Origin of the sequence: Citrobacter sp. CK194, from assembly GCF_030333395.1 — a bacterium.
Taxonomy (GTDB): Bacteria; Pseudomonadota; Gammaproteobacteria; order Enterobacterales; family Enterobacteriaceae; genus Citrobacter_B; species Citrobacter_B koseri.
Map to the genome: position 1 here is coordinate 846,027 of NZ_JAOWGA010000019.1, position 115,343 is coordinate 961,369.

The 115,343-nt window shown below is 55.2% G+C and carries 94 protein-coding genes and 2 pseudogenes (2 of these 96 cut by a window edge); 46 read left to right on the plus strand and 50 right to left on the minus strand.

The window, feature by feature from the left end; all coding sequences use genetic code 11:
- On the plus strand, positions 1 to 104 hold the final stretch of the coding sequence (gene htpX, locus OGX80_RS20140; protein ID WP_012132039.1) for a protease HtpX. Its footprint begins 778 nt before the window's first position; the window shows 104 of its 882 coding nt (coding positions 779-882); its start codon lies beyond the left edge, outside the window; it ends in the stop codon at positions 102 to 104.
- A 50-nt stretch (positions 105 to 154) separates the two neighbouring features.
- Here htpX and OGX80_RS20145 read toward each other — a convergent pair whose 3' ends face one another.
- Positions 155 to 1,528, minus strand: coding sequence for an MFS transporter (locus OGX80_RS20145; RefSeq protein WP_047463223.1), 1,374 nt, complete (start codon positions 1,526 to 1,528; stop codon positions 155 to 157).
- A 177-nt stretch (positions 1,529 to 1,705) separates the two neighbouring features.
- Here OGX80_RS20145 and kdgR point away from each other — a divergent pair, with 177 nt between their 5' ends.
- Positions 1,706 to 2,497, plus strand: coding sequence for a DNA-binding transcriptional regulator KdgR (gene kdgR / locus OGX80_RS20150; protein ID WP_012132042.1), 792 nt, complete (start codon positions 1,706 to 1,708; stop codon positions 2,495 to 2,497).
- A gap of 170 nt (positions 2,498 to 2,667) precedes the next feature.
- Here kdgR and OGX80_RS20155 read toward each other — a convergent pair whose 3' ends face one another.
- Positions 2,668 to 2,907, minus strand: a complete 240-nt coding sequence (locus OGX80_RS20155) for a YobH family protein (protein ID WP_024130264.1) — start codon at positions 2,905 to 2,907, stop codon at positions 2,668 to 2,670.
- A 158-nt stretch (positions 2,908 to 3,065) separates the two neighbouring features.
- Between OGX80_RS20155 and mgrB the strand changes: the two genes are divergently transcribed.
- The 6 genes from mgrB (at position 3,066) to rlmA (ending at position 7,438) form a co-directional block, all read left to right on the plus strand.
- A complete protein-coding gene (gene mgrB / locus OGX80_RS20160; protein WP_024130265.1) occupies positions 3,066 to 3,209 on the plus strand; it encodes a PhoP/PhoQ regulatory lipoprotein MgrB in 144 nt (47 codons plus the stop codon).
- 74 nt (positions 3,210 to 3,283) lie between these two features.
- The gene (locus OGX80_RS20165; RefSeq protein WP_012132046.1) at positions 3,284 to 3,571 is read left to right on the plus strand and encodes a YebO family protein; all 288 of its coding nucleotides are present in this window, start codon (positions 3,284 to 3,286) and stop codon (positions 3,569 to 3,571) included.
- A gap of 663 nt (positions 3,572 to 4,234) precedes the next feature.
- Positions 4,235 to 4,378 (plus strand): DUF2627 domain-containing protein, encoded by a 144-nt coding sequence (locus tag OGX80_RS20170; RefSeq protein ID WP_001537930.1) that lies wholly within the window; start codon positions 4,235 to 4,237, stop codon positions 4,376 to 4,378.
- A 12-nt stretch (positions 4,379 to 4,390) separates the two neighbouring features.
- Positions 4,391 to 4,600 (plus strand): transcription antiterminator/RNA stability regulator CspE, encoded by a 210-nt coding sequence (gene cspE, locus OGX80_RS20175; RefSeq protein ID WP_001062678.1) that lies wholly within the window; start codon positions 4,391 to 4,393, stop codon positions 4,598 to 4,600.
- A 219-nt stretch (positions 4,601 to 4,819) separates the two neighbouring features.
- Positions 4,820 to 6,565, plus strand: coding sequence for a peptidoglycan DD-transpeptidase FtsI2/PBP3(PARA) (gene ftsI2, locus OGX80_RS20180; RefSeq protein ID WP_047463226.1), 1,746 nt, complete (start codon positions 4,820 to 4,822; stop codon positions 6,563 to 6,565).
- Positions 6,566 to 6,628: 63 nt separating this feature from the next.
- Positions 6,629 to 7,438 (plus strand): 23S rRNA (guanine(745)-N(1))-methyltransferase, encoded by an 810-nt coding sequence (gene rlmA, locus OGX80_RS20185; protein WP_012132049.1) that lies wholly within the window; start codon positions 6,629 to 6,631, stop codon positions 7,436 to 7,438.
- Here the strand turns inward: rlmA and mntP are convergent.
- From mntP to manX, 5 genes are all read right to left on the minus strand, one after another.
- Positions 7,435 to 8,001 carry a manganese efflux pump MntP gene (gene mntP, locus OGX80_RS20190; protein WP_115181548.1) on the minus strand — a complete coding sequence of 189 codons (567 nt, stop codon included), beginning with the start codon at positions 7,999 to 8,001 and terminating at the stop codon, positions 7,435 to 7,437. The genes rlmA and mntP overlap by 4 nt on opposite strands.
- Before the next feature lie 421 nt (positions 8,002 to 8,422).
- Positions 8,423 to 8,881 carry a DUF986 family protein gene (locus OGX80_RS20195; RefSeq protein ID WP_012132052.1) on the minus strand — a complete coding sequence of 153 codons (459 nt, stop codon included), beginning with the start codon at positions 8,879 to 8,881 and terminating at the stop codon, positions 8,423 to 8,425.
- A 55-nt stretch (positions 8,882 to 8,936) separates the two neighbouring features.
- On the minus strand, positions 8,937 to 9,788 hold the full coding sequence (manZ, locus tag OGX80_RS20200; RefSeq protein ID WP_012132053.1) for a PTS mannose transporter subunit IID: 852 nt from the start codon (positions 9,786 to 9,788) through the stop codon (positions 8,937 to 8,939).
- Between the two features lie 12 nt (positions 9,789 to 9,800).
- Entirely contained in the window at positions 9,801 to 10,601 is an 801-nt protein-coding gene (gene manY, locus OGX80_RS20205; RefSeq protein ID WP_012132054.1) for a PTS mannose transporter subunit IIC, read from the minus strand.
- 58 nt (positions 10,602 to 10,659) lie between these two features.
- Positions 10,660 to 11,625, minus strand: coding sequence for a PTS mannose transporter subunit IIAB (gene manX, locus OGX80_RS20210; protein ID WP_047463231.1), 966 nt, complete (start codon positions 11,623 to 11,625; stop codon positions 10,660 to 10,662).
- 315 nt (positions 11,626 to 11,940) lie between these two features.
- Here manX and OGX80_RS22465 point away from each other — a divergent pair, with 315 nt between their 5' ends.
- The gene (locus OGX80_RS22465) at positions 11,941 to 12,081 is read left to right on the plus strand and encodes a protein YoaL (protein ID WP_371320444.1); all 141 of its coding nucleotides are present in this window, start codon (positions 11,941 to 11,943) and stop codon (positions 12,079 to 12,081) included.
- Positions 12,069 to 13,628: a CNNM family cation transport protein YoaE gene (yoaE, locus tag OGX80_RS20215; RefSeq protein ID WP_047463233.1), complete on the plus strand. Its 1,560-nt coding sequence runs from the start codon at positions 12,069 to 12,071 to the stop codon at positions 13,626 to 13,628. The genes OGX80_RS22465 and yoaE overlap by 13 nt, the downstream gene beginning before the upstream one ends.
- A gap of 26 nt (positions 13,629 to 13,654) precedes the next feature.
- Here yoaE and pdeD read toward each other — a convergent pair whose 3' ends face one another.
- The 4 genes from pdeD to pabB form a co-directional block, all read right to left on the minus strand.
- A complete protein-coding gene (gene pdeD / locus OGX80_RS20220) occupies positions 13,655 to 15,253 on the minus strand; it encodes a cyclic di-3',5'-guanosine monophosphate phosphodiesterase PdeD (RefSeq protein WP_071258569.1) in 1,599 nt (532 codons plus the stop codon).
- A 139-nt stretch (positions 15,254 to 15,392) separates the two neighbouring features.
- Positions 15,393 to 16,757, minus strand: coding sequence for an L-serine ammonia-lyase (gene sdaA / locus OGX80_RS20225; protein ID WP_024130267.1), 1,365 nt, complete (start codon positions 16,755 to 16,757; stop codon positions 15,393 to 15,395).
- A gap of 184 nt (positions 16,758 to 16,941) precedes the next feature.
- Complete coding sequence (locus tag OGX80_RS20230; RefSeq protein ID WP_012132061.1) at positions 16,942 to 17,520, minus strand: CoA pyrophosphatase; 579 nt, start codon at positions 17,518 to 17,520, stop codon at positions 16,942 to 16,944.
- Positions 17,521 to 17,523: 3 nt separating this feature from the next.
- Positions 17,524 to 18,885 carry an aminodeoxychorismate synthase component 1 gene (gene pabB, locus OGX80_RS20235; RefSeq protein ID WP_111925689.1) on the minus strand — a complete coding sequence of 454 codons (1,362 nt, stop codon included), beginning with the start codon at positions 18,883 to 18,885 and terminating at the stop codon, positions 17,524 to 17,526.
- A 72-nt stretch (positions 18,886 to 18,957) separates the two neighbouring features.
- On the opposite strand from pabB, the gene OGX80_RS20240 reads away from it, so the two are divergent.
- Positions 18,958 to 19,137, plus strand: a complete 180-nt coding sequence (locus OGX80_RS20240; protein WP_012132063.1) for a YoaH family protein — start codon at positions 18,958 to 18,960, stop codon at positions 19,135 to 19,137.
- Positions 19,138 to 19,144: 7 nt separating this feature from the next.
- Here the strand turns inward: OGX80_RS20240 and OGX80_RS20245 are convergent, their stop codons facing one another.
- Positions 19,145 to 19,489, minus strand: a complete 345-nt coding sequence (locus tag OGX80_RS20245) for a RidA family protein (RefSeq protein WP_012132064.1) — start codon at positions 19,487 to 19,489, stop codon at positions 19,145 to 19,147.
- Positions 19,490 to 19,618: 129 nt separating this feature from the next.
- Between OGX80_RS20245 and yoaA the strand changes: the two genes are divergently transcribed.
- The 5 genes from yoaA to rnd all read left to right on the plus strand — a co-directional run bounded on the left by yoaA (position 19,619) and on the right by rnd (position 26,050).
- Positions 19,619 to 21,529: a DNA repair helicase YoaA gene (gene yoaA, locus OGX80_RS20250; RefSeq protein WP_115181549.1), complete on the plus strand. Its 1,911-nt coding sequence runs from the start codon at positions 19,619 to 19,621 to the stop codon at positions 21,527 to 21,529.
- A 57-nt stretch (positions 21,530 to 21,586) separates the two neighbouring features.
- Positions 21,587 to 22,282 carry a tRNA (adenosine(37)-N6)-threonylcarbamoyltransferase complex dimerization subunit type 1 TsaB gene (gene tsaB, locus OGX80_RS20255; RefSeq protein WP_047463242.1) on the plus strand — a complete coding sequence of 232 codons (696 nt, stop codon included), beginning with the start codon at positions 21,587 to 21,589 and terminating at the stop codon, positions 22,280 to 22,282.
- A gap of 99 nt (positions 22,283 to 22,381) precedes the next feature.
- Positions 22,382 to 22,963 (plus strand): Slp family lipoprotein, encoded by a 582-nt coding sequence (locus OGX80_RS20260; RefSeq protein ID WP_047463245.1) that lies wholly within the window; start codon positions 22,382 to 22,384, stop codon positions 22,961 to 22,963.
- A 204-nt stretch (positions 22,964 to 23,167) separates the two neighbouring features.
- Positions 23,168 to 24,853, plus strand: a complete 1,686-nt coding sequence (gene fadD, locus OGX80_RS20265; RefSeq protein WP_080750364.1) for a long-chain-fatty-acid--CoA ligase FadD — start codon at positions 23,168 to 23,170, stop codon at positions 24,851 to 24,853.
- A 69-nt stretch (positions 24,854 to 24,922) separates the two neighbouring features.
- Positions 24,923 to 26,050, plus strand: a complete 1,128-nt coding sequence (gene rnd / locus OGX80_RS20270) for a ribonuclease D (protein WP_077956910.1) — start codon at positions 24,923 to 24,925, stop codon at positions 26,048 to 26,050.
- 34 nt (positions 26,051 to 26,084) lie between these two features.
- Here rnd and OGX80_RS20275 read toward each other — a convergent pair whose 3' ends face one another.
- The gene (locus OGX80_RS20275; protein WP_115181550.1) at positions 26,085 to 27,167 is read right to left on the minus strand and encodes a tartrate dehydrogenase; all 1,083 of its coding nucleotides are present in this window, start codon (positions 27,165 to 27,167) and stop codon (positions 26,085 to 26,087) included.
- Between the two features lie 103 nt (positions 27,168 to 27,270).
- Here OGX80_RS20275 and OGX80_RS20280 point away from each other — a divergent pair, with 103 nt between their 5' ends.
- Positions 27,271 to 28,188: a LysR substrate-binding domain-containing protein gene (locus tag OGX80_RS20280; RefSeq protein ID WP_049008374.1), complete on the plus strand. Its 918-nt coding sequence runs from the start codon at positions 27,271 to 27,273 to the stop codon at positions 28,186 to 28,188.
- 88 nt (positions 28,189 to 28,276) lie between these two features.
- Here the strand turns inward: OGX80_RS20280 and minE are convergent, their stop codons facing one another.
- Genes minE through minC form a run of 3 tightly spaced genes read right to left on the minus strand, consistent with a single transcriptional unit; the run spans position 28,277 to position 30,090 of the window.
- Positions 28,277 to 28,543, minus strand: coding sequence for a cell division topological specificity factor MinE (gene minE / locus OGX80_RS20285; protein WP_003859937.1), 267 nt, complete (start codon positions 28,541 to 28,543; stop codon positions 28,277 to 28,279).
- A 3-nt stretch (positions 28,544 to 28,546) separates the two neighbouring features.
- Positions 28,547 to 29,359: a septum site-determining protein MinD gene (gene minD / locus OGX80_RS20290; RefSeq protein ID WP_047463261.1), complete on the minus strand. Its 813-nt coding sequence runs from the start codon at positions 29,357 to 29,359 to the stop codon at positions 28,547 to 28,549.
- A gap of 23 nt (positions 29,360 to 29,382) precedes the next feature.
- Positions 29,383 to 30,090, minus strand: a complete 708-nt coding sequence (gene minC, locus OGX80_RS20295; protein WP_047463264.1) for a septum site-determining protein MinC — start codon at positions 30,088 to 30,090, stop codon at positions 29,383 to 29,385.
- Between the two features lie 125 nt (positions 30,091 to 30,215).
- Between minC and OGX80_RS20300 the strand changes: the two genes are divergently transcribed.
- From OGX80_RS20300 to ycgN, 3 genes are all read left to right on the plus strand, one after another.
- Positions 30,216 to 30,509 carry a YcgL domain-containing protein gene (locus OGX80_RS20300; protein WP_024130270.1) on the plus strand — a complete coding sequence of 98 codons (294 nt, stop codon included), beginning with the start codon at positions 30,216 to 30,218 and terminating at the stop codon, positions 30,507 to 30,509.
- Between the two features lie 70 nt (positions 30,510 to 30,579).
- Positions 30,580 to 31,239 (plus strand): fumarylacetoacetate hydrolase family protein, encoded by a 660-nt coding sequence (locus OGX80_RS20305; protein WP_049008376.1) that lies wholly within the window; start codon positions 30,580 to 30,582, stop codon positions 31,237 to 31,239.
- 92 nt (positions 31,240 to 31,331) lie between these two features.
- Entirely contained in the window at positions 31,332 to 31,778 is a 447-nt protein-coding gene (gene ycgN, locus OGX80_RS20310; RefSeq protein WP_047464034.1) for a cysteine cluster protein YcgN, read from the plus strand.
- 26 nt (positions 31,779 to 31,804) lie between these two features.
- Here ycgN and OGX80_RS20315 read toward each other — a convergent pair whose 3' ends face one another.
- From OGX80_RS20315 to nhaB, 3 genes are all read right to left on the minus strand, one after another.
- Positions 31,805 to 32,146 carry a TehB family protein gene (locus OGX80_RS20315; RefSeq protein WP_047463267.1) on the minus strand — a complete coding sequence of 114 codons (342 nt, stop codon included), beginning with the start codon at positions 32,144 to 32,146 and terminating at the stop codon, positions 31,805 to 31,807.
- Between the two features lie 109 nt (positions 32,147 to 32,255).
- Positions 32,256 to 32,786, minus strand: coding sequence for a disulfide bond formation protein DsbB (dsbB, locus tag OGX80_RS20320; protein WP_024130271.1), 531 nt, complete (start codon positions 32,784 to 32,786; stop codon positions 32,256 to 32,258).
- A 141-nt stretch (positions 32,787 to 32,927) separates the two neighbouring features.
- Positions 32,928 to 34,472 (minus strand): Na(+)/H(+) antiporter NhaB, encoded by a 1,545-nt coding sequence (nhaB, locus tag OGX80_RS20325; protein ID WP_114847803.1) that lies wholly within the window; start codon positions 34,470 to 34,472, stop codon positions 32,928 to 32,930.
- Positions 34,473 to 34,694: 222 nt separating this feature from the next.
- Between nhaB and fadR the strand changes: the two genes are divergently transcribed.
- Entirely contained in the window at positions 34,695 to 35,414 is a 720-nt protein-coding gene (gene fadR / locus OGX80_RS20330; RefSeq protein WP_024130272.1) for a fatty acid metabolism transcriptional regulator FadR, read from the plus strand.
- Between the two features lie 96 nt (positions 35,415 to 35,510).
- On the opposite strand, the gene OGX80_RS20335 is transcribed toward fadR, so the two are convergent.
- The gene (locus OGX80_RS20335) at positions 35,511 to 37,043 is read right to left on the minus strand and encodes a SpoVR family protein (protein WP_024130273.1); all 1,533 of its coding nucleotides are present in this window, start codon (positions 37,041 to 37,043) and stop codon (positions 35,511 to 35,513) included.
- Positions 37,044 to 37,365: 322 nt separating this feature from the next.
- Between OGX80_RS20335 and OGX80_RS20340 the strand changes: the two genes are divergently transcribed.
- The 3 genes and pseudogenes from OGX80_RS20340 to OGX80_RS22470 all read left to right on the plus strand — a co-directional run.
- Positions 37,366 to 38,664, plus strand: a complete 1,299-nt coding sequence (locus OGX80_RS20340; RefSeq protein ID WP_012132085.1) for a D-amino acid dehydrogenase — start codon at positions 37,366 to 37,368, stop codon at positions 38,662 to 38,664.
- A gap of 12 nt (positions 38,665 to 38,676) precedes the next feature.
- Complete coding sequence (dadX, locus tag OGX80_RS20345; protein WP_012132086.1) at positions 38,677 to 39,747, plus strand: catabolic alanine racemase DadX; 1,071 nt, start codon at positions 38,677 to 38,679, stop codon at positions 39,745 to 39,747.
- A gap of 27 nt (positions 39,748 to 39,774) precedes the next feature.
- Positions 39,775 to 39,912 (plus strand): annotated as a pseudogene (locus tag OGX80_RS22470) (hypothetical protein); the annotation flags it as partial.
- Here the strand turns inward: OGX80_RS22470 and OGX80_RS20350 are convergent.
- Together OGX80_RS20350 and ldcA are read right to left on the minus strand one after the other, a co-directional pair.
- The gene (locus OGX80_RS20350) at positions 39,853 to 41,586 is read right to left on the minus strand and encodes a potassium/proton antiporter (protein ID WP_047463283.1); all 1,734 of its coding nucleotides are present in this window, start codon (positions 41,584 to 41,586) and stop codon (positions 39,853 to 39,855) included. The pseudogene OGX80_RS22470 and the gene OGX80_RS20350 overlap by 60 nt on opposite strands.
- 96 nt (positions 41,587 to 41,682) lie before the next feature.
- Positions 41,683 to 42,597 (minus strand): muramoyltetrapeptide carboxypeptidase, encoded by a 915-nt coding sequence (ldcA, locus tag OGX80_RS20355; RefSeq protein WP_115181551.1) that lies wholly within the window; start codon positions 42,595 to 42,597, stop codon positions 41,683 to 41,685.
- 100 nt (positions 42,598 to 42,697) lie between these two features.
- Here ldcA and emtA point away from each other — a divergent pair, with 100 nt between their 5' ends.
- A complete protein-coding gene (gene emtA, locus OGX80_RS20360; protein ID WP_012132090.1) occupies positions 42,698 to 43,309 on the plus strand; it encodes a membrane-bound lytic murein transglycosylase EmtA in 612 nt (203 codons plus the stop codon).
- A gap of 12 nt (positions 43,310 to 43,321) precedes the next feature.
- Here emtA and ycgR read toward each other — a convergent pair whose 3' ends face one another.
- Positions 43,322 to 44,056: a flagellar brake protein YcgR gene (gene ycgR, locus OGX80_RS20365; protein ID WP_047463290.1), complete on the minus strand. Its 735-nt coding sequence runs from the start codon at positions 44,054 to 44,056 to the stop codon at positions 43,322 to 43,324.
- A gap of 203 nt (positions 44,057 to 44,259) precedes the next feature.
- Between ycgR and OGX80_RS20370 the strand changes: the two genes are divergently transcribed.
- Positions 44,260 to 44,514 (plus strand): GlsB/YeaQ/YmgE family stress response membrane protein, encoded by a 255-nt coding sequence (locus OGX80_RS20370; protein ID WP_012132092.1) that lies wholly within the window; start codon positions 44,260 to 44,262, stop codon positions 44,512 to 44,514.
- A 276-nt stretch (positions 44,515 to 44,790) separates the two neighbouring features.
- A complete protein-coding gene (locus tag OGX80_RS20375) occupies positions 44,791 to 46,905 on the plus strand; it encodes a TonB-dependent siderophore receptor (protein WP_012132094.1) in 2,115 nt (704 codons plus the stop codon).
- A 55-nt stretch (positions 46,906 to 46,960) separates the two neighbouring features.
- On the opposite strand, the gene OGX80_RS20380 is transcribed toward OGX80_RS20375, so the two are convergent.
- From OGX80_RS20380 to OGX80_RS20435, 12 genes and pseudogenes are all read right to left on the minus strand, one after another.
- Positions 46,961 to 48,931 (minus strand): TonB-dependent receptor plug domain-containing protein, encoded by a 1,971-nt coding sequence (locus OGX80_RS20380; protein WP_115181552.1) that lies wholly within the window; start codon positions 48,929 to 48,931, stop codon positions 46,961 to 46,963.
- 23 nt (positions 48,932 to 48,954) lie between these two features.
- Positions 48,955 to 49,812 (minus strand): annotated as a pseudogene (modD, locus tag OGX80_RS20385) (ModD protein).
- Complete coding sequence (locus OGX80_RS20390; protein WP_012132097.1) at positions 49,809 to 50,621, minus strand: class I SAM-dependent methyltransferase; 813 nt, start codon at positions 50,619 to 50,621, stop codon at positions 49,809 to 49,811. The pseudogene modD and the gene OGX80_RS20390 overlap by 4 nt, the downstream one beginning before the upstream one ends.
- Positions 50,622 to 50,630: 9 nt before the next feature.
- A complete protein-coding gene (locus OGX80_RS20395; RefSeq protein WP_071258548.1) occupies positions 50,631 to 51,389 on the minus strand; it encodes an ABC transporter ATP-binding protein in 759 nt (252 codons plus the stop codon).
- A complete protein-coding gene (locus tag OGX80_RS20400; RefSeq protein WP_369701201.1) occupies positions 51,386 to 52,345 on the minus strand; it encodes a FecCD family ABC transporter permease in 960 nt (319 codons plus the stop codon). Before OGX80_RS20400 ends, OGX80_RS20395 begins: the two co-directional genes overlap by 4 nt.
- Before the next feature lie 26 nt (positions 52,346 to 52,371).
- Positions 52,372 to 53,394 carry an ABC transporter substrate-binding protein gene (locus OGX80_RS20405; RefSeq protein ID WP_110494157.1) on the minus strand — a complete coding sequence of 341 codons (1,023 nt, stop codon included), beginning with the start codon at positions 53,392 to 53,394 and terminating at the stop codon, positions 52,372 to 52,374.
- A gap of 203 nt (positions 53,395 to 53,597) precedes the next feature.
- The gene (locus tag OGX80_RS20410) at positions 53,598 to 55,310 is read right to left on the minus strand and encodes an alpha,alpha-trehalase (protein WP_115181554.1); all 1,713 of its coding nucleotides are present in this window, start codon (positions 55,308 to 55,310) and stop codon (positions 53,598 to 53,600) included.
- Between the two features lie 199 nt (positions 55,311 to 55,509).
- Positions 55,510 to 56,943 (minus strand): dihydroxyacetone kinase phosphoryl donor subunit DhaM, encoded by a 1,434-nt coding sequence (gene dhaM / locus OGX80_RS20415; protein ID WP_115181555.1) that lies wholly within the window; start codon positions 56,941 to 56,943, stop codon positions 55,510 to 55,512.
- 10 nt (positions 56,944 to 56,953) lie between these two features.
- Positions 56,954 to 57,586: a dihydroxyacetone kinase subunit DhaL gene (gene dhaL, locus OGX80_RS20420; protein WP_012132103.1), complete on the minus strand. Its 633-nt coding sequence runs from the start codon at positions 57,584 to 57,586 to the stop codon at positions 56,954 to 56,956.
- Between the two features lie 11 nt (positions 57,587 to 57,597).
- Positions 57,598 to 58,668 (minus strand): dihydroxyacetone kinase subunit DhaK, encoded by a 1,071-nt coding sequence (gene dhaK, locus OGX80_RS20425; protein ID WP_115181556.1) that lies wholly within the window; start codon positions 58,666 to 58,668, stop codon positions 57,598 to 57,600.
- 242 nt (positions 58,669 to 58,910) lie between these two features.
- Entirely contained in the window at positions 58,911 to 59,543 is a 633-nt protein-coding gene (locus tag OGX80_RS20430) for a winged helix-turn-helix transcriptional regulator (RefSeq protein ID WP_012132105.1), read from the minus strand.
- A gap of 72 nt (positions 59,544 to 59,615) precedes the next feature.
- Complete coding sequence (locus OGX80_RS20435) at positions 59,616 to 60,278, minus strand: winged helix-turn-helix transcriptional regulator (protein WP_024130277.1); 663 nt, start codon at positions 60,276 to 60,278, stop codon at positions 59,616 to 59,618.
- Positions 60,279 to 60,655: 377 nt separating this feature from the next.
- Here OGX80_RS20435 and OGX80_RS20440 point away from each other — a divergent pair, with 377 nt between their 5' ends.
- The 6 genes from OGX80_RS20440 to OGX80_RS20465 all read left to right on the plus strand — a co-directional run bounded on the left by OGX80_RS20440 (position 60,656) and on the right by OGX80_RS20465 (position 66,598).
- A complete protein-coding gene (locus OGX80_RS20440; RefSeq protein ID WP_024130278.1) occupies positions 60,656 to 61,186 on the plus strand; it encodes a fimbrial protein in 531 nt (176 codons plus the stop codon).
- 50 nt (positions 61,187 to 61,236) lie between these two features.
- Positions 61,237 to 61,914: a fimbrial biogenesis chaperone gene (locus OGX80_RS20445; protein ID WP_115181557.1), complete on the plus strand. Its 678-nt coding sequence runs from the start codon at positions 61,237 to 61,239 to the stop codon at positions 61,912 to 61,914.
- 25 nt (positions 61,915 to 61,939) lie between these two features.
- The gene (locus OGX80_RS20450) at positions 61,940 to 64,426 is read left to right on the plus strand and encodes a fimbria/pilus outer membrane usher protein (RefSeq protein ID WP_115181558.1); all 2,487 of its coding nucleotides are present in this window, start codon (positions 61,940 to 61,942) and stop codon (positions 64,424 to 64,426) included.
- A 29-nt stretch (positions 64,427 to 64,455) separates the two neighbouring features.
- Positions 64,456 to 65,388 carry a fimbrial protein gene (locus tag OGX80_RS20455; RefSeq protein WP_115181559.1) on the plus strand — a complete coding sequence of 311 codons (933 nt, stop codon included), beginning with the start codon at positions 64,456 to 64,458 and terminating at the stop codon, positions 65,386 to 65,388.
- A 14-nt stretch (positions 65,389 to 65,402) separates the two neighbouring features.
- Positions 65,403 to 65,921: a fimbrial protein gene (locus tag OGX80_RS20460; protein WP_115181560.1), complete on the plus strand. Its 519-nt coding sequence runs from the start codon at positions 65,403 to 65,405 to the stop codon at positions 65,919 to 65,921.
- A gap of 251 nt (positions 65,922 to 66,172) precedes the next feature.
- The gene (locus OGX80_RS20465; RefSeq protein WP_181899062.1) at positions 66,173 to 66,598 is read left to right on the plus strand and encodes a LuxR family transcriptional regulator; all 426 of its coding nucleotides are present in this window, start codon (positions 66,173 to 66,175) and stop codon (positions 66,596 to 66,598) included.
- Between the two features lie 31 nt (positions 66,599 to 66,629).
- Here the strand turns inward: OGX80_RS20465 and OGX80_RS20470 are convergent, their stop codons facing one another.
- Positions 66,630 to 67,532, minus strand: a complete 903-nt coding sequence (locus OGX80_RS20470; protein ID WP_024130280.1) for a LysR family transcriptional regulator — start codon at positions 67,530 to 67,532, stop codon at positions 66,630 to 66,632.
- 201 nt (positions 67,533 to 67,733) lie between these two features.
- Positions 67,734 to 70,022 (minus strand): FdhF/YdeP family oxidoreductase, encoded by a 2,289-nt coding sequence (locus tag OGX80_RS20475; protein ID WP_012132117.1) that lies wholly within the window; start codon positions 70,020 to 70,022, stop codon positions 67,734 to 67,736.
- A gap of 561 nt (positions 70,023 to 70,583) precedes the next feature.
- Here OGX80_RS20475 and OGX80_RS20480 point away from each other — a divergent pair.
- The 4 genes from OGX80_RS20480 to moaA all read left to right on the plus strand — a co-directional run bounded on the left by OGX80_RS20480 (position 70,584) and on the right by moaA (position 74,238).
- The gene (locus OGX80_RS20480) at positions 70,584 to 71,990 is read left to right on the plus strand and encodes a cytochrome ubiquinol oxidase subunit I (protein ID WP_115181562.1); all 1,407 of its coding nucleotides are present in this window, start codon (positions 70,584 to 70,586) and stop codon (positions 71,988 to 71,990) included.
- 1 nt (position 71,991) lies between these two features.
- Positions 71,992 to 73,002 carry a cytochrome d ubiquinol oxidase subunit II gene (gene cydB / locus OGX80_RS20485; RefSeq protein WP_047463333.1) on the plus strand — a complete coding sequence of 337 codons (1,011 nt, stop codon included), beginning with the start codon at positions 71,992 to 71,994 and terminating at the stop codon, positions 73,000 to 73,002.
- Complete coding sequence (locus tag OGX80_RS20490) at positions 73,002 to 73,175, plus strand: DUF2474 domain-containing protein (protein ID WP_072271878.1); 174 nt, start codon at positions 73,002 to 73,004, stop codon at positions 73,173 to 73,175. The genes cydB and OGX80_RS20490 overlap by 1 nt, the downstream gene beginning before the upstream one ends.
- Positions 73,176 to 73,251: 76 nt before the next feature.
- Positions 73,252 to 74,238, plus strand: coding sequence for a GTP 3',8-cyclase MoaA (gene moaA / locus OGX80_RS20495; protein ID WP_058669255.1), 987 nt, complete (start codon positions 73,252 to 73,254; stop codon positions 74,236 to 74,238).
- A 12-nt stretch (positions 74,239 to 74,250) separates the two neighbouring features.
- On the opposite strand, the gene OGX80_RS20500 is transcribed toward moaA, so the two are convergent.
- On the minus strand, positions 74,251 to 75,168 hold the full coding sequence (locus OGX80_RS20500) for a bestrophin family protein (RefSeq protein WP_024130281.1): 918 nt from the start codon (positions 75,166 to 75,168) through the stop codon (positions 74,251 to 74,253).
- Positions 75,169 to 75,493: 325 nt separating this feature from the next.
- Between OGX80_RS20500 and OGX80_RS20505 the strand changes: the two genes are divergently transcribed.
- Positions 75,494 to 76,573 carry a saccharopine dehydrogenase family protein gene (locus tag OGX80_RS20505; protein WP_104868579.1) on the plus strand — a complete coding sequence of 360 codons (1,080 nt, stop codon included), beginning with the start codon at positions 75,494 to 75,496 and terminating at the stop codon, positions 76,571 to 76,573.
- Positions 76,574 to 76,613: 40 nt separating this feature from the next.
- On the opposite strand, the gene OGX80_RS20510 is transcribed toward OGX80_RS20505, so the two are convergent.
- On the minus strand, positions 76,614 to 77,591 hold the full coding sequence (locus OGX80_RS20510; protein WP_104868580.1) for an NAD(P)H-quinone oxidoreductase: 978 nt from the start codon (positions 77,589 to 77,591) through the stop codon (positions 76,614 to 76,616).
- 56 nt (positions 77,592 to 77,647) lie between these two features.
- Positions 77,648 to 78,601 carry an NAD-dependent epimerase/dehydratase family protein gene (locus OGX80_RS20515; RefSeq protein ID WP_112002028.1) on the minus strand — a complete coding sequence of 318 codons (954 nt, stop codon included), beginning with the start codon at positions 78,599 to 78,601 and terminating at the stop codon, positions 77,648 to 77,650.
- Positions 78,602 to 78,850: 249 nt separating this feature from the next.
- Here OGX80_RS20515 and OGX80_RS20520 point away from each other — a divergent pair, with 249 nt between their 5' ends.
- The 4 genes from OGX80_RS20520 to OGX80_RS20535 all read left to right on the plus strand — a co-directional run bounded on the left by OGX80_RS20520 (position 78,851) and on the right by OGX80_RS20535 (position 82,932).
- Positions 78,851 to 79,642 (plus strand): PhzF family phenazine biosynthesis protein, encoded by a 792-nt coding sequence (locus OGX80_RS20520; RefSeq protein ID WP_104868582.1) that lies wholly within the window; start codon positions 78,851 to 78,853, stop codon positions 79,640 to 79,642.
- Positions 79,643 to 79,874: 232 nt separating this feature from the next.
- Complete coding sequence (locus OGX80_RS20525; protein WP_197982111.1) at positions 79,875 to 80,909, plus strand: LacI family DNA-binding transcriptional regulator; 1,035 nt, start codon at positions 79,875 to 79,877, stop codon at positions 80,907 to 80,909.
- Between the two features lie 98 nt (positions 80,910 to 81,007).
- Entirely contained in the window at positions 81,008 to 81,418 is a 411-nt protein-coding gene (locus OGX80_RS20530) for a GFA family protein (RefSeq protein ID WP_115181564.1), read from the plus strand.
- A 137-nt stretch (positions 81,419 to 81,555) separates the two neighbouring features.
- Positions 81,556 to 82,932, plus strand: a complete 1,377-nt coding sequence (locus OGX80_RS20535) for an NAD-dependent succinate-semialdehyde dehydrogenase (RefSeq protein WP_049008987.1) — start codon at positions 81,556 to 81,558, stop codon at positions 82,930 to 82,932.
- Between the two features lie 124 nt (positions 82,933 to 83,056).
- On the opposite strand, the gene OGX80_RS20540 is transcribed toward OGX80_RS20535, so the two are convergent.
- From OGX80_RS20540 to ybtA, 9 genes are all read right to left on the minus strand, one after another.
- A complete protein-coding gene (locus tag OGX80_RS20540) occupies positions 83,057 to 84,070 on the minus strand; it encodes a zinc-dependent alcohol dehydrogenase family protein (protein WP_071258497.1) in 1,014 nt (337 codons plus the stop codon).
- Positions 84,071 to 84,135: 65 nt separating this feature from the next.
- Positions 84,136 to 85,251, minus strand: coding sequence for a zinc-binding dehydrogenase (locus OGX80_RS20545; RefSeq protein ID WP_115181566.1), 1,116 nt, complete (start codon positions 85,249 to 85,251; stop codon positions 84,136 to 84,138).
- A 413-nt stretch (positions 85,252 to 85,664) separates the two neighbouring features.
- Entirely contained in the window at positions 85,665 to 87,686 is a 2,022-nt protein-coding gene (fyuA, locus tag OGX80_RS20550) for a siderophore yersiniabactin receptor FyuA (protein ID WP_286471413.1), read from the minus strand.
- A 130-nt stretch (positions 87,687 to 87,816) separates the two neighbouring features.
- The gene (gene ybtE / locus OGX80_RS20555) at positions 87,817 to 89,394 is read right to left on the minus strand and encodes a yersiniabactin biosynthesis salycil-AMP ligase YbtE (protein WP_112002032.1); all 1,578 of its coding nucleotides are present in this window, start codon (positions 89,392 to 89,394) and stop codon (positions 87,817 to 87,819) included.
- Between the two features lie 3 nt (positions 89,395 to 89,397).
- The gene (ybtT, locus tag OGX80_RS20560) at positions 89,398 to 90,201 is read right to left on the minus strand and encodes a yersiniabactin biosynthesis thioesterase YbtT (RefSeq protein WP_115181567.1); all 804 of its coding nucleotides are present in this window, start codon (positions 90,199 to 90,201) and stop codon (positions 89,398 to 89,400) included.
- Entirely contained in the window at positions 90,198 to 91,298 is a 1,101-nt protein-coding gene (ybtU, locus tag OGX80_RS20565; protein WP_115181568.1) for a yersiniabactin biosynthesis oxidoreductase YbtU, read from the minus strand. Before ybtU ends, ybtT begins: the two co-directional genes overlap by 4 nt.
- Positions 91,295 to 100,786 carry a yersiniabactin polyketide synthase HMWP1 gene (gene irp1, locus OGX80_RS20570; RefSeq protein WP_115181569.1) on the minus strand — a complete coding sequence of 3,164 codons (9,492 nt, stop codon included), beginning with the start codon at positions 100,784 to 100,786 and terminating at the stop codon, positions 91,295 to 91,297. Before irp1 ends, ybtU begins: the two co-directional genes overlap by 4 nt.
- 87 nt (positions 100,787 to 100,873) lie before the next feature.
- Positions 100,874 to 106,981 (minus strand): yersiniabactin non-ribosomal peptide synthetase HMWP2, encoded by a 6,108-nt coding sequence (gene irp2 / locus OGX80_RS20575; RefSeq protein ID WP_286471415.1) that lies wholly within the window; start codon positions 106,979 to 106,981, stop codon positions 100,874 to 100,876.
- A 195-nt stretch (positions 106,982 to 107,176) separates the two neighbouring features.
- Positions 107,177 to 108,136: a yersiniabactin transcriptional regulator YbtA gene (gene ybtA / locus OGX80_RS20580; RefSeq protein WP_047051938.1), complete on the minus strand. Its 960-nt coding sequence runs from the start codon at positions 108,134 to 108,136 to the stop codon at positions 107,177 to 107,179.
- A 457-nt stretch (positions 108,137 to 108,593) separates the two neighbouring features.
- On the opposite strand from ybtA, the gene ybtP reads away from it, so the two are divergent.
- The 4 genes from ybtP to ybtS are packed head-to-tail and all read left to right on the plus strand — an operon-like array spanning position 108,594 to position 114,712.
- Entirely contained in the window at positions 108,594 to 110,306 is a 1,713-nt protein-coding gene (gene ybtP, locus OGX80_RS20585; protein ID WP_181899084.1) for a yersiniabactin ABC transporter ATP-binding/permease protein YbtP, read from the plus strand.
- A complete protein-coding gene (ybtQ, locus tag OGX80_RS20590) occupies positions 110,293 to 112,095 on the plus strand; it encodes a yersiniabactin ABC transporter ATP-binding/permease protein YbtQ (protein ID WP_115181573.1) in 1,803 nt (600 codons plus the stop codon). The genes ybtP and ybtQ overlap by 14 nt, the downstream gene beginning before the upstream one ends.
- Positions 112,088 to 113,368, plus strand: a complete 1,281-nt coding sequence (gene ybtX, locus OGX80_RS20595) for a yersiniabactin-associated zinc MFS transporter YbtX (RefSeq protein WP_115181574.1) — start codon at positions 112,088 to 112,090, stop codon at positions 113,366 to 113,368. The genes ybtQ and ybtX overlap by 8 nt, the downstream gene beginning before the upstream one ends.
- Before the next feature lie 27 nt (positions 113,369 to 113,395).
- Positions 113,396 to 114,712 (plus strand): yersiniabactin biosynthesis salicylate synthase Irp9/YbtS, encoded by a 1,317-nt coding sequence (ybtS, locus tag OGX80_RS20600; protein ID WP_115181575.1) that lies wholly within the window; start codon positions 113,396 to 113,398, stop codon positions 114,710 to 114,712.
- 94 nt (positions 114,713 to 114,806) lie between these two features.
- Here ybtS and ychF read toward each other — a convergent pair whose 3' ends face one another.
- Positions 114,807 to 115,343, minus strand: partial view of a redox-regulated ATPase YchF gene (gene ychF / locus OGX80_RS20605; RefSeq protein ID WP_012132142.1) — the end only. It continues 555 nt past the right edge of the window; only the last 537 of its 1,092 coding nucleotides appear in the window; the start codon falls outside the window, past its right edge — the gene reads right to left on this strand; it ends in the stop codon at positions 114,807 to 114,809.

The following is a 115,343-nucleotide window of genomic DNA, read 5'->3' on the forward strand; positions in this document are numbered from 1 at the left end:
TCTGCATCAACGGCAAGTCGAAGTCACTGAGCGAGTTGTTCATGACTCACCCGCCGCTGGATAAGCGTATTGAAGCGCTGCGTAGCGGCGAGTACCTGAAGTAAGGCGGTATGCCTGGCATTCTAAAAAAGCGCATCAGATGATGCGCTTTTTTTTACGCTACGGAACGGGGTTGAGTGATGCGTAAACCGCTGATAATGGCGGCTACGGTCGCCAGGATGCCCGCCGTCATCAGGGAAATATGCGTACCGTTGTCCGCAAACTGATTCAACATGAGCGCAACCAGCGCCGCGCCGGTACTCTGGCCCAGAAGACGCGCCGTGCCCAGCATCCCGCTGGCCCCTCCGCTGCGATCGCGTGGCGCAGAGGTGATAATCGTGTGGTTATTGGGCGACTGGAATAAGCCAAAACCGGCTCCGCAAAGGATCATCGGCCAGATGATACTGATATCTGACGGCGAGGCTGGCAGCAGCATCAGCGCAAAAAGTCCTGTGGCCATAATTATCAGTCCTGACGCGCCCAGCAGCCCGGCATGAACCCGTTCAATTAAATAGCCCGCCAGCGGCGCCATCACCATTGTCGCCAGCGGCCAGGGCGTCAGCAATAACCCGGTCTCGACTTCGCTACGCCCCAATACCGTTTGCAGATAAAAGGGAAGGGAAACCATCGCCAGCATCTGCGCGCAGAAAGAGCAAATACTGGTGCAGATCGACAGAGAAAAGAGCGGAATACGCAGTAAGTCAATCGGTAACAAAGGCACCGGGAGTGAGAGCTGGCGGCGAATGAAGAAGAAACCGACGACAAGCATAACCGCCAGTTCTGCGCCAATCAGCGTTAAAGGTTGCCCCTGTGCAAATCCGCTGAGAGCGGTGATCAGCAAGCCGAAGGTTAAGGCGTTCATCACCGCGCTGGGCAAGTCGAATCGTGGTTTGGCGCTGCGAGCGCTGTTTGGGGGTAAGAAACGCATAGCCAGCAGCAATGCGATAATGCCTAACGGAACGTTAATCAGGAACAACCATTTCCATGACGCTATCGACAGGATTGCTGCCGCAATGGTCGGCCCCGCAGCCGAAGACACCGCGACGATGAAGGAGTTGATGCCCATTCCGCGCCCAAGGTGGCGTTGCGGATAGATAAGCCGGATCAGCGCCGTGTTCACGCTCATCAGCGCGGCGCCGCCAAACCCCTGCGCGACGCGCGCAAGCGTCAGCATTTCCAGGGAGTCCGACAGCGCGCAGAACAGTGACGAAAACAGGAAAATGACCAGGCCGTATTTATAGATGCGTCGATAGCCGAACATGTCTCCCAGAAATGAGAGCGATAAGAGAGAAACCACGATCGCGATTTGGTAGGCGTTAACAACCCAGATCGATCGGGCGGCGGACGCCTGGAGATCGGTTGCAATGGTAGGGAGCGCGACATTCGCGATTGCGCCATCCAGCACGGCCATCGAGATACCAATAATGATGGTTAAAATGGCGCCGTAACGCTGGGGTAATGGCAGGCCATCGGCCTGGATTTTGTCCATAGAGAGTCAATGTCTTTCGTGGGATTATGATCAGAGTAATGATTTTAGCATTGATATCGCGGGGTTATGTCGCAGATTTGTAACTAAGTAAGCAAAGATGGATTGCGACCGCCATGACGTGAAATTATAATAAAAACCGGTTCTGATTTTTATAAAACACTCGCAATGAGGTGATAAATGGCTATCGCAGATCTGGATAAACAACCTGATTCTGTTTCTTCTGTGCTGAAGGTTTTTGGCATTCTGCAAGCGCTGGGTGAAGAGCGCGAAATAGGGATCACCGAGCTGTCGCAACGTGTCATGATGTCAAAAAGCACCGTTTATCGCTTTTTACAAACGATGAAAACGCTGGGTTATGTCGCGCAGGAAGGTGAATCTGAAAAATATTCGCTGACCCTGAAATTGTTTGAGCTGGGCGCCCGTGCGCTGCAAAACGTTGATCTGATCCGTAGCGCTGATATTCAGATGCGTGAAATTTCTCGTCTGACCAAAGAGACAATTCACCTCGGTGCGCTGGATGAAGACAGCATTGTCTACATTCATAAAATCGACTCCATGTACAATTTGCGCATGTATTCCCGCATTGGCCGCCGTAACCCGCTGTACAGCACCGCAATTGGTAAAGTGCTGCTGGCATGGCGCGACCGTGATGAAGTCAAACAGATACTGGATGGCGTGGAGTACAAGCGTAGCACCGCGCGCACGATTACCAGCACCGAGGCGTTACTGCCGATGCTGGATCAGGTGCGCGAGCAGGGGTACGGCGAAGATAACGAAGAGCAGGAAGAAGGCCTGCGCTGTATTGGCGTGCCGGTGTTCGACCGTTTTGGCGTGGTGATCGCCGGTCTGAGCATTTCGTTCCCGACGCTGCGTTTCTCCGAAGAACGTCTGCATGAGTATGTCGCTATGCTGCACACGGCAGCGCGTAAAATTTCTGAGCAGATGGGTTACAACGACTATCCATTCTGAGGTGAGCGCGCCCTGAGCCGTTCAGAAGCCAGCCGGTAGAAGATACCTGCTGGCTTTTTTATTGCCCTGAAAGGGGGCAGGAGAGTGGTTTCTCCCGCCAGAAAACGCATTAAAAAGGCATAACCACGTTATGCCTGATATTTATGCAGATGAATGGATGTGATGCCAGATTAGCCGTTATCGACCACCACGGCGCTTTTTCTGAATACAGGACAGTCTGACAGACCAATGATGCCGCTGTCAGTATGGACATATTGCGCTGTACTGGTGCCGCGAGCAGTCAGATATTGACATTGCAGACCCAGACCGGCGGCGTTCTCCTTGCTGCCAATCAGAACCCCATAGCCACTGAGCAATAAACCAATCCATACCAGAGCAATCAAAACAATCGCGCGAATGATCAAACGCATTACTACCTCTTTTCTTTTTTTGGTTAGAATAAGGGTAGCCTGAACGCCCACTGAAACAAGTGTATCATTCCTAAAAGTATATAATGTCGCTCCAGTTAGTTCCGGTTTAGATAACGCGTGGTAATTTGATGGCATAAGATGTGGATGCGGAGAGCGGAGTGAAAAAGTTTCGGTGGGTAATCCTGATTATTGTTGCGTTGGTATGTCTGCTGCTGTGGGCGCAGGTGTTCAACATAATGTGCGATCAGGATGTACAATTTTTCAACGGAATTTGTGCCATCAATAAATTTATCCCCTGGTGATAGCATTTTTACAACAGTTGATTACCTTCCCGTGTAGCAGTGGTAAAATACGGCGTCTACATTGAGGTGGTAACATGAACGAAGTTCTGAATTCTGGCGTACTGACTTTTACGTCTTTGATTGTATCGGTGGTGGTTCTGATTGTCGGGCTGGTCCTGTGGTTTTTTGTGAACCGGGCAAGTTCAAGAACAAATGAGCAGATTGAGCTGCTTGAAGCGCTGCTGGATCAGCAAAAGCGGCAAAATGCCTTGCTACGCCGTCTGTGCGAAGCTAACGAGCCTGAAAAAGTCGCTGAGGCCGAGTCTGAAGCGAAACCTCAGGAAGAGGATGACGATATCATCCGTCTGGTCGCTGAACGGTAACGACAAGCAGAGACAGGATGCGCGTCTGCCAGCCATTCCTTCAGGCAGGCCCATCCTGTTTTCATTAATGTAACCCTGTGTATACCGGGTCTGTTATTTCATTGATCATTTAATGCTTTAACTTAATCTCTCCTTAAATATATTTATCCATACGCTAATAATGTGATTATGTCGCTTTTGTGATAGCGATCGTTTTTATTAATAGCGAAACGTTTCTCTCACTTTTTTTGTGCATTGTCATCATTCTTTCATTATTTTGGTGCACAACCAAAGCACGTATTGGCTATCAGTGAAACGGATGAAAAATGGTCGAATACTTCGCATTTTTAAACAATATTGGTTTTTTTGCGTTGTGACAATTTATGCATTACAAAGCATAAAAAGTGATATCTGTTTACCGTATCGATAAGATCAACGCATGACCTGGAACAACCGAAGTTATTGAGCTATGGTAGAAAAGCCGCTGTACGGGCGTAAGCCTGTCGAAAGGCGCCTGGAGAAGCGAGAATATATCGTCGGGAACTGTGCCGCATAACTGTGCAGTTGATCTTTGATATCTCTCTGGATTTGTGCGACTGATCGAGACACGTTTAAAAATGGCTTGCCATAATTAACGTTGTATGTGATAACACGTTTTGGGTTAAACGAGGTACAGTTCTGTTTATGTGTGGCATTTTCAGTAAAGAAGTCCTGAGTAAACACGTTGACGTTGAATACCGCTTCTCTGCCGAACCTTATATTAGTGCCTCAAGCAGTAATGTCTCAGTTTTATCTATGTTATGCCTGCGGGCGAAGAAAACACTCTAAGGAATTTTGCAAATGGCAAAGATTAAAGGTCAAGTTAAGTGGTTCAACGAGTCTAAAGGTTTTGGCTTCATTACTCCGGCTGATGGCAGCAAAGATGTGTTCGTACACTTCTCCGCTATCCAGGGTAACGGCTTCAAAACCTTGGCTGAAGGCCAGAACGTTGAGTTCGAAATTCAGGACGGCCAGAAAGGTCCGGCTGCTGTTAACGTAACAGCTATCTGATCGACACCACTGATTTGAAGCGCCAAGGCGCATCAACCTCAGATATAAAGCCTCGCCAGTGCGGGGCTTTTTAATTCAGGTTCCTTCAAAATATTTCTGAATACACTTCTGTTAGCGCTTTGTTGCAAAGCCGCGATGTTCGTAGCATTGTTTTTCCCGCTTTCCCTCGTCAATTCCCGTTAAATCAATCACCTGAAAAACGACCTTGCTGGAGACCAGGTGAAAAAGAAAAGCGACGGCGCCGTGCGTAATTTTGCTCCCATCCGTTTTGTACTGCTGTGCGTGGCGATTTTGCTGAGCATGGGGTTATTGCTGGGACGCGTGGCGTGGTTACAGATCATCACGCCGACAAATCTGGTTAAACAAGAGGACAGGCGTTCGTTACGTGAGGTCACCACGGCGTCGCCACGCGGCATGATTACCGACAGAGAAGGGCGTCCGTTAGCCGTTAGCGTGCCGGTCAATGCGGTCTGGGCCGACCCGAAGACGATCGTCAGTAAAGGCGGCGTGGGGTATAACCAACGCTGGCAGGCGCTGGCGCAGACGCTGCATCTTTCACTGGCTACGCTGGCTGAGCGGGTAAACAGTAATCCAGCCGGGCGGTTTATCTATCTGGCGCGCCAGATTTCGCCGCAGCAGGCCGAATGGATCGATAAGCTCAATCTTCCTGGCATTAATCTGCGTGAAGAGTCCCGGCGTTTTTATCCGGCAGGGCATGTGGCGGCTAACCTGATTGGCTTTACCAACATTGACGGGCAGGGGATTGAGGGGATTGAGAAAAGTTTTAATGCCCAACTGACGGGGAAACCCGGTTCCCGCCTTGTTCGCAAAGATAAGTTTGGTCATGTCATCGAGAACATAACCGAAACAAATCCTGTGCCGGCGCATGAGCTTCAGCTCAGTATTGATGAACGCCTACAGACAGTGACGGAGGATGCGCTGGATAACGCCGTCACCTGGAACAAAGCGGAGTCCGGCGCGGCGGTACTGGTCAACATCGCGACGGGGGAAATTCTGTCGATGGCGAGCTTCCCGGACTTTAATCCGAATAACCGGGAAGGCGCCGTGCTGGATGATTTTCGTAACCGTGCCATCAGCGATACCTTTGAACCGGGTTCCACGGTCAAGCCGCTGGTGATCATGACGGCGCTTCAGCAGGGCATTGTCCAGCCCGACAGCGTGATTGATACGCATCCGTTTAATCTTGACGGCCACCGGATTCGTGACGTGGGGTATTACCCGGAGCTGAGTTTGACCGGAATCCTGCAAAAATCGAGTGATACCGGCGTGTCGCGTCTCTCGCTCGCTATGCCGGTTCAACGACTGCTGGATACGTATAAAGGCTTTGGCTTTGGGCAGTCTACGGGACTGGGGCTCACCGGGGAGAGCAGCGGCTTACTGCCGCAGCGTCGTTACTGGAGCGATCTGGATCGGGCGACGTTTGCCTTCGGGTACGGTCTGATGGTGACGCCGCTCCAGCTGGCGCACGTATATGCCACCATCGGCAGTTTTGGTATCTACCGACCGCTTTCCATTACGCGTATCGATCCGCCCGTTGTGGGGACGCGTGTGATGCCCGCCGAACTGGTGCATCAGGTTGAGCATATGATGGAGAGCGTCGCGCTCCCCGGCGGGGGAGGAACCAAAGCCGCAGTCAGAGATTATCGCGTGGCGGTAAAAACCGGTACGGCGAAGAAAATCGGCGATGACGGTAAGTATGTCGATAAATACGTGGCCTATACGGCGGGCGTGGCTCCGGCCAGCGATCCGCAGTTTGCGCTGGTGGTTGTGATTAACAATCCGCAAAACGGATCTTACTATGGCGGCGCGGTGTCGGCGCCGGTGTTCAGCCAGATTATGGGCGATGTTCTGCGCCTGGAAAACGTTAAACCGGACGGTATGCCTGCTGACTCCGATCACCTGTTAGTGATGCACGGCAACCGCCTGTCGTCCCCCTCGCTGTAAGTTATTTTCCCGGGGCGCAATTCGCGTTACACTTGCGCCCTAAAATTATCGGCCGGAGTTGTCATGTCGTTTTCTTGTCCCCTTTGTCATCAGCCACTTGCGCAGGTGAAAAACAGTTTTATCTGCCCACAACGGCATCAGTTTGATGTGGCGAAAGAGGGATACGTCAACCTGTTGCCCGTGCAGCATAAACGGTCACGGGACCCGGGCGACAGCGCCGAAATGATGCAGGCGCGCCGGGCATTCCTTGATGCCGGGCATTATCAGCCGTTGCGCGATGCCATCGTCAGGATACTTGCCGAACGGCTGGACGAGAATGCAACGTCGATTCTGGATATCGGCTGCGGTGAAGGGTATTACACGCATGCCTTCGCCGAAACGCTGGCGTCAGGCACCACATTTGGTCTGGATGTCGCGAAAGTCGCCATTAAAGCGGCGGCGAAACGTTATCCGCAGGTGACGTTTTGTGTGGCGTCAAGCCATCGTCTGCCTTTCGCCGACGCCTCTATGGATGCGATTGTCAGGATTTATGCCCCCTGTAAGGCTGAAGAGTTAGCGCGAGTGGTAAAACCGGGTGGTTGGGTAATCACCGCTACGCCGGGGCCGCGCCATCTGATGGCGCTAAAAGGGCTGATTTATGATGAAGTGCGTTTACATGCCCCACATACTGAGCAGCTTGAAGGGTTTACGTTGCAGCAAAGCATGGCGTTAGGGTATGAGATGCGGTTGCGCGGTAATGAGGCCGTTGCGTTGCTCCAGATGACGCCTTTCGCCTGGCGTGCAAAACCTGACGTATGGGAGCGGCTGGCGGCTTGCCAGCAGTTTGATTGCCAGACGGATTTCAGCCTTCACATCTGGCAACGTGAGCGTTAACCGTGGAAGTGTGTCCAGAGGATCTGGGCGCCGATACCGATAAGTACAGCCCCGCCAAGAATTTCCGCCCGTTTGCCGAGCAGCGGGCCGATAAAGCGCCCCACCATGATGCCCAGCGTGGACATGATTAACGTGGCACAGCCGATAGCCAGCGCGGTCGCAATAATGTTCACCTGCAAGAATGCCAGACCGACGCCAACGGCCATTGCATCCAGGCTGGTGGCGATAGCGGTAGTGACCAGCAGCCAAAAACTGTGGCGGCGTAACGGCTCGTCATCTTCGTCATTACCGCCACGAACGCCTTCGATAATCATACGAATCCCCAGAAACACCAGCAGGATGAACGCAACCCAGTGATTCCATTCCAGTACGAATTTACTGGCCAGCATACCCAGCCCCCAGCCGATCAGCGGGGTGATCGTTTCAACCGCGCCGAAAATAAGGCCGGTGCGCAGGGCTTCGGAGAATTTAGGTTTGTGTAGCGTGGCGCCTTTACCAATCGATGCCGCGAAAGCATCCATTGACATGCCGAAAGCGAGAAGAACAGTTGCGGTGATATTCATAACAGCGTCCTGACCGGGGTTCCATAAAACACATCACTGCCCCCAGCGAACATGCATACCTGAACATGGCGTTCATAAGCTATGCATAGCAGTTGATGTGCATATGGTCTCGCCTGACTGAAACTAGAGTGATATCAGTCCGTACGCGCCACGTTTTTCAACGAGTATGTTGACACGTACATTTCCTGAGTCTGGAAATCGGCTACTCCCCAAATGACGGCGCAACATTAACATATTTTGAGAATATAAAACAACAATGGAGAAATATTATTTGACTTCTAATTGAAAACGATTTTCATTTAGATTTAATTATCAATAAAACGTTAAAATAAATAACAAATCAGGCGGGATGAATATAGCCTTAGCTATGTTTTTTTGATCGCGAATATACTTAAAACATAGTTCAGGCTATATCTGTAACTCATTGAGATGAAACAAGAAGCTTATATATTCTTTCCAGATCGTCGATATTTCGTACGCGAATAAGCAGGCGCCGTTGTTCTAATTGCATCACCAGTACGCCATCTTCCGATAAATTCATCTCTTTAATACGGTTATATTCTATCCAGACATTGGCGAAGAAAAAACCTTTCTGTTTGAAGATGATCCTGGGGGCGCGAACCCAAAAAATATAAAACCCCATCAGCGCCAGTGCACATAATAACCATGTGGTAATTTGCGCGCCGTGACTGGTAACGTTGTTGTAGATAAGAATGGCGACCAGGCCGACGAAGATAACGCTATCAACACGACCACGACGCAGCAGAGGCACTGCAAGCAGAGTGGGGCCGTTACGGCGGGGCATGATGAACTGATCGTAGATGGCGTAAGCCAGTAACGCGACAATAAAAAGAACCAGCACCAGGTCCGTGACAGTCATTAATCCTCCAGATAAAAAAACCGGGGCCAAAGGGCCCCGGTAGTGTACAACAGAATTACAGACCCAGCAGGCCGCAAGCGTAACCGGCGATACCGATGACGAAGAAGCCAACGATGATCCACAGCGGGTTTACTTTCTTACGCAACAGCCACATACAGGCGAAGGTCAGCAGCAGCGGAACCAGACCCGGCATCAACTGATCGAGAATGGTCTGCACGGTGGTGACGTTTTCTTTACCCGTCTGGTCAGTGATGCGTGATACCACCAGCGGAATATTGACGTGCGTCCACTTGTTAACCAGCGCTCCCATGACAAACAGGCCGAGGATTGACGCCCCCTCAGTCAGTTTTTGCAGGAAGCCGCCGCCCATATCCTTAACGATATCGACGCCTTTACGGTAGCCGTAAGCCACGCCGTAGTAACGGGTCGCCAGACGCACCAGGTTAAACAGAATAAAGAACAGCAACGGCCCCAGCAGGCTGCCGCTCATCGCGATACCCGCGCCCAGCGCGGCGAATACCGGACGAACCGTACCCCAGAAGATCGGGTCGCCCACGCCTGCCAGTGGCCCCATCAGACCAACTTTGATACCGTTGATGGCACCATCGTCGATCTCCGCGCCGTTGGCGCGCTGTTCTTCCATCGCCAGCGTAACGCCCAGTACCGGAGCAGCAACGTAAGGATGGGTGTTGAAGAACTCCAGGTGACGTCTGATCGCCTGTTTACGCGCGTCGTTGTTTTCCGGGTACAGGCGTTTGATCGCCGGCACCATGGAGAAGCAGAAGCCCAGCGCCTGCATACGTTCGAAGTTCCATGACCCCTGGAACAGGTTAGAACGGATGAACACGCCACGAATATCACTCGGAGTGAGTTTTTTCTCAGTGGTAGTTTTAGTCATATCAACCATTTCGTTCACCTGTTAGTCCAGTTCGTTATCGAGATCGTTGTTACCAGCAGCCTGAGCTGGCGCACCGGCTACGCGGTTATATTTCGGGCTCAGCTGGATGTAGAGGATGGCCATTACCGCGCCAATTACGCCCAGAGCAACCAGGTTGAAGTTAGTGAATGCCGCAGTGACGAAGCCGAGGTAGAAGAACGGCATCAGATAGCCCGCGCGCATCATGTTGATGACCATTGCGTAACCGACAACCACGATCATGCCGCCGGCGATGTTCAGACCGCTGGTCACGACTTCCGGGATCGCATTCAGCATGCCCTGAACTTCACTGGTGCCGACAGAAATCGCCACGATAACCGCCGGAATCGCGATACGCATTGCCTGCAGGAACAGGGAGGATACGTGGATCCAGGACAGCGCCGTCAGGTTGCCGCTATCGGCCGCTTTATCCGCCGCGTGCTGGAATGCCACGGTGATGGTACGTACGATGATGGTCAGCACCTGACCTGCGGCCGCCAGTGGAATCGCCAGCGCGATACCTGCGCCAATGCCTTGATGACCGGCGATAACCAGTACGGTTGAAATAATGGAAGCCAGCGCGGCATCAGGCGCAACGGCAGCACCGATGTTCATCCAGCCAAGCGCGATCATTTCCAGGGTACCACCGATGATAATACCGGTTTTCATGTCCCCAAGAACGGCACCGATTAGCGTACAGGCCACCAATGGACGGTGGAACTGAAATTCATCAAGTACCGACTCCATACCCGCGATACATGCGACGATGAACACCAGCACAATCTGAAGAGTGGTAATCTCCATTGTACTTCTCCTATTGCTATACAGACTTAAGTGTGAATGCTAATTAAATGCCGGGTGGTTATTTCGCCACTTTGGCAATCAAATCCATCATTTTCAGTTTCTGATCGGTGGAAACTTTACGAACCTCAAGCTCGATACCGCGTTCGTTGAGCTTTTTAAAGGCGTCGATATCGGTCTCGTCGACGGAAACGGCGTTATTAACCTGCGTTTTACCCTGACGGAAAGCCATACCGCCAATGTTTACGGAAGTCACTTTCACGCCGCCTTCAACGATACGTTCCACATCGGTAGGGTTGGTGAACAGCAGCATCACACGTTCGCCTGCGTATTTCGGGTTGTTGTAGACACGAATCATCTTGGCAACGTCTACCACATGCGCCGTTACGCCCGGAGGTGCCACCTGTGTTAACAGCGTTTTACGTACGGTGTCCGCCGCCACTTCATCACTCACGACGATGATGCGGGTGACGTTGGTCTCTTTGGTCCAGCGGGTGGCGACCTGGCCGTGAATCAAACGGTCATCAATACGGGCGAGACCGATTACCATGTAATCGTTGGGTCCCATTGGTTTAGCGGGCGCCGCCGCTTTTGGCGCAGCAACCGGCGCCGGAGCGGCTTTTTCAACCGGTTTCGCTTTCAGCGCTTTCACGCCTTCACGACCGGTTTCTACCGCCAGAGCGACTAATTCGTCAAAGCTCGGATTGTCATCGCGGGCCATGAACGTTTCCACCAGCATCGGAATATTGACGCCAGCAATGACTTCATAGTGCTCTTTGTCGACGACAATACGGCTGGCAGCATTAAATGGACTGCCTCCCCATGTATCAACGAGAAACAGCACGCCTTTGCTGGTATCGAGTTTTGCCAACTGAGCGTTGTACTTTTCAATCAGCGTTTCGGCATTTTCGCCTGGAACGAAATCGATCCAGCCGACGTTTTCCTGCTCGCCTAACAGCATTTCTGCTGTTTTAAGTAACTGCTCTGCAGCCCAACCATGTGTGCCTATAACAATAGCAATGGTCACTTGCTACCTCCTTTATTATCGTTAACACATCAACGTGACAGATGTATTTTGAATCGCCGTCCGCACTCGAATCGATTCAGATAAGGGTTATAATGAAAAAACAGTTATTTCCGGGAATTATTTTAGATAGCGAAAAAAATATTTTATGTGATGAAGATCCGCAATTTAGCTTTCACATCAGAGAAATTTCGTAGTGTAAAATATCCCTGTAACATCTCATTGCAAAGGAAGGTAAATCTTTGCCAAAAAGACATTGTCTCTGTTATGTTTAGCTTCCGTTTAATTAGTAAGGAGTATAGGGCAGTAGCCCGCCGTATGGATCGTCACCGACGTCATTTCACTTTAAGGCCGTATCAGGCCTGTCTGTCTGGCTCTTTTGGCCGCAACCTTAATTCGCATATTGCTTTCTCGCCTGTTCGCTATTCCTTAAGCAGGAGCTTGTCATGGAATTCTTAATGGACCCCTCAATCTGGGCGGGTTTGCTCACGCTTGTTATCCTCGAAATTGTTCTGGGTATTGATAACCTGGTCTTTATCGCGATTCTGGCTGACAAGCTGCCGCCAAAGCAGCGTGATAAGGCGCGTCTTATCGGTTTGTCGCTGGCGCTGGTGATGCGCCTGGTCCTGCTGTCCATCATTTCGTGGATGGTGACTTTAACGAAACCGCTCTTCACCGTCTGGGATCTCACCTTCTCAGGGCGCGATCTGATCATGCTCATCGGGGGTCTCTTCCTCCTGTTTAAGGCCACGACGGAGCTGCATGAGCGCCTGGAAAACCGCGAGCATGACTCGGGGCACGGCAAAGGCTATGCGAGTTTCTGGGTCGTGGTAACGCAGATCGTTATCCTTGATGCCGTCTTCTCCCTTGACGCGGTAATTACCGCCGTGGGTATGGTTAACCATCTGCCGGTGATGATGGCTGCCGTGGTGATTGCGATGGCGGTGATGCTGCTGGCGTCTAAGCCGCTTACCCGTTTCGTCAACCAGCATCCGACGGTTGTAGTGCTCTGTCTGAGCTTCCTGTTGATGATCGGTCTGAGCCTGGTGGCGGAAGGTTTTGGCTTCCATATTCCGAAAGGGTATCTGTACGCTGCTATCGGTTTCTCAATCGTCATCGAATTGTTCAACCAGATTGCGCGTCGTAACTTTATTCGCCATCAGTCAACGTTACCGCTACGTGCACGCACCGCAGACGCCATCCTGCGACTGATGGGCGGTAAACGTCAGGCGAGCGCGCAGCACGAGTCTGACAGCCCGGCGACGGTGCCTGTACCTGAAGGCGCGTTTGCTGAAGAAGAGCGTTATATGATCAACGGCGTGCTGACCCTGGCGTCCCGTTCGCTGCGCGGCATCATGACGCCTCGCGGTGAAATCAGCTGGGTGGATGCTGACCTGAGCGTGGATGAAATCCGCGAACAGTTACTCTCTTCTCCGCACAGCCTGTTCCCGGTGTGTCGCGGCGAACTGGATGAGATCATCGGTATTGTTCGCGCGAAAGAACTGCTGGTGGCGCTGGAAGAGGGCGTGGATGTGGCCGCGATTGCTTCGGAATCACCAGCGATTGTCGTCCCGGAAACGCTGGACCCGATTAATCTGCTGGGCGTCCTGCGTCGCGCTCGCGGCAGCTTCGTCATCGTCACCAACGAGTTTGGCGTCGTGCAGGGGCTGGTTACGCCGCTGGACGTGCTGGAAGCGATTGCCGGTGAGTTCCCTGATGCCGACGAAACGCCTGAGATCATTACCGAAGCGGGCGGCTGGCTGGTGAAGGGGGGGACGGATCTGCATGCCCTGCAACAGGCGCTGGATGTCGATAACCTGGTGAACGACGAGGAAGACATCGCCACCGTCGCAGGATTGGTTATCGCCGTAAACGGTCATATCCCGCAGGTGGGCGATGTTATCGACGTTGCGCCGCTTCATATCACGATTGTCGAAGCGAACGACTACCGTGTTGATTTGGTTCGTATTGTTAAAGAACAACCTGCTCACCACGAAGACGAATAAGCGCCGTTCCCCGGTAAAACCGGGATCTAACGAAACGGCATAACGGGCGTCATGTGTCCGTTATGCCGGGCGGGCGGCGGTGCGCTACCCGCCAGCCACTGAGGAAAATCGTGAAGCGGCATAGGCCTTGCGAACAGAAATCCCTGCAACGCTTGAACGCCGTGTCCCCGCAAATATTGCGCCTGCTCTCGCGTTTCAACGCCTTCCGCCACCAGTTCAATATTCAGCCTTTGCCCCAGCGCGATGATGATATCGGTCACCGTGGAGTTCACCGCATCAGTACCGATCGCCGCGGTAAATGATTTGTCGATCTTCAGCACGTCCGGGCGCAATTTCTCCAGCCATGACAGCGAGCTGTTGCCGGTGCCAAAGTCATCAATGGCGAGCTTCACCCCTTTACGGTGGAGTTCACGCATCAGCCGATAATCGACGTCCAGTAAGGCGTCCCGTTCCGTCAGCTCAAGCACAAGTTGCTGAACAGGATGGGCGCTGAACCAGTAATGATTGAGATCTTTTAATAGCATGCCATGACGAAAATGGCTGGCCGCAACGTTGATGCCGATATGGAACTGGCTGTTCATCGGGAAGAAATGCCGCTGCCGAATGGTTTCCGCAATGACATAGCGGGTAAGGGGGGCGATCAGGTTGTGTTCTTCAGCGATAGGGATAAAAACATCGGGAGAAATCCATCCCTGTCGCGGGTTATTCCAGCGCAGCAGGATCTCAACCCCCACGCATTGCTGCGTACGGGCATTTAACAGCGGCTGGCAAAACAGTTCAAATTCACGGGCGGCAAGGGCGAGATTGATCTCCCATGAAAAACTCATTCTGCTGGCCGTTGCCAGCCAGGCAAGGTATCCCACCAGTAAACTCAGCATCACCGCCAGCGGCAGCTGCGTCGGCAGGTGGCGTAGCGCCAGCTCGCCAGCGCCGGGCCCCGTCACGCTGATGGTGAAGGGGAAGTGCTGGGATGCGCGCTGATAACGTTTTTCACCGTTCAGGGCGGGTAGCGCCTCCACCACCCCCTGACCATAGAGCAAGTGGCGGTTGCCGACCGTCAGGCTTGCGCTGGCGATCTGCGGCTGTTGCGGTTCAAGCAGCATCATCGCCAGAAGATCAATATTGACGATCTCAAAGAGCCCGTTTTTGCCATCAGGCGATGACGGATACCACTGAATCAGAATCGGGCTGTCTTTGAGCAGGGACTGATCGGTAGACAGCAGCAACAGGTTGTTCGGCGCGGGCAGATCGGGTTGTAGCTGGTGAATCGGCACGTCGCGTGAGCCAAAGATACTGGAGCAGTAGAGAATACCGTTCTGAACCAGACCAATGGAACGCACGGTTTGCAGTCTGGCGACCTGTTTACGCAGGGGAAAATGCGCGGTCGGGCAGGGTTGTCCTACCAGGGGCAGCAGGAGATCGCGCCCGGCCTGTAGAGGGCGGAGCACTTCATCCAGCGTCTCTACGGCGTGAGCGGCGAACGTTTCGGTGCGGTGCTGATTTATATTTCGCTCCGAAATAAATCGGATACTCAATGTGAGGATAAGCGTGATCAGCGCACAGACCGTACAGACGATGAAACGATTGCGGCGATAATTTTTAATGATCCGTTGTGCTGTTTGCATGCGGGCCGCCTGATAAACCGTTGGTCACAAAAGCCAATTGCAACACAGCAAGTGTAGTGGGGAAATTTACCGCAGACGAGATTGATGAGAAAAATTCGCCCATCAGTGGGAGATGGGCGAAGTGGCAGGCTATGTTTTGTTAATCACACTGGACTTTAATCGCCAGTCCGCCGCGTGATGTTTCGCGGTATTTCGCGTTCATGTCCTTGCCGGTTTCGTACATGGTCTCAATGACTTTATCCAGCGAGACGCGCGGGGCGCTGGTACGGCGCATTGCCATACGCGCTGCGTTGATCGCTTTTACCGAAGCAATCGCGTTACGCTCGATACACGGCACCTGAACCTGACCGGCAACCGGGTCACAGGTCAGCCCCAGGTTGTGCTCCATGCCGATTTCCGCGGCGACGCACACCTGCTCCGGGCTGGCCCCAAGCAGCTCCGCCAGTCCTGCCGCCGCCATTGAGCAGGCGACGCCGACTTCCCCCTGGCAGCCGACTTCGGCGCCGGAAATCGAGGCGTTCATCTTGTACAGCGCGCCGATAGCGCCAGCGGCCAGGAAGTAACGGGTGTAGATATCCGGGCTGACGGGTTCAATGAAGTGGTCATAGTAAGCCAGCACCGCAGGCACGATCCCGCAAGCGCCGTTGGTCGGCGCCGTAACGACACGCCCGCCCGCGGCGTTTTCTTCGTTTACCGCCAGCGCAAACATGTTGACCCAGTCAATGACGTTCATCGGGTCGCTGGACAGTTTGTCGCTGGAAACCAGCATGCGACGCAGTGCGGAAGCACGACGCGGAACGCGCAGCGGCCCCGGCAGAACCCCTTCGGTATTCATCCCGCGATCGATACACGCCTGCATGGTCTGCCAGACGTTGGCGAAATACTCTTCGATTTCCTTTTTGCTGTGCAGCGCCAGTTCGTTCTGCATCACCATCCCGGAGAGCGACAGACCGGTGCTGTTGCAATATTCCAGCATTTCGGTCGCCGATTTAAACGGATAAGGGACGCTGACCTCATTGGCGGCGTCCTGACCAAAATGCTCTTCATCGACAATAAAGCCGCCGCCGATGGAATAATACGTTTTGCTATAAATGACGGTTTCGCCATTGTACGCGTGGATCTGCATTCCATTTTCATGCAATGGCAGGTTGCCATTGTGAAAACGCATCCCGTTATCCTGGGGAAAATCCACTTCGTGCTGGCCCTGCGCCAGTAACAGGCGACCGCGCGCTTCAACGTCGCGAATAAAACCAGGGATGCTGTCAATATCCACGGTGGCAGGTTCGTTACCCGCCAGACCCATAATAATGGCGATATCGGTGTGGTGACCTTTACCCGTGAGCGACAGTGAACCATACACGTCGACGGCGACACGAGTAACGCTATCCAGTAATCCTTTTTCGACCAGGTCATCGACGAACTGTTTACCCGCCTTCATAGGCCCTACAGTATGGGAGGATGAGGGACCAATCCCCACCTTAAACATGTCGAATAGACTAATCACGATAATACTCCTGACAGGGTGACCGGGCTTCCCGGTTACGATGTAATAACTGCGCATAGTGTAAGAGGGAACGCGGCGATCGGCTTAACTATTCACATGAATTAAACTAATGGATAACCACGTATTTACTAATGTTGGGACGGGAATCTCAAGTTGTGTTCTGCGCGTGTAAAGATAAGTATAGTCAGGGTCTCACGCCAATTTGCAGCGCCAGCTCACGAATTATTCCGGCGGTCATTCCCCAGACGAAATAATGCTCATACCACGAAAGCCATACGCGATGTGAATCGCCGCGTCGATAAATATCCAGCGGATGATAACGCCCCAGACGCAGAGCTTCTGAAAGCGGCATCTCAAAGACAGAGGCCACCTCATCTTCGCTGGCGTGATAATGCAGATTCGGGGGAATAATGCCGACCACCGGCGTAACCTGAAAACCCGTGACGCTGTCTACGGGCGGCAGCACGCCAATCACTTCGACGGATTCCGGCGGGATTGCCACCTCTTCCTGCGCTTCACGCAGCGCAGCGGCAATCAGCGACGCATCGCTGCTGTCAACGGCGCCGCCGGGGAACGCGACCTGACCGGCGTGTTTGCGCAGGCGCGCTGAACGCTGAGTCAGCAATAGACCCGGCCGGGCGCGGCGAACCACCGGGATCAGCACGGCAGCCTGACGACGGTTTAACGTCTCACCATTCACCTGCGGGCGCAAAAGTTGAAAGCGTGATAAAAAATCATCAAGGGTCAGGCTGCTGTTTTCCACGACTCAGTTCTCCAGTTGCTGCAAAATTCGATTCACTTTATCAAACGTCTCCTGATATTCCGCGTCCTCCTGGCTGTCCGCTACGATGCCGCCGCCCGCAGAGCAATAGAGATGCCCGTCTACAGCGGTAAGCGTGCGGATCGTGATGCTGGTGTCCATGTTGCCGCAAAAACTCAGGTAGCCGATGCTGCCGCACCAGGCGTTGCGTCTGTGCGGCTCCAGCGCGTCAATGATCTCCATCGCCCGGACTTTTGGCGCGCCGGTAATTGAACCGCCGGGAAAAGCGGCGCGCAGCAAATCGGTGGCATGTAAATTATCGGGCAAACGGGCGGTAATGGTACTGACAAGATGATGTACTGCCGGGAAGGGTTCAACCACAAACAGCTCGGGAACCTTGACCGACCCCGGAACGGCAACGCGGCCGACGTCGTTACGCATCAAATCGACAATCATCAGGTTTTCTGCGCGGTCTTTTGCCGACATCGCGAGCGTTAGCGCCTGCTGGCGATCCGCCTGCGGGTCGTCCAGCCGGGGAAGGGTGCCTTTGATTGGGCGAGTCTGAATGTGCCCCTCTTCGGACTGAATAAAGCGCTCGGGAGAAAGGCTCAGAATCGCACCGTCCTCCAGGCGCAAAAACGCGCTGAACGGGGCGCGGTTAGCGTGATTAAGCCGCACGAAGGCCAGCCATTCGTCTCCCTGATAGTCAGCCTGAAAACGCTGGGCGAGGTTAACCTGATAACAGTCGCCGCTGTGCAGCCAGCTCTGCACCTGGCGGAATTTTTCACCGTACTGTGCGCGGGTCATGTTTGATTGCCATGCGGAGGTCAACGCGAAGGGTTTTCGCACCGGCGTCTGCTGACGCGCCAGCCACTCAAGGCGAGCGTGAACGTCGGTATGGCTCAACAGAGAGACGGTCTGTCTGCGATGATCGACGACTAAGGCCCAGTCGTAAATGCCGATCGCCATATCCGGCAGGGTGATATCGCGCTGTGCGAGCGTGGGCAGGGATTCAAAACGGCGGCCAAGGTCGTAACCTAACAGCCCCAGCGCGCCGCCCTGAAACGGCAGATTGGGGTCATATGGCGGCTGGATGCCCGCAGATGCCAGCGCCGCCTGCAACACGGTCATGGGATCGTCGGCGGTCGTGGTTGTGCCATGCTTATCGCGCACGCGGGTCTCTTCGCCGTGTGTCGACAGCGTTGCCACGGGGTCGGCCACCAGAATATCAAAACGATTATGCGGATGTTCAGCATGGCCGGAATGCAGCAGCATGGCCCAGGGCTGATGGCTCAGCGGGGCAAAATAGTACTCGGCGGCGTCCGGGCGCCACGGTAAAATAATAACAGCGGGTGATAATGTCTTCATCGGTCCTGGTCTACTGGCTATGTGCCGGGTAGCATGAAATAATTAGCGCAGACAATTTAGCAGGAGTTAACAATGTTTGCAGGTTTACCTTCACTCAGCCACGAGCAGCAACAAAAAGCGGTAGAGCGCATTCAGGAACTGATGTCGCAAGGAATGAGCAGCGGACAGGCAATCGCGCAGGTGGCGGATGAACTGCGCGCCACCCATACCGGCGAGCGGATCGTGGCGCGTTTTGAGGATGAGGACGAATAACGTCGCATTACACTGCGGCGATAATCTTGATCTCAACTCTGTATTTCGGGTTCATCAGCCCGGCCTGCACCGTGCAACGTACTGGCGCGTGACCGGCAACGACCCACGCGTCCCAGGCTTTATTCATGGCGGCAAAATCGCTTTTATCGGCCAGGAAAATAGTGGCATCAAGAATACGTGACTTACGGGTGCCCTGTTTTTCCAGCGCCGCATCAATTTGCGCCAGCGTGTTGGCGGTCTGTTCAAACGCATCGGCGTCGAGGTTTTCCGGCACACCGGTGTAATAAAGCGTGTTGTTATGGATTACTACATCAGACCAACGATCTTCGGCATCAATACGTATGATAGTCATAAATCATTCCTCGTTAACTTTCCGTTCGACGCGGCAAGACTGCCATAATGTTGCGTTGCCGTCACCTCTTCAACTGGCGTAAGCGACGGCGTCCTGACATAATCCCTGTTCAAATCAACAGGGGGTAGTGTGACGGACGATTTTGCAGCAGACGGTCAGTTGGCTAAAGCGATACCGGGATTTAAACCGCGCGAACCACAGCGGCAGATGGCCGTTGCCGTCACGCATGCTATTGAAAAATCACAACCGCTTGTTGTCGAAGCCGGGACGGGAACAGGCAAAACTTATGCCTACCTCGCGCCGGCGTTACGCGCCGGAAAAAAAGTGATCATCTCGACGGGATCGAAAGCGTTGCAGGATCAGCTCTACAGTCGCGATCTTCCCACCGTCTCAAACGCCCTCAAATTCACCGGTAAACTGGCGCTGTTGAAAGGGCGCTCTAACTATCTTTGTCTGGAACGTCTCGAACAGCAAGCGCTGGCGGGCGGCGATTTGCCGGTACAAATTTTAAGCGATGTGATTTTGCTGCGGTCGTGGTCGAATCAAACCGAAGACGGCGACATCAGTACCTGCGTCAGCGTAGCGGAAGACTCGCAGGCGTGGCCGCTGGTCACCAGCACCAATGACAACTGTCTGGGCAGCGACTGCCCGCTGTATAAAGACTGTTTTGTGGTTAAAGCGCGTAAAAAGGCGATGGATGCCGATGTGGTTGTCGTCAACCACCATCTTTTCCTCGCGGATATGGTGGTCAAAGAGAGTGGGTTTGGCGAACTGATCCCGGAGGCGGAGGTGATGATCTTCGATGAGGCCCACCAGCTTCCTGATATCGCCAGCCAGTATTTCGGCCAGTCGCTCTCCAGCCGACAGCTCCTCGACCTGGCGAAAGATTTTACCATCGCCTACCGCACGGAATTGAAAGACACCCAGCAGTTGCAGAAATGCGCCGACCGACTGGCGCAGAGCGCGCAGGATTTTCGCCTGCAACTGGGCGAGCCGGGCTATCGCGGAAATTTACGTGAGCTGCTGGCCGACCCACGGGTACAGCGCGCGCTATTGCTGCTCGACGATACGCTTGAGCTTTGCTACGACGTGGCAAAACTCTCTCTGGGGCGTTCCGCATTGTTGGATGCCGCTTTCGAGCGTGCGACCTTGTATCGTGCGCGGCTGAAACGCTTAAAAGAGATCAACCAGCCAGGGTACAGCTACTGGTACGAATGCACGTCGCGCCATTTCACGCTGGCGCTCACTCCGCTTACGGTCGCGGATAAATTCAAAGAGGTGATGGCGCAGAAACCCGGCAGCTGGATTTTTACCTCTGCCACGCTGTCGGTGAACGACGATCTCCATCACTTTACGGCGCGGCTGGGCATTGAACAGGCCGAATCGATGCTGTTGCCCAGTCCGTTCGACTATACCCGCCAGGCGCTGTTGTGCGTGCCGCGTAACCTGCCGCAAACTAACCAGCCGGGCTCTGCCCGACAGCTGGCGGCAATGTTAAGACCGATCATCGAAGCTAACAATGGCCGCTGCTTTATGCTGTGTACGTCGCATGCCATGATGCGCGATCTGGCGGAACAGTTCCGCGCCACCATGACGCTGCCCGTCCTGTTGCAGGGCGAAACCAGCAAAGGTCAACTGCTGCAACAGTTCGTCAGCGCCGGTAATGCGCTACTGGTCGCAACCAGCAGCTTCTGGGAAGGGGTGGATGTGCGCGGCGATACGCTGTCGCTGGTGATTATCGATAAATTACCTTTTACCTCTCCTGACGATCCCTTGCTGAAAGCGCGGATGGAGGATTGTCGTCTGCGCGGCGGCGATCCGTTTGATGAAGTGCAGCTACCCGACGCGGTCATCACGCTGAAACAGGGGGTGGGGCGTCTGATTCGCGATTCCGACGATCGTGGGGTGTTGGTGATTTGTGATAACCGGCTGGTGATGCGACCGTACGGTGCTACCTTCCTGGCGAGTCTGCCGCCCACGCCGCGCACCCGGGACATCGCCCGCGCCGTCAGATTTCTCGCCATACCAACGGCCGAGTAATTTGTTACGGAGTATGGTAAGATGCGCGCCATTTTATTGATTTAAGCACGAAGACCCATGCGAATTCTGGCTATCGATACCGCCACAGAAGCGTGTTCCGTTGCCCTGTGGAATGACGGTAATATCAACGCTCATTTTGAGCTTTGCCCACGAGAACATACCCAACGTATTTTGCCGATGGTGCAGGATATCCTGGCCGCCAACAGCATTACGCTTACCGATATCGACGCGTTGGCGTTTGGTCGCGGCCCCGGCAGTTTTACCGGCGTGCGTATTGGCATTGGCATTGCGCAGGGGCTGGCGCTGGGCGCGAACCTGCCGATGACTGGCGTTTCAACGCTGGCGACAATGGCGCAGGGCGCCTGGCGTAAAAGCGGCGCGACGCGCGTGCTGGCGGCGATTGACGCACGTATGGGCGAAGTCTACTGGGCGGAATACCAGCGTGATGAAAATGGCGTCTGGCACGGGGAAGAGACCGAGGCCGTGTTAAATCCCGGGCTGGTTAGCGAACGGTTGAAGCAGCTTTCCGGGGAGTGGGCTACTGTTGGCACAGGCTGGCCTGCATGGCCTGATCTGGGTAAAGACAGCGGTCTGGCTTTGCGCGATGGCGACGTTCTGCTTCCGGCGGCGGAGGATATGCTGCCTCTCGCCAGTCAGATGCTGGCAGCGGGGAAAACCGTCGCGGTTGAACAGGCCGAACCGGTTTATTTACGTAACAACGTCGCGTGGAAGAAACTTCCGGGCAAAGAATGAATCTCAGTATTATCACCCTGAATAATTTGAACGTAGCTGTTACACACAGGCAGTTTGAAGTATGACGAGAATATGTGCTGAGAAAAAAGGAGTCGCACTATGGCGGTTCAACAACAGGTAATGAAAGGAATTCTGGCGGGAGTGGTCGCGTTAACGCTGAGTGGCTGCGTTACCGTCCCGGATGCCATCAAAGGTTCCAGTCCCACGCCGCAGCAGGATCTGGTGCGGGTTATGAATGCGCCGCAGCTGTACGTCGGCCAGGAAGCGCGTTTTGGCGGTAAAGTGGTGGATGTGCAAAACCAGCAGGGAAAAACGCGGCTGGAAATCGCCAGCGTGCCGCTTGATAACGGCGCGCGTCCGATCCTCGGTGAGGCTTCGCGAGGGCGGATTTATGCCGACGTGAACGGCTTCCTTGACCCGGTAGACTTCCGTGGGCAACTGGTGACGGTCGTCGGGCCGATTACCGGCACGGTGGACGGTAAGGTCGGCAGTACGCCGTATAAGTTTATGCTGATGCAGGCAACGGGCTATAAACGCTGGCACCTTACTCAGCAGATCGTCATGCCGCCGCAGCCGATCGATCCCTGGTTCTACGGTGGACGAGGCTGGCCGTACGGCTATGGCGGTTGGGGATGGTATAACCCAGGCCCCGCACAGGTTCAAACGATCGTAACTGAATAACCCCTTGTTTTATCAATAAAAGAGACAGCGGCTGGTCCGCTGTTTCTGCATTAATACGGACATAAGAAAAATAAATAGTGACGCGCTTCGCAACCTTTTCGTTGAGTGATTAATAAACTGGTACGCTGAGTTAATATTATGTTAACGACTTGTTTATTAACTGGGGTTGCGATGACGACGAACACTCATTTTAGAGGTGATGCTTTGAAGAAGGTTTGGCTTAACCGATATCCCGCTGATGTCCCGGCGGAGATCAATCCTGACCGTTATCAATCCCTGGTTGAATTATTTGAACATGCCGTTGTGCGTTACGCCGACCAGCCTGCGTTCGTCAATATGGGGGAGGTGATGACCTTCCGCAAACTGGAAGAGCGCAGCCGGGCATTCGCGGCCTATTTGCAGGAAGGACTAGGCCTCAAAAAAGGCGACCGCGTCGCGCTAATGATGCCGAATCTGCTGCAATACCCGGTCGCGCTGTTTGGTATTTTGCGCGCCGGGATGATCGTCGTGAATGTCAACCCGCTGTATACGCCGCGTGAGCTTGAGCATCAGCTCAATGACAGCGGGGCGGCGGCTATCGTGATCGTCTCTAACTTTGCCCACACGCTGGAAAAAGTGGTCGATAAAACGTCCGTACAGCACGTAATTCTGACGCGCATGGGCGACCAGCTTTCTACTGCGAAAGGTACGCTGGTTAACTTTGTCGTGAAATACATTAAGCGTCTGGTGCCGAAATATCACCTGCCGGATGCGATCTCTTTTCGCCGCGCGCTACACGCAGGTTATCGGATGCAGTACGTGAAGCCTGAGCTGGTCACCGAAGATCTGGCGTTCCTGCAATACACGGGCGGTACAACCGGCGTAGCGAAAGGCGCGATGCTGACGCACCGCAACATGCTGGCAAACCTGGAGCAGGTAAAAGGCACCTACGGGCCGTTGCTGCATGAGGGGAAAGAGCTGGTGGTGACGGCGTTGCCGCTGTATCACATTTTCGCGTTGACCATGAACTGCCTGCTGTTTATTGAACTGGGCGGGCAAAACCTGCTCATCACTAACCCGCGCGACATTCCGGGCATGGTGAAAGAGCTGGCGAAATATCCGTTTACCGCGATGACCGGCGTTAACACCCTGTTTAACGCCTTGCTGAACAACAAAGAATTCCAGCAACTGGACTTCTCTACGCTGCACCTTTCTGCTGGCGGCGGTATGCCGGTACAGCATGCGGTTGCAGAACGTTGGGTGAAACTGACCGGACAATATTTGCTTGAAGGCTACGGTCTGACCGAGTGCGCGCCGTTGGTCAGCGTGAACCCGCATGATATCGATTATCACAGCGGCAGTATCGGGCTGCCCGTTCCCTCTACCGATGTAAAACTGGTGGATGACGAAGGCAACGAGGTGCCGACAGGCGAGCCTGGCGAACTGTGTGTGAAGGGGCCGCAGGTGATGCTGGGATACTGGCAGCGCCCGGACGCGACGGATGAAATCGTCAAAGACGGCTGGCTTTACACGGGGGATATCGCGGTGATTGATGACGAAGGGTTCCTGCGCATCGTCGATCGCAAAAAAGATATGATTCTGGTTTCCGGCTTTAACGTCTATCCTAATGAAATTGAAGACGTGGTGATGCAGCATCCTGGCGTTCAGGAAGTGGCGGCAGTCGGCGTACCTTCGGGCAGCAGCGGTGAAAGCGTGAAAATCTTTGTCGTGAAGAAAGACCCGGCGTTGACCGACGAGGCATTGATTACCTTCTGCCGTCGCCAGTTGACGGGGTATAAAGTGCCGAAGCTGGTGGAGTTTCGCGACGAACTGCCTAAATCGAACGTCGGAAAAATTTTACGACGAGAATTACGTGACGAAGCGCGTGGCAAAGTAGACAATAAAGCCTGAGCTTTAAGCAAGTCGCCAGACGCCGGTTAAGCCGGCGTTTTTTTTGGCGCAAACTAAAGAGAATATGATTTGAATTACCAAATGATCACTACGGACGACGCGCTGGCGACGTTATGTGAAGCGGTTCGGGCATTTCCGGCGATTGCTCTTGATACGGAGTTTGTCCGTACGCGCACCTATTACCCGCAACTTGGGCTTATCCAGCTGTTTGATGGCGAGCATGTCGCCCTGATTGATCCTCACGGCATTACCGACTGGTCGCCTCTGCGCGCCGTGTTGCGTGATACCGCGATAACCAAATTTTTGCATGCGGGCAGCGAAGATCTGGAGGTTTTTCTCAACACCTTCGGGGAGCTACCGCAACCGCTGATCGACACGCAGATCCTTGCCGCATTTTGTGGCCGCCCCTTGTCCTGGGGTTTTGCCGCGATGGTCGAGGAGTTTACGGGCGTCGCGCTGGATAAAAGCGAGTCCCGTACCGACTGGCTGGCAAGACCGTTAACCGAACGTCAGTGCGAGTATGCGGCGGCGGACGTCTGGTATTTGTTACCGATCACCAAAAAACTGATGGTCGAAACCGAAGCATCCGGCTGGCTGCCTGCGGCGCTGGATGAATGCCGTCTGATGCAGCAGCGTCGTCAGGAAATTCTGGCGCCGGAAGAGGCCTGGCGTGACATCACCAATGCGTGGCAGTTGCGTACCCGTCAACTGGCCTGCCTGCAACTGTTGGCCGACTGGCGGCTGCGCAAGGCGCGTGAGCGCGATCTGGCGGTCAACTTTGTGGTGCGCGAAGAGCACCTGTGGGCGGTGGCGCGCTATATGCCGGGGAGTCTGGGCGAACTGGACAGCCTGGGGCTTTCTGGCAGCGAAATTCGTTTTCACGGTAAGACGCTGATCGCGTTAGTGGAGAAGGCGCAGGCGCTGCCGGAAGAGACGCTGCCGGAACCCTTGCTGAACCTGATGGATATGCCAGGCTATCGCAAGGCGTTTAAAGCCATCAAAGCGCTGGTGGCGGACGTTAGCGCGACGCACAACGTCAGTGCGGAATTGCTGGCATCGCGTCGGCAAATCAACCAGTTGCTTAACTGGCACTGGAAGTTAAAACCGCAGGCCACGCAGCCGGAACTCATCTCCGGCTGGCGTGCGGAACTGATGGCGGAAAAACTGCGGAATCTGTTGCAGGAATATCCGCTGTAATACGGATGATGGCCGCTATCCGGCCGCTCCGTCATTAGCGCAGCGCCTGACAGATCGCCTCCGCCATCTGCCGGGTGGAGGCGGCGCCTTTCAGATCCGGTGTTTTCGGGCCGTTAGCGATAACTTGCTCAATGGCCGCGAGAATACCGTCATGTGCCTCCCGGTAGCGCGTATCGCCATTGCCGAGGAAATCCAGCATCATGGCGCCCGCCCAGATGGTGGCAACAGGGTTGGCGATATTCTTGCCGTATATATCCGGCGCAGAGCCGTGTACCGGTTCAAACAGCGACGGGAATGTGCGTTCCGGGTTCAGGTTTGCGGAAGGCGCAATGCCGATGGTGCCGGTACAGGCCGGGCCAAGATCGGACAGAATATCGCCAAACAGATTTGAGGCGACAACCACGTCAAAGCGCTCCGGCTGCATGACAAAGCGGGCGCACAGAATGTCGATATGCTGCTTATCCCAACGAATCTCCGGGTAGTGCTGCGCCATTGCTTCAACGCGTTCATCCCAGAAAGGCATACTGATAGCCAGGCCGTTGGATTTGGTGGCGGACGTCAGCGTTTTGCGCGGTCGGCTTTGCGCCAGCTCAAAGGCGTAGCGCAGAATGCGATCCACTCCACGCCGGGTAAATACCGACTCCTGAATCACCACTTCGTGCTCGGTTCCGGCATTGACGCGCCCGCCCAGCGAGGAGTATTCCCCTTCGGTGTTCTCGCGCACGACGTAGAAATCAATATCTCCCGCTTTTTTTCCGGCCAGCGGGCAGGGAACGCCGGGAAACAGACGTACCGGACGCAGGTTAACGTACTGGTCAAATTCGCGGCGGAATTTCAGCAGCGATCCCCACAATGAAACATGGTCCGGGACGGTATCCGGCCAGCCGACGGCGCCGAAATAGATCGCATCAAACGATTTTAGCTGCGCATGCCAGTCGTCAGGCATCATCGCACCGTGATGCGCATAATATTCGCAGCTGGCCCACTCAATCGGCTCAAAGCTGAGCGAGAGATCCCAGCGTTCGGCGGCGGTCTGCAATACGCGAATACCTTCAGGCAGGACTTCTTTACCAATACCGTCTCCGGGAATAGCGGCAATACGACAGGTTTTCTTCATACCAGCTCTCACTTATCAGTAGTCAAAATTGACTTACCCCTTATCCTATAATTGACTGATTGAGAGTTAATCCTTCCAACTGGTGAAACATAAAACACAGATCATGAATAATCTGCCTCTCCTGAATGATTTACGCGTCTTTATGCGGGTTGCCCGGCGTGCGGGTTTTAGCGCGGTTGCGGAGGAACTGGGCGTTTCGCCGGCGTTTATCAGCAAACGGGTGGCGTTGCTGGAGCAGACGCTGAACGTGGTGCTGCTCCACCGAACGACCCGGCGGGTGACGATCACGGAAGAGGGCGAGCGTATTTACGAATGGGCGCAGCGCATTTTGCAGGATGTGGATCAGATGATGGATGAGCTGTCTGACGTGCGGCAAGTCCCACAAGGTATGCTGCGTATTATCAGCAGTTTTGGCTTCGGTCGGCGGATTGTTGCGCCCGCGCTGTCGGCGCTGGCGAAGCAGTATCCACAGCTGGAGTTGCGGTTTGACGTTGAGGACCGGCTGGTGGATCTGGTGAATGAAGGGGTCGATCTTGATATTCGTATTGGTGATGAGATTGCCTCTAATTTAATCGCGCATAAGCTTGGAACCAATTACCGTATTTTATGCGCATCACCGGCGTTTCTGGCGCAGCACGGCACGCCGAAGCAGCTCAGCGATCTGGCAGCCTTTCCGTGTCTGGTGATTAAAGAGCGTGACCATCCCTTTGGAATCTGGCAGTTACGCACAAAAGAACGGGAATATTCGATTAAAGTGACAGGGTCACTGTCCTCCAACCACGGTGAGATTGTGCATCAATGGTGTCTGGACGGGCAGGGCATTGCGTTGCGGTCGTGGTGGGATGTCTGCGATAACATTGCCAGCGGTCATCTGGTGCAGGTTCTGCCGGAATATTATCAGCCTGCCAATATCTGGGCGGTCTCTGCTTCCCGTCTTTCCTCGTCGGCAAAAATTCGTATTACGGTTGAATTTCTGCGCCGCTATTTTCAGGAGCGTTACCCGAAGTTCAGCCTGGAATAAGCGCCGCCGCGTTACTGTTTATGGCACAGCAGCAAATAAAAGGCAGAATACTCTGCCTTTTTATCGCGTTGCGTTATCCGAAAAGAGATTATCTGGACTCTTCGGCTTCCGGTAATGTCACGTTAAGCTCGAGAATTGAAATATCGCCGTCTTTTTGCTCAAGCTGTACGGTGACCATTTCTGGATCAATTTGCACATACTTGCAGATGACTTCGAGAATATCTTTTCTCAACTGCGGTAAATAATGCGGCTCGGCGTCGCTGCGACGGCGCTCCGCAACAATGATTTGCAGTCGCTCTTTAGCGATGTTGGCTGTACTCTTTTTCCGCGAGAGAAAAAAATCCAGTAATGCCATAACTTATCCTCCGAACAGGCGTTTGAGGAAACCTTTCTTCTCTTCTTCAATGAAGCGGAAAGGACGTTCTTCTCCCAACAGACGTTCTACGGTATCTGCATAGGCTTTACCCGCATCAGCAGTGATGTCGAGAATAACCGGCTCTCCCTGGTTGGATGCGCGCAGGACTGACTGATCTTCCGGGATAACCCCCACGAGTTTGATGCGCAGGATTTCCAGCACGTCTTCCATACTGAGCATATCGCCTCTGTTAACGCGGCCTGGGTTGTAACGCGTCAGCAGCAGATGCTCTTTAATCGGGTCTTCGCCGTTTTCAGCACGACGGGATTTTGACGCCAGAATGCCCAGAATACGGTCAGAGTCACGTACTGAGGAGACTTCCGGGTTAGTGGTGATAATCGCTTCATCGGCAAAATAGAGCGCCATCAGCGCGCCGGTTTCAATGCCTGCCGGAGAGTCGCAGACGATAAAGTCGAAATCCATTGTCTTCAGGTCATCGAGAACTTTTGCTACGCCCTCACGGGTCAGCGCGTCTTTATCGCGGGTTTGCGATGCCGGAAGAATAAAGAGATTCTCAGTGCGCTTATCTTTGATTAACGCCTGGTTTAGCGTCGCATCGCCCTGAATCACGTTCACGAAATCGTAAACGACACGACGCTCACATCCCATGATCAGGTCGAGGTTACGCAGACCGATATCGAAATCGATAACGACAGTTTTCTTTCCCTTCTGGGCCAAACCAGTAGCGATGGCCGCGCTGGAGGTGGTCTTGCCAACGCCCCCTTTACCCGAAGTAACTACAATAATGCGTGCCATAGAAATTCCTTGTTAAAAAGGGATCAATTCAACGGTTGAACTGCCAAAGCGTTATCTGCTAACCGCAGACGCGCCGCTTTGCCATAAAATTCTGCCGGGATTTTATCACTCAGCCAATAAACACCTGCGATAGACACCAGTTCTGCCGTCAGATGGGTACAAAAAATTTGCGCTTCCCGATCGCCGCTGGCGCCTGCCAGCGCGCGGCCCCGCATCATGCCATAAACGTGGATATTACCGTCTGCGATTAACTCTGCGCCAGCGCTGACGTGACTTGTAACAATTAGATCACATTGTGGAGCATAAATGCGCTGACCGGAACGAACCGGTACGTCAATTAATCGCGTTTTTGTGATGGGGGTAACATTTTGCGGCGGCGCGCTCGGTGCCGGGGCTTCGACCGGGGCGGAACGAGCGACTTTCTCTTTACCTTCAGTCAGTAAAGGAAGACCCATCTCGTCAATTTCCGCTTTTAGCGCCGCGTCTTTGCAGCCGCTAACGCCGATAATACGCAGACCGGTAGACGTCACCACCTCTTGCAGCGCAGGCCAGTTTACTGGACTTTCAAGGCCGCTGACGTTAATGACCACGGGAGCATGTTTTAAAAAAGCAGGTGCCTGAGCGATTTTGTCTTCCAACGCCTGACGAATAACCTTGGGTTCAGCTTCGTGCAAATGAACCACTGATAAGGTGAAGCTACTGCCTTTAAGCTCGATTGGCGTGTTTGACATCCTGGCCTTACTCAATTTGCTATTTATCATCCCCAATGCGGGGCGATATTCCGAAGACTAGAAGGCATGTTATAGTCAGTATTATATTGAGGCAAGTCACCATCCCGTTAATTCAGAGTAAAAGTATGTTTTGTGTGATCTATCGAAGTAGCAAACGCGACCAGACCTATTTATACGTCGAAAAAAAAGACGATTTCTCACGGGTTCCTGAAGATCTGATGAAGGGATTCGGGCAGCCAACGCTGGCAATGATTCTGCCGTTGGATGGGCGTAAGAAATTAGTGAATGCCGACCTGGAGAAAGTAAAACAAGCGTTAACCGACCAGGGGTATTATTTACAACTGCCGCCACCGCCGGAAGATTTACTCAAACAACATCTTTCTGCGCCGGGCGAAAATAAACCAGACGCTAAAAGTTAAACTGTATCCGGCAACGCGAATGCCCTGCCGATGCAGTTCCTGAAATCCACGATTACGTTAGGGGAAAATAATGTATCAACATCACAACTGGCAAGGTGCTCTGCTTGATTACCCGGTAAGTAAAGTGGTTTGTGTAGGCAGTAACTACGCAAAGCATATTAAGGAGATGGGTAGCGCAACGCCGGATGAACCCGTTCTTTTTATTAAACCGGAAACGGCGCTGTGCGATCTGCGCCAGCCGCTGGCGATTCCGACGGACATGGGCGCCGTTCACCATGAAGTCGAACTGGCGATATTGATTGGCTCGACTCTGCGCCAGGCGACGGAAGACCATGTCCGCAAGGCGATTGCCGGTTATGGCGTGGCGCTCGATCTGACGCTGCGGGATATTCAGGGCAAAATGAAAAAAGCCGGTCAGCCCTGGGAAAAAGCAAAAGGGTTTGATAATTCCTGCCCGCTGTCAGGTTTTATTCCGGTTTCGGAGTTTCATGGCGATCCGCAAAATACCGCGCTCGGGTTGAAAGTGAATGGCGAAATCCGTCAGCAAGGCTCGACGGCGGAGATGATCCACCACATCGTGCCGCTCGTCGCCTATATGAGCCGTTTCTTCACGCTCAAGGCGGGAGACGTGATCCTGACCGGCACACCGGAAGGCGTTGGCCCGTTGCAAAGCGGCGACGAGCTGGAAGTCAGTTTTAACGGTCAAACGCTGACGACGCGCGTCCTGTAATCTCTGCTTGCCGCCTTTTCGGGCGGCAAAACTTGCATCAGCGTGCCAGACTGGTTATAAGGTGCAGCTTTACAGCAATGGCGGATACCCTGATGAGCGACATACCTTTCTGGCAAAGTAAAACCCTGGATGACATGACCGATGCCGAGTGGGAGTCGTTGTGTGATGGATGCGGCCAGTGTTGCCTGCACAAACTGATGGATGAAGACACCGACGAAATCTATTTCACCAACGTGGCGTGTCGCCAGTTGAATATTAAAACCTGCCAGTGTCGTAACTATGAACGTCGGTTCGAGTACGAGCCAGACTGCATTAAACTCACCCGCGATAATCTGCCAACCTTTGAATGGTTGCCGATGACCTGCGCCTATCGCTTGTTAGCGGAAGGAAAGGGGCTGCCGGGCTGGCATCCGTTGTTGACCGGGTCGAAAGCGGCGATGCACGGCGAGCGTATTTCTGTGCGCCATATTGCGGTGAAAGAATCTGAAGTGCGGGACTGGCAGGATCACATCTTAAACAAACCTTCATGGGCGGACTGAACCGCCCATTGTTCAGCAAGCGTTAATTACGCTTTTTTCGCCTGATACATTTCATCGCCGTGGTTGTCGTCTTCAACCCAGAAATTGATATTGAATTGCGCATCGTCGCTTAATTCGATGCGGTGCCAGTATTGCGGCGGGCTGGTCGCAAACTGACCGGCGTTAATGACCACTTTGAGTTCAGGTTCTTTGGCGTCTTCGTTAGCGAAACCGTAGTAAGTGACCGTGCCTTCCATCACGCAGAGTTGCCCAAATACACCCGCAGCGGTGTTATGGTGGGAGAGCAGTGCGGCTGGCACATTCTCTTTGGTGAAGAAGGGAGTGGAACGTTTAATTTTCCAGTTTGCCGGGATGCGTAAATGGGACATAAGGCGTCTCCTTGTGGGGGCATCTATAAGATGTATTTAATATACATCTTATAGATGCCCGGAAGCAACGCCGTCAGGCGAAAAAAAACGCTCCCGAAGGAGCGTTCTGTTATCGACTAAAGAGATCGCGTCTTTTCGGCTTAAACGGTTGAGCAATCAACACCAGGATCGCGATCGCCAGATACGCCGCAAAAATCCCCAACAGCCACTGCGGCATCTCCAGGGTTAAAAACGACCACTGACGCTCGGCGCAGTCGCCGGAAGCCAGGAAGACCTGCGGCAGCCATTTATCCAGCGGCAGCCACGTCGGGAAGCGCGCAGCAAAATCACAGGTCATGAACGGCGAAGGATGAAGCTGGATCATCGTGTGTTCATAAGCCAACTGCAACCCACGCCAGGCGCTGTAAATCCAGATCGCTATCGCCACATAACGCAGCGGCGTTTTAGGGGCGACAGCGCCAACCAGACCCGCGCCCATCACGCCGAATAACGCGCTACGTTCGTAAATACATAGCACGCAAGGTTTGAGCAGCATGACGTGCTGGAACCACAGCGCTACCATTTCGAGCGCAAAGGCAGTTAACGCCATCAGTAACCACGCGCCCCGACCCCGTGAGCACTGGTTTAAAAATCGCAACATAATTATTTCCCTGCAACATGCGTAGACACCGCAGTGTAAACCAATTCAATTTATGCGCCAGTAGTGGGAAATGAAATAAAGTATAATCGGATAATTATCATGCAAAAAGTCAAACCGGGCAGTGATTTGCCCGGTTTGATGTTATGAGAATGTAGCTAACCAGCCAGATTGCGTCATCCACTCCGTGATGGGGGTGAGGGTAAACTCGACGCAGAGTAAACCAACGAGGGTGAGCACCAGCGTGTATGGCAACGCCATCCAGACCATACGGCCATAAGAGAGACGAATCAGCGGCGCCAGCGCAGAGGTGAGCAGGAACAAAAATGCCGCCTGGCCGTTTGGCGTCGCCACGGACGGCAAATTGGTGCCGGTGTTGATCGCTACCGCCAGTAGTTCGTACTGTTTCATGCTGATTGCGCCGCTTTCCATAGCCGCTTTGGCCTCATTGATGTAAATCGTCCCGACGAACACGTTATCGGAAATGGACGACAGCAGGCCATTGAAGAGGTAGAACAGCGTTAACTGCGCATGTTCGGAAGCCTGTAAAACGAACTGGATGATCGGGGCGAAAAGATGCTGATCGATAATGACCGCCACGATGGAGAAGAAAACCGTCAACAGCGCGGTAAACGGCAAGGACTCAGTAAATGCTTTGCCAATCGCGTGTTCATCGGTGACGCCAGTGAGTGACGTGGCCAGAATAATGACCGACAGGCCAATCAAGCCCACTTCCGCCAGATGCAGCGCCAGCGCCGTCACCAGCCAGACGCCGATAATCGCCTGCACAAACAGATTGAGTTTGTCCTGGCGTGTACGACGTTGACGGCTTTGATCGTCGAACTCCTGCAAAATATGACGCACTTTCTCCGGCAGCGTTTCACCATAGCCAAACCAGCGCAGTTTCTCGACCAGCACGCAGGTGAGCAGCCCGCAAATTAGCACCGGAACCGTCACCGGCGACATGCGCAGGAAGAAATCGCCGAAATGCCAGCCCGCCGCTTTGGCGATAATCAGGTTCTGCGGTTCACCGACCATCGTCATGACGCCGCCCAGCGCGGTGCCTACGCCCGCATGCATCATCAGGCTGCGCAAGAAACCGCGAAACTGTTCCAGCACCGCTTTACTGTTCTGGTCGAGGTGGTCGTCATCCTGGAGATCGTTCTCTTCGCCGCGCGCAGAGGCGACGCGATGATAAATGCCATAAAAGCCGACCGCGACGCTGATGACCACCGCGACAACGGTCAGGGCATCAAGGAAAGCGGACAGGAAGGCGGCAGCCATACAAAATGCGAGCGACAGCAGCATCTTGGAACGAATGCTAAGCAGCAGGCGGGTAAAAATGAACAGCAGCAACTGCTTCATAAAGTAGATGCCTGCGACCATGAACATCAGCAGCAGCAGCACTTCGAGGTTGGCGGCAACCTCTTCGCGCACATGCGCTGCGCTGGTCATCCCAATGATGACCGCTTCAATCGCCAGTAATCCGCCGGGCAGCAGGGGATAGCACTTCAGCGCCATCGCCAGCGTGAAAATAAATTCAGCGACCAGCAGCCAGCCCGCTACAAATGGGTTGATGAAGAAAATCAGTGGATTAGCAATTAAAAAAGCGATTAATGCAAGTTTATACCAGTCAGGCGACTGGCCCAGAAAGTTGCGCCAGAATGCGCGACCCCAGGAGAGCTCCATGGCAGTTTCCCTTACCTGTAAATGTGAGAATCATGTTTTTATGTTTAGGCGCAAAGCTTAGCGGCCAGGGTAAAAGCAGGCAAGTCCTTAACGTGATGGCGCGGCGTTATCCAGAAAATGAAGCCTTGATCCCCTTTTTCTTCATCCTGTCCGCTATCAGCCATGAAACCCGTCTGGTATGATGAGTGTAACTATGTTTTGCTGTGTAATGGAAATCTCACTATGGTCATTAAGGCGCAGAGCCCGGCGGGTTTCGCGGAAGAGTACATCATTGAAAGTATCTGGAATAACCGCTTCCCACCTGGCACTATTTTGCCTGCCGAACGTGAACTCTCCGAACTTATCGGAGTGACGCGCACCACGTTACGCGAAGTATTGCAGCGCCTGGCGCGAGACGGCTGGTTGACGATTCAACACGGCAAACCGACAAAGGTGAACAATTTCTGGGAAACGTCCGGGCTGAATATTCTTGAAACGCTCGCGCGTCTTGATCATGAAAGCGTGCCGCAGCTGATTGATAATCTGCTGTCGGTGCGAACCAATATCTCCACGATTTTTATCCGCACCGCGTTTCGTCAGCATCCTGATAAGGCGCAGGAGGTACTGGCGACGGCGAATGAAGTGGCCGACTACGCCGATGCGTTCGCGGAGCTGGATTACAACATTTTCCGCGGTCTGGCGTTTGCCTCCGGTAATCCGATTTACGGTCTGATCCTGAACGGGATGAAAGGGCTGTATACCCGCATTGGCCGTCACTATTTCGCCAACCCGGAAGCCCGGAGCCTGGCGCTCGGTTTCTACCATAAGCTGTCATCGCTTTGCGAGCAGGGCGCGCATGACCAGGTGTACGAAACGGTACGCCGTTACGGTCATGACAGCGGTGAGATTTGGCATCGTATGCAGAAGAATTTGCCAGGCGATTTGGCCATTCAGGGCCGCTAAGCGTTATACGCCGGATGGCGCTTCGCTTATCCGGCCTACGGTGATGTGCTGTTTGTAGGCCGGATAAGGTGTTTACACCGCCATCCGGCAATTAAACTACAGGCTGTTCATTCTCGGCGGGCAGCGTTCCAGCAGCTCAACGCTGCCATCCTCATTCTGCTGCTCCAGCATGACATCAAACCCCCACAGGCGATGCACATGTTTCAGCACCTCTTTACGTCCCTTGTCCAGCGGTGCGCGGTTGTGAGGAATATAGCGTAGCGTCAAAGAGCGATCGCCGCGTAAATCCACATTCCAGATCTGAATATTCGGCTCCAGATTGCTCAGGTTGTACTGCGACGAAAGCCGATTACGGATCTCGCGATAACCTTCCTCATTGTGAATGGCTGAAATTTCCAGATAGTTGTGCCGGTCGTCGTCCAGCACGGTAAAGAAACGGAAATCACGCATCACTTTCGGTGACAGGAACTGGCTGATAAAGCTCTCGTCTTTAAAATCACGCATCGCGAAATGCAGGGTTTCCAGCCAGTCTGAACCGGCGATATCCGGGAACCAGTATTTATCTTCTTCCGTTGGCGACTGGCAAATGCGTTTGATGTCCTGGAACATCGCGAAGCCAAGCGCATAAGGGTTAATTCCGCTATACCACGGGCTGTTGTACGGCGGCTGGAACACCACATTGGTGTGGCTGTGTAAAAACTCCAGCATAAAGCGCTCGGTCACTTTACCTTCATCGTAAAGATGATTCAGGATGGTGTAGTGCCAGAACGTCGCCCAGCCTTCGTTCATCACCTGCGTCTGTTTTTGCGGATAGAAATACTGGCTGACCTTGCGCACGATGCGCAGGATCTCGCGCTGCCATGACTCCAGCAACGGCGCGTTCTTTTCCATAAAGTAGAGCAGGTTTTCCTGCGGTTCAGACGGGTAACGCCGCGTTTCGGCGACGGCTTTCTCTTCCTCTTTCTTCGGCAGAGTACGCCACAGCATATTCACCTGGCTTTGCAGATACTCTTCGCGACTTTTCTGCCGGGCTTTCTCCTCCTGCAACGAAATTTTTTGCGGGCGTTTGTAGCGATCGACGCCATAGTTCATCAGCGCATGGCAGGAATCCAGCAGCTTTTCAACTTCGTCCACGCCATAGCGTTCTTCGCATTCGGTAATGTAATTACGGGCAAAGATCAGGTAATCGACAATCGAACTGGCGTCGGTCCAGCTGCGGAACAGGTAGTTATTCTTGAAGAAAGAGTTATGCCCATAGCACGCGTGCGCCATCACCAGCGCCTGCATAGTAATGGTGTTCTCTTCCATCAGATAAGCGATACACGGGTTGGAGTTAATGACGATTTCATAGGCCAGCCCTTGCTGACCGTGCTTATACAGGCGCTCGGTTTCAATGAATTTTTTGCCAAACGACCAGTGAGGATAGTTGATCGGCATCCCGACGCTGGAGTAGGCATCCATCATCTGCTCAGAGGTGATCACCTCGATTTGGTGCGGATAGGTATCCAGTTTGTAGAGTTTCGCGACGCGGTCAATCTCCGCCAGATAGACATCCAGCAGATCAAACGTCCAGTCGGGTCCATCGCTCAAACGTGTGCTGTCCTTGTTCATGGAATCAATCGTAGCCATTCGCGCACCCTCATTGTTGGCGGCACTCTCTGTCTGGAGCACCTCATTTCAAGCATAGAACACCGTGTTAAAAAACGTGCTGATGAAGAAAATTTTTCTTTGCGATTTCGCAGCGCTGGCACGCCAGAAAATGGTGTGGATGCAATATTTTATGCTGGATAAAAATGACGCACAGCAGGAGATGCCAAAGCAGAGAGATCCCTGACAACAGAGGCAGATGTGAGGTGCGTCACCATAAAAAAGCCATATGTTGAATAATATTTTCAACTGAGTTATCAAGATGTAATTAGAAGATTGTTCTTTTACTGTTAACGGAGTGGCTATGCGAGTTGTCATACTGGGAAGTGGCGTCGTTGGCGTAACCAGCGCCTGGTATCTGTGTCAGGCTGGGCATGACGTCACCGTCATCGATCGTGAACCTGGCCCGGCGCTGGAAACCAGCGCGGCGAACGCCGGACAAATTTCTCCGGGCTATGCCGCGCCGTGGGCGGCGCCGGGTGTGCCGCTGAAGGCCATCAAGTGGATGTTCCAGCGCCATGCGCCGCTGGCTGTTCGCCTGGACGGGACGCAGTTTCAGTTGAAGTGGATGTGGCAAATGTTGCGTAACTGCGACACCCGCCATTACATGGAGAACAAAGGGCGCATGGTGCGTCTGGCGGAGTACAGCCGTGATTGCCTGAAAGCGCTGCGCGCCTCAACCGGCATTCAGTATGAAGGGCGTCAGGGCGGAACATTGCAGTTATTCCGTACCGCGCAACAGTATGAGAACGCCACCCGCGATATCGCCGTTCTGGAAGATGCCGGCGTACCGTATCAGCTACTGGAATCCAGCCGTCTGGCGGAGGTTGAACCTGCGCTGGCGGAAGTGGCGCACAAACTGACCGGCGGCCTGCGTCTACCCAATGATGAAACCGGAGATTGCCAGCTGTTCACTCAGCGCCTGGCGCAGATGGCGGAACAGGCGGGCGTGACGTTTCGCTTCAACACGCCGGTGGAAAAACTGCTGTACGAAGGTGAACAAATTTACGGCGTGAAGTGCGGGGATGACATCATCAAAGCCGATGCTTACGTGATGGCGTTTGGCTCTTACTCTACGGCGATGCTCAAAGGGATCGTCGATATTCCGGTCTATCCGCTTAAAGGTTATTCGCTGACGATTCCGGTCGCACAGGACGATGGCGCGCCAGTTTCGACTATCCTTGATGAAACCTACAAAATCGCCATTACCCGTTTTGATAAGCGCATTCGCGTGGGGGGAATGGCGGAAATTGTCGGCTTTAACACTGAATTATTACAACCGCGTCGTGAAACGCTGGAGATGGTCGTACGCGATCTCTTCCCGCGCGGAGGGCATGTGGAACAAGCCACGTTCTGGACCGGGCTGCGGCCAATGACCCCGGATGGTACGCCGGTGATCGGACGGACGCGCTTCAAAAACCTGTGGCTGAATACCGGGCATGGGACGCTGGGCTGGACAATGGCCTGCGGTTCAGGGCAATTACTGAGCGATATTCTTTCAGGTCGTACACCTGCTATTCCTTATGACGACCTGAGCGTAGCGCGGTACAGCCCTGGCTTTACGCCGTCACGACCCCGGCATCTTCATGGCGCGCATAACTAATAAGGAAGCGAGATGACCCGCCCTATACTGGCCAGCCTTGACCTGCAGGCGATGAAACAAAATCTTGGCATTGTGCGCCAGGCCGCCCCGGACGCTCGCGTCTGGTCGGTGGTGAAAGCCAATGCCTACGGACATGGTATCGAGCGTATCTGGACGGCGTTGGGGGCGACCGACGGCTTTGCCATGCTCAATCTCGAAGAGGCGATTACGTTGCGAGAGCGGGGATGGAAAGGGCCGATCTTAATGCTGGAAGGGTTCTTCCATGCCGACGAGCTGGCCATATATGACACATACCGTCTGACGACCTGCATACACAGCAACTGGCAGCTCAAAGTGTTGCAAAACGCGCGCCTGAACGCACCGCTGGATGTTTATCTCAAAGTGAATAGCGGCATGAACCGGCTGGGTTTTTTACCCGAGCGGGTACAGACCGTCTGGCAGCAACTGCGGGCGCTGCCGAATGTGGGCGAAATGACGTTAATGTCGCACTTTGCCGATGCTGAGCACCCGGAAGGGATCGACCAGGCGATGACGAAAATCGCCCATGCGACGGAAGGGCTTGAATGCCGTCGCTCGCTGTCGAATTCAGCGGCTACGCTGTGGCATCCTGAAGCCCATTTTGACTGGGTGCGCCCCGGAATTATTCTGTATGGCGCATCGCCGTCAGGGCAGTGGCGGGATATCGCCAATACCGGGCTGAAACCGGTTATGACCCTGAGCAGCCAGATTATTGGCGTACAGACGCTGAAAGCGGGCGATCGGGTCGGGTATGGCGGACGCTATACCGCGACCCAGGAGCAGCGCATCGGGATTGTGGCGGCGGGCTACGCGGATGGTTATCCCCGTCATGCGCCAAACGGCACGCCAGTGCTGGTGGACGGTGTGCGTACCGGAACGGTTGGCACCGTGTCGATGGATATGCTGGCGGTGGATCTGACGCCGTGCCCGCAGGCGGGTATCGGTACGTCTGTGGAACTGTGGGGGAAAGAGATCAAGATTGATGATGTCGCCTCTGCGGCGGGAACGGTGGGGTATGAACTGATGTGCGCGCTGGCGCCGCGAGTTCCGGTTGTGACGGCGTAACTTTTTTGTGGCGCCGTAGGATGGCGCCTGTGCTTATCCGGCCTACAGAAGACAGAGTGTAGGCCGGATAAGGCGTGTCAACGCCGCCATCCGGCAGCGTCTCCATTATTCCATTTCATCCCCCGCGACGCGAACCCCGACCTTACGCACGGCGTTGTCTTCTTTCTCTGCGACCGTCCAGATCATGCCGGCAAACTCCACCTGGTCGCCCACAACCGGCGCGGCACCCAGCAACTGCTGTACGATTTCCCCCAGCGTCTGCTGTTTATCGCGATATTCCGTTCCTTCGTCCAGACCGTAAATCAGGGCGACGTCAGCAAACTTCGCATTGGCTTCGAGAATAAAATCGCCGAAAAAACGCTGATCCAGCGCGACCGGCGGCGACTGGCTGAACAGTTTGCCCAGCGCCGGAAGGTCGCGCTCACGTCCAATAACGCACAGAACGTCGCCTTCGCGTAAACGGGTGCTTCCGGTCGGGTGGAACAGCACGTTGTCGCGAAACAGGGCGGCGATGCGGGTCTCCTGCGGCATGTGCAGATCGCGCAGCGCGGCGCCGACGCACCACTTATCTTCACTCAACTGGTAGACAAACTGCTCCCAGGGGTTTTCCGGGTGAATATCCAGCCCGATACGCGAAACCGGCCAGCCGACGGGAGGCACCACCACTTTGGCTTTTTTGGCCGCCCAGGTCAGGGACGTTCCCTGGAACAGCAGCGATATCAGCACCACAAAGAATGCGACATTAAAAAACAGTCGGGCATTCTCCAGCCCGGCCATCATCGGGAAAACCGCCAGGATGATAGGCACGGCGCCACGCAGCCCCACCCAGCTGATGAAGATCCGCTCACGCAGATTAAAGCCCCGAAACGGCAGCAGGCCCGCGAAAACGGAGAGTGGGCGAGCCACCAGAATCATCCAGACCGACAGCACCAGCGCCGGAACGGCGATAGGCAGCAGATCGGATGGCGTAACGAGCAGTCCGAGCACGAGGAACATGGCGATTTGCGCCAGCCAGGCCAGGCCGTCAAAGTTTTGCAGGATGCCAAACCGGTTGCGGATAGGGCGGTTGCCCAGCAGGAATCCACACAGGTAAACGGCCAGAATGCCGCTGCCTTCCAGCGCGGTGGTCACGGCGAAAACGAGAATTCCCCCGCTCAGCGCCAGCAGCGGATATAACCCGGTGGGCAAGGCAATCCGGTTAATCATTTGCTGAAGCAGATATCCGCCGCCTAACCCCAGCATGATCCCCAGTCCAAACTGCTGGATGATATCGAGCACGAAAAGCCAGCTCAGGCCGGTCTCATGTTTCTGAATCATCTCTATCAGCGTGATGGTCAGGAAAACCGCCATCGGGTCGTTACTCCCGGATTCGATTTCCAGCGTCGAACCGACGCGTTCGTTAAGCCCTTTACCGCCCAGCAGAGAAAAAACGGCAGCCGCATCCGTTGAACCGACAATGGCGCCAATCAGCAACCCTTCGATGAGATTCAAATGAAAGAGCCAGGCGGCCATCATGCCGGTGAGACCGGAGGTAATCAGTACCCCTACCGTCGCGAGCGAGAGCGCCGGGCCCAGGGCGACGCGAAAGGAGCTGGCCTGGGTACGCATCCCGCCATCCAGCAGAATAATTGCCAGCGCGAGGTTACTCACCATGTACGCGAAAGGATAATTATCAAACGGGATACCGCCAACGCCATCAACACCCGCGAGCATGCCAATCGCGAGAAAGATAACCAGAATAGGGATGCCAAGACGAGATGAGAATGAACTTAATAAGATACTACAGGTTACGAGGACTGAACCCAAAATGAAAAGACTAATAATGGCTGCGGCATCCAACGTTATGTTACTCCTGAATTACGCTGTTTCTAATAATAAACCCTAACATAATAACGACAGAAACAGCGTTTTACTTAGCCCAGGCGACGGCTTTTTTTATGATTTGAGGACAGGATGGCCGGAGAGTGTGAGTTGGCTGCCATTTTCGCTATTTTTTAGCACCGCGTGGGCACCGAGCGGCAGCGTAACGGTACGTTGCTCATGACCGAAATCCAGACCGGTCACGACGGGGATGGAGAGACGGGAACGCAGAAACGCGTAAACCGCGTCAAGATCGTAACCGGCATCGTAATCATTCGGCGCGCTACCGCTGAAACTGCCCAATATCAGCGCGTTCTGCCGGGCCAGAATCCCCGCGTGATACAGTTGCAGAAGCATTCGCTCAACGCGGAAAGGATGCTCGTTAATATCCTCCAGCACCAGTACGCCATTTTCAATGGCGGGCATCCACGGGGTGCCGATAAGGGAAATAAGCATGGCCAGATTGCCGCCCCACAGCGTACCTTCCGTTTCACATGTCGGGCCGTTACCTTGCCACTCCACCGTGAACTGCGCGTTGCACAAGGCCCGCCAGAAATGGCGCTCGGTGAAAGTGTTCATCTCCTCCGCGCCGAAATTCGCCGCCAGCATGGGGCCGCTAAACGTTATCACCTTGCCCAGCGCCAGCAGAGCGGACTGAATCACCGTAAAATCGCTGTGGCCGCAGATCAGCAGCGGGTTCGCCTGTTGCCGTGTGATGAGCGCCTGCCAGTCAATGCTCTCCAGCAGACGACTGGCGCCGTAACCGCCGCGAACCGGCATCACAATGGTATCGGGCGTCATCAGGCGGGCGAGGCCGTTAACATCCGCCAGACGCTCGGCGTCTGAACCGGCAAAACGCTGGTCACGGCGGCCAATGACGGCGGCGTTATCCACCTGGTGGCCAGATTCGATCAGCCGTTGTACGCCGCGTAAAGCCGCTTGCTGATTGATGCAGTAACCCGATGGGGCGATTAAGTGAAACAGGGACATGGCAATTCCTTGCTGACATCTAAAACCAAATGTATATCATGCCGATTGAGCATGTCGTTGTCACTCGCAGCGGCGAATTCCGGCTATAAGGATAGATGACGTGAAATTGAGATGGTTTGCTTTTTTGGTTGTATTGCTGGCGGGCTGTAGTTCAAAGCAGGATTACAAGAATCCGCCCTGGAACGCCGAAGTCCCGGTTAAACGGGCAATGCAGTGGATGCCGATAAGTGAAAAAGCCGGGGAAGCCTGGGGCGTCAGCCCGCGTCTGATTACCGCGATCATCGCGATTGAATCGGGCGGTAATCCGACGGTGGTCAGTAAATCCGGGGCGGTTGGGTTAATGCAACTGAAGGCCTCGACGTCCGGGCGCGATGTTTATCGTCATATGGGCTGGAGCGGCGAACCGTCGACCAGCGAACTGAAAAACCCGGAGCGGAATATCTCGATGGGGACGGCGTACCTGAGTATTCTGGAACACGGGTCGCTGGCCGGTATTAACGATCCGCAGGTGATGCAGTACGCGCTGGTGGTCTCTTATGCCAATGGCGCGGGCGCGCTGCTGCGCACGTTCTCTTCCGATCGCAAAAAAGCGATTGAGAAAATCAACGATCTGAGCGCGGATGAGTTTTTCGAGCACGTTGCCAAAAATCATCCTGCGCCACAGGCGCCGCGTTATATCTGGAAACTCCAGCAAGCGCTGGATGCGATGTAACCCGCACGGGGGTTATTCACGCACCTTATTGGATTTTTCCCGCGCTTCCCGTTCAAGAGAGAAAATAATCCGCTGTAATTCCCGCTCCACCGCCGGGCTGACGTTGAGAAAACGAAAGCTCAGGCGGGGAGTGGTAATCGTCTCATTTTTACCGTCAATCACTCTGCGTTCGCTGATGGAAATAAGCTGGGCGTCAAAGTGGAAAACGCCCCATTGCCCCATGTTCAGCTCAATTTGCGAAAAGCGCATGCCTTCGGTTAATCCGGCGGGTTTTGTCGCTTCCAGCAATGCGCCCATGCCGCCCAGCGAGAGATCGAACAAGCGAAAACGTAGCGTGTTGTCGTCCGGCATTTTCGCCTGGCAGTAGTAGGGGGGATGCAAAGGCGCGGAAATACGGAAATACTCCCGGCGCTGAACGAACCACAGCTCGGGCGGCAGCGCGGTAATAAATGCCGGAAGCTGCTGGTATTCGCCGCGGGTGAGCTGATCCAGCGTGAACTCCACTTTCGCGCCCTGCGTTTCTGCGGTAATGGTTATCTGTCTGGCGCGCTGAACGGCGATGTTTTCATAGTCCTGGCTGCCGAAATCCATCACCAGTTTTTCCGCGTTAACGTCCAGAATCTTACTGATGAACTGCCCCCCGGCCCAGGAGATGCGTAGCGGCACCTGGCTCTTGTTTAAATCTTTGAGTACGCCTAATACCGCCAACGGGTTTTGCTTCAGGAACTGCTCACTGTAGTGACTCACGCGTAATGACTCCTGGATGCCTGACAGATTATCGTTTGGTTATCGGCATGGCATGACGGAACTTAAGACAAATGGGTGAAATTTTTATCAACGCCAGCGCATAACGTTGCAGGATGAAAAGCACGACCGGTTGATTTGCCTATACTTAAGGGACTGGCGCAAGAACGTCTTGCGCATGCTTTCACTGGAAAGAGGGCCTGAATATGGGAATTATTGCCTGGATTATTTTTGGTCTGATTGCAGGTGTTATCGCTAAGCTGATTATGCCGGGTCGCGATGGCGGTGGTTTTATACTGACCTGTATTCTCGGTATCGTTGGTGCGGTTGTCGGCGGCTGGCTGGCAACTATGTTTGGTATCGGCGGCAGCATCAGCGGGTTCAATCTTCACAGTTTCCTGGTGGCCGTCGTCGGGGCGATTGTTGTGCTCGGCGTTTTTCGCCTTCTGCGGCGCAATTAAATGAACAGAGCGGATGTGGGGATGAGGGCGTAAATCGGCGACATGCTACCCTGGCATGTTTTTCGTTCACTTGATGCCCATTATCGCTCTGGCGCATTATCAGTCGTGAACGTGTCAGGGGAGGCGTCTTCCCGGCACGTTTACGGGGATTCAACAGACGTCAGAACAATCTGTATTCCTGAGCAACGCCTGGCCGGATTAACGGCGAAAGCTGGCTTGATTTGTGAATAAAAATGAGAATAATTGTCATTCCATTTCACATATAATAATTTGCTCATGAAAACAACTCATCGTTTCACATTACGCGCGCTCTCTGGATGTATCACCTTAGCCCTGACGGTCCCGTCTTATGCTGAAGAGGCAAAAGAGTCGACCATTGTGGTCACCGCCGCCGGGCAGGAGAGCCTTCTTCCGGCCTGGACCAACAGCGCGACCAAATCCGCCGTGCCGGAAAGCAAAACGCCGCAGGTGATCAACACCATCGACAGGCAGGAGATTGAGCAACGCCACGCCAACTCGGTGAATGAAATTCTGCGCTACGCGCCGGGCGTGTCAACGGAAGTTCGCGGTAATACCTCCTATATGAGCGAATATAAGATTCGCGGTTTTACGGTGGATCAGGAGTATTACAACGGTCTGCAACTGCCGTACAACGTGACCGGGAATACCAAAGCGCGTATTGATCCGCTGCTGATTGAAAGCGTGGATATTCTGAAAGGCCCGGCCTCGGTGCTGTACGGCAATGGCTCGCCGGGTGGACTGGTAAACATCCAGAGTAAAAAACCGCAGGCGGAACAGAAAACGGAAGTGGGCTTCAACACCGGCACCCGTAATCTGAAAGAGGGTTATCTGGATTCAACCGGGCAAATCAGCGACAGCGACTGGAACTACCGTTTACTCGGCAAAGCGACGGAAGGGGATGATCAACCGCATACCTCCCGCTATGAAAACTATCTGGTTGCCCCGTCCGTTACCTGGCAACCGGACAACAAAACGCGTCTGACGATTGATGCGCTGGCGCAGAATACACCGTCGCTGTCGCCTTCCAACCCGCTGCCCATTTCTTATCTGCGTTCAGAGTATGCGGGGCGTCGTGATTTTGCCGGAGATGAGTGGAGCGGCTTTAAGCAGCGTCAATGGATGCTGGGTTACAGCTTTGAACACCAGTTTGACAGCGGCTGGGGCTTCAATCAGAAAGCGCGCTACTTTGATGTGGATACCCACCAGCGCAGCGTCTACTCCACCGGAAATACGGGGAATCCGGTCTGGGAGTTGAACCGGTTTGCCTACACGACCGATGAAGACCTGAAAAGTTTTAACATCGACAACCAGGTTACGAAAACGGTAGTGTCAGGCGACTGGCAGCACCATCTGCTGGCAGGCTTCGATTACCAGAAGCTCGACAGCCATTACTTCTACCGCTATGCCAGCAGCACGCCGGGGATCGACATGCGCCACCCGAACTATCGTCAGATTCATACCGACGATTTAGGGCTGAGTACTGCGCAGAATAACCGTCTCTCTTATCAGCAGAATGGTTATTATCTTCAGGATCAGATTGCGTTTGGCGGCCTGAACCTGCTGGCGAGCGTGCGTTACGATGACTATCGTTCCGCCACGACCGACTATCTGCAAAACGGCGATAAAACCTGGATTTCACAGGATCGCGTCACCAAACGTTTCGGTGCGTTATATGCGTTTGAAAATGGGATCTCTCCATTTATCAGCTATTCCGAAGGCTTTAAGCCGATCTCGCCGCAAGGGACTCTGACCTCGAAAGAGGTGAAGCCGACCACCAGCAAGCAGGTTGAGGGCGGGGTGAAATACCTGCTGGCGGAATACGCGACCACCTTTACCGCATCGGTGTTTAATATCCGCCAGAAAAATGTGCTTTCCGCCACGCCGACCTGGGATTACCGTCAGACCGGCGAGATTGAGTCAAAAGGGGCCGAACTGTCGATTGTCAGCCGTCCGGCGGATAACGTCACGCTGATCGCCAACTATGCCTATACCCATGCGATCAACACGGAAGATGAAACGTATGAAGGCAAACGTCCGACTCAGGTGCCGGAAAACGCGTTTAACCTGTGGGGCGATTACACCTTTGATAATACGCCGCTGCGCGGGCTGAACGTTGGTGCGGGCGTCCGTTATACCGGGCCGATGGAGATCTCGCCAGCTAACGACAAAGGCAAACTCGGCGGCACGACGCAGTATGATATGGCCGTTTCTTACCGTCTGGGAGAGGCGATCCCATCGTTGAGCGGGGTGACGCTGAAGGCCAGCGCGCAGAATATTACCAACAAAGAGACGTTTAGCTGTTACGACGACAACAACTGCTGGATTGGTCGCGACCGCACCGTTCAGGTTGGCGCCAGCTACAGCTTCTGATAGCAACCCGGCCTGCAATTGCGCAGGCCGGGTTCGTTTTCATTCGGCGGAACAATCAGAACTTATATTCCACCCCGGCCCAGAAATTACGGCCTTCCTCGATAAACCCTTCGCTGTAGGCATACTTCGTATCGAACAGGTTGTTCACGGACGCGTTGACGCTAAAACCGTAGCCCAACGCATAATCCGCGCGGATATGGGTAATGGCAAATCCGCCCGCTTTCTGTGAACCGTCTGAATTGCTGTAGCTGGAGGAACGCGCCTCTTCTGACAGCGTAATACTCAGCGGTTCCCACGGCTTGAGCGTCATCCATGCGGTGAGCGTCTGCGTTGGCAAATCGGTGATTTCACCGATTTCATCACGCTTGACGTCCGCGTGGATCAGCCCGTAGCTCAGCCCGACATCCAGCATTTCAGACACATTGCCTTTGATTCCGGCATCCAGACCGGTGTAATCCACCCGGCCGCTATTGCGGTTCTGGATCGTATCGGCATCAATATTGTGCGACAGGATTGCGTCGGTCACGCGGTTATAGTACACGCTGACCTCGAATCCCCAGTCGCGGGTCAGCGAACCGTTCCAGGTCAGATCCACGCTGCGGGCGCGTTCGGGTTTTAACTGCGGGTTGACGATAGCCACCTGGTTATACGCCGGTTTCGACGTGGTATACCGCTCTTTGAGCGTCGGGAAACGCGTCCGGTCAGAGTAAGAGAGCGCCAGCGTGTCCTCGTTTGCGAAGTGGTATTTGGTCATGACCTGCCAGTTAAACGCCGACTGGTTGTTGTCGTCGTAGTGGGTTACGCTGCCATCTTTTTCGTGCTTCATCCCTTCCAGACTGTCACGCCAGTCATAGCTAATACCGGCCACGACATCCACATTATCGGCGGCGGCCCACTGGTATTCGCTGGCTAACGACCAGGTGCGATCTTCATAGCGATCGTATGCCGCATGCGGCGCGCCTTTTTCACGGTGGACGTCATCTTTCCAGTTAACGGCGAACGAGAGCAGATCGTTTTCACGCATTTCGGCGGCGAGTTGTAACCCTGCGCCATCGCTGTAATCAGAATAGTGGCTATAGCTGCCTTTCTTGTTTTTCAGGTCGGCAAGGGAGTTGTACATCATCAGCGTGTTTTCAAAGGTGTCGCGATAAAGCCGGCTTTTCAGCGTGAAGCGATCGCCCAGATGCGTGGTGCCCTGATAGTAATAACTCTCTTTATCGTATTGCGGCCACTGCCAGTAGCGCGACTTCTGGCTGCTGGTGCCTGCGTATGGCGGGTTGTCCTTTTCTCCGTCCTGGTTGATATAGGTCAGGGTGTACTCGTCATTTTCGCGCGGCGTGAAGCCCAACTTAACAATGCCCCGTTTATCATCTGCCGACGAGTTGATCATCTTCCCGTTGCTGCCTGCAATGGCGTTGTCCACCCCGTGCGGCAGACCCAGGAAATCCTGCTTCAACTGGCTACCGCTGACTTGCAGATAACCCAGCTCATTACTGGCGCCAAACGAGGCGTGCATATCGTGGGCGTTATCTTTGCTCCGGCTCCATCCCTGGCGATAACCGATGCTCCCTTCGAGAGGTTTTGTCGGTTTTTTGGTGGTGATGTTGATCGCGCCGCCCATCTGGTTAGGGCCTTGCAACAGCGATGAGTAGCCTTTGGACACCTCAACGGAGGCAATGTCCGAGGTGAGGAAGCGCCCTAAGTCGAGGTTGCCGTCGTAAGGGATGTAAACCGGCACACCGTCGAAAAAGATCGGAACCTGGCGGCTGTCAAAACCGCGAACTTTGACCTGCTGTTCGTTGCGGTTGCCTGATTTTTGCAACGCCACGCCGGGGATGACGCTTAATGCCTGCGCCACATTCTGCTTATCCAGATCCTGCATGGTTTGTTGACCAAGCACCGTGGTGGTCGCCGCAGAGGCGGGGCTCGACCAGACGGTCATGGTGTCGCTTTCTTGCCCAGCAAACGCATTATGCGCAAAAGCTACCGATAATGCCGTGTAAAGACAACTCTGAGTGAATTTCATTGTTTTTATTCCATTTATCAATGTTATATGTCACTTTCGTCCGGGTTCAGGATGACGTTGATATCCATCGGTGGTGCGTAGTACGGTGCGGATGTAATAAAGAGCCTGATACCACAGTCGAGATAACTCGCCAGAGTGGCGAGGTTGATGCCGCCAGTCAGCGCCAGCGTGCAATGGGGGGCCAGTGAAGGCGCCGCCCGGGCCACCTCCGCCGCCTGATGTGGGGTAAATTTGTCGAGTTGCAAAACGTCGGGGCCTGCGCGGAGCGCTTCAAGGGCTTCCTCTGGGGTGTCTGCTTCGACGACGATCTTTTTTTCCGGGGCATGACGGCGCAACTGCGAAATGGCCCCGGCCCAGTCGTTACCGGGGGCGAGAAAGCGGCGGTGATTTGCAAACAGCAGCACAGTTTCCGCGCACCCGGCGCGGTGAATGATTCCGCCTGCGGCGAGCACCGCCTGTGCGGCTAACAGCCGGGTGCCGGGAATGGCTTTACGCGTGCAGGCTATTTGCCCGTCGGGGTAACGGCTATGCAGGATGTGAAGCATGCTGTCGAGATAGTGTGAAACGCCGCAGCTCCACTCCAGTACGTTTTGTATGGCCTTCCAGCCCTAGTGCAGCGCCGCCGCATTCCCGCTGACGCTGATCAATTGTTGACCGGCTGCGGCGCGCTCGCCGTCGTTCATCTGCTCCAGGACGGTCAGCCCCAGCGACTGCAACATTTGTCTGGCCACGGCAATGCCGCTCACGCAGCCGCCCTGGCGATGGCGGAAGGTCATGCGGCCTGGCAGATTGCCGATGCCCAGAGCGCGCGTGGTCAGGTCGCCTCCCTGAATATCCTCCAGCAGCAATGCGTCCGTTTGTGCGTGTGAGAAGTAGATCATTTCAGCGCCTTTTGTGGAATGCTGTCCCACCAGATCAGCGCCCAGTCCCGGCTGGCCGGGGCAAGGGCGCTGGCATCCTGCTGTTGATACCAGCGGTACAGACGTTCACGCTCTTCATCGCTGATGTCGCCCATGCTCCAGCGAACGTTTTCAGCAAAGCGTTCCCAGGTGCTGTTGTCCTGCTGGCAGTTCTGCCCACGGATAAAATCGACATGGGCGCAGATCCCCATCTGGTACAGGACATTGAGGGCATAAATATAGTTAGGCAGCTCGATAACCTCGCGACCCAACGCGCGCTGGATAGTGGGGGAAACAAAAGAGGAACTGACCAGGTGCGTGGTATAGACGCGCAGCCGCGCCTGGTTGTTGAGCTTTGTCATCGCCTGGCGCATATCCGCAACGAGCGTTGAGCGGGAGGCAACGGCGATATCGCAGCGCGGGAGATCGCTCCAGTCCTCTTCCCAGGCGCGTTGCACCCAGTGAACATGGGTTGCCCGTTGCTCTGTCGCGCGACGGGCGGCAACGCGCAGCATTCCGGGGCTGTAATCCACGCCGCAGATATGCGGTATTTTGCCCGCTAACGCCAGCGAGACGGTGCCCGGGCCGCAGCCCATATCAAACAGCGAGTTCACGCCCTGCAAATCCATTTTTTCCATCAGCTGTTGCAGGTAGGTGTCCGTCGGCGACGCGCAGTTTTCTGCCATTTTCTCTGCCCGTTTATCCCAATGGTCGGGCGTTTTTTCCGTTCGTTTCGCCTGCAACAGCTGCTGGCGGTAGAGGTCTGCAAAATCAATGTCATCAATGAGCATGGCTGTCCCTTATTGCTGATCGCCAAAAAGATGGCGGTGGATTTGTGTGGGCGAGACCCGATAAAGCGCGGCCAGATTGTCGGCAGCGAGCTGGCGCTCTGGCGCGCCTTGCGATACCTGGCCGTCGGACTCCACGCGCACGACGCTGTCGGCTATCGCCCTGGCATGGAGCGGATGATGGGTTGACATCAGTAGCGCCATCCCCGTTTTTTTCAGTGTCACCAGCGTGTCGAGCAGGCGGATCTGGTGACCAAAGTCGAGGCTGGAGGCGGGTTCATCCAGCAGTAGCAGGCGAGGGCGTTGCGCCAGGGCGCGGGCGATCAGCACCAGTTGACGCTCTCCGCCGCTCAGGGTGTTCCAGCGTCGGTGCGCCAGATGGACGATTTCAAGCGCGGCGAGCTGCTGGTGGGCAATCTCTCGCTCCCTGGCGCCGGGAACGGCGAATGCCGCCATTTTCGGCGTCAGCCCCATCATCACCATATCCAGAGCGGTGAAGGCGAACGCGCCGTCGTGCGCCTGTGGCACCCAGGCAATGGCGCTGGCGCGCTCCCGGTCTGAAAAACGCTGCACCGCCACGCCATCAAGCAGGATGTCGCCGCTGATCAAGGGGAGAACGCCAAGAATGGTGCGCATCAGCGTGGTCTTGCCGCTGCCGTTTGCGCCGAGTAAACAGCAAATTTCTCCCGCCGGTACGGTAAAAGAGACGTCGCGCAAAACCGGGCGTCGGGCGTATCCCAGGTTGGCGTGGCGAACCGTCAGTCGTGTCATTGGCGTCCTCCGCGCAGCAGAAGCAGCAAAAAGAAAGGGGCGCCGATAAATGCGGTGAGGATACCGAGTGGAATCTCCGTACTGCTGATTGCGCGCGCGAGCGTGTCGGTCAGCAGCAGTAAAATGGCGCCGGCGCCCATTGAGACAGGAAGCAACTGCTGGTGGTTATTGCCGGTGAGCAACCTGCCGATATGCGGCACGACTAAGCCTATCCAGCCGATAATCCCGGCAATCGCCACCGTGCTGGCGGTGATGAGCGTCGCGCAGACAATCAGCGCGAGCCGAAGGCGGGTAACGTTGATGCCCAGGGAACGGGCTTCATCATCTGAAAGCGTCAGTAAATTCATACGCCAGCGCAGTAGCAGCAAAGGGATGGCACCGAACAGAATCAGCGGTGCCGAGAAGCAAAGATCATGCAGCGTGATGGTAGAGAGCCCGCCGAGTAACCAGAAGGTGATGGAAGGCAACTGGGTATAGGGATCGGCCAGCGTTTTTATCAGGGAAATTCCCGCTCCGCACAGCGTACCGAGCGCGATACCCACCAGCACAAGGGTTAATACGGGGTCGTGACGCGTCACCCGACGGGTAATCAGCCAGACGCCAGCAACCACCAGCAGACCGCCGCCGAACGCGTAGAGCTGGATAAACAAAATCGGCAGGCCCAGCAAAATTGCCGTACATGCGCCTAAACCCGCTCCGGCGGCAACGCCGAGAATATCCGGGGAGACCAGCGGATTGCGAAACATCCCCTGATACGTCGTGCCCGCGCCCGCCAGCGCAGCGCCCAGCAGCAGCGCGGCGAGAATGCGGGGGAGGCGGATCTGCCAGAACACGATTTGATCCTGTGTCGGCACCGTGTCATGGCTGAAGATCATCGCCAGCACCTGCCGGGCATCGAGGTGATAAGCGCCCGATACAGTGGCAAAGGCAATACAAAGAAGGGCAATCCCCAGCATCAGGACAGAAAGAGTGGTCGTTCTCATCAGATGATCGCCCACTGTTGATACTGTTCGTCAGTCAGCGACGTATGCCAGAACAGGCGCGCATAACGCACCATATCGTCTTTAAAATGTTGATTAACGTTCGGGTCCAGCCAGGCATGCAACCGGCGCAGCCCGAGTAAACGGTTAATGCCCGGCGGCGCATCCAGCCAGCCAAACGGCAGGCCGCTCAGGAAAAGAATGCGCTTGTCCGCAACCGCCTTAACGCCTTGCCAGACGGGGTCGTGACGCAGGTAGTGCGCCGTGGCGGCATCCTGTACCAGAATGATGTCGGGCTGCCAGGTGAGTAAGTTTTCCATAGAGACCTGGGCCAGTCCGCTTCGTCCGGGGATTCGCGCTACGTTGTGTAATCCCAGCAACTCTGCCGCTTCCGTATGCAGCGATCCCTGTAATCCCGTCTCCAGACCTCGGGCGCCCCGCGCCGCATAAAAACGAATACCGGCAGCAGGCGTGTGGGAAAACGCGAGCGCTTGCGCAATGAAGCGCTGAGCCAGCGCCGCCTGAGCGGCAGTACGCGCCTCCATTCCCAGCGCTTGTCCTGCGGCTTGCAGTTGTTCCGGCGTTTGCCGCAGTTCACCGTTAATCAGCAGCCACGGAATCCGGGTCTGAGCGCTGACCTGGCGCGCCTGCGAAAGCCAGGTTTCATCGGCGTTGCCGCAATCCACTACCAGATCGGGATGCAGGGCCAGTAGCCCTTCCAGAGACAACGTGCTGGCGCGCCCCGCCAGCCTGCCCAGTTTGGGCAACGCCCGAATGGACTCGGGGAAGGGAATCGCCGCCTGTCGCGAGAAATCAAAAGAGGAGAAACCCACCAGCTTTTCCGGCGCGACGGCCAGCAGTAACACATCGGCGGGCGCACCGGCGCTCACCACGCGGCGAATAATATTGCCTTCCGGCGGGCGGCCAATAGCAAACGTCAGCGGTGTCTGCGCAATGCCAGGGAGGTGGCGAAACAGCAGCGCAGAGGCCATTGCCTGAGCGAATCTCCGTCTTGTGAGCGGCATTGTTTTCATCCTGAAATGGTTAAAAAATCGCTATATGTTTACATATATAACGTTAAAAAACTTGTTCAGTATCAAATTCTCACCGATGAAAAGGGGGTCTAACCCTTAAGAGCTATGAGGGGCAGAGATGAACGCGCGGCATTGCCAGGAAGAAAAATCCGCGACGGCGCGCGGATTTTTGTCAGCATGATGGTCGGGTCACATTACGGCGTGGTTTCAACCTGTTTTTGCGGCGCAGGCTGGGAAGCGCCTGGCGCTGCGGGGCGAGTGGCCGGTACGCTGTCGCACGGTTTCTCTTTTGGACAGATCAGGTCGAGCATTTTTAACGTCACGCCGTTGGTCCAGCCGAAACCATCCTGAAGAGGATATTCTCCACCGCCGCCGCCGGTTCCCGTACTGCTGACGTCATATTTCTCAACCAGCTTTTGTTCGCGGTCGTAGGTATGCTGAACGTTAGTGAGGAAGCGCCAGGTGACATCCATCGCGATGTTGTCCTGCCCGTAATTCTGCAACCCTTCGGTCGCCACCCACTGTAACGGCGCCCAGCCATTGGGGGCGTCCCATTGCTGCCCGCTTTTCACCGAGGTGGTGGACAGTCCGCCAGGCTGCAACAGGTGCGCCTGGGTCGCGGCAGCCACTTTGCTGGCGCGATCTTTCGCCGCCGCGTTGACATACAGCGGGAACAGCGTGGCCGCCGTCAGTTGGTTACGCACCTTTTTGCTCTTCAGATCGTAGTCGGCATACCAGCCTTCCTGATTGTTCCACAGGTGCGTTTCAATGCCTTTCTGACGGGCGCTGGCGAGCGCTTCATACTGGTTCGCGTTGGCGTCATCGCCTGCCGCTTTGCTGGCGCGCGCCAGCATTTTCTCCAGTTTATACAGCAGGGCGTTGAGATCGACAGGGACGATGCTGGTGGTGCGAATGGTGCTCAGCTGATTCGGATCGTCCATCCAGCGCGAGCTGAAATCCCAGCCCGATGCGGCGGCAGATCGCAGGTCGCGATAAATCTCGGTTGCCGGGCGGTTCGGGTTGCTTTTCGCGGTGGTGATATCTTCCATCCACGACTCCGGTCGCGGCGTGTCCCGGTCATCCCAGTAGCGGTTCAGGACGGTGCCGTCATCCAGTTTCACCACGCGCTTATTCTGCTCGCCGGGCTGGAGATTCTCCACGCCCTCCATCCAGTAGGCATACTCTTTTTGCAGCTGCGGCAGGTATTTTTTCAGGGCGTCGTCGCCCTCATGCTGCGCCAGCAATTCCACCATAAATGCGAAGAAAGGCGGCTGCGAGCGGCTCAGATAGTAGGTACGGTTGCCGTTGGGGATATGCCCCCAGGAGTCCAGTTCATAGCCGAAATTCGCCACCATATCGGCGACCTTATCCCAGTGATCGCTTTCGGCAAGTCCCAGCATGGTAAAATAGCTATCCCAATAATAGACTTCCCGGAAACGTCCGCCAGGCACCACATACGGTTCCGGCAGCGGCAATAACGAATCCCATTTTCCGGCGCTCTCCGTTGTGCGGGTCAACACGGGCCACAGGCCGTCAATATGTTCACGCAGCGACTGTCCTTCCGGCGGAACGTATTTTTCCCCTTCTTTGGGCAGCGTAAAGTTCACATCAACAAAGTGACGCAAATCGAAGCCTGACTGGTTTCGTTGCATCCGGTAATCCGCGAGGATCATCAGCGGATCGCTGTTAGGCACGGCATCGGCGAACGTTTTCTGATCGGGGAACAGTTTGGCGCTCTGCACGTCATTAAACAGCGGCCCCAGCAGAATATCCGGGGGCTGCGGAGGACTGGCCGGCTGTTCCTCAGCATGCGTCGAGAGCGACGCGAATGTCAGCAGGGTGCCTGCAACGGTCAGTTTTATGGCGAAAGAGAGCGTGCCGGAATGGCGAAGCGCAGGTGTTATCATCAATATTCTCCTTAACGGCGTGCCGCAGTCAGCGGCATGAACCATGACAAAACCTTAGTCCAGGATTGTCATGTGCGCGTGATCGAACCGCTATTTTGGGAACTGGTAAACATTTCCCGTTATCGCCGGTTGAAGCGTGGGGATGAGCGCGGTGATGCGACAGCGCGCCCTCAGAAGAGGACGCGCGATGGGAGAGAGGTCAGTCAGAAAAGAGAATGCGCTGTGCCGCGAGATCCAGCGTAATCGACTCGCCGGTGCTCAGGGCATATACCGCTTCCCCTTGCTGACAAAGCCAGCCGATCCCCATTTCACGGGCGATGATTGCCGAATGTGATTCATTGCTGCCTGCGCTCAGGCAGATCCCTTTAACCGTCTGTGGGTCGAACTGCAACACGGTGGACGGGAAGATATTTTCCGCCGCCACGATAGTCGGGCGCGTGAATACCGGCAAGCGCGCGTTTATTCCGCTCAGGTGCCTCAGCGTCCGATGGAGAATATCGTCGATATCGATATAGCGGGCTTGTAAATAGGCGTCGTCGAGCTGTCGGTACTGATCGCGGAGATCGTCCAGCACGCTGCGCCACGCCGTTTCCGCCCGACACGGTTTATCACGCATCACCTCACACGCCATCTCGTACAGCTCGGGGTCATCCAGCAGCGTGTGATGCCCGGAAAAAATCGCCGCCAGATCGGCGGAGTATTTATCTTCCGCCAGCGTGGTCAGCGCGTTGAGATCGTCCAGCGTCTGACGAATCGCCGTTTGCAGGCGCTGCTGCTCTTCCGGCAAATTGACGGTCGTCGGATTCGCGACGTCCGGTGCAGCGGGGGAATAGCAGAACACCACGCCGGAGACCTGCGCGGGGAGCTGACGCGCCGCGATGCTGGCAGGCGTCTCTTCCACGGACTCGCCAAAGTTTTCCGCCGCCAGCTGTTTGAATGCCGCCAGCGCCTCGTCGGCCTGTTCTCCTTTGGCGATCAGGCGCAGAGTATCGTTGCAGCGCACCTGTAATAACGCTATCTGATTCAGGCTGTCCGGCGTCACGCATTTGCCATTTTTCTCCAGCAGCATGTCGGCCCGAAACCCCGACAACGTGGAGACCAGCCGCGATGCCGGACGAACATGCAGCCCGTTTGGATTTTTCACCACAACAGAAATGGAGTGGGCGTCGTTATCCTGAAATGCTGGTTTTGTGGCGACGCCCCCGGTTTGAGTGGGTGACGGTAAACCCAGTTGTTCACGCTTGGCGTCCAGCGCGCTCATGGCGTCATTGATGACTTTATCAATACCGGCGCCCATTGCCGCGCTGACCGTCGCCGCCAGCGTGCCTTCTACCAGCGGCGCCGCGCATAAGCGGACTTTCGCCGCAATCGCCGGGTCGAGCAAATCCAGGGCGGTTTCGGCGCTCAATAATGCGCTGCCCATATCCATCATGACCAGGATATGGTCCGCATCAGCCACGGATTCGATGGCTTCCATCACCTTGAGCGGATCGGTGCCAATCGGATTTTGTGGGTCGTCGATACCGGCTGTAATCGCGAGTTTACAACCATCGCCGATTAACATCTGCCGGGCTAACTGCCCGACGCCTTCACCCAGCAGAGCGCTGTGCGAAACAATGACCAGGTTTACCATCGCGTTATCCTTACTCTTTTGCCGCTGCCGCCAGCATTTGCATCATGAACATCACGGAGGTTGCGCCCGGGTCCTGATGGCCGATGCTGCGCTCGCCAAGATAGCTGGCGCGCCCTTTGCGGGCCTGCATGGTGATGGTGCTCTGCGCCGCCGCTTCGGCCTGGGCGCTGGCGGCATCCAGCGCCGCCTGCACCGACAGGTGCTGTTCGCATGACTGGCGCAGCGACTCCACAACCGGCCCCCAGACGTCACACATGGTTTTATCGCCAGGCTCTGCTTTACCACGGCTGGTTACGCCTTCCGCGCCTTCCCGCATCATCTGGTACAGCTCGTCGAGCGTCAGGCTCTGGTGCGCCTGTGTCACCTGGGCGGCGCGAATGAAGAACGTGCCGAACAGCGGGCCACTGGCGCCGCCGACGCTGGAGAGCAGCACCATCCCTGTGTTCTTCAGGATGAAGCCGATGTCTTTATCCGCAATCGCGGGTAATTTTTCGACGACTTTACTGAAGCCGCGATGCATATTCAGCCCGTGGTCGGCGTCGCCAATCTCTCTGTCCAGACCCGTCAGATAATCACTCTCTTTGGTGAAAATCTCACCGCAGCGGTAGAGCCAGTTAACAATGTGTGTTCTGTTGAGTGACATACATAATCTCCTTATTTGCCCCAGTTGAGCGCAGGCGTGTGAACCGGCGCATCCCAGAGCGCGAGCGTTTCATCGTCCACTTTTAGCAGGGTGATGGAAAAGCCGGTCATATCCAGAGAGGTGCAGTAAGAGCCGATCAGGTTGCGTTCAATGGTAATGCCGGTTTCCTGACAGCGGCTTTCAAGCCGGTTATAGATGCCGAACAGTTCAGACAGCGGCGTGGCGCCGAGGTTGTTGACCAGCGCAATGACGCGATCGCCACGCTGCAACGGCTGTTTGCTCTGCTTATCTTCCTGCCAGCTTCCCTGATGATGATCCCAGTGACGCAGCGTGCGGCTGTATGCGCCGTTTTCCAGCAGCGTGTCAAACATTTCATCGACAGTTTGATCGAGAGAAGAGAAGGGGCGACGGTCAATGCCTGGTTCGCCGTGAATTCCCACGCCAAACTCCATTTCGTTATCCTGCAATGTGAAGGACGGTTTGCCCGCCGCAGGCACGGTACAGGCATTGAGCGCGATGCCGATTGAATGCCCCTGATTATTCAGCTTACGGCCAAGCTCCGCGCAGGCTTCCAGCGTGTCACCGCGTTCTGCGGCCGCGCCCACCAGTTTTTCAATTAATACCGTATTGGCGACGCCGCGACGACCGGCGGTATAAAGGCTGTCTTTGACCGCTACATCATCATCCACCACGACGGTGGTGACTTTTACGCCGCTGTCGTGCAGCAGTTCCGTGGCGGTTTCAAAATTCAGGATGTCGCCGGTGTAATTTTTAATGATCAGTAAGACGCCTTCGCCGCCGTCAATGTGCATGGCGCACTCAAACATTTTGTCTGGCGTCGGCGAGGTAAAAATTTCGCCCGGGCAGGCGCCGGAGAGCATGCCTGGCCCAATATAGCCGCAGTGCATGGGCTCATGCCCGCTGCCGCCGCCGGAAAGCAGCGCCACTTTTCCTGCCACTGGCGCATCTGACCGGGTAACGTAGACCGGGTCCTGATGCAGCGTCAGCGTCGGGTACGCTTTTGCCAGACCAGCGAGTTGTTCGTTCAGTACCTCTTCTACACGGTTAATCAGCTTTTTCATTATTTTGCTCCGCATCTTCTGCTGTAGGGGTATCGGTTGTGTACCATGACACGGCTACCACTCACTGCCGATAACCTTATTGTGCAACAGTGAGCGGAAAAGAAAATTCGGCCATAACATGTTTCATCAACGGAACATTTATGCTTAATCATGTTTCATTATGGAACGCAAAGGCGAGGTAATCGTCAGAATTGCGATCCCGACCAACGAATGCCGCCGCTTTAAGCGTAAAAAACGGGGGGTTAGAAACGAGAAGGGAGGTGATTAATTGCGATTAATTTGCCCTGTTCCAGTTCGATATAGCCGCCTTTTTTTAGCGCTGACAGCATCTTCATCACGCTGCTGCGCGAAAGGCGGGTACGTTCAAGAATATACTGGTAGGCCGCCATCTGAGAGCGGATGCTTTCCGGCTCCTGGCTTAGCGCCTGCAACTGGTAGCACAGCAGGTCGTAAGCAGTCGGCGCTGTCGCCATTTCATTCTGGATAAACAATTTATTGGTGACGATGATCATATGCTTTGCCATGATCTCCCACAGGTGCTTGCGCTCAATGGTTTCCATCACGTCATCGAGGGGAATTGTCGCCGCTTCGCACTCTTCGAGCGCGCGAATCAGCAGTTTATCCGACAGGGCGCTGGTGAACCCCAGGGATACCGGGGCAGAAGCTATCCCCAGCAACAGACTATTTTCGATGTTCTCAATGCTTACAACGCCCGTGCGGAAAAACAGGCACTGGTGCTCGCCCCCCTGAACGAAGACAAAGCGACTTCCGCGAGGATACCGTTTGAAATCCTGTTCTGACGTGAGTGCGTTGAGCAGCGCAATTGCGTAGGGCGAAGGCTGCTTCAGTTGATTAAAGGAAGAATCCAGGGGCATGGTAGGTGTTATCCGGTCACTGTCGTTGTCATTCTATTTTAGTGGCTCTGCGTTAATGCGTGTTGAGCATAGCTAGTATTTCAGGGGAATATTCTGCTGAATTTGCTTCAGAACACCACGATCGGTCACGATGTAGCCGCCTTTTTTTAAATCGGCCAGTATCTTCATCACGCTGCTGCGCGACAGGAATGTTCTTGACTGAATATAATTTGCGGCAGTTATATTTTGTCTGAATTCATTAGACTCACGCATTAATTCATACAGCTGAGCGCGAATAATATCATAGGATGTCGGCGCTGAAATGCGCGTACAGTGGTCGTACACCCGACCGGCGGTGTAGATAAGCACCTTCGCCAGACTTTCCCAAAGATTCTCATTTGCTATAACGTCGTTAACTTTCTCCAGCGGAATAAAGGCGATCTCAGAGCACTCCTCACTGCGCATCAGCAAATATTCAGCATCAACCAGTTGATTGCTGAGGCCAAAAATAAAGGGGGCGACTTCTGAGTTAAGCATGAAGCCGTCCCGAGCTCTGAAAACCCCGATGGTTCCCTTCAGCAATAAATAACATTGATGTGGTCTATTATTTTCGTTGTTAATAATTTGTCTGCATTTTGTTTCTCGTGTGTTTGCGTGTGGCTTCAGGTGCGCAATCAGTTTTTCTACATGTTCAATTGGCTTCAGAGGCAGAGCCTTATACATACTTGATTCAATAGCTATTTTGGTTTCAGGCATGATCTGTCCTCCCATATAATAGTCTCTGTAATAGCGTAACGTCTTGCTTGAGCTAATAATTATGGTGACAGACTAAAAATAAGTGAATCCAGAACAAGGTGTAAAATTACACCAAAAAATCACTTGAGCAAATATGTGCATTTATATGAAAATTTAAATTAAGGAGAACTTAATTGACATCGCGCCTTGATTCAGGATTCAAACCGCTGACGTGATGCGGCCCGGAATGCTGAAGGGGAAATCGCATGTTATTTATCTCCTTGTCTTTACGATGATAGCCAAAAATAAGCGTTTCCCGGCAGCCCATTTCCAGAGCAGAAAATGTATGGACATTATGTCGTAACGCGATAAATAAACAGGTGTTAAGGATAGCGATGATGAAAAAAAATATGATAGCGATGGCGCTTTCCGCTGCGGCCATTTTGTCAATATCACATGCGATAGCGTATGACGGCACGGTCAAATTTGTGGGTCAGGTTCTTGATACCGCCTGTACCGTAGATATTGGCGCCAATAATACGATGACCGTTGATATGGGAAGTGTCTATAAAACAGCGTTTACCAACGCAGGGGATGAAGCGTCAACGACCAAATTTACCTTGCGTCTGATTAACTGCCCCTCTTCCGTCACGTCCGCGCGGGTGAAATTTGATGGCGTTAATCATTCGGGTAATACCGATCTGTTGGCGCTGTCCGCCGATCCTGGTTCGGCAAGTGGGGTGGCCATTCGACTGATGACGGCAGACAGAGCGCCTTTAGGCCTTAATCAGATCAATGGCTATTCCTATTCACTGTTAGATATGGTTGACAACCAACTGGATTTCTACGCCGCCTATGTCGCCACCAGCGTGCCTGTTGTGCCGGGCGTCGTAAATGCCGTAGCGAACTTCACCGTTAACTATAACTGACGAGCATATGTTGTTTGGGGGCCGATAACCGGCCCTCTCAGAGGTTTACCATGAGAGTATTACGTGTTTGCGCCACCGCGTTGGCGCTGTTTGTTACCGGCGTTTCCAGTGTGAATGCTGGCGTTTCCATTGGCGGAACACGGGTTATTTACGATGGCGGTAAAAAAGAAACGTCATTAAGCGTCAGTAATCCCGATAATATTCCGTATTTAATTCAGTCGTGGATCGAAACGCAAAATGACGGTAAGGGCAAAGCCCCTTTTATTATTACACCGCCGCTTTACCGGCTTGATAACGGGCAGCAAAACGTAATGCGTATTATTCGGGCAGGAAATCTGCCTGAGGATAAAGAGTCCCTGTTTTGGCTGAATATTAAATCGATACCGTCGGCCCAACGTAAAGATAATACGTTACAGATTGCGGTTAAAACACGAATAAAACTGATTTATCGGCCTGTGTTGCTAAGCAAGTCAACGCCTGAAGCGCAGCTCGGAAAGTTAAGCTGGAGCCGGAACGGGGCGTTTATTCAGGTAAATAATCCCACGCCTTATTACGTTAATTTCAATGAAATTAACGTATCCGGTAAGAAAGTTGACAATGTGACGTTTGTGGCGCCGGGGAGTACCGCCCGTTTTGCACTGCCTTCGGGCGGAAATGGCGGAAGCGTGAAATTCAGGATTATTAATGATTACGGTGGAATCAGCGAGGAGTACAGCGGTTCTGTTTAAGTAGCGACGGGTCGGAATTACGTTAATGATGATAGCCAAATATATAATTAATCCGTATCCGGCCAGGCTTGTATTGCTTATCTCCCTGGGAATATTCAGCGTGCTGAATGAGGTTCTGGGTCGGGATTACTTTAATCCGGCGCTACTGGAGCATATATCATCCGGTAGCGAGAATATCGATCTTTCTGGTTTTGAAATGGGAGGGCAGGCACAGGGCACTTACCATGTCGATATTATCCTCAACGGACAGTTTCTGGACACGCAGGATATCGCATTCAATAAAACACCAACGCCTTCAGGTGAGGATGCGCTTGAGCCCTGCCTGTCGGGGGAAATGTTGCAACGCTATGGCGTTAACATCGCGCAGTATCCGGGTGTGCAGGGCAAAGGGGATTGCGCCGATCTGTCCGCTATTCCACAGGCTTCAAGTGAGTTCCAGTTTTCGACGCAAAAACTGTTGTTAAGTATTCCGCAGGCGGCGTTATCTGCCAGGGCGCGGGGGGATGTCGCGCCGGAACTCTGGGATGAGGGCATTACCGCCGCGATGCTTAACTACAGTCTGAGCGGTGATAACAGTAATAGTCAGTACGCTAATTTGCGCCCCGGAATAAATATCGGCCCGTGGCGTTTGCGCAATTACACCACCTGGCGGCGTAGCGGTCAGGGCGATGAGGACTGGGATTCGATTTATACCTATGTCCAGCGCAATATCGTCCCGCTGAAAGCGCAACTGGTGCTGGGAGACAGCGCCTCTCCTGCGGATGTTTTTGACAGCATACCGTTTCGTGGCGGCCAGCTTGCGTCAGATGACGACATGCTGCCCGATTCGCTGAAGGGATATGCGCCCGTGGTGCGCGGTATTGCCCGCACCAATGCGCAGATCGTCATCCGGCAAAATGGCTACCAAATCTACCAAAGTTACGTGGCCCCAGGTGCGTTTGACATTACCGACATGTTCCCCACGGGAGGCGCCGGCGATCTGGAGGTTACGGTTAAAGAGGCGGATGGCAGTGAGCAGCACTTCACCGTCCCGTTCGCATCATTACCGGTGTTACAGCGTGAAGGCCGGTTCAAATATGCGTTAACCGGCGGGCGCTATCGCTCCAGCGACAGTCGTGTGGAACAAACCGATTTCGGCCAGGGAACCGCGATTTATGGTTTGCCGGGCGGTTTCACGCTTTATGGCGGCGTCCAGACTTCCCGTAACTATCGGGCGATAGCGTCCGGCGTCGGTAAAAATCTGGGAACGATTGGCGCGCTTTCTGCCGACGTAATCCAGTCATGGGCGCAACCCGCTGATGGCAGCAAGACTCAGGGGCAATCCTGGCGTGTGCGCTATAGCAAAAATAGCGTCGCGACAGGAACAAACTTTTCGATTGCGGGTTACCGATATTCAACGCGCGGTTACTACGGTATGCAGGACACTTTCGATACGTATGGCGGTAGTTCCGGGCAGATAACGAAACGACGTAACCGTATGGAAGCCAACGTCAACCAGTCCCTGGGCGCAGGCGGCGGATCGTTGGCGTTAAGCGCGGTACAGGAGGACTACTGGCATACCGGAAAACCGATGCAGTCGTGGAGCGTGGGGTATCACAATGCCTGGAGCGGCGTGAGCTATAGCGTCGCCTGGACGCTGAGTAAAAACGGCAGCGGCGATCGTTATGATAAAGACCAACAGCTGGCGCTGAATATCAGCATTCCGCTGGATCGCTTTATGAGCAATACCTGGGCCAGTTATGGCATGAATGCCAGCAGCGGGAAGGGCGCGACTCATAGCACAGGGCTGAGTGGAACGGCGCTGGCTGGCAACGCGCTGAACTGGAATATTCAGCAAGGTTACGGCACGGATGACGTGGGGTATACCGGTAGTCTGAGCGCGGATTATAAGGGTACTTACGCCGATGTTAGCGGGGGGTATCGTTACGATCGCCACTCGCAGCGCGTGAATTACGCTCTCGCGGGGGGCGTGCTGGCATATGCCGATGGCGTAACGTTCTCTCAGCCTCTGGGGGAAACCAACGTGCTGATTGGCGCGCCTGGCACATCGGGGGTCGGGATTAAAAACCAGAGCGGCGTACGAACTGATTTTCGTGGCTACACCGTTTCCGCCAATGTTTCACCGTATCGCAAAAATGATATTGGCCTGGATACGGCATCCGTTGCGGACGATGTTGAACTGGCGCTCACCAACAAAACCGTTGTGCCGACCCGTGGCGCGGTCGTGAGGGCGGACTATGTCGCTAATGTTGGGCTGCGCGTGCTGTTGACGTTGACCAGGCCCCACGGTTCGACGGTGCCGTTTGGGGCGATGGTGACATTAAAAGGCGCGCAAGAACAACAAGTTATTGTCGGTGACGAGGGGCAGGTTTATTTAAGCGGCATGCCGCCGGAAGGGACGTTGAATGTGGTCTGGGGACGTGACGGCGAGCAGCGCTGCACGGCAAATTATTCATTAACCGCAGCAGAGAACTACAGCGGCGTTAGCGTGACCGGCTCTCTTTGCCGCTAAGTGGGCTGACCTCGCGTGAGAATCTGACAATGAAACGAACTTATCTCTTATTCAGTTTACTGATGCTTTTTTCAGGGCTCAGCGTTGCCGATGACTGTACCGTGAATACGACATTATTTAATACCGTCTCAATGGGGAATATTGTCGTGCAGCGAGATGCGCCGGTAGGGGCAGAAATCGCCCGCGCCAGGGTCTCCGGGTATGCCAAACTGTTGGTCACGGCGCCTGGCGGTGCCGTCTATTGCAACGGTGCTTATGCGATCAATTACCTGTCAGCGACGCCTTCGCCGATAAATCATGTTTACAACACCAATCTGAAGGGGGTGGGAATCAGGCTATCCATTCCCGCAGGGGATTTTGTGCTGCCGTCAAATGGCGCCAGCTATATCTATAACCTCGGTAACTATGACGTGATGCTGATTAAAACAGCAACGATCCAATCGGGATATTTGACGCCGGGAGTGGTTGCACAGGGATGGTTTGGTACGCCGGATCATTCTTTTATGCAGATTTCAATGGGCGCCGATACCCAGGTGACGGCGCTCGCATGTTCGTTTTCCAGCCAGATTCTTAATTTTCAGCTCGGTGATATTAATGCCGCCGAGTTCACCGGCCAGCCCGGAGCCGTGCTGTCGCACAGCAATACGCAAAATCTGGGGCTGAACTGCGATCCGGGGGCGAATATCAATGTTGAACTGGCGGGAACGCAAAACCCTGACGCACCGGCTGACACCAGCGTTCTGGCGCTGACCGGGCAGGGTAGCTCCGAAACGGCAGACGGCGTGGGAGTCCAGATAGTTTATAACGATGTGCCGCTGCAACTGAATAACCGCATCGTATTGAAAAAATCCGCAGGCGGGCAGGAGACATTTCCGCTGGTGGCGCGTTATTACCAGACGAAAAGCCAGGTGAAGCCGGGCAGCGCGAATGCCACCGCCACGTTGAATATTACCTACCAATAACCCAAGGAAAAAGTATGCCTGGAAGAAAACGCTGGCTGCTGACCCTGATGCTGCTTAGTGGTCAGGTATGGGGTCAGGGCGATCCGATCGCATTAAACATCAAAGGGAATGTGAAAGCCGCGCCGTGTCAGGTGAGCAGCGACAGCATCACTAAAACCGTTGATTTAACGGCGGGGAGTCCGGTAACGGCTTCATCAATGTATACCGCAGGGTCAACGACGCCGTGGGTCAGTTTTGATTTCAGCATTGAACATTGCCCGGAAGGCACAACCGGCGTGATGATTCAGTTTAACGGCAACGCTGATGACATGCATCGCGATGATATGTATCGCAATCTGGGAACCGCTACCCCTGTCGCAATACAGTTGCAGGCGGCGGACGGTCGACCGCTGGGCGACGGTCAGGTTCTGACCAGTGAAATTGTCGCACAGCGTTACACCTGGAATTTACGCGCCCGGCTCTACAGTGAACAAGGGCAGGTCTCACCGGGAACCATTGATTCGGTTGTGACGGTTTCATTGAGCTATCAGTAATTATTACCCGGAGCCGCGTATACATGAATATTGTCATCAGATGTCAGGATCGTTTTTATCAATACGGATTGCGCGCGTTATTGTGCGAAATATTTCCACCGAACCTGAATCGGACCACGCTCACCTTTAACGACTATGACCACGCAAACGCCGCCTGTGCCGATATCTTAATTCTGATGCTGCACCCCGGTGAACAGTATATTTGTCATGCTGAAATGCGATTTCGTGCGCCACGCCTGATGATTGGCCTGGTGGATAAAAAACATATTCCCGCGCGAGGAGAAATTCCCTCCTGTATAGGAAACATCGTGTTTATTCCGCTCAATGCGAACGTCAGTAAGATCAGTAAAGTGATTAAGCAGCATTGGTTTTCTTTACAGCAGGCAAAAACGCCCCATGCCGTACACCACTGCGGACATTGCCCACATAAGACGTTTACCGGGCAACAAAACCAGCTCGCTGCCTTTCTTTATGCGGGGATGACGTCAAAGCAGATTGCCTACAAAATGGCGATCGGTCAGAAAACGGTGCTGGCGCATCGAAACGCGTTAATGACGAAATTCCGCTTAAGAACCGATCGTGAATTATTACTGTTTTTAAATGCGGTAAAGGAAAAAAACCGGCACAGAAACGGCATGTGCGAATCCTGCAATGATGACGATGGATGGCTTGTGTAAGCAATCCACGCAAAGGCGCGGATTGCGGGTATTACGAATGCTGTGGGTTGTGGGCGGCGTAGATGTCGCGCGCGTCCGTAAAGCAGCGCAGCGCGAGCGAGGAAACCGGCGCTTGCTTACGCATGATCAGGCCGACAGGGGCTTCAATGTTGGAATTGACGACCGGCGTAATATGGAAATTACTGTTTAAATTCTCCAGCCCATTATTGAGCGGCATAATGGCGCAACATATGCCACGCTGCACGGCCTGAATAATCTGGAATGTCGAATCGCTTTCGAAAATATGCTTAGGCGAGATTCCGGCTGATTTAAAACTCATATCCATGTGCTCTCTGTAATGCATACCTTTGGTCAGAAAACCCAGCGGGAAATTAATGAGATCGTTCCAGGAGAGGCTCTCATTTTCTATTTTAAAATGGCGCGTGTCGTGCAGCAGACCCATCCGGGTTTTCGCTAACGGGATAACATCAAACGGACTGACATCAATGTTATTCAGATAACATATTCCCAGCTCCAGCTGGTTGCTGTTTACGCCTTCGGCAATTTGCTCCGAGGTCATGGAATAGAGACTAAATTGCAGTTCCGGGTATTTGGGGGTTAATTCGCGAATAAACAGCATAGGATCGACGCTGGCGAGCGGCACCATACCCAGACGGAGCACGCCGACAACCTGTCCTTTGCAGAGCGCGGCCTCGGCCTGTAAGCCATCGTGCGCGGCCAGCAGGGATTTTGCCCATGCCAGAATACGTTCGCCTTCCGGGGTAAAGCCTTCAAAGCGTTGCCCGCGAACGATAAGCACCAGACCAAGTTCCTCCTCCAGATTGCGAATGCGCATGGAGAGGGTGGGTTGCGTGATATTACACTGCGATGCGGCCTTACCAAAGTGACGGGTCTGATCCAGCGCGATTAAATATTTGAGTTGTTTTATGTCCATCATTCATCTCTTCGGCAGACGGTCTGTTGGGGGCAAAGAAGAGGCTCCGGCAGCCGTTTGCGCTACGACATGGGTTCACATTATTGCATGAATGTATAAATTTTGTAACCGAATTGCGGCGTAACAATACCGTTTCTGCGCGTCAGTGGCTGAAAAATAAATCCCCTTATTCAGCAGAACGCCATGAATAAGGGGCGAATTTTACAGCGCGCGAATTTCTTTTGAACGCAAGGTGATATTTACCGGTACGGATTTATAAGAAGGCGTACCGCTCTCTTTATCAATATAATTGAGCGGAACCAGAACATTGGCCTCAGGATAATAGGCGCCGACAGAACCTGCCGCAATGCTGTAGGCCACGACGGTGATATCTTCCAGGCAGAGATCGCTGTCAGGCAGGGCCGTTCGGATATCGACGCGATCGCCATGTTCAAGCCCTAACTGCTCCATATCGCCTTCGTTCATAAAGATAATGTCACGACGGCCAAATACGCCGCGATAACGATCGTCCATCGCGTAAATGGTGGTGTTGTACTGATCGTGACTTCGCAGGGTAATCAGACGCAGCGTATTTTCACCTTCGCCGGTCACGTTCTCGTTAACGCCGTGGAATACGGAGAACATGGCTTTGCCCGTCGATGTCGGCCAGACGCGTTCGGTCGGCGGCAGCGGCATACGGAAACCGCCAGGCACCCGGATACGATCGTTGTAATTGTCGAAACCGGGAATGGTTTGTTCAATCAGTTCGCGGATGAGATCGTAATCAGCAACCAGCTCCATCCAGCCGATTTTGCTGTTTGTCAGCGTGGCTTTCGCCATTCCGGCAATAATGGCTGGTTCCGAACGCAATAACGGCGACGCCGGTTTCAGTTTGCCGGAGGAGGCATGCACCATCGACATAGAATCTTCTACCGTGATGGATTGTCTGCCGGTGCGCTGAATATCCAGTTCGGTGCGTCCGAGGCAGGGGAAGATGAACGTCTCTTTCCCGACCAGCAGATGCGTTCGGTTCAATTTGGTGCCGATGTGGACGCTCAAGTCCAGCCCGTGCATTGCCGGGAACCCCTGTTCGTGATCGGGCATTGCCACGGCAAAGTTACCGCCCAGGCAGATCAGCGCCCTGGCGCGCCCGTCGATCATGGCCTGCGTCGCCTGTACGGCGTCGTGTCCGTGTTTCGACGGGGGAACAAACCCGAAAACGTCGCTCAACCGTTCGAGGAATTCTGGCGCCGGTTTCTCGGTAATGCCGACGGTGCGGTTCCCCTGAACGTTGGAGTGTCCGCGAAGCGGGCAAATACCTGCGCCGGGTTTGCCAATATTGCCGCGCATTAACAGCAGGTCGGCAATCAGACGCACGTTCGCCGTCCCTTTGTTATGCTGGGTAATGCCCATGCCGTAGGTGATGATGGTGGCGTTGGACCTGGCGTAGGCTTCCGCGACTTTTTCCAGTTGCTCACGGTTTAAACCTGATTCGCGCTCAATGGATTCCCAGGAGGTTGCGGCAATATCTGCGGCAAAATCGTCAAAGCCCAGCGTATGGGCGGCGATAAACTCGCGATCCAGAACATCGCCACGCTCGGCTTCCAGCTGCAACACATGTTTGGCAATGCCTTTCAGCGCGGCGGCATCGCCGCCAGCCCTGACCTGGAAATAGGTTGAGGCGATGTCGGTTGAGCTGTAGGTCGCCATTTCGATGATGCTCTGCGGGTCGGCAAAGCGTTCCAGCGCTCTTTCACGCAGCGGGTTAAAGACGATAATCGGCACGTCGCGGCGTGCAAGCTCGTGCAGCGTCCCCATCATACGGGGATGGTTTGTCCCTGGGTTATGGCCGATAGCGATCACCAGTTCCGTCTTTTCAAAATCATCCAGCGATACGGTTCCTTTACCGATGCCAATTGAACGAGGCAGGCCTACGCTGGTGGCTTCGTGGCACATATTGGAACAGTCGGGAAAATTGTTGCTGCCGTATTCGCGCGCAAAAAGCTGGAACAGATATGCCGCTTCGTTGGAGGCGCGACCGGACGTGTAAAATTCCACCTGTTCAGGGGAGAGACCGCGAAGCACTTCGCCGATGCGGGCAAAGGCCTGTTCCCATTCGACAGGGCGAAATGTGTCGCTTTCTTTGTGATAGGCCAGCGGATGAGTCAGGCGACCATACCCTTCAAGTTCGAAATCTGTTTTCTTCAGCAGCGCGCTGACGGTATTTTTGGCCAGAAACGCCGGTGTGACGCGCTTGCTTGTCGCTTCCCACGTTACGGCCTTCGCACCGTTTTCGCAAAACTGAAACGTTGATTTATGTTCTTTATCCGGCCATGCGCATCCTGGGCAGTCAAAGCCGTCTGGCTGATTTGTGCGTAACAGGGTAACGGGTGCTTCAAGCGCGTCCATTTGTGTACGAACGGCAATGGCCGTTGCTTTTAACGCGCCCCAGCCGCCAGCAGGACCGTCATAGTGTCTGACTCCGGGAACTGAACGTCTTTTCTTATTCATATGAACTCCTGACTATTCTGGTCACATTGGCATCCTGAAATAGCTACATAACAGGTAGGGTTATTCCAGTGTATTTAACAATTACGTTTAGCGGCTGCGCGTTATATAAATAAAAGCCAGCCGGACAAATATCCATTTGAAAAGCCATTAACCTTATTTAAAAAATGGGTAATGGTGATGGTTAATAAATACAAACAGTTGTCTCTACACGGGAGATAACAGCAACATCTTTTATTATTCGTTATATAAAATTTTATATAACAGATGGTAGAGCCCAGTTAATTCGCGGGGTTTGCCCGGATTATGCGGCGTCTGTGCTGTCGATTTAAAGAAATTATAACAGGATTTTATCATTACCATAATAAATGTTATCTATCACTTATTAAATTTAACCTATTTGAACTTTTTGAATAATTGTTTGAGACTAATTAAACACGCCGAAAATTATTAGATTCACCTGCTCTGAAATATTCAGAAAATCGCTATTAATCAAAGAAAAAGGCTGGAAATGAAAGCGTTGTACAAAATAAATCAGTCAATGTCGACTCCGTGGGGGGAATTATGTTTGGAATAGATGCTTTTCACCTTGCGAGGATACAATTTGCCTTTACCGTATCTTTTCACATTCTTTTTCCCGCAATAACAATTGGCCTGGCAAGTTTTCTCGCCGTCCTTGAAGGGCTATGGCTCAAAACCAAAAATGAAACGTATCGCGACCTTTATCACTTTTGGTCAAAGATCTTTGCCGTCAATTTTGGGATGGGGGTGGTCTCAGGCCTGGTCATGGCTTACCAGTTCGGGACTAACTGGAGCGGCTTTTCACAATTTGCCGGAAGTATCACCGGTCCGTTGCTGACGTATGAAGTTCTGACGGCATTCTTCCTTGAAGCGGGCTTTCTGGGCGTGATGCTGTTCGGCTGGAAGCGCGTTGGGCCGGGGCTGCATTTCTTCGCGACCTGTATGGTTGCGCTGGGAACCTTGTTTTCAACGTTCTGGATCCTCTCTTCCAATAGCTGGATGCAAACGCCGCAGGGTTACGCGATTGAGAACGGCGTTGTCGTGCCGGTGGACTGGATGGCCATCGTCTTTAACCCGTCGTTCCCGTACCGTTTATTGCATATGTCCACGGCGGCGTTTCTGGCGAGCGCGTTCTTCGTCGGCGCCTCGGCAGCCTGGCATTTGCTGAAAGGAAACGACACGCCCGCGATCAGAAAGATGTTTTCGATGGCGTTGTGGATGGCGCTGTTTGTCGCACCGGTTCAGGCGGTGATCGGCGATGCGCACGGTCTCAATACGCTGGAACATCAGCCGGCGAAAATTGCGGCGATTGAAGGGCACTGGGAAAACCCACCAGACGAAGCCACGCCGTTGGTTCTGTTTGGCGTGCCGGATATGGATGCGGAAAAAACGAAGTACAGCCTTGAAATCCCTTATCTGGGAAGCCTGATTCTGACGCACAGCCTCGACAAACAAGTGCCCGCGCTGAAGTCGTTCCCGAAAGAGGATCGCCCGAACTCAACCATCATTTTCTGGTCGTTCAGGATAATGGCGGGGCTGGGGATGCTGATGATCCTGACCGGCGTGGCGAGCGCGTGGCTGCGCTGGCGTGGCCGGTTGTATCAGTGTCGTCCTTTCCTGTGGTTCGTATTCTGCATGGGGCCATCAGGATTAATCGCTATTCTGGCGGGCTGGTTTACCACCGAGATTGGCCGCCAGCCGTGGGTAGTCTACGGTTTGCAGCGCACGCGTGATGCTGTTTCCGCACACGGCGACATGCACATGTCCGTCAGCCTGCTGGCGTTCATCCTCGTCTATTCGTCCGTCTTTGGGGTGGGCTACCTCTACCTGGTGCGGCTGATCAAAAAGGGGCCAGTGCGCGAACATGCGCATGATATCGCTCAGGGGGGTACGCCAGCGCGTCCGTTATCGGCGGTGAGCGAACCCATGAACACACGCAGGGGAGAATAAAATGGGCATCGACCTGTCAATAATCTGGTTCGTCATCATTGTTTTCGCAACGTTGATGTACATCGTGATGGACGGCTTTGATCTGGGGATCGGCATTCTTTTTCCGTTCAATAAGAACGAGAAAGAGCGCGACATGATGATGAATACCGTGGCTCCCGTCTGGGATGGCAATGAAACCTGGATGGTGCTGGGCGGCGCGGCGTTATATGGCGCGTTTCCGTTAGCTTATGCGGTGATTGTCGATGCGCTCAGCGTGCCGTTAACCGCCATGCTGCTGGGGCTGATTTTCCGGGGCGTGGCGTTTGAATTTCGCTTTAAAGCGACGCCGGAACACCGTCCGCTTTGGGATAAAGCCTTTATCGGCGGTTCTGTGCTGGCAACCTTCAGCCAGGGCGTCGCCGTGGGAACGCTGGTTAACGGCTTGCAGGTAACCGGACGGGCGTTCAGCGGCTCGACGATGGACTGGCTGGCGCCTTTCCCGTTGTTCTGCGGCGTGGGGCTGGTGGTGGCCTATGCGTTACTGGGCTGCACCTGGCTTATTATGAAAACGGAAGGCCCGCTGCACCGAAGCATGTCGGAGAAGGCGATTATCCTGACGCTACTGCTGCTGGCGATCATCGTCATTATCAGCCTGTGGACGCCGTTGACGCATCCGGCGATTGCTCAACGCTGGTTCAGCCTGCCAGAGATCATCTGGTTTGCGCCTGTCCCGCTGTTAGTGCTGGTTTGCTGCTGGGGAATTGTGCGTTCCGCCTATAACCGCAAAGCGAGCTATGGGCCGTTTATGCTGACCCTTGGACTGATTTTCCTGGGATTCAGCGGGCTGGGCATCAGCATCTGGCCCAATATCATTCCGCCGTCGATCTCTATCTGGCAGGCCGCGTCACCGCCGCAAAGCCAGGGCTTTATGCTGGTGGGCGGACTACTGATTATCCCGGTGATTCTGATGTACACCTGCTGGAGTTACTACGTCTTTCGCGGAAAAATTAATCCTGATGAGGGGTATCATTAATGGCTTCACTATCAGACACAGAGCACGCTAAACCTGCGGATACCGCCCCACGCGCCTGGTGGAAAAGGGTGGGCTGGATGGTCATCATCTGGGCGGCAAGCGTTATGGCGCTGGCCGTCGTCGCATCCGGGTTTAAGCTGCTGATGCTGGCGGCGGGGATGAAAACCCACTAACAACACGTCTTACTTCCTGTCTCAGGCCACATCAGCGTGATGTGGCCTGCCTGTTCGTTGTCTCCCGAGGTTATCTATGCAACCGCTTATGGACTCATGGCAGCGTAAATTCACCTATTTACGTCTGTCCGTTACCGATGTGTGCAATTTTCGTTGTACCTACTGTCTGCCGGACGGGTACAAACCCGGCGGCGTGAGCAACAAGTCATTCTTGTCGGTGGATGAAGTTCGCCGCGTCACCCGCGCGTTCTCCGCGCTGGGTACGGAAAAAGTCCGTCTTACCGGCGGGGAACCCTCCTTACGCCGCGACTTTATCGATATTATCGCGGCGGTGCGTGAAAATGCGGCGATTCGCCAGATTGCGATAACGACCAATGGCTATCGCCTGGCGCGTGACGTCGCACGCTGGCGTGAGGCCGGATTAACCGCCATCAACGTCAGCGTGGACAGTCTGGACGCTCGCCAGTTTTATGCCATCACCGGGCAGGATAAATTTCAGGACGTGATGAACGGTATTGATGCGGCGTTTGCCGCCGGTTTTGAAAAGGTCAAGGTGAATACGGTTCTGATGCGCGATGTGAATCATCATCAACTGGACACGTTTCTGGCCTGGATTAAGCCTCGCCGCATTCAGTTGCGCTTTATCGAACTGATGGAAACGGGTGAGGGCAGCGAGCTGTTTCAACGCCATCATATTTCGGGCGCGGTGCTGCGTGATGAACTGCTGCGACGCGGCTGGGTGCGCCAGATTCGCCAGCGCAGTGATGGCCCGGCACAGGTCTTTTGCCACCCGGACTTTGCAGGCGAAATTGGCCTGATCATGCCCTATGAAAAAACGTTCTGCGCCAGTTGCAACCGGCTGCGCGTCTCTTCCATCGGCAAACTGCATTTATGTCTTTTTGGTGATGGCGGGGTCGATTTACGAGACATGCTGCAAGACGATACGCAGCAGGATGCCCTTAAGATGCGTATTGCCGATGCGCTGACGCATAAAAAACAGACGCATTTTTTACATCAGGGGAACACCGGCATTACGCAAAACCTGTCGTACATTGGTGGATAGCGGGCAATGGACTCAGGTCAGATTGAAGTAGCGATCGGGCTGATGCGGCTCCGGCAGGGGCTGTTGCCCGGTCATCTCTTTCAGATTGCGCTCAATAGTGTTGCAAATCGCGTTGAGCGGTAAATCGTTAGCCGATGTGCCAAAGGGATCTTCAAGTTCTTCCGCCAGGGAATCCCAGGATAAAAAGGTATAGGAAATAAAAACGGACACGAATGGCGTCATGTAATGCAGGTCGCCAACCAGCGCAAAAGGAAGAAGGGTACAAAAAAGATAAACGGTTCGCTGGAGTATTAATGTATAAGCAAACGGTACCGGGGTATTTGCAATTCGTTCACAGCCGCCAATAACGTGGGCGATTTCATCTATTTTATTATCGATGAGGCCAAATGTAATATCGCTCAGCTTGCCTTGTTCACGCAATGCTGCCATTTCATCGCCGATCAATAATAATATCCGGTTGGTTTTCATCGGGCTGAACATGACCTGGGTAAGAATATGTCGGGGCAGAATTCGGTACATATCATATCCGGCGTCGGTTTTACGTAATTCATGTTTCAGGCTCCAGCAAAGGGCAATCAGATAACCTGAAATTCTTTTATGTAGCTCAACGTCATTCGGCAACAAATTTTTTAACTGACGGATGATGGAACGCTCGGCAATCAGTAAGGTTCCCCACAGTCCCCGTGCCTCAACGAAACGGCTGTAGCTGGCGCTGTTGCGAAAGCCGAGAAAGATAGCGATTGCGATCCCCAGCAGGCTAAAAGGGGCAACGGTTAAGTGGATGCCCAGTTGCTCATACCATTGATAAATGATAATTGCGATAGCTGACATGACAAGGTTTAAAAATAACCGAAATGTTATTTTTGACAATACCGAGCCATGCCAATCAAATAATCGAAAAAACCAATGTTGCTCTGGTCTGATAATCATGACTGACGATTTCTCTGAAGATGTAATGAGAAGGATTCAACGAAGGGTGAATGCGATAGAAACTATTTTAATCGTTATCTTGCCGTCTGACAATCAATGACGAATAAAAATAAGGCGGAATAAAAGTAATGGTATTGGCTTTATCATTCGCTGGTGAATTTAATCATTACGTTATGCCTCCTGGCTCAGATTTGAACTGTCACCGTTATGGCACAACCAATGTACATGCAACGTGAAGTATGACGGGTATATTGACCTTGAAGTTAACTTTAAGGTTATGCTGTGACGTAAGCCGGGCAATTTATTTATTAAAGGGGTTAATGCAATGAATGAGCAACATTCCCATCCAGAATTTCCGCGCTGGATGATCTATGGCGCGAACGGTTACACCGGAGAAATGATTGCCCGTGAGGCCGTACGGCGAGGATTCAGGCCAGTTCTGGCGGGGCGCAGGCAAGAAACGGTAGACTCTTTGGCTCGCAATCTCGGGCTTGAGGCTCACGCCTTCGCCCTTGATAACCCGGCTGAACTGCTCAGACAGCTTGAAGGGTGTGCTCTGGTATTAAATTGTGCGGGGCCGTTCTCCGCCACTGCGGCGCCTTTGATGGAGGCCTGCCTGCAAACCCGAACTCATTATCTTGATATTACAGGGGAGATAGACGTGTTCGAGGCGGCACAACTGCTGAATACCCGTGCCCGGGATGCCGGTGTTGTATTGTGCCCCGGCGTCGGGTTTGACGTTATTCCTACGGACTGCGTGGCGGCCGCCCTGAAGGAGGCCCTGCCGGATGCGATCCGCCTTAACCTGGGATTCGATTCACGCTCTGTTTTTTCTCCGGGTACGGCGAAAACGGCGATCGAGGGGCTGGCGCAGGGCGGAAAAATTCGGCGAGGAGGGAAGATCATTACCGTGCCGCTTGCTTATGAAGTTCGCCGTATTGACTTCGGCGATGGCGAGAAGGACGCGATGACAATCCCCTGGGGGGACGTGTCCACGGCGTATTACACGACAGGTATTCCAGACATTCAGGTCTTTGTGCCGGGTTCGACGCGCATGATTTCCCAGGCCCGGAGAGCAAACTACATCAGACCATTGCTGCGACTGGCATGGGTGCAGAAGCTCCTCAAGGCTTATATATCCCGAACGGTGAAAGGTCCCGGAGAAATGAAACGTGAACAGACGCCCTCTTTTGTGTGGGGAGAGGCCATCAACGCCCGTGGCGACAAAAAAACTGCCCGTATCCGTACACCGAATGGTTATACCCTGACCATTATGGGGTCGTTAGCGGTGGTTGAGCACCTGATGATGAACCGGATTGCAGGAGGGGCCTACACGCCGGCAACGTTAATGGGCGCAAATCTGATAACCCGGTTACCAGGGGCTGGCCCGCTGAGGATTGTATAATTGTGCAGGGCGGGACAGGGGATGCTCCCGCCCTTTGCGCTTATTCAAGGGTAAGGATAACTTTACCGATATGAGTTCCGGCATCCAGTAATGTATGTGCCTGACGGACATCCTCAAATTTAACTGTCTGGTGAATGACGGGTTTACACTTTCCGGCTTCGATTAAAGGCCATACTTTTTGTATGAGCTGTTGGGCGATTTCTTCCTTTTCAGCAGCGTCCCGGCTCCTCATCGTTGAACCGGTTACCACCGCTCTTTTAAGGATCAGTTCCTGGATATCGAATTCCTTAACCATCCTGCCCCCCATAAATCCAATCAGTACGAGCCGACCATCCTTTTTAAGAAGGCGAAGGTTCTTGTTAAAATAAGCGGCGCCGACAATATCAAGAATAACATCAACGCCTTTTCCGTCGGTTCTGCTGCGGATTTCTTCTTCAAAATCATGGGTTTTGTAGTTAATGATTTCCCCATATTGTTGCAGGAACGGAATTTTATCGTCACTTCCGACGGTGCTGAACGCTTTAATATTCATGGCATTACACAACGCCAGCGCGGTCGTCCCTATGCCGCTTGCGCCACCGTGGATCAAAACAACATCCTCTTTTCTCACTTTTCCCAACGAAAAAAGATTGGCCCATACCGTAAAGAATGTTTCCGGAAGCGCTGCTGCTTCTGTAAAACTTAAATTTTGTGGGACAGGCAATACCTGACCTGCCGGAACGGCGCAAAATTCTGCATATCCCCCGCCATTGGTGAGCGCACAGACGCGATCGCCAACTGAAAAGTGAGCAACGTTTTTCCCGATTGAGTGTACGATACCCGCGACTTCCAGCCCGGGAACCGGCGTAACACCCTCTGGCATGGGATATTTTCCCTCTCTCTGCATAATATCCGGGCGATTCACGCCGGCCGCTTTAACTGAGATCAGGACATCGTTCTCGCCACATTCCGGCATTTTTCCCTGGCTTACCTTCAGAACTTCAGGGCCGCCAGCTTCTGTTATCTCAATGAGTTTCATCTGATTCTACCTGTTTAATGTCAGGGGTTGATTAGCGATACCACCTGCGTGGTTGTTTATTTGTCTTTCTTTACGGTGAGCGACGCTTTCCATTCACGGTAAAGGGTTTCCAGTCCCTGACGGTACGTTGTTATCTGAAAGTCCGGGAATCGCCGCTTAAATTTTGATGAATCAAACAGGTTATCATGTTGATAGCGGGGCAGGAGCTCCCGGAGTTCCCGTGGGCCTTTGGAAAAGATACCGGCGGCGAACAAGGCGAATTTGCTCAGGACAGACCATGACGTTTCTTTCCCGAACACGTTACAGGCCAGAGAAACGAACTGCGCATAGGTGAGCCGTTCATCGCAACAGGGCAGGTGCCACGTCTGACCGAAGGCATCAGGGGTGTTGCCAAGACACGCTAAAGCCCGACTGGCATCGGGGGTCCATATGAGCGTACGTAATGTGTCGTCACGTAATGGCACGCGTGGTTTTTTCCCTGCTTTAAGTCTGTCTAAAATTAAGGCATTGGTAAAACTCTGGGTTTTTCCCGGCCCATAAAACTCGGGCGCGCGCCCGATAAGCACAGGGATGTCGCCCCGGCGCATCTCCTCCAGCACCCTGTTTGCCATCAGGGCCCGAACCCGTCCTTTGCGCCCTGACGGCAGGAACGGCGTTTCCTCGGTCTGCAATCTGCTGTCCTGTGGGTACATATAAGTATTGTCAAAATAAACAAAACTTGCCCCCACTGTCCGACACGCGTTCAGCGCGTTTTGCAGCATTATCGGAAACTGCTGTTCCCAGAGGTCGGCATCCGGCGGCAGACCCGCCGCAAAATAGACAATGCGGCTTCCTTTAACTGCTTCCAGTGTCTGACGGGCATCCAGTAAATCAGCGGGCATAAGGCTATCGCTGTCATTTACCTTCTGTGGATTACGGCTTACAAGCCTCAGTTCAGCACTGTAAGAATGCGTTAACTCGCGAGCAAGTTCCCGGGCAATCTGTCCGCTTGCCCCCAGAATCGTTTGCATCTCACTTCCTCTTCGACAATTTCAGACGAGTGTCCCGGCCCATTGGCCTTTTTCAAAGTATAAGTTTAAAGTTCACTTGAAGGTCAATGGGGTGTTGCGACGTTGTTTAAATGTCGTCTGGTATTGGGATACACCGCCAGCAACGGAATGGCGCCGAAGCCGAACATCAAGCGATGAAAAATACGAGATTGCGCGTTGTCGAGGCATGGTAGAGTGTGGGGGCTCAAAGAACGATTCGAGGTTTGCGCTATGCAACAAATTGATTTTTACATGGTTGATGCCTTTAGCACGGCTACTTTTGGCGGCAATGCCGCAGCCGTGTGTCCGCTCATCGAGTGGTTGCCCGATGAGACATTATTGAAAATGTCTAAACAGCATAACCAGTCAGAAACGGCTTTTTTTGTCCCAAATGAAAACGGCTTCGAGTTGCGCTGGTTTACCACTCAGGGGGAAATAAATCTGTGTGGGCATGCCACACTTGCTGCTGCGCACGTCATCTTTGAACATCTTGATTACCCGGGCGCGACTATCCATTTTGATACCCGGTTTGTTGGCCCATTGACAGTAGCACGCAGCGGCGAGTGGTTGACGCTTGATTTTCCTGCCTGGGAAACCGAGCCTGTCGTGCCGCCGTCCTTATTGCTGGAAACGTTGGGCATCACAGAATGCAAAGAAGTGCGCGTGGCGCGTGATTACATGGTCGTGCTGGATAATCAACGGCAGGTAGAAGCGCTACGCCCGAACATTAATGCCATGCTCCCTCTGGGGAAAATGGTTTGCATAACCGCGCCCGGCGAAGAGAAATACGATTTTGTCAGCCGTTTCTTTTGCCCGGGAGAAGCCGTAGCGGAAGACCCCGTTACAGGTTCAGCACATAGCATGCTAATTCCGTACTGGGCTGAAAAACTGAAAAAAACACAAATGCTGGCGCACCAGGGCGCCGAACGTGGCGGGGATTTACGCTGCCAGCGAGTGGGGGATCGAGTCCACATCGGCGGACAGGCAACAACTTATCTGCTGGGTAAGGTACTGTTGCGCTAGAACGTCCAGAATGCGGTTCGGAATGGGCTTTCCGGTAAAAAGGTCTGCTGTACGATTATGGCAGACCTGACGGCGCTTTAGGCTGACTGCGTTGTGCCAGGAGGGGGCGTTGCTAATGTCCGCACGGTACTAATGATGTGGGGACAGGGCATCCTGATAGTTTTAAAAAAGCCAATCTGTTATATTTAATCGAAATCGTTTTCGATAAATCAATCAATTCTGGTGGCATGGGATGAAGCAAAGGATCAATATCGTAAAACTGGCACAGCACCTCGGGTTGTCCGTCTCTACGGTATCCAAGGCGCTGAATGGCCGGGAGGATGTGAGTAAAGCCACGAAGCAACGCGTGCTTGCCGCCGCGTCTGAACTGGGCTTCTCGCCCGATCCGGCGGGACGGCGTTTGCGCAGCGGAACGTCGGAAACCATCGGGTTTGTGCTTTCGTATCCTCAGGCCCACTTTGCACAACCTTTTTTTCTCGATCTAATGGCCGGAATCGACCAGGAACTGGAAAAAACGCCTTATCAGTTGGTTATTGTCACCGGAAGAAGCATTGAATCGGAGATAGACAGCTTCAGACGCCTGGTTGAACAACAGCGTGTTGATGCGGTGATGTTTGGCAGAACGCGTAAAGAGGATGCCAGAATCCAGTTTTTGCAGGATCGCAGCGTGCCATTTGCCACTCTCGGACGAAGTGAAACGGGCAATCCTTTCCCGTTCGTTGATATTGACCGCACTGTTGCCGGGCGCAACGGCACCGCGCGCTTTATCGGCCTGGGGCACCGCCGCATCGGGCTTCTCAATACTCCAGACTACCTCATGCTCAGCCACCACTTGCGGGCAGGCTACATGGCGGCGCTGGATGCCGCAAATCTGTCTTTTGATCCTGCTCTGATTGTTGACGGGGAGCTGTCCGAAACAGGCGGATTAGCGGGTGCCAGAAAGCTGCTGGCGATGAAAAATCCGCCAACGGCGATCATGTGCGGCCACGATTTGATTGCCAGCGGCGCGATGCAGGCCATTGTGGAAACTGGAAAGCGCCCCGGTACCGATGTGGCAATTATTGGCTGCGACAACCACCCGCTCGGACCTTACCTGAATCCGCCGTTAACCACCTTTTCCGCGCCAACCCAGGAAGCGGGCCAGCGAATGGTCCAGTTGCTTCTGGCGCACATGAACGGTAAACCGGTCGAAACACTACAGGAGGTGTGGTCGCCCGAGCTGATCCTGCGCTCCTCACACGGTAGTGAATTTTTCCAGAAAGCATAACCTGCCAATTTCCCTGCCTTGACGGCCACACGCGGTCAGGGTATTGTCTATTTAATTGTCGAAAACGTTTTCGATAAAATTAACAAAGGAGAAAGAACATGACGTTGGTGGAAGGAGGATGCCTGTGTGGTGCCGTCCGCTACAGAATGAAAACACCGCCCCGCTCGGTGGTGGTTTGTCATTGTACCCATTGTCAGAAAGCGAGCGGAAGTGCATTCTCGGTTAACCTTCTGGTGGAAAAAAGTGATTATGAACAGCAGGGAGTAACGGCATGCTTTACCGATACAGGCGACAGCGGACTGCCGTCACACCGCCACTTCTGCCGGGAATGCGGCTCGCCAGTGGTAACCGAAGCGACAAATATGCCCGGCATGTTACTGGTTAAGGCCGGCACGCTCGATAACCCTGGAGAGTTTCCCCCGCAGGCCGAAATTTATACCCGATATGCTGTTAAATGGTATGCGCCGATCGCGGGTTGTGTACGGTTCGTTCAGGCCCCTGTTGCCTGAACACGATAACTTTATTTTTAATTCCTTGCGAAAACGTTTTCGTTAAATATGAAACGGACAGGGGAAAATGATGCGGTTTGCCCAGGCTCGCCGTTCCCCTATATTTTCTCTTATGCATTTATCATCAGGAGCCTTTTATGAGCTTTCAAAGTATTAACCCGGCAACAGGTGAATTACTCAAAACTTTCCCGTTGCAGACCGATGCTGAGGTCTTTTCCGCTCTGGAAAAAGCCGACACGCTTTATCGCGACGACTGGCGTTTACGGTCTGTGGCTGAGCGTGCTGCGATTGTCGGCAAGGCGGCAAAAATCCTGCGTGAGAAACGCGATGAGTATGTGACCTACCCGACGCTTGAAATGGGGAAAGTGACGCGCTTTGGCTATATGGAAATTGATTTAGTCGCGGATATTCTCGACTACTATGCCACCAACGGTGAGCGTCTGCTCGCGGCACAGGCTATTCCAGGCGAGCCAGGTGCGACGTTACTCTCCGAACCTATCGGGGTTATCCTGGCGATCGAACCCTGGAACTTCCCTTATTACCAGCTGGTGCGCGTGGCGGCGCCGCAGCTCATCGCCGGTAATGTCGTTATGCTCAAACACGCGGAAAACGTCCCGCAGTGTGCACTGGCGTTCGCTCGGTTGTTTGAGGAGGCGGGCGCGCCGGAAGGGGCGTACACCAACCTGTTTTGCAGTATCGATCAGATTGCCAGCCTGATTGACGACTTCCGGGTGCGCGGGGTCGCGCTGACGGGCAGCGAGCGGGCGGGAACGTCCGTTGGCGAACGTGCCGGGAGAAATCTGAAGAAGGTCATTCTTGAGCTGGGCGGTAGCGATCCGGCGATTATTATGCCTGGCGCGCCGCTGGATCATGCTGTAGAGCAGGTTGTGATGGGGCGTACCTGGAACTCGGGGCAGGGTTGCGTCAATATTAAGCGCGTCATTGTGATTGGCCGTGAGCGTGGCGAACGCATGCTGGAGGCGCTCAAAGAGAAGTTTGCGGCAATCAACGTTGGCGATCCTGAGGATGCGTCGACGCTGCTCGGCCCGCTGGTAAGCGAACGTGCGTTGCAGGGGCTGCTGAAACAGATTGAAGAGGCGAAAGCGGCAGGGGCAAACATTGTTTTTGGTGGCAACAGAGTCGACCGTCCGGGTTTCTATCTTGAACCGACCATTATTACGGATATTACTGAGGCTAACCCACTCTATACTCAGGAAGCCTTTGGACCGGTACTCTCTTTTTATGTTGTCGACAGCGAAGAAGAGGCGATTCGTCTGGCAAACGCGACGCCTTACGGCCTGGGCGGTTACGTCTTTGATGCTGATACGAAAAACGCGCAGCGCATTGCGTCGCATATTGACTCCGGGATGGTTTACATCAACTCCTGTTTTGCTGACTCTCCGGGCCTGCCGTTTGGCGGTGTGAAAAACTCCGGCTTCGGGCGCGAGTTATCGGAAATCGGGATGGGGGAATTCCTGAACCGAAAATTAATCCGGGTAACGGAAATCGAATAATAATAAAGCCACCTGAGATACAGGTGGCTTTATTTGTCTATGGAAATAATTTGGGAATCAGCGCGCCCAAATCAGCGAAGTGCAGATAAGCTGATTCGCAACCTCCTTTTACGAAGGCTCAACCTCAAATCACGACAACAATTTTCCCGATTTGCTGACCTTTTTCCATATAGCGGTGTGCATTGGCGATTTCGGAAAGCGGGAAGGTGCGGTCGATGCGCGGTTTCAGCTGCCCGCTCTCCAGCTTCTCGAAAATGTAGCGTTCCGCGTTTTTGAGCGCGACCGGGTCGCCGGTAATTGAGAACATGGTATAGCCCATCATTTTGAATGGTTTACCCTGCGCTCCCTGACCCCAGGATTCATAAATCGGGAACGGTGTCGGTTCCGGCGCAAGGTTACCGTAAATCATGATCAGGCCATCTTTGGCCGTCGCGCGCGCCAGTTCGGCCAGACCGGAACCAGCTACGCTATCAAAAATGATCCGCGCGCCAGCGCCTTGGGTGATTTCCATAATTCGGGTTGCAACGTCTTCTTCGCTAGTCACGATAACGTGATCCGCCCCGGCAGCAAGCAGTTCATCCCGTTTGTCGGCGCCGCGCGTGGTCGCGATGACAATCCCACCCTCTGCTTTAACAATCTGAATTGCCGCGATCCCAATGGAGCTGGTTGCTGCTGTCAGCACGACGTAATCGCCCTTGGTGACATGGCCGTTATGCACCAGCGCCCCGTAGGTTGTGATGTACTGCATCCAGATACTTGTTCCTTCCTCGAATGATAAGCGCTCAGGATACGCGGCGAGCGCCTCGGCGGGTACGATAGCGACTTCGCCATACACGCCGTATTGATTAAGTGGGAAAGCGGGAACTGTGGAGCGGATTTTCCCGATAAGCCCTGTATCCACGCCCGAGCCAACCGCCTCGACAATCCCGGAGGCTTCATAACCAATGTTTGATGGTAGAGTAGGTTCCAGGAAATATTGCCCTTCGCGGAACATCACCTCGGCGCGGTTCAGCCCAATGGCTTTTACCCGCAGGCGAACTTCACCCGGACCTGGTTCCGGTAGAGTGAGCTCATCGATACGTAAAACATCTGCGCTTCCTTTTTCGTGGAACCGGATAATTTTCACTAAATTTGTCATGCGGATTCTCCATGCCTCATGAGAAGGCTTATTCTGGTTAAAGTGGGTTTTTCGCAGGTGGGCATTCAGCCCACTCGCGGATCAATCAGGAATTTTTCGCCCGTCGCTTTGCGTTCAAGCGCGCGTAAGACATCAGGATCAAGCAGATCGGCCAGGCCGATGGTCCGCGTGTAGCGGCTGGCGAAGGTGGTCGTCAGTTCATCGACGATCCGCTGGCGCAGTCGCTGAAGAACCGCCGGGGAAACCGTGTTGAGATAGTTAAACAGCAGCCATCCCGATATGCTCCAGGCATAGCCGAGTCCGCCACGATCGAGGACTGTCGGGGCACTGTCCAGCCCGCCATAGATATACAGCTGCTTAAAGAGAGTGGAACCGTAGCGGCTATAGGCTGCGGTTTTGCGGGCGGCAGCGCGCTCCATAGCATTTATAATTTCAATACCCAGTTTGCCGCCGCCGATGGCATCAAAAGCAACGGTCGCGCCGGTCTCTTCAATCGCATCGGTCAACCGGGCAGCAAAATCAGGCTCTTTGCTGTTGAGCACATAAGTCGCACCCAGTTCGCGCAGGATCTTTTCCTGCTCAGTGGTGCGCACGATATTGATTAACGGAATACCATCGGCCAGACAGATGCGCTGTAGCATCTGACCAAGATTCGATGCCGCTGCGGTATGAACAAGCGCTTTATGGCCTTCCCGAAGTGCCGTCTCCACAAAACCGAGTGCGGTGAGTGGATTAATAAAAATAGAGGCGCCATCGGCTGCTTCCACGCCCTCGGGCAGCACAATCAGATTGTGCATATCTGTCCTGCGATAATCGGCGTACATACCACCACCGGACATCCCGACACGTTTACCGATAAAGGCTTGTGCATTTTTCCCTGCGGCCACGACGGTACCCGCGCCTTCGTTTCCAACAGGCATGGGTTGTCCCAGGCGGCCAGCGATAGCCGGCAGACGTTCTGATGGGACAGTCATCGTGACACGGCTGTCGAATTCCCGAATATCAGATAGATCCGCCGGGCCTAACAGCATGCCGCTGTCGCTGGGGTTAACCGGGGTCGCCTCGATCCTGACGATCACCTCATCGTCGCCCGGTTCGGCCAGTTCGACCTGCTCCAGAGACAGCACAAGTTCACCGCTTTTATCAATCGTCGAGCGTATTGCACGTCCACTCCAGCTCATACTCATCTCCTGCCGTTATTTATCGAAAACGTTTTCGTAAAGAGTGTACACTTAAATTTAAGTACAAGTGTAGTTTTTAGTCACCATAAGCGCACATTTAAGGAAATCGTTTTCGAAACAAGGAAAAGACATTGCCTGGTTTTACTGAGTAATCAGGTTTAGCTTGAATGGGTAAAGATCAATTGTTGTTTGCATCGCAAATGAGGGGGCGATAGACGGGATGTTCCAGGGATAACACCTTCCAATACTACCTTTTCAGGCGAAGATTTCTGTACACCCATAGCATCCTCTTAAACGTACATCATAGACAAAGAGGCAGGGGGGATGTGGCAATTGATAACCTGGGCGGAGCTGCCCTGGGCGGAATAAGCGCATCAGGGATGCCGTGACGGCATCCCTGCTTATTTAAAGGATCAGAAGAAATCAATTCGCGTATTGATACCGACGGTGCGCCCCATATTGACCTGCGCGACGGCGCTGCTGCCGTTCATGTAGCCATAGGTACGGTAACGACGGTCGAACAGGTTATCGACATAGACGGAAATGTTCATCCGTTCAGTCGCCTGCCAGCCCAGGCTGCTGTCCAGGGTGGCATAGGTGCCTTGCCGCAACTGGTTGTCGCCATCGAAATAATGCGGCCCGACCAGATTAACCGCCAGTCGGGGCATCAGTGCGCCATAGCGCGTATCAATCACGCCGTTCACGCTGCTTCCCGCGCCATAACGTGGTACGAACGGCACCCGGTTGCCGTGATACAACTCACTGTCATTGGTGAATTCGGAACGGATCACGTTGCCATTGATATCCCATGACCAGCCAGGCGCAAACCGCCACTTCGCTTCAAGCTCAACGCCGGTGGCGTCGGCTTTACCCGCATTGCTTAATGTCTGCATCCCGACCGGGCCAGAGTAAAGCTGCATGTCTTTGGTGTGGGTATAAAACGTCGCGGCTTGCAGCGTGACGTCAGCGGTTTCGTAGCGGGTGCCAAGTTCATAGTTGATGGATTTCTCGGCGACGAACGGTTTGGCATCAAGACCCGCAGTAGGCACGATGTTGTACCCGGAAGGTTTATATCCCTGGGCTACACGGGTATACACTCTCCAGTCGTCGGTCAGCATATAGCCTGCGGATAGCTGCCCGAGTACCTGATCGTCATTGCTCTTACCCTGGTCGCCAAACGGGTTGCCGAGCATGCTGCCGTGATATTGTGTACTGGATTTATCATGCGAGAAGCGCACGCCGCCGCCGATATCAAAACGATCGGTTAAATGCCAGGTCAGGTCACTGTATGCGGCCAGCGTTTCAGCGGTGGTATAGCCGGTACTGCTTAAATAAGGCATTGTCGGCATGTCGTAGGCTGAATTTAACTTCTCGCGGGTGTTCTGCCGGTACAGCCCAAACACCATATCAACGGTACGCGCATCGCCCAGGGTTGCGGCGCGCAGCTCCTGCACATCCTGATTCCAGCGCTGAGGCATATTGACGATTAACGAACCGGAAGGGAAGGTGCGCGAATAATGCTGCTGCTGCCAGGCGCTGATCAGGTTGAAAACCCAGTCATCGGTGGTGTATTTCCCACTCAGGGTCTGGCTGTCAGTGCAGCGCCGCATGTACGGGTCTGGTGAACCATCGCTAAGTGAGAGCTTACGGCCCTTAATATCATTCCATCCCACATAGGCGTCCTGGGTGGCGCGGGTGCATTCGCGTGAGGCAGCAAAGCCCATTTCCCAGGGCTGGTCGTCTGGGGCGAGACGCAGTTTCACATTCCCTATGCTGGCGCGGGTGCCGCCTAAATCATCGCTTCCCGTCGCGGGGTTAATCATGTCGCCGTCATCAACCTGGCGTAACAGGGTGACGCTGCCGTACAGCAGGCCATCCTGAATGGGGCCGCTCAGGTTGAACTTACTTCGATAACTGTCGCGGCTACTGACGCCGCCTTCAATATAGCCGCGCGGCGTGCTGTCCGGCTGCTGGGTGACGATGTTGATGATCCCGCCCTGAGCGCTTTTGCCATATAACGTTCCCTGTGAGCCTCGCAGCAACTCCACGCTTTGCACATCGGTAAGCGCCTGGATGGTGTTGGTGGAAAGCTGAGGGACGCCATCAACATACAGGGTGACGGCGGGGTTATAGAAGTCCTGCGCTGAAGAGACGCTGCGTAGCGAGATCGTCGAAAAAAGCATGTTGCCGCTATTTTCAATATTGAGCCCGGGCAACACTCTGGGGAGTTTGTCGCTGGCGGTGACGCCGGCGTCGCTTAATTCCGGCGCGCTGACAACGGTAGACGAGACATTGTTGGCTGATGCCGAGCGGGAAGATTGTTTACTGGCGGTAACCACCAGCGTGCTTTCGTCTTGCTGTGAAGTCTGGGCATTAGCAATGGCGGGGAGCAATAATCCCCCCAAGGCCAGAGGATAAAGCCGTGTCATTTTCATTGTTGTGAGTCCCTGTAAGACGGCGAAACGCCAAAAATACCGACAATGGTGAATTGAAAATGATAACTATTTCTAATAGTGGTGCTACCCGAAACGGGTTTATTTCAACCTGTTTCGGGTCGGTTTGCGCTTATTGGACAGAATGGCGATAACGGTCGACGGCGAGAGCCGTCAGGCGTTTTTTGTCTATCTTGCCGACGGCGGTGAGCGGCCAGTGGTCCAGATACTCGATTTGGTCAGGAATTTTCCACGCGCTGAGTCCCATACGGGTCAGTTGTTGACGCAGTTGTTGGTAGTCAGTTGGCATCTGCTGCGCGATGATAAACGCGCAAATCCGCTCGCCAAGCAGCGTGTCCGGCGCGGCGACCACCGCGCAATCTTGCACTTCCGCTAAACGCAGCAGTGCCGATTCCACTTCAGCAGCGGCTATTTTTTCTCCGGCGCGGTTGATCTGCTCTTTTATGCGCCCCTCAACGTGCAGGTTCCCCGCCTCATCCAGCCTGACATTATCGCCAGTGCGGTAAAACCCTTGCGCAGTAAAGGCCTGCGCGTTGTGAGCAGGGGCGCGGTAATAGCCCGAGATGGTATAAGGGCCGCGCGTTAACAATTGCCCGGTTTCGCCCGGTGCGACGTCGTTCTCGTCTTGATCAACGATGCGGATTTCATCCAGAGGGGACAACGGGCGCCCCTGGCTGTGGAGAATGGTGGCATGCGGATCGTCCAGCCGGGTAAAACAGAGCAGGCCTTCCGCCATACCGAAAACCTGTTGCAGGGTACAGTCAAAGGTGGCGATAACCTGCTTAGCAAGCGTCGGGTCGAGCCGGGCGCCGCCTGCCTGAATGACGCGCAGCGACGAAAGGTCGCTGTCTTCCCACTCCCTGGCCTGCACCCATAATTGCGCCAGCGCCGGAACCAGGGCGACGTGAGTCACGCCTTCCTGCGCGATTAAAGGCATCACCTCATCACAGCTGGCGCTGTCGGTCAGCACCACTTTTCCGCCGCAGGCAAGCGTTCCCAGAATGCCGGGGCAGGCCAGCGGAAAGTTATGCGCCACCGGGAGGACGGCGAGATATACGCTCTGTTGGCTGATGCCGCACAGTTCAGCAGAAGCGCTGAAGTTATAGCTATAGTCGGCATGTCGGCGCGGGATGAGTTTGGGCGTGCCGGTTGTGCCGCCTGAAAGCAGCAGCAACGCGGTGGCGGAAACATCAGGCTGCGGCCACGCCTGCCGCTCACCGTGAAGGGAGAAGAGCGGCGTAAAATCGTCGCTCACGGTCTCTCCTGCGACCAGGACATGACGCAAGCAGGCGTGTTTGTGCGCCATCTGTCGGGCCAGCTCTGCGTGGTTTTCCCCGTGAATAACGTAAGCGACGGGTTGCGCCAGCTCAATCAGCGCGTCGATATCCAGCGCCCGTTGCGAGGGCATCGCCAGCACGGGGATAACGCCCAGTCTTAACAAGGCGAACAGCAGGGTAACAAACGCGTTGTCGTTGGGAAGCTGCACAATTACATGCTCCCCCGAACGCAAACCCAGTGATGACAGACCTGCGGCAAGTTCGTCAACTTGTGCATCAAGCGCGCTGTAGGTTAACGACCCCTTTGCATCAACGACGGCAATTCGCGAGGCATAACGGGCCGCCCAGTGGCGCAACTGTTCGGCAATGGGTAAGGGATACTGTTCAATCAGAGATTCAAAGGAAGAATTCATGCGTCACCTTTCTGAAGTGCTGGGCTGTTTTTGCAACGCGGTCATTGCAGAAAATGCGTGGGGAAAATGGCGGACAATCTGCGTAAAAAAGGACCGGGCTTGTTGAATGGGATAGAAATGATCGCCGTCAATCACCACCGGGCCTGTAACGTGGCTCAGCCACTGACGCCAGGCATCGACCTGCTGCCAGGAGGCTTCGCGATCGTGGCTGCCGCACAATAACAGCGCAGGCGTGCGCAGCGGCGGACAGACGTCGGGCGAGTCGTAGTGATAGCTCTCGGTGGCGTAAAAATCAGCGCGCAGAAGAGGAAGAAACAGCGACATTAATTCCTGGTTTTCCCGCAGTTCAGGAGAACATCCGCCAATGTCTATCAGTTCAGCGATAAAGCCGGCATCATCGCGATGGCTGAGCTGGCGTTCAGAATGCAGATGTGGGGCATGGCACCCGGAAATAATCAGTCCTTGCGGCGCATGCCCCCGTTGCTCCAGAAGTCGGCAGGTTTCAAACGCCACCTGCGCTCCCATGCTGTGCCCGGCGAGTAAAAGCGGCGTGTCAGGCGATACGGACGCTTCCAGTTCGTTCGCCAGCAGTGCCGCCAGTTGTGTAATGCTTCTGAGCGGTTCCAGATGGCGAAGGCGATCGCGCCCCGGCCAGGTCACCAGAGAAAGCGCGCAATCAGCCAGTTGCTCAGCTTGCCAGTGGCGAAACGCGCTGCTGCTGCCGCCAGCGAAAGGGCACATGACCAGATGCGCAGTATTGCCGTTCCGGGCGGGCCACAGCGGGATGCACATTACAGATTGCGTCACAGCGCCTCCTTATCATCATCGTTGTAGAAACCGGCTAACCGGTCGTGGTGCGGCGGCGTCAGGCGTCTGATCTCCGCATTGCCGGTCTTACGTAAAATCTGCTGCCATAAACGTGATAACGCGATCTGATGTACGCTTTGGCAGGCCGCTGGTGGATGTTCGCCCGCCAGATGGCTGCGCAACTGGTGTAGCAACCAGCAGACGCCCTCCGGCCCGACGGTTTCGCAGCAGTCGCGCCAGCTCAGAGGCGCCGCGCTGCGCGTCAGACCCGGCGGATCGCGCAGGATCTCCGGTCTGCGGTAGAGACTGTGGGCGTTCTCCTGATGGTCTGCGACAAACAGGCTGGATGACCAGATGACGGGGCCGTAGCTCGCCTCCAGCGAAAGATGACCTTCCGGCCAGCCCAGCAGCAGGCGGTGCATGATAAGGCTATGCATATCTGGATCGTCAGGATCGAGATAGCGCTGAAGCAGCAGACAGGCTTCTCCCTCCGGCCAGAAGAGTCTCAGGCAGTGGAAATCGCTAAAGCTGCCAACCACGTCGCACTCCACGGCGGCGGCATCAACGCCCAGAGCCAGCAACAACAAATCCAGCGTGGAGTAGAGCAACTGTCGGCTGGTGGTGACGTGGACTACCGGCGGCGTCTTAGCCAGGCAGCGACGCAGCTGCTGCGTATCGCGAAGCCATGCGCGTCCCGCGCGCGTATGCGGATAAAACGTGTTTACCCAATAGCAGCAGCCCTGTTCCTGCGCCAGCGTTTGTAAGGAACTGATGTCATCCGGGTGGAGGGGATGCTCCTGAATGACGTGTACGCCGCGCGTCAGAAAGTGTCTGGCAAGCTGCGTACCGGTTCCTCCGGCGACGGTCGAACGCACGACAATACAGGCGATATCCGGCATCCTGGTTATCTGTTCCGGCGAGGTATACAGCGGAATGCCAAACGCATGGGCCAGCTCTCTTGAGCGGGCGCTTCCCTGCGCCAGCAGGCCGACCAGTTCCAGCCCCTCCGGGGGCTGCATAAAGGCATTCAGGTACATTTCGCCAAATTTGGCGCCCACAATCAGTACGCGTTGTTTTGGGGAGGCGGACGGCATCATAACGTGTTCTCCGGTTGCGTTGAGGTTGCGCAAAGCCAGCGCGTAATGTGTTGCGCACAAGCCTGAACGTGGGGGGCTTCCATCATGATTTGCCAGTGGCTGGCTTCAATCACAGCGTCGTCGGCGTTGTTTATCCAGCCCTGCCACTCGGTTTCTGCTGGCGTCCAGCGTGCGGGTCTCCCGGCGGCATACACCATGAGACAGGGGACCGGAACGCTTTCGCCCGGCGTATGCTCAGTCAGTAAACGCAGCAGATGCGCGATGTTATCGAGCCACGTTTCTGCCGCTTGCAGCGTCAGGTTTTGCGACACCATACCGGCCGTTTTAGCGAGGCTGATAAAGTCGGCAAGCTGGCTGTCGGGCGTCTGCTGGTCGAAATGTTCGGGCAGCGCCAGAGGCGTTTGTCCTTCGGCTAACAGGCGCAGCAGGGTCGCCCGGTTTTCGCAACAGAAATCCTGTCGGCACACGGGATCGATTAACACCATCCGAACCTGCTCGCCTTTGGTGTACAGGCGCTGTGCGGCGCCCGCCGCAAGAAACGCGCCATACGACCAACCTGCCAGCACATAAGGGCCGTGAGGCTGCTGGCGACGGATGCACCCGACATACTCATCGATCATCTGGTCAAGCGTGGTGAAGCGCTGCGGCGATTTTGCTTGCAGGCCGAAAACGCGCCTGTTCAGCGCGCTGGCGAGCGGCAGCCAGGCGCTGATATCGCCGTCCGAAGCGTGGAAGACGAACAGGGTTTCGTCGCCGTCGCCCTGGCAAAGGGGTATCGGGTTGTCCTCTCCTGACGTCGCCGCCTGTAGATGGGCGCAGAAGTCGCTCAGCGTCGAATGGCTGAACAGATCCTGAAGGTTAGCCCTGGCAATCCCTCTCCGGTTTAGCTGCGCGACCATCCTTGTCGCCATCAGGCTGTCGCCGCCCAGTTCGAAAAAGTCGTGATGCCTTGCCACGGGGCGAGACAGCAGCGATTGCCAGAGTTCAGCCACCTGTTTTTCCAGCGCCGGATTCCCCCCGGCAACTGGCGTGGGTTTGGCTGGCTCAATCAGCGCATCAGACGGGGCATGCAGCGGCGTAAATAACGCTTCTCTTTGCCGGATCTGTAAAACGGGCAGACCGGTGCCAAAGCGCTGCTGTAAATAGCGGCTCACGGCTTCTTTATCCGGGCGATTTACGCCAGGCGAACGCGCCACCAGCAGATGCTGGCGCAGCGGCGACGATTCCTGCGCGGGCCACGCCAGCTCGTTTGCAAACCCGGCCTGAACGAGAACCTCCTGCCATGCGGAGCGGGTGAGCATCGGTTTCTCATCCCGGCGGCGGAAATCGCGGTATCCGCTTAATCCCTCAATAAAGCCCACGCTCGCCAGCTGGAATACGCTGTTTCGCTCCGTCGCTTCAACGATCAGCAAACGTCCGCCGGCTTTCAGCAACAGTTTTAATCTGCGCAACGTCTGGACGACATGGCTGGCGTCGTGGAGCACATTGACGGCGATGATCAGGTCGTAACCCGCTTCCGGGTGGGCGGTGAAATCCAGCGGCTGGTTGATGTCGAACAAGGCATAAGACACCCGCGATTCATCATGGAAACGGGCTCTGGCGTCATTGAGGAACTGCGCGGAGACGTCCGTGAAGTGGTACGACTGCCGCGTGTTCCGCGTGGCCTTCAGCACCGGCGCGGTAGTGGCTGCGGTTCCGGCGCCAACCTCCAGAATCCGTTCTGCGCCGCACAAGGCGGCAATCTGCGCGGTATAGCGATTCAGACAGGTGCTGGCGGGGTTGTCGCGATACAGCGCGTCGGTCACGCGATGCTGCTCGTTGAACAGCAATTCCAGCGGTGAACACTGCCCGGAGAAGAGGGCGTCGTGCCGGGCGATGCAGGTTTCCAGATACTGCGCCAGCGCCTGGCTCCATTGGCTTTGCGGGCACGCTTCCTGAGGCTCAGGAATCTCGCTGAGCGGAACGCGGCAGCGCCAGCTTTCACCTTCGCGGATTAACCACTCTCTTTCCGTCAGACACTGTAGCCACTGGCGCAGCAGACGCTGGTGAGACGCTTGCGCGGACAGCGCCTGTACTATTGCGCTAAAGCGATGGGCGATCTCCGGCGTGGTAAACAGGCCGTGACGATTTAGCGTAGCCGCGATCCCCTGTAGCGCACGCGCCTCCAGCCAGCGCCAGGTCGCCTCCAGCTCATCAAGCTGCGCCTGCTCAGGCAACGGCAGCGCCAGTTGGGTAAGTTCGTGCTCATCAGGCGTCGCCGCTGATGGCGACGGATCGTCGGCCATTACGATATCCAGCGTCAACGCGCCTTGTTCGGTTATTTCCGCTCTGGCCTGCCGGATGCCGGGGTATTCGAGCGTCGCCTGCTCAATATCCCGCAGGTCGTAGTCCGCCTGCGCGTTCAGCGGCCAGCGTCGGCGGGGAATGTGCCCGGCGATGCCGCTGGCGAGAGTCTTCAGGCTTTCAGGGGCGGCGATGACGGCTTGCAGGATGGCGCAATAGTCATTAAACATCGCCTCAGCAGCGCCGGGTTCCAGCACGTTGTCCATGCAGTACCAGCTAAACACCAACTCGCCGTCGCTCTCCATGACCTGATGATCCAGCCAGACCTGCGGCGTTTGCGTGAACACATAGCAGGGTTCGCCGAACAGATGGCTCATTGCCTGATCGATAGTCATGCCTTCCAGCGTCATCCCCAGCATACTGGTAAACACCACCGGCATCAGCGGTTGACGTTGTGACCCGCGCAGGCGGCCCAGTTCGCGGATCACCTCAACACCGTTCATTTCACTGTGCGCCATGTTTTGCCAGAGGCGCTGTTGGGTCTGTTGCATCTGCTCTTGCAACGTCACCGGCGTTGAGAAGTTAAAATCAACCAGCGTGACGGAGGTAAAATCACCAATCAACTGGTTGATTTGCGGATGGATCGGCTGGCGATTGAAGAACGTCAGGTTCAGCGTAAATGCCGTGGTGCGGCTCCAGCGCTCAAGGGTGGCGGCAAACAGCGTGAGCAGCGCGGCAGACGGTGTGACGCCTTGCTGCTGCCAGCGCTGTTTCACGGTCTGCCATTCTGTCTTGCCGATCGTCGATTTGAAGGTGGTGAAGTGTGGCGTTTCCGGGGGCGTCTCAACCACCGGCAGCTCTGGCGCTAAGGGCAGTTGCGGCAGTTTTTCCTGCCAGTAATCCCAGGCATCGTGCCATGCCGATGTCTGTCGGCGCGCCTGTTCAGCCATCACATAATCACGGAAGGTAATAGCGAGCGGTGCCAGCGTTTCGCCGCGCCAGACCTGCGCCAGGTCGTCCATCATGACTTTAAAACTCTGCACATCGAACTGCAAAAGGTCGAGGTTCATGTGCAGGCGGTAATGGCAATCGTCGATTTCGCTGACCACCAGTTCAAAGAGAGGCCACTGGTCGGCAGGCAAAACACGATAGCTCAGTTCATGCCGCCGTTTTTCCAGCGCGATGCGCTGTTCTTCCGGGGAAAGCGCGCGCAGATCGTCACGCTGGATGTGATACTCCGGCGTTGTCGCCAGGACTCGCTGCTGCCCGTCGGCATCAACCACCATGCGCAACATATCGTGGCGTGCGATGAGCTGGTTCCATGCTTTCTCCAGTATGGCGAGATCGAACTCATCGTGGCGTTTATCCCACTCAAACAGGACGTGACAGGCGACGCCGCCATAGCCAATGAGGTGGGTTCGCCCCAGCCAGTAGGCGTGCTGAATGGGCGTCAAAGGGAAGGGCGCATAACGCTCGTCGGCGTCGTGCTGCAACACTTCCGGCTGCGAAGCGGCAGGCGCCGCCTCTGGCTTAGAACAGATAAGCTGCGTGAGTCCATGAGGAGACAGATCCTGCCACGCCCGTTCCGCATTGATGCGTACGCCCAGGTAGTGCTGAATATCGCTACTGAGTTCAAGGAAGAGCAGCGAGTCCATGCCGAGTTGCAACAGATCCTGGTTTGGATGCAGTGACGCCGGATCGCTCAGCCTTAGCTGAACCGCAATCCGCTTTTTCAGCCATGCCATCACCGCCGTTTCATCGCTCAGGCTGCCGTTAAAGGCGTTGTCATCAGCAGGAGGAATGACAGGCGTTGCGGCTTTTTCTGTGGCGCTGATGTTAAACAGAGCCTGTTGTAACGGGGGCATTTTGTCGGTAAAAACGCGCATCGCCAGTCGCCACGGGGCACCGCGCATCACCGCCTGTTCCAGGTGCCAGCAGCCTTCGGCATCGCTTAACGCGCCCATACCACGGCTGGCGAGCGTCGCCAGCATTTCCGGCGTGGCCGCCCGACCGCTTTCTCCCCATGCGCCCCAGGCGACAGAGAGCGTTTTCGGCGCATCAAGGGTGGAAAACTGCTGGGCCAGCCCGTCCAGGTAGCCGCAGGCCAGCGCATGGGCGCTCTGACCCGGCGCGCCGAGGGTGGCGGCAGCGGAAGAGTAGAGAATAAGATAGCGTCCGTCGTGGTTGCGCAGGGTTTGCAACAGCTGGCTTGCCGCCTGCGCTTTTACCGCAAAAACGGTGGCCAGCTGGTGGTCGTCAAGCTCCTGCAAGGGCGCGTCAGCCAATACGCCAGCGGCATGAATCGCTCCGGCAATGCCGCCGTTGGCCGCCAGATCGTCAAGAACCGTGGCCAGTTGCCCGGCATCGCCCACATCACAACGGCAGACGCGCGTCTGCCCGCCCTCCACGTCGCGTAGCCATGACTCATCCACGCGCGGCGCCAGCAGGGCGATGCGTCGCGCCCCTTTTTCTCTGAGCCAGTTCACGGCAAGGCGGCCTAATCCGCCAAACGCTCCGGTCACCAGATGCCAGCGGCTATCGCCGGTAAACACGTTTGCCGGTAATTCAGCGGCGCATCCCGTATTGGGCGCCAGTGAAGGGAGCCAGAGGGTGTCACCCCGTGCGGCGAGCCAGCGCTGTGATAGTGAGACTGCGCTCAACCCTTGATGCAGCGTTTCCCACGGGGTGTTTTCGGCGAGATCGATGGCGGCAATCAACCGTTCCGGCTGTTCGTTGGCCGCGACGCGAAGCAAGGCCCATAGCGCGTGATGGGACGCAGAGAGAGCCTCATTTTCCTCGACTCGCCACGCGCGGCGGGTGACCACAATCAATCCGGCTGCGCTGGCGGTGAGCGCCGCTATCACTTTCTCCGCTAAGGCCAGCGTATCCTCGCTCTCCTCAACAATCATCAGTCGCGAAGAGGCGTGCGGATCGTGAATGATGCCGTATTGCGCCAGCTCGTCGCTGCGCGCAAGCGTACCGGTGCTAAAGCTGAAGGTAAGCGGATGGTCAACGCTGGCGACGTTGAGGGGCGTCCAGCGCCATTGATAATGCGTCTGCGGCGCAGGAAGAGGCGCGGCGGGCGATAGCGGCAGCCACTCGCCAGCAGGATGACGGGCTTCAACGCGCATCTGACCGCGGGAAAAGGCTTCGTTTTGCCAGCTTAAGCGAACCTCCCCCAGCCACTCCGGGGCGACGACGGGGGGCGGTTCCACAGGGAGAGCGTCGCCATGACGCTGTGAGAGCAGACGCCAGGCCTCCTGCCAGCGGGCGTTAAACCGTTCGGGCTGACCTGCGCAATCAGACCAGTCGGCGAGATAATCACCGTTATCCGTCAGCGCCTGCCCCAACACGGGTTCTGATGGCGCTGTGAATGTTACGGCGCTAACCGCCTGACCGGGCAGCGTGGCGAGAATGATATGTTCGCTCATCCCGGCGGTCGGGCTGCCATCCTGCGGTAGCCACGCCACTTTGCTGAATCCGGCGTGGCGGCACTGTTGCTGCCACTGAGCGGTGGTGAGGAATAACTCACCTTCGCGGGCGTCGAGATCCTGTAGCGGAAGAACCAGCGGGCCGAAAACGAAATCAAACAGACGCATTGGCTGGGTGATTTCGCGCATCAGCAGGCGCCCGCCCGGCTTGAGCAGGGGGCGCAGATTATCGAGCGTGCGGCCAATATGGCGGGTGGCGTGAATCACGTTCGCCGCCACAATGAGATCGTAAGACTGTGCCTGGAAACCCTGAGACTGCGCCTCTTTTTCGAGATCCAGCTCGCTATACTTCACAAAATCATAGTCGGCGAATTTCTGCTGGGCGCGGCGGGTGAACAGCGCCGAGATATCGGTGAAGTGGTACTCCAGCGCCGGAACGCCGTTGAGTTCCGGCAGCAGCCACGCGGTGGTGCCGCCGGTTCCGCCACCAACTTCAAGAATACGCAACGGCTGGCGGGGCTGACGCGTCTGGACAATGCCGCGTAATACCCCGGCGGCGATTTGGTTGAAATAGCGGCCAAAGCTGAATTCCTGATACAGCACCTCCACGCCGTCGGAGGCGCTTTGCGGGAAGATAATCGCCACCGGTTCTTCCGCGCCGCTCATCATGTCATATAACCGATCGCCGGCACGGGCGATGGTGTCGGGAATAGCCTGAAAACCTTCACAATAACCGGCAAGTTCCGTCAGCAGTGATTCCCGCTGTTGATGTTCAATGGGGCGGGCGCGAGCGTATCGCCCGTCGGTGCAGCGGTAATCGCCGTCGACCACGCAGTTATTCAGCAGGCGCTGGAGTAGCTGCTGGTAGCGGGGCAGCAGACGTCCACGGCGCATGATGGTCATGGCGTCCACGCCGTTCTCAATGGCATCGCCGGTACAGCGTTGTACCAGTTGATCGACGTAGATGGCGTGCAGGCGCGTGGCGCACTGTTTAAGCGCTTCCAGGCGGGGGAGATCGAGCGCTGTCGCGGCGCGACTCGCCACCTCCAGCCCGGCAGACAGCGCTGCGTCGGCAAGCTCGCAGGCCGGGGAGACGCGCTCTTTCCAGTAACGCTCAGTATCAAACGGATAACATGGCGCAGCGATACGTTGTCCATCGCCCGCCAGTAGGTCGGCCCACGGTAGGGCGACGCCGGCAGCGTAAAGCTGGAGCAGGGCCTGATTGAGGACATCGCTCGCCTCTTTGTTACGTCGGGCGCTGGCTATCCAGTATGCGTTATCGCGGTATTCGCGCTGCCCGGAAGCAACCAACTGGGCATCGGGCCCCATCTCCAGAAAAACGCGGGCGCCGAGCTGATGCGCCACCTGAATACTCTGGATAAAACGCACCGGCTGGCGCATGTGTCGGCGCCAGTAATCCGCCTGGTTGAGCGTTGACTCATCAATGACGTCGGCGGTGAGCGTGGAAATAATCGGTATTTGCCCCGGCTCAGCGTGCAGCCCCGCGCAGGCGTCCTGGAACCGATCGAGTATCGGCTCCAGTAAAGCGGAGTGCGCCGCGCCGGTTACGCTCAGGCGACGATAGTTAATGTTATGCTGCGAGAGCGTGGCGCAAAATACCGCGAGACGGGCTTCCGGCCCGGAAAATACCGTATGTTGCGTACCGTTGTTGGCGGCGAGATCCAGCTCAAACTGGCGAGCCAGCGGCATCAGCGTGTCTTCGTCTGCAAATACCGCCACCATCGCGCCGCTTGCGCACTGCTGCATTAGCGCGCCGCGCCGACAAACCAGTGGCATGACCTGTTCAATCGTATAGTGTCCGCAGACGACGGCAGCGGCAAATTCACCGACGGAATGCCCAATGGCGAAGTCTGGCTTCAGTCCTTCAGCGCGCCAGTGCGCCGCCATCGCGATTTCAAACGCGACAATCGCTGGCTGCGCCCAGGCCATATTGTCCAGCTGCGCCGAATCGGGGTTAAACATCGCTTCGCGCAGTGACGGCGTGAGCATTTCGCTACAGGCGGAAAAACAGCGATCCAGCGTGTCGGCAAACGCCGTTGAGTGCTGGTACATCGTTTGACCCATAGTGCGCCAGTGCGAGCCCTGGCCGGTAAACAGCCACACCTGCTTGCCGCTGGCGCCGTGACCGCTGTAAACCAGCGCCCCCGATTTCTCACCGGCCCAGGCGCTGAGCGCCGCAGCGGTTTCACGGTTTAATGGCGCCGCCAGGCGGAAGGGAAGATCGAGACGGCGCGCGTGCAGGGCCGTGAAGGCCAGATTGCTGGCATCCGTATTCTCCCTCAGCGCCCCGGCATAATCCGTCGCCAGCCGCCGCAACGCGCTGTCGCTGGCGGCGCTGAGCAGCAGCGCGGTACTTTTTCTGCCGCCATCCGTATTGGGGAGGCGCGCGTTGAGCGCGTCGGGCAGCGAGGCGACGATCATATGGCAGTTGGTGCCGCCAATACCAAAGGAGGAGACGCCCGCATAGCGCATTTCGTCCTGCCATGCCTGTGCCGACACCGGTATGGTAAAGGGGCTCTCTTCAAGCTTCAGCGCCGGGTTGGGGGTGTGAAAATTCAGTAAGGGTGGAATTTGCCCGCGACTGACTGCCAGAACGGTTTTCAGCAGTCCGGCAATGCCCGCCGCGGTATCCAGATGCCCCATATTACTTTTCACGGAACCGAGCGCACAGCGCTGATCCTGCGGGCGAGGCGCATAGACGTTGCGTAACGCTTCAATTTCAATCGCGTCGCCCAGCGGTGTGCCGGTGCCGTGGGTTTCAATGTAACCTACCTGCCTGTCGTCGATGGCCGCCAGCATTAACGCCTCTTCGATGACCGCCTGTTGCCCTGCGACGGAAGGGGCGGTATAGCCGACCTTTCTGTTGCCGTCGTTGTTGACCGCGCTGGAGAGGATCACCGAGATAATCGGATCGCCTGATAGCAGCGCGTCTCTCAGGCGACGCAGCACCACGCAGCCGAGACCGTTACCGGCCCAGGTGCCCTCAGCCGAGGCGTCAAAGGGACGACAGTGACCGTCAGGAGAGAAAATCATTCCGGGCTGGTAGCGGTAGCCCGCCTGCTGGGGGAAAGAGAGCGCCACGCCGCCGGCAACCGCCATATCGGATTCGCCTGCGCGCAGGCTTTCACAGGCCAGATGCACGGCAACCAGCGAGCTGGAACAGGCGGTCTGTACCGATAACGCCGGGCCGTGCAGGTTGAGTTTGTACGCGGCGCGGGTGGCAATATAGTCTTTATCATTGCCCATCAGAGATTGCAGACCTTTTACCTGCGCGACTTCTGTCACGTTCAATGCTTCGCGACCGGGGTAGGTACTCATCCGGGAAGAGGCGAAAACGCCGGTCTTATGGGGGACGGCGCCGGGGGCATAACCGGCATGTTCCAGCGCATGCCAGACCGCCTGCAAAAACAGGCGCTGCTGCGGGTCCATCGACTCCGCTTCCTGTCGCGAATAGCCAAACAGGGTGGCGTCGAAGCAGTCGGCGTTGTCTAACACCGTACCGATATTGACATAATGAGGATCGTCAATGATGGCGGCATCCAGACCGACGGCCAGAAGTTCTTCGCGCGTAAAGCGTCGGCTGCATTCACGACCTTCCAGCAGATTTTGCCAGAACGTTTCGCCATCCGGCGATTCAGGAAAATGGCAGGCGTAGCCGATAACCGCGACAGGTTCGCAGTCCGGGTAGTGTTGAGCGATCGATGCATCAATGGAATCTGCTGTCGGCGCAGAAGATAAGCGCAAGTTATCCATAATCGGTCCCGTTTCCTAAGATTCACAAAGTCAATGGAACGCCAGGCGTTCGCGATGGCGTTCCGGGGAAAATCAGTTTGCTTCGCGCTATATCCGCCGCTGACGACGGCGAACAGGGCGAGGTCGTTTTGTTTTCTCCACCGTGGCGACGCCGGCCAGATAATCGGCCAGGGCAGCAGGAGAAGGGTGGGTGAAGAGGTCAAGCAACGTCAGGGTGGAAAATTCGTGACGTTGTAACAAAACGTGCAGTTGCACCAGATTCAGCGACGTTGCGCCCGCCTCAAAGAAGTTTTCTGCGGGTGTGACAGACTCGCCAACCACCTCGCGGAAGGCGTCGCAAATCAGGCTGACGGTGCTCTCGTCCGCCGCAATGTGTGGCTGAGAGTGCTCAGGGCATACGCGCGGTGAGCGCTCTGCGCATTGCCCTGCGTGTTTAACGGGAGGCACCAGCGCGGCGAGCGGCAGTTGCCAGCCGCTTTCATCCTCGGCCATTCGGTTTAGCAATGCGCAATACTGTTCAAACTGGCGCTCCACCTGCCCGGCAGGAAACAGCGCGGCGACAAAATCCCAGTTAAAGCGCAGTTCGCCTTCGGATTCATAAACCTGGTGATCGAGCCAGACCTGCGGCGTCTGGGAGATGCCCCAGACCGGTTTGAGCAGATTACGCCGGGCGAGGAAGTTATCCTGCTCAAAGCCCAGCGCGCTGGTAAAGACGACGGGCATCGGAACGGCAGGCACGTTTTTCCGTTGCGCCAGTTGACGCATCACGCGGATGGCTGACACATCGCGGTGGTTGAGGTTCTGGCTCAGCCGCTGCTGTAGTGACTGCGCGCTGTGCAGCCAGCTTTCGCCGGGATGCCAGCTCAGCAGCATCAGCGAGGTGAAATCGCCCAGAATCTTGTTGATTTGCGGGTGCAGCGGTCGTCTGTCGAAAAGCGTAAGGTTAAGCGTGAACTCAGGCTGCGCACTCCATGCAGAGAGAACCGTTGACCACACCGACAACAGCACGGCCGACGGGGTGAGATGGGCGTCAGCCGCCCGTTTTTTCAGCCGATGCCAGCGCGTGCTGTCCAGCGCGCCGTTCAGGCGGGTGAAGCGCGGTGTTTCAACCTCCTGAGGCAAGCAGCGCAGCGGCAACGCAGGCGCCGGAGGAATATCATCAAGCTGCGCCTGCCACCATGCCAGAGAATCTGGATTGGGCGACTGTAGCGAGGGTTGTTGCAGATAATCCCTGAAGGTGACGGGCAGCGGCGGAAGCAGCTGTTGCGGGTAGCGGTAGCCGTGTTCCAGCTCCGCCAGCAGGATCTGCATGCTCAGACCGTCAAGCAACAGGTTATCCAGACACAGCCACAGGCGGGCGGGCATCCCGCCCACGTATCCGACCTGGAGATCGAATACCGGCCACACTTCGGGGTTGAGTACCTGATGCGCCAGTTTTTCGCGTACCCGCAACGCCTCTTCAGGCGTATGGAGGGTGTGTGCGGGTATCACCCAGGGGGGCGTCTGTTCGAGCACCTGTTGCTGTCCATCACGCACAACGGCGCGCAGCATATCGTGGCGGGCGATTAATCGGTTCCAGACCGTCTCCAGCCGGGTGAGATCCAGATCGGCAATTTCAAATTCAACAAAGAAATGTGAGCCGACGCCGCCCAGGGCAAAGCCTGGCTGACGCCCCACCAGGTAAGCCTGCTGCACGTCGGTAAGCGCAAAGGGCTGGTAGCGATCTTCAGGGGAGTGGACGAATGGTTGTTCGACCGGGACGTCGGTTTTCCGCAGCGTGGCGGCAAAATCCGCCAGCCGGGGATGATTAAACAGGTCGCTTAATTGCGCTTCATAACCTGCCTGATGAAGTTGCCCGGTCAGACGGGTCGCCAGCAGGCTATCGCCGCCTTGCTGGAAGAAGTCGGTTTCTCTGGTGACATTGCCAGTCGATAAGAGTTGCTGCCAGAGGGCGGCAACCTGTTTTTCAATGTCGCCCTGGGGTAAATCCGCCTCGGCCTGGTTTTCCGCTTCAGGGGTATGACGACGCTTCAGCGCCTGATAGTCAATTTTCCCGTTAGCCGTCAGCGGTAAGGCGTCGAGGAAGACGATCCGTTGCGGCACCATCCACCCCGGCAGACGCCCGGCGAGGGCGGCCTGAAGTTGACGGGGATCGCGGCGCACCTGCCTGTCAGGGCATTGTACGAGGAAGCGTTGTAACCCCGCGATCTCATCGCCATGCTGACAGTTGAAGGCGGCTGCGCTAAATAATGCCGCCCAGTCGGCGCTGTTATGCAGCAAGGCCTCCGGCTGCCCATCGGTTAACAGGAGCGTGCTGAGCAAGGCGGACGGCGTTAACTGGCGAAACTCCATCACGTAGAGCAGCGCGCCGGGAACGGCAAGCTGTTGTAATGTCGCAAGGAGCCCGGGATCTTCCGGCAGCAGACGATGCAGGGCGTTATTAAGCCAGATAATGTCCGCCGAGTGAGCGTGCGCCGCCAGCGTGTCTGCATTCCAGGGAGACAGACGAGCGCCAGGCCAGGGGGCGAGCCTCTGCCGGGCGCTCAGCAGCATCTCCTGGCTCTGCTCAAGCCCGACATACTCAATCTGTCCGGCGTTGAGCTGTGCTAACAGCGATTCTGCGGCGCGGCCAGTGCGGGTTCCCACCTCAAGCAGGCGTACCGGGCGCTGTAAGCGCTGTGCAAGCTGTTGGCAAATTGTCGCCAGTTCCTGAATATACGGGGCGCTGGCCGGATGGTTGAAGGCCAGGCTTTCCGGCGACCACTGCGCGTCGTTCAGTAACGACAGTTCGTCGCGGGCGCCGCGAAGAATTTGCGATAACGTTAAATCATGTCCGCTGAAGTGCGGGTGTTCATCCTCGCGTTCTTCACCAGCGCAGACCTGATAACCTTCAGCAGCGGGCTTCAGTCGCCGTTGCGTCACCAGAAATGCTAACCAGCGTTCCACCACGGCCTGCCAGCGCGGCTGGATAGCGAGTGAGTTCATCAGGGGGAGAGGATCGGCGCCAGCGGTGTGACCCGGCTTCAGTTTTAACAGGCGATGCTGAAGGAAATCGGCTACCTGTTCTGCGGAGATCTCTGGCGAGATGGCGCAACAGGGCAACGTTCCCGCAAGCGTGTGCCACACCTGCGGCAGTGCCGGGTTCCGATGATCGGTAACGCAAAAAGCCTCGCCCTGAGGAACAACGTATGCCGCCAGCGTTTTTTCTTTTTCGCCGATCGCCAGAACGGTTGCTTGTTTCACCCCCGCCAGTTGGCTGAGCGCGCTTTCGATTTCGCCCAGCTCGATGCGATATCCTCCGACTTTGACCTGCTTGTCGCGACGACCGAGGAACTCGATTGTGCCATCTGGCCAGTAGCAGCCGAGATCGCCGGTGCGATACCAGCGCTCGTCCGGGAGCGTCAAAAATTGCTGCTCGCTGCGCAGGGGATCGTTGAAATAGCCTTCCGCGACCCCGATGCCGCCAATCCATAATTCACCCGGCACCCAGTCAGGGCAGTCCCGGCCCCGTTCATCCACCACCCGGTAGCGTTGGTTGGTTAGCGGAAAACCGTAAGGGATGGAACGCCAGTGGGCGGGGACGTCGTGAATTTCGCAGGCGTTAGACCAGATAGACGCCTCGGTGGCGCCGCCCATCGCGATAAATTGTCCTTGTGGACGGAAGGCCCGATAACGGGCGGGGAGGTCAAGCCCGATCCAGTCGCCGGAAAGCATCACTGCGCGCAGGTTTTCCGGCGTGGCGTCGGCGAAACCTTCACACCAGGTCAGCAGCATATCGAACAGCGCCGGGACGCTGTTCCAGAGCGTGACCTGATGGCGCTGGATCAGCTCACACCATGCGTGAGGATCGCGCCGTTGATTTTCCATCACCATCACCAGCGCGCCGCCCGCGCGCAGTACGCCAAAAATGTCGTAAACCGATAAATCAAAATGCAGGGCGGAGAGGGCCAGCACCCTGTCATGCGGGCCAACCTGATAGCGGGTATTGATATCGCAACAGGTGTTGAGCGCTCCCCGGTGAGAAATGACTACCCCTTTCGGCGTGCCGGTAGAGCCGGAGGTGTAGATAATGTAGGCCGGCTGCGTGGGGTCGCGTACCACCGGGTTGGCGATCGGCTCCGCCTCAATGGCCTGCTGCCAGGCAAGGACGGGAATATCGTCTGACCAGGCGCTGGCGTCGTGCTGGCAAATGAGCACCAGCCGGACGCTGGCGTCAGCGTAGATTTTCTCGCGCCGTGCGGCAGGCTGGTCCAGCGAAACCGGAACGTAAACCGCCCCGGTCAGCAGGACGGCCAGAACCGCAACAAGTTGTCCTGCGCCTTTCGACATCGTGATAGCCACATTATCGCCGGGCTGAACCCCGCACTCGATTAACCTGCCTGCGCAACGGCGGGCATAGTCTGTCAGCTCATGATAATTCCACTGATAACGCATGTCCGTTACCGCCAGCGCCTGCGGCTGTTGCAGAGCGATACGGAAAATGCCTTCATGCAGCAAACCTTCGGGAATGGGGGCGCCGGTGGCGTTGACCCGTTCGCGTATCGCGCGCTGGCTGGCGGGCATCATATCTGCGAACGGCTTTTGCCAGGCGCTTTCGTCATCGCAGAGTTGGTTAATCAACTGGCAGTAGGCGTCGAACAATGTTTCGACTAACGCCGGAGGGAACAGCGCGTCGTTGCTGTCCCATTGCAGCCAGACCTCGCCGTGATGCTCGAACGCCAGATGATCTATCCAGACCTGCGGCGTTTGCGAGATGCCCCATTCCGGCTCGCCCAACGGCGATTCTGCGCGGCTGCTGTAGAGGGAACGCCCCAGATTGCTGGTAAATACCACCGGGGCGCCGTGGGGGTAGCGCTGCTGGCGTTTGAGTTCACGGAGTAGCTCGACGCCGGACCAGTGGCGATGCTCCCAGTCCTCCGTAAACGTGAGCTGGTTTTTACGCGCCAGGTTGCTGACGGTATCGCCATCGCAGGCGGTATCCAGCAGAAGAATGTTGGTGAAGTCGGCAAGCATTGCGCCAACCGCCGGGTGCAGCGGCTGGCGGTCGAATAAGGTGATGTTAAGCAGCAGACGCGTCAGGCCGCCCCAGCGAGCCAGCACGGCAGAAAAACAGGTCGCCAGCGCCATTGTCGGCGTCACGCCATACTCGCCGGCCCGGTTGCTAAAGGCGTGCCAGCGTGTTGCCGGGACAATCATGCGGCGCCGGGTATTACGGACTTCACGTAGCGTGGCGGGTTCGCAGGCCAGCGGCAAGACGGGCGCGGGGGGAAGCGTCGATGCTTTCGCCAGCCAGTAAGCGCGCGCGTCGTCTCTCAGTGGTTGATTGATCTTCTGCTGGTGCAGCAAATACGAACGGAAATCATAGCGGGTGTCGATAGCCGGCAGCGATTCTCCGGCCAGCAGGGCGTTAAGCTCATCGAAGAAAAGCGTAAAGCTGGAGGCATCCATAATCAGCAGGTCAATATTGACATGGAGGCGGTGGCGATTGTCCGGCAAGAGCGTCAGCTGAAAATCAAACGTTTCGCCGATCTCCACGCGTAAAAGACGGTGGCTCAGGCGCTGGCGCAGTGCGTCCAGATAGGCCTGGCGGCTTTCAGCGTCGTTATGGCGTAAATCATGAACGGTGACGCCGTTCCAGTAAGGTTGCGGTAGCCAGACCTGCTGCCCGTCGGGGCGAAAGGCGATATGCAGCATTGGGTGGCGTTGCAGCAAGGTCGTGATGGCCTGCTCCAGCTGCGACGCCGTCAGACAATGGCCTTCAAACTCCTGATACAGGTGGCAACCCACGCCGCCAAGCGTCTGCCCCGGCATGCGGCCCGTCAGGTAGGCGTGCTGTACCGGCGTCAATGGGAAGGGGGTACTTTCGGTCATGTTCGGCCAGGATGATTCGTCGGGCGGCGTTTCTTCTTCCGCGTTCTCCGGCGACCGGCTGAGCATTAACTGGTTCCATGCCGCCAGCGTGGGGGCGGCATACAGCTCGCGAAGGGTAAGGCGGTAGCCATTTTTACGAAACCAGTGTAACCATCTCATCAATCTTATTGAATCCAGGCCGGCCTGGATCAGATTGCTCTCTTCATGTAACTGCTGCGGCGTTAAATTCAGTTCCTGTATAAGCCGCTCGCGTAATTGTTGGTAATCAGCCGCGTGGCGGTTGTCCGGTAACAGCGAATCCTGAGATGGTGCGCCAGAAATCATTCTTCCTCCTGATGGCACGTCTTACCGAAAAGCATTGCTCACATGAGAATAATAATTATTAACAATTGGATGCTACCCGAAACGGGTTTATTTATGCCCGTTTCGGGTTGGTAACAGGCGGAAAGAACAGAGGCCCGGATGGGGTATCCGGGCCTCTGTCAGGGAGGAATTTAGGGGGGGGGGGGGCGACCCCGGTTACATCACGCGTTTAAAGGTCGAAGGGGTTACGCCAAACTGTTTCTGGAAGGCGGCAGAGAAATGGCTGGCGTTGGCATAGCCCAGATCGGCCGCCACCGTCATGACGGAAGTATTGCCGTTGGCCAGGCGTCTTCTGGCTTCCTGCATTCGTTCAGCCTGAAACAGGCCATAGACGCTGTTGTTGAACAGAACGCGGAAGCCTCGCTTAATTTTGAGAACGCTCAGACCGGACTCTCTGGCCAGCTCCGCGACGCCCGGCGCTTGCGTCAGATCAGCCAGCAGCAGATCCTTCGCCCGCAGCAGTTTCTGACGTTCCATCGGGTTGAAGTGGCAGGAGAGGCAACTGGCGTCTTCGCGATGTTCATCCAGCACCAGACTGAGCATGACCAGACTTTGCCCCTGCAACCATAGCGTCGACGGCTTTTGTTCATGGCTGAAGCCGCCGTGCATGCGCATCAGCGCGTGACGCAAGGCCTGAGCCGTTAAGTGGGTTTCAGCATTACAACGCTGCTGCTGGCAACAGCAGTGGGAGTCGATCTTATTCTTAATGACCGCGCTAATATCCGGCACCCACAGCGCGAGGGTTTCAGGGCTGAAGGAGAGGGTAATGCTCTCGAATCGGCCACAATAGGAGGCGCTGCCACGGCAGTCTGGCGTATGGGTAATGTAATGGCGATTGCGCGCAAGCTCCCAGTCGGTGCGGCGCCTGAGTCCCTGAATCGCAAAGCGCGATGTGCCTTCCAGGATGCACGAGAAGTTAATCCTGCCCAGATCGTCGTGTAGCTGCAACGTCTCGGGCCGCGCAAAATGGCCCCTCCAGAGCAAAATATCCATACCTTCCTGCAACGAACAGCGCAGCAGTTCACACTGAGCAGGAATATTGCCATCGTTTGCAGGTTTCCCGACCACCAACTGGTGAATAGAGATTTCAGATTGCGTTTGCGGTGACTCCGTCATGACCTGGTTATCTCCCTGTGGCTTAGACCAATGCGGGCATATACCCGTCATATTTCAAGTTGCATGTGCGTTGGCTACGGGTTACTCGGCCCATCCCTGGGCCTCGCCCTTACGGGCCGCCGCAAGCGGCGTTCAAATCTGTTCCAGACAGATTTGTCACTCCCCCCAGTCACTTACTTCTGTAAGCTCCTGGGGCTTCCCTCGCTTGCCGCCTTCCTGCAACTCGAACTATTTAGGGTATAAATAGAACCGAATGGGGTAGATGAGTTATTGATAATGGTTATTATTCACATTAATTCTCAGAACGCCACCCTGAATTGTCGTTTTTGGCGTCCGTAAAAATTCATCAGGAAATTCAGTTACTCCCATGTCATCTCAATCATCCAATACTGAATCGCTGTCCCGATTTCCTCTCTGGCAGGTGATTACACCGGTTCGCAGGAAGGTTATTTTAGCTATGGCGCTGGCGGGGCTGGCGGCATTAACCAGCCTGGGGGCGCTCCTTTTTCTGGCGTGGAGCCTGCGTGACATTCGCGCGACGCCTGACGCTATTCCGGCCTGGCCGCTGGGCGGCGTGATCGGCTGCGTGGTCTTAACTTTTGTTCTGCGCTTGCAGGCGTTCAACACCTCTCATTACGCGGCTTTTCATCTGGAGAACATTCTGCGCAGCAGGTTAGCCCGTAAAGCATTGCAGCTTCCGCCTGGCGTGTTACAGCAAATGGGCAGCGGGTCAGTGGCGAAAGTGATGCTGGATGACGTGAAGTCGTTACATATTTTTGTGGCCGACAGCACGCCGCTCTATGCCCGCGCGATCATCATGCCGCTGGCGACAATCGTTATCTTGTTCTGGCTGGACTGGCGGCTGGCAATCGCGACGCTGGTGGTACTGGTGTTTGGCTCGGTTGTTCTCGTGCTTGCCCGCCAGCGTTCGGAAGATATGGCTCAGCGTTATCATAAGGCGCGCGAGCAGGTCAGTGCGGCGGTTATTGAGTTCGTGCAGGCCATGCCCGTGGTGAGAACGTTTGATAGCGGCAGCACCAGTTTTTTGCGCTATCAACGCGCCCTTGAAGAGTGGGTCGATGTGCTCAAAACCTGGTATCGCAAAGCCGGTTTTTCAGCGCGTTTTTCCTTCTCGATTCTGAATCCTCTCCCGACCCTGTTTGTCCTGATCTGGTCGGGATACGGTCTGTTGCACTATGGCAGTCTCGATTTTATCGCGTGGGTGGCCGTTTTACTGCTGGGCAGCGGAATGGCCGAAGCCGTAATGCCAATGATGATGCTCAATAACCTGGTCGCGCAAACGCGTTTAAGCATTCAGCGTATTTATCAGGTTCTCGCAATGCCGGAGTTATCGCTGCCGCAGTCTGACCAGCAGCCGCAAGAGGCGAGCATTACCTTTGAGCAGGTGAGCTTTCATTATCCGCAAGCGCGTACTGGCGCCGCGTTGCAGGAGGTGAGCTTTCATGTGCCTGCCGGGCAAATTGTGGCGCTGGTCGGGCCAAGCGGCGCCGGAAAAAGCACCGTGGCGCGCTTGCTGCTGCGTTACGCCGACCCGGACAAAGGCCATATCCGTATTGGCGGCGTGGATCTGCGCGATATGCAGACGGACACCCTGATGAAGCAACTCTCGTTTGTGTTTCAGGACAACTTCCTTTTTGCCGACACGATAGCCAATAACATTCGTCTGGGCGCGCCGGATACGCCGCTGGAGGCGGTAATAGCGGCGGCCAGAGTGGCGCAGGCCCATGATTTTATTAGCGCGCTGCCAGAAGGTTACAACACGCGAGTCGGGGAACGTGGGGTATTTCTCTCCGGCGGCCAGCGGCAGCGCATCACTATCGCCAGGGCGATTTTGCAGGATCGCCCCATCCTGGTGCTTGATGAGGCGACGGCGTTTGCTGACCCGGAAAACGAAGCGGCGCTTATCAAGGCGCTCGCGGCGGCCATGCGCGGCCGGACGGTCATCATGGTCGCGCATCGTCTCTCAATGGTGACTCAGGCCGATGTGATATTGCTGTTTTCCGACGGACAGCTCAGGGAAATGGGGAACCATACGCAACTGTTGGCGCAGGGCGGCCTGTATCAACGGCTCTGGCAACACTATCAGCAGGCGCAGCATTGGGTGCCGGGTGGAACACAGGAAGAGGTGGTGGAAAATGAAAGACAATAATCCTGCGGATAACCTGGCCTGGCGCGTCATCTGGCGCCAGCTTATCTCCAGCGTTGGCAGTCAGGCCAGGATGCTGCGGCGCAGTATGCTGGCGCTGTTGCTGGCGGCATTCATGCAGGGGATCGCCTTTGCCTGTCTTTATCCGATCATTGATGCGCTGTTACGGGGAGACGCGCCGCAACTTCTTAACTGGGCTGTGGCCTTCAGCGGTGCCACGATTGTGACGCTGGCGCTACGCTGGTATGGCCTGGGCTTTGAATACCGTGGTCATCTGGCGCAGGCCACCCATGAGTTGCGCCTGCGACTTGGCGAGCAGTTACGCCTCGTGCCGCTGGAGAAGCTCCAGCGCGGCAGGGCGGGCGAAATGAACGCCTTGCTGCTGGGCAGCGTGGATGAAAACCTCAATTATGTTATCGCGATAGCCAATATTTTGCTGCTCACCATTGTCACGCCGCTGACGGCGTCGCTGGCGACATTGTGGATAGACTGGCGGCTGGGGCTGGTGATGTTGCTGATCTTCCCTCTGCTGGTGCCGTTTTATTACTGGCGCCGCCCGGCGATGCGGCGACAAATGCAGACGCTGGGGGAAGCGCACCAGCGTCTGAGCGGCGATATCGTTGAATTTGCTCAGGGGATGATGGTATTGCGCACCTGCGGTAGCGATGCCGATAAAAGCCGGGCGCTGCTGGAGCATTTCAATGCGCTGGAAAACTTACAGACCCGCACTCACCGTCAGGGCGCTGGCGCGACGATGCTGATCGCCAGCGTCGTGGAGTTGGGCCTACAGGTGGTGGTGTTATCCGGGATCGTCTGGGTGGTGACGGGCACTCTGAACCTCGCCTTTTTGATTGCCGCCGTCGCGATGATTATGCGCTTCGCAGAACCGATGGCGATGTTTATCAGCTACACCTCGGTTGTGGAACTGATCGCCAGCGCCCTGCAACGGATTGAGCAGTTTATGGCGATAGCACCGCTTCCCGTCGCAGCGCAAAGCGAGATGCCGGAGCGTTATGATATCCGCTTTGACAACGTCAGCTATCGCTACGAAGAAGGCGACGGCCACGCGCTTAATCATGTTTCTTTGACGTTCCCGGCAGCCAGTATGAGCGCGCTGGTGGGTGCCTCCGGCGCAGGCAAAACCACGGTCACTAAACTGTTAATGCGCTATGCCGATCCGCAGCAAGGGCAGATTTCTATTGGCGGCGTCGATATTCGCCGCCTGACGCCGGAACAGCTCAATAGCCTGATTTCTGTTGTTTTCCAGGATGTCTGGCTGTTTGATGACACGCTGCTGGCGAATATCCGTATCGCGCGCCCACAGGCGACGCGACAGGAGGTGGAAGAGGCCGCCCGCGCGGCGCAGTGCCTTGAGTTTATTTCCCGTCTTCCACAAGGCTGGCTGACGCCAATGGGGGAGATGGGTGGCCAGCTATCGGGCGGCGAGCGCCAGCGGATTTCCATTGCCAGAGCGTTATTGAAAAACGCGCCGGTCGTCATTCTCGATGAACCGACCGCCGCGCTGGATATTGAAAGCGAGCTGGCGGTGCAAAAAGCGATCGATAACCTGGTTCACAACCGGACGGTGATTATCATTGCCCACCGTTTATCCACCATCGCCGGGGCCGGAAACATTCTGGTGATGGAAGAGGGACAGGTGGTTGAGCAGGGTACTCATGCGCAATTGCTCTCTCATCATGGACGTTATCAGGCGCTGTGGCAGGCGCAAATGGCCGCGCGCGTGTGGCGCGACGACGGGGTTTCCGCGTCTGGAGTGTGGGAACATGAGTGATGTTCAGTCGAATGTGAAACCGCTGACGTTGACGACCGGGCGGGTGATTTTTGCTATTGCCGGCGTCTATGTGACGCAGAGCCTGGTATCGGCGCTGTCTATGCAGTCCTTACCCGCGCTGGTGCGCGCTGCTGGCGGTTCGCTGGCGCTTGCCGGTGCGACAACCCTGTTCATGCTGCCCTGGGCGCTGAAGTTTATTTGGGCGCCGTGGATCGAGCGCTGGCGGCTTCCGCCCGGTAGCCAGGAACGCCGTTCCCGCATGTTAATCCTGCGTGGTCAGGTCGCGCTAGCGGCGATCCTGACTATTGCCGCAGCGATTGGCTGGTTTGGGCAAGAAGGGGGATTTCCTGATACGCAAATCGTCGCGTTATTTGTTCTGTTTATGGTGGCAGGCACGGTCGCCTCCACCATTGATATCGCCAGCGACGGCTTTTGCGTCGATCAACTGACCCGCGCGGGTTACGGCTGGGGAAACAGCGTGCAGGTCGGCGGCAGCTATCTGGGAATGATGTGCGGCGGCGGGGTGTTTCTGATGCTGTCGGCAGCATCCGGCTGGCCTGTCGCCATGCTGATGATGGCGGTGCTGATTATGGCGCTGTCATTCCCGCTGTGGCGCATTACGGAGCCGACGCGAACAGCGACTATCCCGCATGTTCCGGCATTAGGTTATGCGCTAAGGAGGAAACAGGCGCGCCTGGGCTTACTGCTGGTATTGATGCTGAATTCAGGCATGCGGTTTGTGCTGCCTCTTCTGGCGCCGCTGTTGTTGGATCATGGGTTAAGCATGTCCGCGTTGGGCGCGCTGTTTAGCGGCGGCAATATTGCAGCGGGCATAGCAGGAACGCTGGCCGGCGGATTGCTGATGAAATACACCTCACCCGGCAGAGCGCTGTTGACGGCTTATGGCGTCCAGGGGATCGCGCTGCTGGCGGTGGTGATGACGCTCATGATGGCGCCGGGTCATCTGCTGCTGCCGATTCTCCAGTGTCTGGTCATTGTCCAGTCCATTTCGCTGGCCTGCGCGCTGGTCTGTCTTTACGCCACGCTGATGTCGCTTTCATCGCCTTTGCAGGCCGGTGTCGACTTCACCCTCTTTCAATGTACTGACGCGGCAATCGCCATTCTGGCAGGCGTTATCGGTGGCGTTGTTGCTCAACATTTTGGCTATGCTGCCTGCTTCCTGTTTGCCGGAGCATTCACGTTGCTGGCGGCGTGGGTTGCTTATATCCGGCTGCATTCGGCAAGAGAACTGATGACCAGCGCAATTGATTGATCCGGGAATAACACAGAGAGGTAAGGGATGAAAATCAGTGAATTTCTACACCTGGCGTTACCAGAGGAACAATGGCTACCGACGATTTCTGGCGTCTTACGCCAGTTCGCAGAAGAAGAGTGTTATGTCTATGAGCGCCAACCCTGTTGGTATTTAGGCAAAGGGTGCCAGGCACGGTTGCACATTAATGCCGACGGAACGCAGGCGACATTTATTGATGATGCCGGGGAGCAAAAATGGGCGGTGGATTCCATTGCCGACTGCGCACGTCGTTTTATGGCACATCCTCAGGTGAAAGGACGTCGGGTTTATGGACAGGTTGGGTTCAACTTTGCGGCGCATGCGCGGGGGATTGCCTTTAACGCCGGGGAGTGGCCGCTGCTGACGTTAACCGTTCCCCGTGAAGAACTTATTTTTGAAAAGGGAAATGTCACCGTTTATGCGGACTCCGCCGACGGGTGCCGACGTTTGTGCGAGTGGGTAAAAGAGGCCGGTACAACGACGCAGAACGCACCACTGGCGGTGGATACCGCCCTCAATGGTGAGGCGTATAAACAACAGGTTGCACGCGCCGTTGCGGAGATCCGCCGTGGTGAGTATGTCAAAGTGATTGTCTCGCGCGCCATTCACCTGCCATCGCGGATTGATATGCCCGCCACGCTGTTATACGGGCGGCAGGCAAACACGCCAGTGCGGTCGTTTATGTTCCGTCAGGAAGGACGCGAAGCGCTGGGCTTTAGCCCGGAACTGGTGATGTCAGTGACGGGCAATAAAGTGGTCACTGAACCGCTTGCGGGCACCCGCGATCGCATGGGAAACCCGGAGCATAATAAGGCGAAAGAGGCAGAACTGCTGCACGACAGTAAAGAGGTGCTTGAGCATATCCTTTCTGTCAAAGAAGCTATTGCTGAACTGGAGGCCGTTTGCCAGCCGGGCAGCGTGGTGGTTGAAGATTTAATGTCGGTTCGCCAGCGCGGCAGCGTTCAGCATCTGGGGTCTGGCGTGAGCGGTCAGCTTGCGGAAAACAAGGATGCCTGGGATGCGTTTACCGTGCTGTTTCCGTCGATTACCGCCTCAGGTATCCCTAAAAACGCTGCCCTGAACGCGATTATGCAAATTGAGAAGACGCCGCGAGAGCTTTATTCCGGCGCAATCCTGCTGCTGGACGATACGCGCTTTGATGCTGCGCTAGTCCTGCGTTCCGTATTTCAGGACAGCCAGCGCAGCTGGATACAGGCGGGGGCGGGAATCATCGCGCAATCTACGCCGGAACGAGAACTGACAGAAACCCGGGAGAAATTAGCGAGCATTGCGCCCTATTTAATAGCGGCAGAGCAGGGGTAACGGAGCGAAAAAAAATCCACGCAATTGCGTGGATTTTATGGGTTTTTGTGGACTTTACGAGGTTTATTGAAACCTCATAAGACAACAAATTTTATTAGACGTTGAACAAGAAGTTCATCACATCGCCGTCTTTAACGATGTAGTCTTTGCCTTCCGCACGCATCTTACCGGCTTCTTTCGCGCCTTGTTCACCTTTGTACGTGATGAAGTCGTCGAAAGCGATGGTCTGCGCACGAATAAAGCCTTTCTCAAAATCGGTGTGAATTTTACCCGCAGCCTGCGGTGCGGTTGCGCCGACAGGAATCGTCCACGCGCGTACTTCTTTCACACCAGCGGTAAAATAAGTTTGCAGATTCAGCAGCTTGTAGCCAGCGCGAATAACGCGGTTGAGACCCGGTTCTTCAATACCCAGCTCAGCCATAAACTCGTCACGGTCAGCATCGTCGAGTTCTGCGATGTCGGCCTCGATAGCGGCACAAACCGGAACCACGACAGAGCCTTCTGCATCGGCAATGGCGCGAACCTGATCCAGGTACGGGTTATTTTCGAAGCCATCTTCGTTGACGTTAGCGATATACATGGTCGGCTTCAGCGTCAGGAAGCTCAGATAGCGGATCGCCGCTTTATCTTC

Excerpts from the sequence above, each read along its gene's own strand:
- OGX80_RS20145 (WP_047463223.1), bottom strand. The coding sequence starts at position 1,528 with ATGGACAAAATCCAGGCCGATGGCCTGCCATTACCCCAGCGTTACGGC.
- kdgR (WP_012132042.1), top strand. The coding sequence starts at position 1,706 with ATGGCTATCGCAGATCTGGATAAACAACCTGATTCTGTTTCTTCTGTG.
- OGX80_RS20155 (WP_024130264.1), bottom strand. The coding sequence starts at position 2,907 with ATGCGTTTGATCATTCGCGCGATTGTTTTGATTGCTCTGGTATGGATT.
- OGX80_RS20165 (WP_012132046.1), top strand. The coding sequence starts at position 3,284 with ATGAACGAAGTTCTGAATTCTGGCGTACTGACTTTTACGTCTTTGATT.
- OGX80_RS20170 (WP_001537930.1), top strand. The coding sequence starts at position 4,235 with ATGTGTGGCATTTTCAGTAAAGAAGTCCTGAGTAAACACGTTGACGTT.
- cspE (WP_001062678.1), top strand. The coding sequence starts at position 4,391 with ATGGCAAAGATTAAAGGTCAAGTTAAGTGGTTCAACGAGTCTAAAGGT.
- rlmA (WP_012132049.1), top strand. The coding sequence starts at position 6,629 with ATGTCGTTTTCTTGTCCCCTTTGTCATCAGCCACTTGCGCAGGTGAAA.
- mntP (WP_115181548.1), bottom strand. The coding sequence starts at position 8,001 with ATGAATATCACCGCAACTGTTCTTCTCGCTTTCGGCATGTCAATGGAT.
- OGX80_RS20195 (WP_012132052.1), bottom strand. The coding sequence starts at position 8,881 with ATGACTGTCACGGACCTGGTGCTGGTTCTTTTTATTGTCGCGTTACTG.
- manZ (WP_012132053.1), bottom strand. The coding sequence starts at position 9,788 with ATGGTTGATATGACTAAAACTACCACTGAGAAAAAACTCACTCCGAGT.
- manY (WP_012132054.1), bottom strand. The coding sequence starts at position 10,601 with ATGGAGATTACCACTCTTCAGATTGTGCTGGTGTTCATCGTCGCATGT.
- OGX80_RS22465 (WP_371320444.1), top strand. The coding sequence starts at position 11,941 with ATGGATCGTCACCGACGTCATTTCACTTTAAGGCCGTATCAGGCCTGT.
- yoaE (WP_047463233.1), top strand. The coding sequence starts at position 12,069 with ATGGAATTCTTAATGGACCCCTCAATCTGGGCGGGTTTGCTCACGCTT.
- pdeD (WP_071258569.1), bottom strand. The coding sequence starts at position 15,253 with ATGCAAACAGCACAACGGATCATTAAAAATTATCGCCGCAATCGTTTC.
- pabB (WP_111925689.1), bottom strand. The coding sequence starts at position 18,885 with ATGAAGACATTATCACCCGCTGTTATTATTTTACCGTGGCGCCCGGAC.
- OGX80_RS20240 (WP_012132063.1), top strand. The coding sequence starts at position 18,958 with ATGTTTGCAGGTTTACCTTCACTCAGCCACGAGCAGCAACAAAAAGCG.
- OGX80_RS20245 (WP_012132064.1), bottom strand. The coding sequence starts at position 19,489 with ATGACTATCATACGTATTGATGCCGAAGATCGTTGGTCTGATGTAGTA.
- tsaB (WP_047463242.1), top strand. The coding sequence starts at position 21,587 with ATGCGAATTCTGGCTATCGATACCGCCACAGAAGCGTGTTCCGTTGCC.
- OGX80_RS20260 (WP_047463245.1), top strand. The coding sequence starts at position 22,382 with ATGGCGGTTCAACAACAGGTAATGAAAGGAATTCTGGCGGGAGTGGTC.
- OGX80_RS20275 (WP_115181550.1), bottom strand. The coding sequence starts at position 27,167 with ATGAAGAAAACCTGTCGTATTGCCGCTATTCCCGGAGACGGTATTGGT.
- OGX80_RS20280 (WP_049008374.1), top strand. The coding sequence starts at position 27,271 with ATGAATAATCTGCCTCTCCTGAATGATTTACGCGTCTTTATGCGGGTT.
- minE (WP_003859937.1), bottom strand. The coding sequence starts at position 28,543 with ATGGCATTACTGGATTTTTTTCTCTCGCGGAAAAAGAGTACAGCCAAC.
- minD (WP_047463261.1), bottom strand. The coding sequence starts at position 29,359 with ATGGCACGCATTATTGTAGTTACTTCGGGTAAAGGGGGCGTTGGCAAG.
- minC (WP_047463264.1), bottom strand. The coding sequence starts at position 30,090 with ATGTCAAACACGCCAATCGAGCTTAAAGGCAGTAGCTTCACCTTATCA.
- OGX80_RS20300 (WP_024130270.1), top strand. The coding sequence starts at position 30,216 with ATGTTTTGTGTGATCTATCGAAGTAGCAAACGCGACCAGACCTATTTA.
- OGX80_RS20305 (WP_049008376.1), top strand. The coding sequence starts at position 30,580 with ATGTATCAACATCACAACTGGCAAGGTGCTCTGCTTGATTACCCGGTA.
- ycgN (WP_047464034.1), top strand. The coding sequence starts at position 31,332 with ATGAGCGACATACCTTTCTGGCAAAGTAAAACCCTGGATGACATGACC.
- OGX80_RS20315 (WP_047463267.1), bottom strand. The coding sequence starts at position 32,146 with ATGTCCCATTTACGCATCCCGGCAAACTGGAAAATTAAACGTTCCACT.
- dsbB (WP_024130271.1), bottom strand. The coding sequence starts at position 32,786 with ATGTTGCGATTTTTAAACCAGTGCTCACGGGGTCGGGGCGCGTGGTTA.
- nhaB (WP_114847803.1), bottom strand. The coding sequence starts at position 34,472 with ATGGAGCTCTCCTGGGGTCGCGCATTCTGGCGCAACTTTCTGGGCCAG.
- fadR (WP_024130272.1), top strand. The coding sequence starts at position 34,695 with ATGGTCATTAAGGCGCAGAGCCCGGCGGGTTTCGCGGAAGAGTACATC.
- OGX80_RS20335 (WP_024130273.1), bottom strand. The coding sequence starts at position 37,043 with ATGGCTACGATTGATTCCATGAACAAGGACAGCACACGTTTGAGCGAT.
- OGX80_RS20340 (WP_012132085.1), top strand. The coding sequence starts at position 37,366 with ATGCGAGTTGTCATACTGGGAAGTGGCGTCGTTGGCGTAACCAGCGCC.
- dadX (WP_012132086.1), top strand. The coding sequence starts at position 38,677 with ATGACCCGCCCTATACTGGCCAGCCTTGACCTGCAGGCGATGAAACAA.
- ldcA (WP_115181551.1), bottom strand. The coding sequence starts at position 42,597 with ATGTCCCTGTTTCACTTAATCGCCCCATCGGGTTACTGCATCAATCAG.
- OGX80_RS20370 (WP_012132092.1), top strand. The coding sequence starts at position 44,260 with ATGGGAATTATTGCCTGGATTATTTTTGGTCTGATTGCAGGTGTTATC.
- OGX80_RS20375 (WP_012132094.1), top strand. The coding sequence starts at position 44,791 with ATGAAAACAACTCATCGTTTCACATTACGCGCGCTCTCTGGATGTATC.
- OGX80_RS20380 (WP_115181552.1), bottom strand. The coding sequence starts at position 48,931 with ATGAAATTCACTCAGAGTTGTCTTTACACGGCATTATCGGTAGCTTTT.
- OGX80_RS20390 (WP_012132097.1), bottom strand. The coding sequence starts at position 50,621 with ATGCTCATTGATGACATTGATTTTGCAGACCTCTACCGCCAGCAGCTG.
- OGX80_RS20395 (WP_071258548.1), bottom strand. The coding sequence starts at position 51,389 with ATGACACGACTGACGGTTCGCCACGCCAACCTGGGATACGCCCGACGC.
- OGX80_RS20400 (WP_369701201.1), bottom strand. The coding sequence starts at position 52,345 with ATGCTGGGGATTGCCCTTCTTTGTATTGCCTTTGCCACTGTATCGGGC.
- OGX80_RS20405 (WP_110494157.1), bottom strand. The coding sequence starts at position 53,394 with ATGCCGCTCACAAGACGGAGATTCGCTCAGGCAATGGCCTCTGCGCTG.
- OGX80_RS20410 (WP_115181554.1), bottom strand. The coding sequence starts at position 55,310 with ATGATAACACCTGCGCTTCGCCATTCCGGCACGCTCTCTTTCGCCATA.
- dhaM (WP_115181555.1), bottom strand. The coding sequence starts at position 56,943 with ATGGTAAACCTGGTCATTGTTTCGCACAGCGCTCTGCTGGGTGAAGGC.
- dhaL (WP_012132103.1), bottom strand. The coding sequence starts at position 57,586 with ATGTCACTCAACAGAACACACATTGTTAACTGGCTCTACCGCTGCGGT.
- dhaK (WP_115181556.1), bottom strand. The coding sequence starts at position 58,668 with ATGAAAAAGCTGATTAACCGTGTAGAAGAGGTACTGAACGAACAACTC.
- OGX80_RS20430 (WP_012132105.1), bottom strand. The coding sequence starts at position 59,543 with ATGCCCCTGGATTCTTCCTTTAATCAACTGAAGCAGCCTTCGCCCTAC.
- OGX80_RS20435 (WP_024130277.1), bottom strand. The coding sequence starts at position 60,278 with ATGCCTGAAACCAAAATAGCTATTGAATCAAGTATGTATAAGGCTCTG.
- OGX80_RS20440 (WP_024130278.1), top strand. The coding sequence starts at position 60,656 with ATGAAAAAAAATATGATAGCGATGGCGCTTTCCGCTGCGGCCATTTTG.
- OGX80_RS20445 (WP_115181557.1), top strand. The coding sequence starts at position 61,237 with ATGAGAGTATTACGTGTTTGCGCCACCGCGTTGGCGCTGTTTGTTACC.
- OGX80_RS20450 (WP_115181558.1), top strand. The coding sequence starts at position 61,940 with ATGATGATAGCCAAATATATAATTAATCCGTATCCGGCCAGGCTTGTA.
- OGX80_RS20455 (WP_115181559.1), top strand. The coding sequence starts at position 64,456 with ATGAAACGAACTTATCTCTTATTCAGTTTACTGATGCTTTTTTCAGGG.
- OGX80_RS20460 (WP_115181560.1), top strand. The coding sequence starts at position 65,403 with ATGCCTGGAAGAAAACGCTGGCTGCTGACCCTGATGCTGCTTAGTGGT.
- OGX80_RS20470 (WP_024130280.1), bottom strand. The coding sequence starts at position 67,532 with ATGGACATAAAACAACTCAAATATTTAATCGCGCTGGATCAGACCCGT.
- OGX80_RS20475 (WP_012132117.1), bottom strand. The coding sequence starts at position 70,022 with ATGAATAAGAAAAGACGTTCAGTTCCCGGAGTCAGACACTATGACGGT.
- OGX80_RS20480 (WP_115181562.1), top strand. The coding sequence starts at position 70,584 with ATGTTTGGAATAGATGCTTTTCACCTTGCGAGGATACAATTTGCCTTT.
- cydB (WP_047463333.1), top strand. The coding sequence starts at position 71,992 with ATGGGCATCGACCTGTCAATAATCTGGTTCGTCATCATTGTTTTCGCA.
- OGX80_RS20490 (WP_072271878.1), top strand. The coding sequence starts at position 73,002 with ATGGCTTCACTATCAGACACAGAGCACGCTAAACCTGCGGATACCGCC.
- moaA (WP_058669255.1), top strand. The coding sequence starts at position 73,252 with ATGCAACCGCTTATGGACTCATGGCAGCGTAAATTCACCTATTTACGT.
- OGX80_RS20500 (WP_024130281.1), bottom strand. The coding sequence starts at position 75,168 with ATGATTATCAGACCAGAGCAACATTGGTTTTTTCGATTATTTGATTGG.
- OGX80_RS20505 (WP_104868579.1), top strand. The coding sequence starts at position 75,494 with ATGAATGAGCAACATTCCCATCCAGAATTTCCGCGCTGGATGATCTAT.
- OGX80_RS20510 (WP_104868580.1), bottom strand. The coding sequence starts at position 77,591 with ATGAAACTCATTGAGATAACAGAAGCTGGCGGCCCTGAAGTTCTGAAG.
- OGX80_RS20515 (WP_112002028.1), bottom strand. The coding sequence starts at position 78,601 with ATGCAAACGATTCTGGGGGCAAGCGGACAGATTGCCCGGGAACTTGCT.
- OGX80_RS20520 (WP_104868582.1), top strand. The coding sequence starts at position 78,851 with ATGCAACAAATTGATTTTTACATGGTTGATGCCTTTAGCACGGCTACT.
- OGX80_RS20525 (WP_197982111.1), top strand. The coding sequence starts at position 79,875 with ATGAAGCAAAGGATCAATATCGTAAAACTGGCACAGCACCTCGGGTTG.
- OGX80_RS20530 (WP_115181564.1), top strand. The coding sequence starts at position 81,008 with ATGACGTTGGTGGAAGGAGGATGCCTGTGTGGTGCCGTCCGCTACAGA.
- OGX80_RS20535 (WP_049008987.1), top strand. The coding sequence starts at position 81,556 with ATGAGCTTTCAAAGTATTAACCCGGCAACAGGTGAATTACTCAAAACT.
- OGX80_RS20540 (WP_071258497.1), bottom strand. The coding sequence starts at position 84,070 with ATGACAAATTTAGTGAAAATTATCCGGTTCCACGAAAAAGGAAGCGCA.
- OGX80_RS20545 (WP_115181566.1), bottom strand. The coding sequence starts at position 85,251 with ATGAGCTGGAGTGGACGTGCAATACGCTCGACGATTGATAAAAGCGGT.
- fyuA (WP_286471413.1), bottom strand. The coding sequence starts at position 87,686 with ATGAAAATGACACGGCTTTATCCTCTGGCCTTGGGGGGATTATTGCTC.
- ybtE (WP_112002032.1), bottom strand. The coding sequence starts at position 89,394 with ATGAATTCTTCCTTTGAATCTCTGATTGAACAGTATCCCTTACCCATT.
- ybtU (WP_115181568.1), bottom strand. The coding sequence starts at position 91,298 with ATGATGCCGTCCGCCTCCCCAAAACAACGCGTACTGATTGTGGGCGCC.
- irp1 (WP_115181569.1), bottom strand. The coding sequence starts at position 100,786 with ATGGATAACTTGCGCTTATCTTCTGCGCCGACAGCAGATTCCATTGAT.
- irp2 (WP_286471415.1), bottom strand. The coding sequence starts at position 106,981 with ATGATTTCTGGCGCACCATCTCAGGATTCGCTGTTACCGGACAACCGC.
- ybtA (WP_047051938.1), bottom strand. The coding sequence starts at position 108,136 with ATGACGGAGTCACCGCAAACGCAATCTGAAATCTCTATTCACCAGTTG.
- ybtP (WP_181899084.1), top strand. The coding sequence starts at position 108,594 with ATGGCGCTGGCGGGGCTGGCGGCATTAACCAGCCTGGGGGCGCTCCTT.
- ybtQ (WP_115181573.1), top strand. The coding sequence starts at position 110,293 with ATGAAAGACAATAATCCTGCGGATAACCTGGCCTGGCGCGTCATCTGG.
- ybtX (WP_115181574.1), top strand. The coding sequence starts at position 112,088 with ATGAGTGATGTTCAGTCGAATGTGAAACCGCTGACGTTGACGACCGGG.
- ybtS (WP_115181575.1), top strand. The coding sequence starts at position 113,396 with ATGAAAATCAGTGAATTTCTACACCTGGCGTTACCAGAGGAACAATGG.